Annotated in this window: 103 protein-coding genes and 2 pseudogenes (1 of these 105 only partly in view); 57 read left to right on the forward strand and 48 right to left on the reverse strand. The window is 63.1% G+C overall.

Annotation, left to right across the window (positions count from 1 at the left end):
- A protein-coding gene (locus tag HV770_RS08250; protein WP_175158938.1) for a cache domain-containing protein crosses the window boundary here: on the reverse strand, positions 1-315 show its beginning. Its footprint begins 1,101 nt before the window's first position; 315 of the gene's 1,416 nt are visible here — the first part of the coding sequence; its start codon is at positions 313-315; the stop codon falls past the left edge of the window.
- 168 nt (positions 316-483) lie between these two features.
- Here HV770_RS08250 and HV770_RS08255 point away from each other — a divergent pair, with 168 nt between their 5' ends.
- The gene (locus HV770_RS08255) at positions 484-681 is read left to right on the forward strand and encodes a DUF3311 domain-containing protein (protein WP_042329644.1); all 198 of its coding nucleotides are present in this window, start codon (positions 484-486) and stop codon (positions 679-681) included.
- Positions 678-2,159, forward strand: coding sequence for a monocarboxylate uptake permease MctP (gene mctP / locus HV770_RS08260; protein ID WP_175158939.1), 1,482 nt, complete (start codon positions 678-680; stop codon positions 2,157-2,159). Before HV770_RS08255 ends, mctP begins: the two co-directional genes overlap by 4 nt.
- Positions 2,160-2,248: 89 nt before the next feature.
- On the opposite strand, the gene HV770_RS08265 is transcribed toward mctP, so the two are convergent.
- The 4 genes from HV770_RS08265 to HV770_RS08280 all read right to left on the reverse strand — a co-directional run bounded on the left by HV770_RS08265 (position 2,249) and on the right by HV770_RS08280 (position 7,900).
- The gene (locus HV770_RS08265; protein WP_175158940.1) at positions 2,249-2,932 is read right to left on the reverse strand and encodes a Fe2+-dependent dioxygenase; all 684 of its coding nucleotides are present in this window, start codon (positions 2,930-2,932) and stop codon (positions 2,249-2,251) included.
- On the reverse strand, positions 2,929-3,768 hold the full coding sequence (locus tag HV770_RS08270) for a tetratricopeptide repeat protein (RefSeq protein WP_175158941.1): 840 nt from the start codon (positions 3,766-3,768) through the stop codon (positions 2,929-2,931). Before HV770_RS08270 ends, HV770_RS08265 begins: the two co-directional genes overlap by 4 nt.
- Positions 3,769-3,779: 11 nt before the next feature.
- A complete protein-coding gene (locus HV770_RS08275; RefSeq protein WP_175158942.1) occupies positions 3,780-6,029 on the reverse strand; it encodes a TonB-dependent receptor in 2,250 nt (749 codons plus the stop codon).
- Positions 6,030-6,667: 638 nt separating this feature from the next.
- Positions 6,668-7,900 (reverse strand): NAD(P)/FAD-dependent oxidoreductase, encoded by a 1,233-nt coding sequence (locus HV770_RS08280; RefSeq protein ID WP_175158943.1) that lies wholly within the window; start codon positions 7,898-7,900, stop codon positions 6,668-6,670.
- Between the two features lie 282 nt (positions 7,901-8,182).
- Here HV770_RS08280 and HV770_RS08285 point away from each other — a divergent pair, with 282 nt between their 5' ends.
- The 4 genes from HV770_RS08285 to HV770_RS08300 are packed head-to-tail and all read left to right on the forward strand — an operon-like array spanning position 8,183 to position 12,935.
- Complete coding sequence (locus HV770_RS08285; protein WP_175158944.1) at positions 8,183-8,935, forward strand: DUF3348 domain-containing protein; 753 nt, start codon at positions 8,183-8,185, stop codon at positions 8,933-8,935.
- Between the two features lie 10 nt (positions 8,936-8,945).
- Complete coding sequence (locus HV770_RS08290) at positions 8,946-11,564, forward strand: DUF802 domain-containing protein (protein WP_175158945.1); 2,619 nt, start codon at positions 8,946-8,948, stop codon at positions 11,562-11,564.
- Positions 11,561-12,208, forward strand: coding sequence for an OmpA family protein (locus HV770_RS08295; protein ID WP_175158946.1), 648 nt, complete (start codon positions 11,561-11,563; stop codon positions 12,206-12,208). The genes HV770_RS08290 and HV770_RS08295 overlap by 4 nt, the downstream gene beginning before the upstream one ends.
- A gap of 31 nt (positions 12,209-12,239) precedes the next feature.
- Entirely contained in the window at positions 12,240-12,935 is a 696-nt protein-coding gene (locus tag HV770_RS08300) for a DUF2894 domain-containing protein (RefSeq protein ID WP_175158947.1), read from the forward strand.
- A gap of 14 nt (positions 12,936-12,949) precedes the next feature.
- Here HV770_RS08300 and HV770_RS08305 read toward each other — a convergent pair whose 3' ends face one another.
- Together HV770_RS08305 and HV770_RS08310 are read right to left on the reverse strand one after the other, a co-directional pair.
- Entirely contained in the window at positions 12,950-13,252 is a 303-nt protein-coding gene (locus HV770_RS08305) for a TFIIB-type zinc ribbon-containing protein (RefSeq protein ID WP_175158948.1), read from the reverse strand.
- 136 nt (positions 13,253-13,388) lie between these two features.
- Positions 13,389-14,141 carry a TerC family protein gene (locus HV770_RS08310; RefSeq protein ID WP_175158949.1) on the reverse strand — a complete coding sequence of 251 codons (753 nt, stop codon included), beginning with the start codon at positions 14,139-14,141 and terminating at the stop codon, positions 13,389-13,391.
- Positions 14,142-14,263: 122 nt separating this feature from the next.
- Here HV770_RS08310 and HV770_RS08315 point away from each other — a divergent pair, with 122 nt between their 5' ends.
- The gene (locus tag HV770_RS08315; protein WP_175158950.1) at positions 14,264-15,145 is read left to right on the forward strand and encodes a LysR family transcriptional regulator; all 882 of its coding nucleotides are present in this window, start codon (positions 14,264-14,266) and stop codon (positions 15,143-15,145) included.
- Between the two features lie 48 nt (positions 15,146-15,193).
- On the opposite strand, the gene HV770_RS08320 is transcribed toward HV770_RS08315, so the two are convergent.
- Entirely contained in the window at positions 15,194-15,589 is a 396-nt protein-coding gene (locus HV770_RS08320) for a TerB family tellurite resistance protein (RefSeq protein WP_175158951.1), read from the reverse strand.
- 214 nt (positions 15,590-15,803) lie between these two features.
- Positions 15,804-16,964, reverse strand: coding sequence for a porin (locus tag HV770_RS08325; protein ID WP_175158952.1), 1,161 nt, complete (start codon positions 16,962-16,964; stop codon positions 15,804-15,806).
- A 79-nt stretch (positions 16,965-17,043) separates the two neighbouring features.
- Here HV770_RS08325 and HV770_RS39365 point away from each other — a divergent pair, with 79 nt between their 5' ends.
- Together HV770_RS39365 and HV770_RS08330 are read left to right on the forward strand one after the other, a co-directional pair.
- Entirely contained in the window at positions 17,044-17,175 is a 132-nt protein-coding gene (locus HV770_RS39365; protein ID WP_281366201.1) for a hypothetical protein, read from the forward strand.
- Between the two features lie 709 nt (positions 17,176-17,884).
- Positions 17,885-18,559 carry an HAD family hydrolase gene (locus HV770_RS08330; protein WP_175158953.1) on the forward strand — a complete coding sequence of 225 codons (675 nt, stop codon included), beginning with the start codon at positions 17,885-17,887 and terminating at the stop codon, positions 18,557-18,559.
- A 27-nt stretch (positions 18,560-18,586) separates the two neighbouring features.
- Here HV770_RS08330 and HV770_RS08335 read toward each other — a convergent pair whose 3' ends face one another.
- Positions 18,587-19,363, reverse strand: coding sequence for a hypothetical protein (locus HV770_RS08335; protein WP_175158954.1), 777 nt, complete (start codon positions 19,361-19,363; stop codon positions 18,587-18,589).
- Positions 19,364-19,900: 537 nt separating this feature from the next.
- Here HV770_RS08335 and HV770_RS08340 point away from each other — a divergent pair.
- Both HV770_RS08340 and HV770_RS08345 read left to right on the forward strand, forming a co-directional pair.
- The gene (locus HV770_RS08340; RefSeq protein WP_175158955.1) at positions 19,901-20,863 is read left to right on the forward strand and encodes a response regulator; all 963 of its coding nucleotides are present in this window, start codon (positions 19,901-19,903) and stop codon (positions 20,861-20,863) included.
- Positions 20,864-20,886: 23 nt separating this feature from the next.
- Positions 20,887-22,317: a sensor histidine kinase gene (locus HV770_RS08345; RefSeq protein ID WP_175158956.1), complete on the forward strand. Its 1,431-nt coding sequence runs from the start codon at positions 20,887-20,889 to the stop codon at positions 22,315-22,317.
- A 132-nt stretch (positions 22,318-22,449) separates the two neighbouring features.
- Here the strand turns inward: HV770_RS08345 and HV770_RS08350 are convergent, their stop codons facing one another.
- Complete coding sequence (locus tag HV770_RS08350; protein ID WP_175158957.1) at positions 22,450-22,968, reverse strand: thioesterase family protein; 519 nt, start codon at positions 22,966-22,968, stop codon at positions 22,450-22,452.
- A gap of 281 nt (positions 22,969-23,249) precedes the next feature.
- On the opposite strand from HV770_RS08350, the gene HV770_RS08355 reads away from it, so the two are divergent.
- Positions 23,250-23,576, forward strand: a complete 327-nt coding sequence (locus HV770_RS08355) for a DUF4148 domain-containing protein (protein ID WP_175158958.1) — start codon at positions 23,250-23,252, stop codon at positions 23,574-23,576.
- Here HV770_RS08355 and HV770_RS08360 read toward each other — a convergent pair.
- From HV770_RS08360 to msrB, 4 genes are all read right to left on the reverse strand, one after another.
- A complete protein-coding gene (locus HV770_RS08360; protein WP_175158959.1) occupies positions 23,570-24,025 on the reverse strand; it encodes a hypothetical protein in 456 nt (151 codons plus the stop codon). The genes HV770_RS08355 and HV770_RS08360 overlap by 7 nt on opposite strands.
- A gap of 267 nt (positions 24,026-24,292) precedes the next feature.
- Entirely contained in the window at positions 24,293-25,033 is a 741-nt protein-coding gene (msrA, locus tag HV770_RS08365) for a peptide-methionine (S)-S-oxide reductase MsrA (RefSeq protein ID WP_175158960.1), read from the reverse strand.
- Between the two features lie 54 nt (positions 25,034-25,087).
- On the reverse strand, positions 25,088-26,968 hold the full coding sequence (locus tag HV770_RS08370) for a cytochrome c biogenesis protein DipZ (protein ID WP_175158961.1): 1,881 nt from the start codon (positions 26,966-26,968) through the stop codon (positions 25,088-25,090).
- A gap of 44 nt (positions 26,969-27,012) precedes the next feature.
- Positions 27,013-27,525 (reverse strand): peptide-methionine (R)-S-oxide reductase MsrB, encoded by a 513-nt coding sequence (gene msrB / locus HV770_RS08375; protein ID WP_175158962.1) that lies wholly within the window; start codon positions 27,523-27,525, stop codon positions 27,013-27,015.
- Between the two features lie 244 nt (positions 27,526-27,769).
- Between msrB and HV770_RS08380 the strand changes: the two genes are divergently transcribed.
- Both HV770_RS08380 and HV770_RS08385 read left to right on the forward strand, forming a co-directional pair.
- Positions 27,770-28,519 carry a response regulator transcription factor gene (locus HV770_RS08380; RefSeq protein ID WP_175158963.1) on the forward strand — a complete coding sequence of 250 codons (750 nt, stop codon included), beginning with the start codon at positions 27,770-27,772 and terminating at the stop codon, positions 28,517-28,519.
- The gene (locus HV770_RS08385; RefSeq protein WP_175158964.1) at positions 28,516-30,009 is read left to right on the forward strand and encodes a HAMP domain-containing sensor histidine kinase; all 1,494 of its coding nucleotides are present in this window, start codon (positions 28,516-28,518) and stop codon (positions 30,007-30,009) included. Before HV770_RS08380 ends, HV770_RS08385 begins: the two co-directional genes overlap by 4 nt.
- Positions 30,010-30,016: 7 nt before the next feature.
- On the opposite strand, the pseudogene HV770_RS08390 reads toward HV770_RS08385, so the two are convergent.
- Together HV770_RS08390 and HV770_RS08395 are read right to left on the reverse strand one after the other, a co-directional pair.
- Positions 30,017-31,090, reverse strand: a pseudogene (locus HV770_RS08390) (NAD-dependent succinate-semialdehyde dehydrogenase); the annotation flags it as partial.
- A 44-nt stretch (positions 31,091-31,134) separates the two neighbouring features.
- Positions 31,135-32,418: a 4-aminobutyrate--2-oxoglutarate transaminase gene (locus tag HV770_RS08395; RefSeq protein WP_175158965.1), complete on the reverse strand. Its 1,284-nt coding sequence runs from the start codon at positions 32,416-32,418 to the stop codon at positions 31,135-31,137.
- 123 nt (positions 32,419-32,541) lie between these two features.
- Here HV770_RS08395 and pdxR point away from each other — a divergent pair, with 123 nt between their 5' ends.
- Positions 32,542-34,074, forward strand: coding sequence for a MocR-like pyridoxine biosynthesis transcription factor PdxR (gene pdxR / locus HV770_RS08400; protein ID WP_175158966.1), 1,533 nt, complete (start codon positions 32,542-32,544; stop codon positions 34,072-34,074).
- A gap of 149 nt (positions 34,075-34,223) precedes the next feature.
- Here the strand turns inward: pdxR and HV770_RS08405 are convergent, their stop codons facing one another.
- On the reverse strand, positions 34,224-35,060 hold the full coding sequence (locus HV770_RS08405; protein ID WP_175158967.1) for a DMT family transporter: 837 nt from the start codon (positions 35,058-35,060) through the stop codon (positions 34,224-34,226).
- A 355-nt stretch (positions 35,061-35,415) separates the two neighbouring features.
- Complete coding sequence (locus tag HV770_RS08410) at positions 35,416-36,384, reverse strand: 2-hydroxyacid dehydrogenase (protein WP_175158968.1); 969 nt, start codon at positions 36,382-36,384, stop codon at positions 35,416-35,418.
- A gap of 276 nt (positions 36,385-36,660) precedes the next feature.
- Between HV770_RS08410 and HV770_RS08415 the strand changes: the two genes are divergently transcribed.
- From HV770_RS08415 to HV770_RS08440, 6 genes are all read left to right on the forward strand, one after another.
- Positions 36,661-37,419 (forward strand): SDR family oxidoreductase, encoded by a 759-nt coding sequence (locus HV770_RS08415; RefSeq protein WP_175158969.1) that lies wholly within the window; start codon positions 36,661-36,663, stop codon positions 37,417-37,419.
- A 54-nt stretch (positions 37,420-37,473) separates the two neighbouring features.
- Positions 37,474-38,790, forward strand: a complete 1,317-nt coding sequence (locus HV770_RS08420; protein ID WP_175158970.1) for an MFS transporter — start codon at positions 37,474-37,476, stop codon at positions 38,788-38,790.
- Positions 38,791-38,816: 26 nt separating this feature from the next.
- Positions 38,817-39,209 carry a VOC family protein gene (locus HV770_RS08425; RefSeq protein WP_175158971.1) on the forward strand — a complete coding sequence of 131 codons (393 nt, stop codon included), beginning with the start codon at positions 38,817-38,819 and terminating at the stop codon, positions 39,207-39,209.
- A 108-nt stretch (positions 39,210-39,317) separates the two neighbouring features.
- Positions 39,318-40,562 carry a citrate synthase family protein gene (locus HV770_RS08430; protein WP_175158972.1) on the forward strand — a complete coding sequence of 415 codons (1,245 nt, stop codon included), beginning with the start codon at positions 39,318-39,320 and terminating at the stop codon, positions 40,560-40,562.
- 158 nt (positions 40,563-40,720) lie between these two features.
- The gene (locus HV770_RS08435) at positions 40,721-41,131 is read left to right on the forward strand and encodes a GFA family protein (protein WP_175158973.1); all 411 of its coding nucleotides are present in this window, start codon (positions 40,721-40,723) and stop codon (positions 41,129-41,131) included.
- Between the two features lie 285 nt (positions 41,132-41,416).
- Positions 41,417-42,019, forward strand: coding sequence for a cysteine hydrolase family protein (locus HV770_RS08440; RefSeq protein ID WP_175159180.1), 603 nt, complete (start codon positions 41,417-41,419; stop codon positions 42,017-42,019).
- Between the two features lie 128 nt (positions 42,020-42,147).
- Here HV770_RS08440 and HV770_RS08445 read toward each other — a convergent pair whose 3' ends face one another.
- The 3 genes from HV770_RS08445 to HV770_RS08455 form a co-directional block, all read right to left on the reverse strand.
- A complete protein-coding gene (locus HV770_RS08445) occupies positions 42,148-42,816 on the reverse strand; it encodes a hypothetical protein (protein ID WP_175158974.1) in 669 nt (222 codons plus the stop codon).
- Between the two features lie 89 nt (positions 42,817-42,905).
- Positions 42,906-44,270, reverse strand: a complete 1,365-nt coding sequence (locus HV770_RS08450) for an MFS transporter (RefSeq protein WP_175158975.1) — start codon at positions 44,268-44,270, stop codon at positions 42,906-42,908.
- Between the two features lie 159 nt (positions 44,271-44,429).
- A complete protein-coding gene (locus tag HV770_RS08455) occupies positions 44,430-45,245 on the reverse strand; it encodes an IclR family transcriptional regulator (protein ID WP_175158976.1) in 816 nt (271 codons plus the stop codon).
- Between the two features lie 324 nt (positions 45,246-45,569).
- Here HV770_RS08455 and HV770_RS08460 point away from each other — a divergent pair, with 324 nt between their 5' ends.
- The 4 genes from HV770_RS08460 (at position 45,570) to HV770_RS08475 (ending at position 53,473) form a co-directional block, all read left to right on the forward strand.
- Positions 45,570-46,598 (forward strand): M14 family zinc carboxypeptidase, encoded by a 1,029-nt coding sequence (locus HV770_RS08460; protein WP_175159181.1) that lies wholly within the window; start codon positions 45,570-45,572, stop codon positions 46,596-46,598.
- Positions 46,595-47,392, forward strand: coding sequence for an alpha/beta fold hydrolase (locus HV770_RS08465; RefSeq protein ID WP_175158977.1), 798 nt, complete (start codon positions 46,595-46,597; stop codon positions 47,390-47,392). The genes HV770_RS08460 and HV770_RS08465 overlap by 4 nt, the downstream gene beginning before the upstream one ends.
- 157 nt (positions 47,393-47,549) lie before the next feature.
- Positions 47,550-52,391, forward strand: a complete 4,842-nt coding sequence (locus tag HV770_RS08470; RefSeq protein WP_175158978.1) for an NAD-glutamate dehydrogenase — start codon at positions 47,550-47,552, stop codon at positions 52,389-52,391.
- A gap of 161 nt (positions 52,392-52,552) precedes the next feature.
- The gene (locus HV770_RS08475; protein WP_175158979.1) at positions 52,553-53,473 is read left to right on the forward strand and encodes a cation diffusion facilitator family transporter; all 921 of its coding nucleotides are present in this window, start codon (positions 52,553-52,555) and stop codon (positions 53,471-53,473) included.
- A 119-nt stretch (positions 53,474-53,592) separates the two neighbouring features.
- Here the strand turns inward: HV770_RS08475 and HV770_RS08480 are convergent, their stop codons facing one another.
- Entirely contained in the window at positions 53,593-55,338 is a 1,746-nt protein-coding gene (locus HV770_RS08480) for a ShlB/FhaC/HecB family hemolysin secretion/activation protein (protein WP_175159182.1), read from the reverse strand.
- A 718-nt stretch (positions 55,339-56,056) separates the two neighbouring features.
- Complete coding sequence (locus HV770_RS08485; RefSeq protein ID WP_175158980.1) at positions 56,057-56,809, reverse strand: hypothetical protein; 753 nt, start codon at positions 56,807-56,809, stop codon at positions 56,057-56,059.
- Positions 56,810-57,113: 304 nt separating this feature from the next.
- On the opposite strand from HV770_RS08485, the gene HV770_RS08490 reads away from it, so the two are divergent.
- On the forward strand, positions 57,114-57,551 hold the full coding sequence (locus HV770_RS08490; RefSeq protein WP_175158981.1) for a hypothetical protein: 438 nt from the start codon (positions 57,114-57,116) through the stop codon (positions 57,549-57,551).
- A 34-nt stretch (positions 57,552-57,585) separates the two neighbouring features.
- On the opposite strand, the gene HV770_RS08495 is transcribed toward HV770_RS08490, so the two are convergent.
- Both HV770_RS08495 and HV770_RS39370 read right to left on the reverse strand, forming a co-directional pair.
- The gene (locus tag HV770_RS08495; protein WP_175158982.1) at positions 57,586-57,861 is read right to left on the reverse strand and encodes a hypothetical protein; all 276 of its coding nucleotides are present in this window, start codon (positions 57,859-57,861) and stop codon (positions 57,586-57,588) included.
- Between the two features lie 2 nt (positions 57,862-57,863).
- On the reverse strand, positions 57,864-58,484 hold the full coding sequence (locus HV770_RS39370; protein ID WP_281366202.1) for an ESPR-type extended signal peptide-containing protein: 621 nt from the start codon (positions 58,482-58,484) through the stop codon (positions 57,864-57,866).
- 611 nt (positions 58,485-59,095) lie between these two features.
- On the opposite strand from HV770_RS39370, the gene HV770_RS08505 reads away from it, so the two are divergent.
- Positions 59,096-60,169: a purine-nucleoside phosphorylase gene (locus HV770_RS08505; RefSeq protein WP_175159184.1), complete on the forward strand. Its 1,074-nt coding sequence runs from the start codon at positions 59,096-59,098 to the stop codon at positions 60,167-60,169.
- A 263-nt stretch (positions 60,170-60,432) separates the two neighbouring features.
- Here HV770_RS08505 and HV770_RS08510 read toward each other — a convergent pair whose 3' ends face one another.
- Both HV770_RS08510 and HV770_RS08515 read right to left on the reverse strand, forming a co-directional pair.
- On the reverse strand, positions 60,433-60,744 hold the full coding sequence (locus tag HV770_RS08510; protein WP_175158983.1) for a DUF4148 domain-containing protein: 312 nt from the start codon (positions 60,742-60,744) through the stop codon (positions 60,433-60,435).
- 211 nt (positions 60,745-60,955) lie between these two features.
- Positions 60,956-61,960: a LysR family transcriptional regulator gene (locus tag HV770_RS08515; RefSeq protein ID WP_121323379.1), complete on the reverse strand. Its 1,005-nt coding sequence runs from the start codon at positions 61,958-61,960 to the stop codon at positions 60,956-60,958.
- Positions 61,961-62,134: 174 nt separating this feature from the next.
- Here HV770_RS08515 and HV770_RS08520 point away from each other — a divergent pair, with 174 nt between their 5' ends.
- From HV770_RS08520 to HV770_RS08565, 10 genes are all read left to right on the forward strand, one after another.
- Positions 62,135-62,989, forward strand: coding sequence for an alpha/beta hydrolase (locus tag HV770_RS08520; protein ID WP_175158984.1), 855 nt, complete (start codon positions 62,135-62,137; stop codon positions 62,987-62,989).
- Positions 62,990-63,023: 34 nt separating this feature from the next.
- Complete coding sequence (locus HV770_RS08525; RefSeq protein ID WP_175158985.1) at positions 63,024-64,232, forward strand: efflux RND transporter periplasmic adaptor subunit; 1,209 nt, start codon at positions 63,024-63,026, stop codon at positions 64,230-64,232.
- A 56-nt stretch (positions 64,233-64,288) separates the two neighbouring features.
- Positions 64,289-67,474, forward strand: a complete 3,186-nt coding sequence (locus HV770_RS08530) for an efflux RND transporter permease subunit (RefSeq protein WP_175158986.1) — start codon at positions 64,289-64,291, stop codon at positions 67,472-67,474.
- Positions 67,475-67,487: 13 nt separating this feature from the next.
- Positions 67,488-69,128, forward strand: coding sequence for an efflux transporter outer membrane subunit (locus HV770_RS08535; RefSeq protein WP_175158987.1), 1,641 nt, complete (start codon positions 67,488-67,490; stop codon positions 69,126-69,128).
- Positions 69,129-69,487: 359 nt separating this feature from the next.
- Positions 69,488-70,342, forward strand: coding sequence for a MetQ/NlpA family ABC transporter substrate-binding protein (locus HV770_RS08540; RefSeq protein ID WP_175158988.1), 855 nt, complete (start codon positions 69,488-69,490; stop codon positions 70,340-70,342).
- A 42-nt stretch (positions 70,343-70,384) separates the two neighbouring features.
- Positions 70,385-71,791, forward strand: a complete 1,407-nt coding sequence (locus HV770_RS08545) for an LLM class flavin-dependent oxidoreductase (RefSeq protein WP_175158989.1) — start codon at positions 70,385-70,387, stop codon at positions 71,789-71,791.
- Between the two features lie 13 nt (positions 71,792-71,804).
- Entirely contained in the window at positions 71,805-72,968 is a 1,164-nt protein-coding gene (locus HV770_RS08550; RefSeq protein WP_175158990.1) for a methionine ABC transporter ATP-binding protein, read from the forward strand.
- Entirely contained in the window at positions 72,961-73,617 is a 657-nt protein-coding gene (locus tag HV770_RS08555; RefSeq protein WP_175158991.1) for a methionine ABC transporter permease, read from the forward strand. Before HV770_RS08550 ends, HV770_RS08555 begins: the two co-directional genes overlap by 8 nt.
- A 191-nt stretch (positions 73,618-73,808) precedes the next feature.
- Positions 73,809-75,011 carry an acyl-CoA dehydrogenase family protein gene (locus HV770_RS08560; RefSeq protein WP_175158992.1) on the forward strand — a complete coding sequence of 401 codons (1,203 nt, stop codon included), beginning with the start codon at positions 73,809-73,811 and terminating at the stop codon, positions 75,009-75,011.
- Positions 75,012-75,072: 61 nt separating this feature from the next.
- Positions 75,073-76,401, forward strand: a complete 1,329-nt coding sequence (locus HV770_RS08565) for an Nramp family divalent metal transporter (RefSeq protein WP_175158993.1) — start codon at positions 75,073-75,075, stop codon at positions 76,399-76,401.
- A gap of 127 nt (positions 76,402-76,528) precedes the next feature.
- On the opposite strand, the gene flhC is transcribed toward HV770_RS08565, so the two are convergent.
- The 6 genes from flhC to HV770_RS08595 form a co-directional block, all read right to left on the reverse strand.
- Positions 76,529-77,098 (reverse strand): flagellar transcriptional regulator FlhC, encoded by a 570-nt coding sequence (gene flhC / locus HV770_RS08570; RefSeq protein ID WP_175158994.1) that lies wholly within the window; start codon positions 77,096-77,098, stop codon positions 76,529-76,531.
- 14 nt (positions 77,099-77,112) lie between these two features.
- Positions 77,113-77,433 (reverse strand): flagellar transcriptional regulator FlhD, encoded by a 321-nt coding sequence (flhD, locus tag HV770_RS08575; protein ID WP_042324711.1) that lies wholly within the window; start codon positions 77,431-77,433, stop codon positions 77,113-77,115.
- Between the two features lie 538 nt (positions 77,434-77,971).
- Positions 77,972-79,195, reverse strand: coding sequence for a YeeE/YedE family protein (locus tag HV770_RS08580; RefSeq protein WP_175158995.1), 1,224 nt, complete (start codon positions 79,193-79,195; stop codon positions 77,972-77,974).
- 317 nt (positions 79,196-79,512) lie between these two features.
- Positions 79,513-80,049, reverse strand: a complete 537-nt coding sequence (locus HV770_RS08585; protein ID WP_175158996.1) for a GNAT family N-acetyltransferase — start codon at positions 80,047-80,049, stop codon at positions 79,513-79,515.
- A 103-nt stretch (positions 80,050-80,152) separates the two neighbouring features.
- Positions 80,153-81,013 carry a helix-turn-helix domain-containing protein gene (locus tag HV770_RS08590; protein WP_246290757.1) on the reverse strand — a complete coding sequence of 287 codons (861 nt, stop codon included), beginning with the start codon at positions 81,011-81,013 and terminating at the stop codon, positions 80,153-80,155.
- 258 nt (positions 81,014-81,271) lie between these two features.
- A complete protein-coding gene (locus HV770_RS08595; RefSeq protein ID WP_246290758.1) occupies positions 81,272-81,796 on the reverse strand; it encodes a DUF1643 domain-containing protein in 525 nt (174 codons plus the stop codon).
- A gap of 38 nt (positions 81,797-81,834) precedes the next feature.
- On the opposite strand from HV770_RS08595, the gene HV770_RS08600 reads away from it, so the two are divergent.
- Positions 81,835-82,143 carry a hypothetical protein gene (locus HV770_RS08600; protein WP_175158999.1) on the forward strand — a complete coding sequence of 103 codons (309 nt, stop codon included), beginning with the start codon at positions 81,835-81,837 and terminating at the stop codon, positions 82,141-82,143.
- 296 nt (positions 82,144-82,439) lie between these two features.
- On the opposite strand, the gene HV770_RS08605 is transcribed toward HV770_RS08600, so the two are convergent.
- Both HV770_RS08605 and HV770_RS08610 read right to left on the reverse strand, forming a co-directional pair.
- Complete coding sequence (locus HV770_RS08605) at positions 82,440-83,225, reverse strand: DNA cytosine methyltransferase (RefSeq protein WP_175159000.1); 786 nt, start codon at positions 83,223-83,225, stop codon at positions 82,440-82,442.
- Between the two features lie 13 nt (positions 83,226-83,238).
- The gene (locus tag HV770_RS08610) at positions 83,239-84,144 is read right to left on the reverse strand and encodes an NAD(P)/FAD-dependent oxidoreductase (protein WP_175159001.1); all 906 of its coding nucleotides are present in this window, start codon (positions 84,142-84,144) and stop codon (positions 83,239-83,241) included.
- 97 nt (positions 84,145-84,241) lie between these two features.
- On the opposite strand from HV770_RS08610, the gene HV770_RS08615 reads away from it, so the two are divergent.
- Together HV770_RS08615 and HV770_RS08620 are read left to right on the forward strand one after the other, a co-directional pair.
- Positions 84,242-84,706 carry an Rrf2 family transcriptional regulator gene (locus tag HV770_RS08615; protein ID WP_175159002.1) on the forward strand — a complete coding sequence of 155 codons (465 nt, stop codon included), beginning with the start codon at positions 84,242-84,244 and terminating at the stop codon, positions 84,704-84,706.
- A gap of 506 nt (positions 84,707-85,212) precedes the next feature.
- Positions 85,213-86,895, forward strand: coding sequence for a pyrroloquinoline quinone-dependent dehydrogenase (locus HV770_RS08620; RefSeq protein WP_175159185.1), 1,683 nt, complete (start codon positions 85,213-85,215; stop codon positions 86,893-86,895).
- A gap of 744 nt (positions 86,896-87,639) precedes the next feature.
- Here HV770_RS08620 and HV770_RS08625 read toward each other — a convergent pair.
- Both HV770_RS08625 and HV770_RS08630 read right to left on the reverse strand, forming a co-directional pair.
- Positions 87,640-87,942: an addiction module antidote protein gene (locus tag HV770_RS08625; RefSeq protein WP_175159003.1), complete on the reverse strand. Its 303-nt coding sequence runs from the start codon at positions 87,940-87,942 to the stop codon at positions 87,640-87,642.
- Positions 87,939-88,355, reverse strand: coding sequence for a type II toxin-antitoxin system RelE/ParE family toxin (locus HV770_RS08630; RefSeq protein ID WP_343048112.1), 417 nt, complete (start codon positions 88,353-88,355; stop codon positions 87,939-87,941). Before HV770_RS08630 ends, HV770_RS08625 begins: the two co-directional genes overlap by 4 nt.
- Before the next feature lie 272 nt (positions 88,356-88,627).
- Between HV770_RS08630 and HV770_RS08635 the strand changes: the two genes are divergently transcribed.
- The 6 genes and pseudogenes from HV770_RS08635 to HV770_RS08660 all read left to right on the forward strand — a co-directional run bounded on the left by HV770_RS08635 (position 88,628) and on the right by HV770_RS08660 (position 91,564).
- Positions 88,628-88,996 (forward strand): nuclear transport factor 2 family protein, encoded by a 369-nt coding sequence (locus HV770_RS08635; RefSeq protein WP_175159004.1) that lies wholly within the window; start codon positions 88,628-88,630, stop codon positions 88,994-88,996.
- Between the two features lie 27 nt (positions 88,997-89,023).
- Positions 89,024-89,275: pseudogene (locus tag HV770_RS39525) on the forward strand (hypothetical protein); the annotation flags it as partial.
- 269 nt (positions 89,276-89,544) lie between these two features.
- Positions 89,545-90,009 carry an RbsD/FucU family protein gene (locus tag HV770_RS08645; protein WP_175159006.1) on the forward strand — a complete coding sequence of 155 codons (465 nt, stop codon included), beginning with the start codon at positions 89,545-89,547 and terminating at the stop codon, positions 90,007-90,009.
- A 160-nt stretch (positions 90,010-90,169) separates the two neighbouring features.
- Positions 90,170-90,577, forward strand: a complete 408-nt coding sequence (locus tag HV770_RS08650) for a VOC family protein (protein ID WP_175159007.1) — start codon at positions 90,170-90,172, stop codon at positions 90,575-90,577.
- Between the two features lie 216 nt (positions 90,578-90,793).
- Positions 90,794-91,225 carry a DoxX family protein gene (locus HV770_RS08655; RefSeq protein ID WP_168669089.1) on the forward strand — a complete coding sequence of 144 codons (432 nt, stop codon included), beginning with the start codon at positions 90,794-90,796 and terminating at the stop codon, positions 91,223-91,225.
- A 66-nt stretch (positions 91,226-91,291) separates the two neighbouring features.
- Complete coding sequence (locus tag HV770_RS08660) at positions 91,292-91,564, forward strand: hypothetical protein (protein ID WP_175159008.1); 273 nt, start codon at positions 91,292-91,294, stop codon at positions 91,562-91,564.
- A gap of 161 nt (positions 91,565-91,725) precedes the next feature.
- Here HV770_RS08660 and HV770_RS08665 read toward each other — a convergent pair whose 3' ends face one another.
- Both HV770_RS08665 and HV770_RS08670 read right to left on the reverse strand, forming a co-directional pair.
- The gene (locus HV770_RS08665) at positions 91,726-93,213 is read right to left on the reverse strand and encodes an MFS transporter (protein ID WP_175159009.1); all 1,488 of its coding nucleotides are present in this window, start codon (positions 93,211-93,213) and stop codon (positions 91,726-91,728) included.
- 179 nt (positions 93,214-93,392) lie between these two features.
- Positions 93,393-94,694, reverse strand: a complete 1,302-nt coding sequence (locus HV770_RS08670) for an MFS transporter (protein WP_175159010.1) — start codon at positions 94,692-94,694, stop codon at positions 93,393-93,395.
- 355 nt (positions 94,695-95,049) lie between these two features.
- Here HV770_RS08670 and HV770_RS08675 point away from each other — a divergent pair, with 355 nt between their 5' ends.
- Positions 95,050-95,784 (forward strand): response regulator transcription factor, encoded by a 735-nt coding sequence (locus tag HV770_RS08675; RefSeq protein WP_175159011.1) that lies wholly within the window; start codon positions 95,050-95,052, stop codon positions 95,782-95,784.
- A 1,088-nt stretch (positions 95,785-96,872) separates the two neighbouring features.
- Positions 96,873-97,568: a response regulator transcription factor gene (locus HV770_RS08680; protein WP_175159012.1), complete on the forward strand. Its 696-nt coding sequence runs from the start codon at positions 96,873-96,875 to the stop codon at positions 97,566-97,568.
- 92 nt (positions 97,569-97,660) lie between these two features.
- Here HV770_RS08680 and HV770_RS08685 read toward each other — a convergent pair whose 3' ends face one another.
- Positions 97,661-98,566, reverse strand: a complete 906-nt coding sequence (locus HV770_RS08685) for a dihydrodipicolinate synthase family protein (RefSeq protein ID WP_175159013.1) — start codon at positions 98,564-98,566, stop codon at positions 97,661-97,663.
- A 360-nt stretch (positions 98,567-98,926) separates the two neighbouring features.
- Between HV770_RS08685 and HV770_RS08690 the strand changes: the two genes are divergently transcribed.
- From HV770_RS08690 to HV770_RS08715, 6 genes are all read left to right on the forward strand, one after another.
- Positions 98,927-99,883, forward strand: coding sequence for a 4-hydroxyproline epimerase (locus HV770_RS08690; RefSeq protein ID WP_175159187.1), 957 nt, complete (start codon positions 98,927-98,929; stop codon positions 99,881-99,883).
- Positions 99,880-101,007: an NAD(P)/FAD-dependent oxidoreductase gene (locus tag HV770_RS08695; protein WP_175159014.1), complete on the forward strand. Its 1,128-nt coding sequence runs from the start codon at positions 99,880-99,882 to the stop codon at positions 101,005-101,007. Before HV770_RS08690 ends, HV770_RS08695 begins: the two co-directional genes overlap by 4 nt.
- A complete protein-coding gene (locus tag HV770_RS08700; protein WP_175159015.1) occupies positions 101,000-101,281 on the forward strand; it encodes a (2Fe-2S)-binding protein in 282 nt (93 codons plus the stop codon). The genes HV770_RS08695 and HV770_RS08700 overlap by 8 nt, the downstream gene beginning before the upstream one ends.
- Positions 101,278-102,564: an FAD-dependent oxidoreductase gene (locus tag HV770_RS08705; protein WP_175159016.1), complete on the forward strand. Its 1,287-nt coding sequence runs from the start codon at positions 101,278-101,280 to the stop codon at positions 102,562-102,564. The genes HV770_RS08700 and HV770_RS08705 overlap by 4 nt, the downstream gene beginning before the upstream one ends.
- A gap of 131 nt (positions 102,565-102,695) precedes the next feature.
- A complete protein-coding gene (locus HV770_RS08710; RefSeq protein WP_175159017.1) occupies positions 102,696-103,463 on the forward strand; it encodes a helix-turn-helix transcriptional regulator in 768 nt (255 codons plus the stop codon).
- A 10-nt stretch (positions 103,464-103,473) separates the two neighbouring features.
- The gene (locus HV770_RS08715) at positions 103,474-103,803 is read left to right on the forward strand and encodes a hypothetical protein (protein ID WP_121323284.1); all 330 of its coding nucleotides are present in this window, start codon (positions 103,474-103,476) and stop codon (positions 103,801-103,803) included.
- A gap of 98 nt (positions 103,804-103,901) precedes the next feature.
- Here HV770_RS08715 and HV770_RS08720 read toward each other — a convergent pair whose 3' ends face one another.
- The 3 genes from HV770_RS08720 to HV770_RS08730 form a co-directional block, all read right to left on the reverse strand.
- Positions 103,902-104,162, reverse strand: a complete 261-nt coding sequence (locus tag HV770_RS08720; protein ID WP_121323282.1) for a hypothetical protein — start codon at positions 104,160-104,162, stop codon at positions 103,902-103,904.
- A gap of 156 nt (positions 104,163-104,318) precedes the next feature.
- The gene (locus HV770_RS08725) at positions 104,319-104,651 is read right to left on the reverse strand and encodes a hypothetical protein (protein WP_121323280.1); all 333 of its coding nucleotides are present in this window, start codon (positions 104,649-104,651) and stop codon (positions 104,319-104,321) included.
- Positions 104,652-104,917: 266 nt separating this feature from the next.
- On the reverse strand, positions 104,918-106,801 hold the full coding sequence (locus HV770_RS08730; RefSeq protein WP_175159018.1) for a bifunctional sugar phosphate isomerase/epimerase/4-hydroxyphenylpyruvate dioxygenase family protein: 1,884 nt from the start codon (positions 106,799-106,801) through the stop codon (positions 104,918-104,920).
- Positions 106,802-107,119: 318 nt separating this feature from the next.
- Here HV770_RS08730 and aroQ point away from each other — a divergent pair, with 318 nt between their 5' ends.
- From aroQ to HV770_RS08745, 3 genes are read left to right on the forward strand one after another with little or no spacing between them, the layout of a single operon-like run.
- On the forward strand, positions 107,120-107,575 hold the full coding sequence (aroQ, locus tag HV770_RS08735; protein WP_175159019.1) for a type II 3-dehydroquinate dehydratase: 456 nt from the start codon (positions 107,120-107,122) through the stop codon (positions 107,573-107,575).
- Positions 107,572-108,486: a shikimate dehydrogenase gene (locus HV770_RS08740; protein ID WP_175159020.1), complete on the forward strand. Its 915-nt coding sequence runs from the start codon at positions 107,572-107,574 to the stop codon at positions 108,484-108,486. Before aroQ ends, HV770_RS08740 begins: the two co-directional genes overlap by 4 nt.
- 24 nt (positions 108,487-108,510) lie before the next feature.
- A complete protein-coding gene (locus tag HV770_RS08745; RefSeq protein ID WP_175159021.1) occupies positions 108,511-109,872 on the forward strand; it encodes an MFS transporter in 1,362 nt (453 codons plus the stop codon).
- A gap of 107 nt (positions 109,873-109,979) precedes the next feature.
- On the opposite strand, the gene HV770_RS08750 is transcribed toward HV770_RS08745, so the two are convergent.
- The 4 genes from HV770_RS08750 to HV770_RS08765 form a co-directional block, all read right to left on the reverse strand.
- Positions 109,980-110,675, reverse strand: a complete 696-nt coding sequence (locus HV770_RS08750; protein ID WP_175159022.1) for a TetR/AcrR family transcriptional regulator — start codon at positions 110,673-110,675, stop codon at positions 109,980-109,982.
- A gap of 94 nt (positions 110,676-110,769) precedes the next feature.
- Complete coding sequence (locus tag HV770_RS08755; RefSeq protein ID WP_175159023.1) at positions 110,770-112,056, reverse strand: NAD(P)/FAD-dependent oxidoreductase; 1,287 nt, start codon at positions 112,054-112,056, stop codon at positions 110,770-110,772.
- A gap of 176 nt (positions 112,057-112,232) precedes the next feature.
- Complete coding sequence (locus tag HV770_RS08760; RefSeq protein ID WP_175159024.1) at positions 112,233-113,033, reverse strand: anti-sigma factor; 801 nt, start codon at positions 113,031-113,033, stop codon at positions 112,233-112,235.
- The gene (locus tag HV770_RS08765) at positions 113,030-113,602 is read right to left on the reverse strand and encodes an RNA polymerase sigma factor (RefSeq protein ID WP_175159025.1); all 573 of its coding nucleotides are present in this window, start codon (positions 113,600-113,602) and stop codon (positions 113,030-113,032) included. Before HV770_RS08765 ends, HV770_RS08760 begins: the two co-directional genes overlap by 4 nt.
- Positions 113,603-113,739: the final 137 nt, after the last annotated feature.

Below are 113,739 nucleotides of genomic sequence, written 5' to 3' on the forward strand. Positions count from 1 at the left end.
CATGTCGTAGACGAAGAAGTAGCCGTCCTTGCCGAAATCCATTTTTTCCAACACGTCGAGCGCGCGCATGCGCAGCAGTGCATCGTCGCGCGCGTTGTCCCGGCCGGCATCGTAAAGCGGCGCGATCGCGGTGGTGGCAAGCTCGACGTAATGTTTGAGCTCGATTTCCTTGCTCGCCATGTACGCGGCCTGGGTGGTCGCGTGCTGCGTTTCGGCGAGCGCCGTGGCTTCCCGGCGCACGCCGGTTTCGATGCTGGCGATGGCCGCGAGAAAGGGCACGATCGCCAGCAGGACAATCTTCGCTTTGAGTTTCATCGTTGAAAAAACAGCCGACAGGCTACGTAGTATTACGTAACCGGCTTACGTAGTTGCGCGCTTGTGAGGACGCTCACGAAGGCGAATACTACATCCCCGCGGCAACCCGCGCGCGGCGGCTCCCTTTGGCTTGTTGCGCGCGATCGATAATAGACCTAGGAGAAGTTCGTGGAGACCTCCCCATCCGCCGGCCGTTCATGGCTCTGGCTCATTCTGCTGATCCCGTATATCGCGCTGCTGTGGCTGCCGTTCTATAACGACACGCATCCGCCGCTGTTCGGCTTTCCGTTCTTCTACTGGTATCAGTTTCTGTGGGTGCCGTTGACCTCGCTGCTGATTTACATCGTGTATCGAGGTGTCAAATGAATGATCTCAATCCCGTGAACCCGGTGGCGATGACCGTGTTCATCGCGTTCTTCGTGCTCGTCACCGTGATCGGCTTTTTCGCCGCGCGCTGGAAGCGGGGCGACCTGACGCAATTGCATGAATGGGGCCTTGGCGGCCGCCAGTTCGGCACGATCATTTCGTGGTTCCTCGTGGGCGGCGACTTCTACACCGCCTATACCGTGATCGCGGTGCCCGCACTGGTGTATTCGGTGGGCGCGTACGGCTTCTTTGCATTGCCGTACACGATCATCGTCTATCCGTTCGTGTTCGCGGTGATGCCGAAGCTGTGGAAGGTCGCGCATGCGAAGAACCACATCACGGCGGCGGACTACGTGCAGGGCGAGTACGGCGGCAAGTGGTTCCCGGCGGCGGTCGCGCTGACCGGCATCGTCGCGACGATGCCGTATATCGCGCTGCAACTCGTGGGTATGCAGGTGGTGATCAAAGGGCTCGGCGTGAGCGGCGAAATGCCGTTGATCGTCGCCTTCGTGATTCTGGCGCTCTACACGTATGCGAGCGGCCTGCGCGCGCCGGCGATGATCGCGTTCGTCAAGGACATCATGATCTATATCGTCGTGATCGCGGCGGTGTGGCTGATTCCGGCGAAGCTGGGCGGCTACGCGCACGTGTTCGACGCGGCCGATGCGCATTTCAAGGCCAAGGGCGGTATGACCGGCATCATTCTGCACCCGGGGCAGTTCACCGCGTTCGCTTCGCTCGCGTTGGGTTCGGCGCTGGCGGCGTTCATGTATCCGCATACGATGACGGCAGTGTTGTCGTCCGCGTCGGCGAAGACGGTCAAGAAGAATGCGATCTTCCTGCCGGCGTACACGTTGCTGCTCGGTCTGATCGCGTTGCTCGGCTATATGGCGATCGCCGCCGACGTGAACGTCAAGTCGGCGTCCGACGTGGTGCCGGCGTTGTTCGGCACGCTGTTCCCGCAGTGGTTCGTCGGCTTCGCGGCTGCGGCAATTGCGATCAGTGCGTTGGTGCCCGCCGCGATCATGTCGATCGGCGCGGCCAATCTCTTCACCCGCAATCTGTGGCGTCCGCTGGTTTCGCCGAATATCTCGCCCGAGAGCGAGGCTTCGACCGCGAAGATCGTGTCGCTGGTCGTGAAGTTCGGCGCGCTGCTGTTCATCGTGTTCCTGCCGACGCAGTATGCGATCGACCTGCAGTTGCTTGGTGGCGTGTGGATTCTGCAGATTTTCCCGGCGATCGTGTTCTCGTTGTATACGCGTCGACTCAACACGCCGGGTCTGTTCTTCGGCTGGCTGGTCGGGATCCTGATCGGGTCCGGGATGGCGATCTCGCAAGGGCTCAAGCCGGTGTACGCGCTGCATCTCGGCGCTACCACCTATCCGTTGTATATCGGCCTGATTGCGCTGGTGGCCAATATCGTCGTGACTTTTGCCGTGTCGGCGGTGTCGCCGCGCCGAGCGGTGGCAGCGGCCTGATCGTTGTGTTTGTCTGAATAGAACGCCGCGAAGCTTCTGCTTCGCGGCGTTTTTTTGCCCACTTTTTGGCGGTTCCTTGCCGATTCGCCTCAGGCGTCGGCCCAGCGGCGCAGCAGATTGTGATAGATGCCGGTGAGGCTGACCACCGTGGGGTCGTTCGAACCCTTCTCGGCGGCAAGACGCTGCACGTCGTTGTCGAGTTGAAACAGCATGGTGCGCTCGCCGTCGTCGCGCACCATGCTCTGGATCCAGAAGAACGATGCGACTCGCACGCCACGCGTGACGGGGCTCACGTGATGCAGACTCGAAGCAGGGTAGAGCACCATATCGCCGGCGGGCAGTTTCGCGCGATGCACGCCGTAGGTGTCTTCGATGCAGAGTTCGCCGCCGTCGTAAGTGTCCGGCTCGGCCAGAAAGAGCGTGGCCGACAGATCGCTGCGAAGGCGGAAGTCAGTGCCGCGCAGCAGGCGGATCGCGTTATCCACGTGAGTGTTGAAACCGTCGCCGCCTGCGTAGCGGTTAAAGAGCGGCGGGAACACTTTCAGCGGCAGCGCCGCGGAAAAGAATCGCGCGTTGACGCCGAGCGCGTCCTGAATCGCATCGCCGACCGCGCGCGCGGCCGGTGAGCCTTCGGGGAGTTGCTGGTTGCGCTTGGCCTGCGCCGACTGCATGCCGGAAGTCGCATTGCCGTCGATCCATTGCGCCGCGTCGAGCACTTCGCGGTATTGCGCGACCTGCTGTTTGCTGAGTACGCCTTGCAGGTGGAGCATCATGCGCGTGATTCCTGTGCGGGCCGCAGCATGGCGTTATATTGCGCGTTGCCGTTCGCCGTGGTGTTGCCGGTGATGGGCGCGGCGGCGTTCGCTGTGAAGCCGTTTGCCTCGATGTCTTCCCCCAGCGCGCGAAATACGCTCACCGTCGAAGCCGCCAGCCATCGCTGCATCTTCGCGACGAACGTCGGCGTCGCCGTGTGCGGCACACGTTGCAGCCATTGCAGCGCGTGGTCGATCTCGCCGCGTTCGGCCAGCAGCCGCGCATAGTTGAACTGACCGCGGAAGTCGCCGCCTTGCGCCGCGCGCCGGTAATAGTCGAGCGCGATAGTTGCATCCGCGTCGACTTCCCAGCCGTCTTCGTAAAAGCTGCCGACGAAGTTCAGCGATTTCGCGTGCCCCAGTTCGGCGGCGCGCCGGAACCACTGCAACGCCTCCGCGCGATCGCACTCGACGCCGTTGCCGAGCGCCAATGCCGACGCGTAGTTGTACATGCCCCAATCGAGTCCGGCCCGCGCCGCGAGCCGATACCAGTAGACCGCGACCGGGGCGCAAGCGGCGGTGCCCCAGCCATGTTCGTAGCAGCGGCCCAGCATGTTCATCGCCATAGGATGATCGCGCCGTGCAGCGTGCCTGAACCAGGTGAACGCTTCTTCGGCATCGCGCTCGACGCCATGGCCATCGAGCAGATATTGCCCATACACGGCCTGCGCTTCGACGATGCCGTGATGCGCGGCCGCCGCCACCCAGGCGGCGGCTTGGGCAGCCGGCCCGGAGAGAATCGTGGCGAGCTCGTCATGGGACACGCTCGCCAACGCCTTCAACGTCACCTGTTCCATCGGGCCGGTGCCTAGTAGTGCGCGTTGAGCGTCAGGAACGCGGAACGTCCTGGCGCGATCGACGCATAGTGGGCCGCATAAGCCTGATCGTAGTAGGTGCGGTTGAAGATGTTCTGCACGTTCAACTGCAGGTCGACATGCTTATTGACCCGGTACGTCGCCACACCGTCGAAGCGCCAGTAGGAGGGCACCGCGCGCAGATTCGCCGTGTCGCCGTACACCTGCGACATGTAGAACGCGCCGCCGCCGATCGTGAACTTGGGCAGCACGTCATAGGTGGTCCACAGGCTGACGCTGTTCTTCGGCGTGTTCGGGAACCGGTGGCCGTTATCCGACGTGGTCTTGCCGTTGTCGCGCAACTCGCTCTTCAGATACGTGTAGCCGCCGAATACTTGCCACTTGTTGGTCAACTGGCCGGCCAAACCGAATTCGAAACCTTGCACCCGTTTGTTGCCGACCATCGCGTAGGTGTTGTCCGGCAGCGTGACACGTGCATTGGTCGTGTCGATCTGGAAGATCGCGCTGGTCAGCGAGAGCTTGTTGTCCAGCACGTTCCACTTGGTGCCGAGCTCGATGCTGCGGTTCTTTTCCGGCGAGAGGGCAGCCGCGTTCACGCCAACGCCGCCACGACCCGGTGTGAGCGACTGCGTTTCGCTGCCCTGGCCGAGCAGCGAGCCGGCCGGCGTCGACGAAGTGGAGATCGACGTATAGATGCTGCCGTTCGACGCCGGCTTGAAGACGAGACCGAACTGGTAGTTGAACAGCGTATCGTCGCGCGAGACTCGGCCGGCGCCGTTGGCGACGGTATTGCGCAAGTCGGTCGAGTAGTCGTCGACGCGCAGGCCGACGTTGGCTTGCCAGCGCTTCGTCAGCTCGATCGTGTCGAATGCGTACAGCGATCTGGTGGTCGTGCGCTGCTCGCTCGGGTCGTTGGTCTGCTTGACCGAACCGGCCCACGGGTCGTTCGGATTCGGCGTCCACAAGCTCGTGCAGTTATAGTTCGACGCCGCGCCGATGCCGGCAGTCTTACAGATCGCGCCGCTTGCCGCAGCCACCGCGTACGAGTCGTTCACGCTCGTTTCGCGCGACACTTCGAGGCCGGTGGTGAAGCTGTGCTTCAGGAAGCCCGTCTTGAACTCGCCGAACAGTTCGGTCTGGTTCGCGAGGCTATAGACGTCGCTCGCGCGCGTGTTCGCGCGGCGCCACACCATGCCGTTCACCACGTTGCCCTGGCTGTCGTCCGGCTGGGTCCAGATGTAGTCCTGGCTCGACTTCGTGTAGCGCGTCGTATTGCGGATCGTCAGGTTGCTGTTGATGTCGTGCTCGATACGCACCGTGCCGATATCCGAAGTCGTCTTGCGGAAATCACGGTCGATCAGACCGTAGAAGTTGTGACGGTCAACCGGAGCCGGATAGATCGTGCTGACGCCTGCCGGCTTGTTGGTGGTCGTGTAGTAGTACGGAATGCCGCTGTCGGGCAGGTCGTCCGTTTGCAGGTGATAGTAGCTCGCCGTCACGCGGGTCGGCGTGCCGAGGCCGTACGTGAACGACGGCGCAATGCCCCAGCGTTCGTTGTTGACCGCGTCGCGGCCGGCCACGTCGTTGTTGTGGCTCATAACGTTCAGGCGGAACGCCGCGTGATCGGCCATTTGCCAGTTGCCGTCGGCAGTGAAACGGCGATAGCGGTCGGTGCCCAGCCCCACGCTGCCGTCCGCCGAGTTGCCCAGATGCGGGGTCTTGGTGATCAGGTTGATGCTGCCGCCCGCGCCGCCGCGGCCGCCAAATGCGCCGTCCGCGCCCTTGGTCACTTCGACGCTCTGGATGTTGAACACTTCGCGGGTGGTCGCGCCGACATCGCGCATACCGTCGACGAAGGTGCTGCCCTGCGCGTCGTAGCCCCGGATGAACGGCCGGTCGCCGAGCGGATTGCCGCCTTCGCCGGCGCCGAAAGTGATGCCCGGCACTGTGCGCAGCGCTTCGGTCAGCGTCGAGGCGCCGGTGCTCTGGATCAGCTCCTGCGGAATCACGGTCACGGAGCGGGGCGTGTCGAGCAGCGGCGCGGTGAATTTGATTGAAGACGACTGGTCCGTCTTGAAGCCGTCGTCCGTCTGGCCTTGCACGGCGATCGCTGCGAGCTGGCCCTCCCGCTCAGGCGGCGCAGTGCCCGTGGTGTCTTGGGCGAGGGCGGGGCCGGCAGCCAACATGCTGCACAGCGTCGTGCTGATTTTGCCGAGCTTCGGTTCGTCGGACCGCAACTTCATTTTTTTATCCCGTAGTGCTGGAATCCGGGAGGGCGTGGTGAACCTTACCCATGAATTCCATGTTTATTACAAAGAGTTTGCGAACCGCATTCTAAGTAATTGCTGGGTAATTGAGAAGCGTTCTCAATAAAGAGCGATGGAACTGCCATCTGGTGCGATCGTGCTGCCGCGGCGAACTGGATGGAAAACGCACAGAGTTAACGGAAGAAGCGCTGTATTTGGCGCGTATATTCGTCTTTATTGCGCTCGCGTGGCGAACACGCGACAGCTCCGAAAAGAGGGTGCGCGACGATGGCTTCGCCCTCTTTTCGATAGGGAAAGAGGGAGGCGACCGTTCAATGAGCGTGCTCGAGTGTTTCGGTTCGTCCCTGTTCTTTCATACGAATAACAGGCCGCGCATGGCCGTGATTCAGATTCAGGTACGCGGGCGGACGTTTTCACCGCGATGTGGCGGTCGATGTGTTGCTGCAAAGGCGCCGGTAACGCAGGAGCCAAAGCTTCGTTTCGCGGACCGGTCTGCGGCTGGCAGTCCGAACAGGGCCGCGCCGACGTTCTCATGCAGGCGGCGCAGGTTCGTTGTGCAAGAAACCTGCGCGATCCACGGCATGCGATGCCCCGCTACAGGATTCGCGCCAGCACTAAAACCGCTCGACGCTGAACGGCTGCGGATTCACCACCGTCGGTTCCCCGGTCATCATCTCGGCGATCAGCCGGCCCGTTATCGGACCGAGCGTCAGTCCGTGGTGCGCGTGGCCGAAGGCGAACCATAAACCCGCGTGTCTCTTCGCCGGCCCGATGACCGGCATCATGTCGGGTGTGCATGGGCGCCCGCCCATCCACGGTTCACGGTCGAGACGCTCGCCAAGCGGAAACAGCGTGCGCGCAATCGGCTCGACCGCGGCGAGTTGCGTCGGCGTTTTCGCCGCATCGCGGCGCGCGATTTCGGCACCGGTCGTGAGCCGGATGCCGCGCGCCATCGGCGCGAGCAGATAGCCGTTCTCGACATCCAGCACCGGATGATTCAGCCGGGCGTTTTCTCGCGCCGCGTAATGCATGTGGTATCCGCGTTTGACAGCGAGCGGCACGCGATAACCGAGCCGCGAACTCACGCGATCCGACCACGGTCCCAATGCGACGACCGCCGAGTCCGCCTTCACCGTGCCGGCTTCCGTATCGACCTGCCAGCCTTCGCGAAACGTGTCCGCATCGCCGAAAAAAAAGCGTCCGCCCAGCGCTGCGAAATACTTCGCGTACGCGGTGACAAGCGCATTCGGATCGCTGACCGAATCGGATTCGGGGTAGCGCAGCCCGCCTCGCAGATGCGTGTCGAGATCGGGCTCCATCTGCTGCAAGCGTGCGGGATCGAGCGTTTCGAATGCGACGCCATACTCGCGATGCCACTGTTGCGCGAGCCGCATTTCCGCCTCCTGTGCCGCGTCGCTGCGAAACACCTTGATCCAGCCGATCGGGCGCAGCAGCGCGCTCGCACCGGCAGCGGCAGCAAGCGCGCGGTGCTCGCTCACGCAATGTTCGATTAGCGTCGAATACGACTTCGCGATTTGCGCATGTCTTGCCGGATGAGAGTTGCGCCAGTACTGCCACAGGAACGGCGCGGTCTTGAGCATCGCGTCGGCGTGGTAGCGAACGTCGGGCGACTGGTTGCGCGCGTAGCGAAGCAGGGTGCCGAGGTCGCGCGGAAACGCATAGGGATAAACGCCTTCGCGCTGAATCAGCCCGGCGTTGCCGAACGAGGTTTCGTTGCCGGGCAATTTGCGATCGATCAGCGCAACCTGGCGGCCGCGCTTCTGCAAATGCACGGCCACGCTTACGCCGACAATGCCGGCACCGAGCACGACGGTATCGAATTTCATGCTGCGTGTTTGCCTCGCTTGAAATGATTGCGCTTGAAGATCGAAGATATCCAGGACCCGCTCATCGCTTGAACTCTGGTCTCGGCGGGTTTCATCTTACAACGCGGTGTTGCCGCAGAACCCGGATAACCCGCTCGAATGGACACGGAAAACCCGCGAAAAGGAGCCATGCAAGTGCGCGTCACACACACTGATCCGCCTCACTTCGAAGCATCGAACATCATCCGGCACCGACCCGCATCCCGTCACCGTGTAAACTGCTGACTTTTTGTCTCCGGTGGTATGTTGCAAGCCCCCCAGCGCATAGCGCCCAGCGGCCCGGCGCTTATTCGCCTGCTGGCCCGTCTGGCGGACGTCGATGTCCCCGAATCCAGGCAGTCGCTGTCGGACCGGCTGAGCCAATGGCTCGGCTGGACCGACGCGATTGCGTTGTCGTCGGCGCTGAACGGCAATCCGCCCGCGCTCGCCGCCGGTGCGCGCGGCTTCGGCAGCGCCGAAGAGGACGAGTGCGTCCGTGTGCGCGGCGCGCTCGCCAAGGCCGTTGCCGGCGACAGCGTGTTGGCCGGAACGCGGCGGCGCGGTCACGGGCAAACGCAGATGCAGATGCAGATGCAGGATGCCCCAGCCGACTACGCCGTGTTTCGTCAACGCTACCTCGCAATCCAGCAGTCGATGGAAACGGGCATCGCCACGCTGCGCGGCCGTCTGCGAGGCATGCTCGCCGCGCGGACGCCCGCGATGGCGCGTCTCGCGCTGATCGACGCGGTGATGGAGCGTGCGCTGAGCGAGCGCGAGCGGAATCTCCTCGCGTCGGTGCCGGGCCTGCTTGCCGGGCACTTCGAGCGTTTGCGCGCAGCTGAAGAGCAGGCGCTTGCCGCCGCACAGACAGCAGAGGCTTCCGAAGACGCCGTGCCGGTTACGCCTGGCGCCTGGCTGGACGTATTCCGCAAGGATATGCAGAGCGTCCTGCTTGCCGAACTGGAGGTTCGTTTTCAACCGGTGGAGGGGTTGCTCGCGGCCCTTCGCACCCGCTAACTGGGACGCTATGTCCAGATATCGTATTGATCTCGTTGTATTCCTGGCAGGTCTGGCCGCTGCGTGCTGGATCGCTGCCAGCTATGTCGGTTCGAACCCGCTGGCGCTGGCCGTCACGTTATTGATCGGTGCCTGCTACGTGGCAGGCGCGCTCGAATTGCGCCGCTACAGTCAGGCGACTGCGACGTTGACGCGCGCGGTCACGGGCCTCGCCGGGCCGCCGCCGAGTCTTGCGGCATGGCTGGAGCCGCTGCATCCGAGCCTGCGCAACGCGGCGCGGCTGCGCATCGAGGGCGAGCGCGTAGCCTTGCCGGGACCGGCGCTGACGCCTTACCTCGTCGGCCTGCTGGTGTTGCTCGGCATGCTGGGCACGCTGCTCGGCATGGTGGCGACGCTGCGTGGCACAGGCCTCGCGTTGGAGAGCGCCACGGATTTGCAGGCGATCCGCGCGTCGCTGGCGGCGCCGGTCAAGGGGCTGGGCTTCGCGTTTGGCACCTCGATTGCGGGCGTGGCCACGTCGGCGATGCTCGGGTTGTTGTCCGCGCTGTATCGCCGCGAGCGGCTCGAAGCGGCGCAGACGCTCGACATGAAGATCGCGACGAGCTTGCGCGTGTACTCGCAGAGCCATCAGCGCGAGGAAAGCTTCAGGCTGCTGCAACGCCAGGCCGAGGTGATGCCGGCGCTGGTCGAACGCCTGCAGACGATGATGACGGCCATCGAGCAACAGAGCGCCGCGTCGAACGAGCGGCAGATCGCAAACCAGCACGCGTTCCATGGCAAGACCGAGGCCGCGTATATGCGCCTTGCCGGAGCCGTCGAACAGTCGTTGAAGGACAGCGTCGCCGAAAGCGCACGTGCTGCCGGCGCGGCGTTGCAGCCGATCATGGAAACCACGCTGGCCGGCCTTGCGCGTGAGGCGGCGGCGTTGCACGAGACGGTCTCCCAGGCGGTGCAGCGGCAGCTCGACGGACTCTCGAGCGGTTTCGAGGCTACGAGCGCGAACGTCGCGCAGATCTGGAACAACGCATTGGCCGGCCATCAGCGCTCGAACGACGAACTGGCCGCGCATCTGCGGACGTCTCACGAACGTGCCGCCGAGATCTTCGAACAACGCTCGGCTGCGCTGCTGGACGGCGTATCCGCGCGACTCGACGCGACGGCGGGCAGTGTGTCGCAAGCATGGAAGGATGCGCTGTCGCAGCAGGCGAGCGTCGGCGAGAAGCTGGCGACGAACAACCAGCAAGCGCTTGTGACGGCTGCTGCGACCTTCGAGCAGCATTCGGCGTCGCTGTTGCGCTCGGTGGGTCAGTCGCATGCGGATTTGCAAACGGCGTTGGCGTCACGCGACGAACAGCGGCTGTTGGTTTGGAGTGAAACGCTCGGGTCGATGGCGACGAAGTTGAGCGAACAGTGGGAGCAGTCGGGCGCGCAAACCGCGAGCCGTCAGCAGGCAATCTGCGAGGCGCTGGCGCAAACGGCACGCGATATCTCGGCACAAACGCAAGCGCATGCAAGCGAGACGATCGGCGAGATCGACCGCCTTGTACAAGCGGCGGCGGAAGCGCCGAAAGCTGCGGCGAACCTGCAAGCGGAACTGGCCGCGCGGGATCAGGAACGTCTGGCGGCATGGACCGAAACGCTCGGTTCGATGGCCGCTAAATTGAGCGAACAGTGGGAGCAGTCGGGCGCGCAAACCGCGAGCCGTCAGCAGGCAATCTGCGAAACGCTGGCGCAAACCGCACGCGATATCTCGGCACAAACGCAAGCGCATGCAAGCGAGACGATCGGCGAGATCGACCGCCTTGTACAAGCGGCGGCGGAAGCGCCGAAAGCTGCGGCGAACCTGCAAGCGGAACTGGCCGCGCGGGATCAGGAACGTCTGGCGGCATGGACCGAAACGCTCGGTTCGATGGCCGCTAAATTGAGCGAACAGTGGGAGCAGTCGGGCGCGCAAACCGCGAGCCGTCAGCAGGCAATCTGCGAGGCGCTGGCGCAAACCGCACGCGATATCTCGGCACAAACGCAAGCGCATGCAAGCGACACGATCGCCGAGATCGAGCGCCTTGTGCAAGCCGCGTCTGAAGCGCCGAAGGCCGCGGCGGAGGTCGTCGCCGAACTGCGCCAGAAGCTCTCCGACAGCATGGTCCGCGACACCGCGATGCTGCAGGAGCGCAGCCGCTTGCTGCAAACGCTGGAGACGCTGCTCGACGCTGTGAACCACGCGTCCACCCAGCAACGCACCGCGGTTGACACGCTGGTCGCCACCTCGGCGGATCTGCTGGAGCGCGTCGGCACCCGCTTCACCGATCACGTCGAGCACGAGACCGGCAAGCTCGGCGCGGTCGCCGCGCAAGTCACAGGCAGCGCGGTCGAAGTGGCGAGCCTCGGCGAAGCGTTCGGCGCGGCCGTGCAGATGTTCGGCGAATCGAACGACAAGCTGGCCGCTCACCTGCAACGTATCGAGACCGCGCTGGACAAGTCCCTCGCGCGCAGTGACGAACAACTGGCCTATTACGTCGCGCAGGCGCGTGAAGTGATCGATTTGAGCGTGATGTCGCAGAAGCAGATCGTCGAAGACCTGCAGCGGATTGCGGGTCAGCGCGCGTCCGCCGGAGCCGACGTCGTATGAGCGAGGAAATCGACGGCGGCGTGGAGCCGGGCGCGCCGATCTGGCCGGTATTCGGCGATTTGATGTCGGTGCTGCTGGGCGCGTTCGTGCTGATCCTGGTGAGCGTCATCGGCGTGCAGCTCGAGCTCTCCAACAAGCTGGAGCAGGAGGTCAAGCAGCGCCAGGCGGAAACGCAGCGCCGCAAGACGCTTGAGCAGGCGTTGGCCGGGCCGCTGGCGGCCGGGCGCGTGACGCTCGTCAACGGGCGCATCGGCATCAGCGGCAACGTGCTGTTCGCGCTGAATTCCGATCAGTTGCAGCCGCAAGGCCGGGATCTGCTGAAGAGCCTCGCCGGACCGCTGTCCGCGTATCTGCAGGCCAACGACGAAACCCTCATGGTGAGCGGCTTTACCGACGACCAGCGCCTGCGCGAAGGCAATCGCCGTTTCGCGGACAATTGGGAGCTGTCGGCGCAGCGCGCCTTGACGGTGACGCGTGGCTTGATCGACGCAGGCGTGCCGGCGGCGTCGGTGTTCGCGGCCGCGTTCGGCTCGCAGCAGCCGGTAAGTTCGAATGCGGATGATCAAGGGCGGGCCAAAAACCGTCGCGTGGAAATCGCGCCGATTCCCCGGCCGTCGACAGCAACGGTGAAGCCCGGTGCATAGCGGCGACAGCAACGATAGCAACGAGAGCGGCGTGACAAACACCGCCCGCGCGACGCTCGACGCGTGGCGTGCGCGCGGTGCGGATCGTCTGGACCCCGTGCGCTTTCATTTCATCGCGGCGCTGGAACGTCGCGCCGCCGCTCATGGCGGCGAGGCGCGGCGCATGCTCGACGAGAGGCTGTCAGGATTGCTCGATGCGTATGCCGCGGATCTCGAACGCGCGACGGCCGCGGCCGCATCCGCAGCCGCAGCCGCAGCCGCCGAAGCCGAAGCCAAAGCCGAAGCCGAAGCCCAAGCCGAAGCCGAAGCCGCCGCCGCCACTGCGCCGGTCTCGACTTCACGCGAGCGCGCCCAGGAAACGCTGGCGGATCTGATCGGCCACATCGCCCGTCATGTGCAAGCCGAGCGCGCGGACGCCGCTTCGTATCCGGAGTTGCCGGCGCTCGATTACTTCCGGGACGTCTGGTCCAAAGTCCGCGCCGAGAAACAGATGCGCCAGTCGCTGGCGCAAGTGCCCGGCAACGCCGGCCCGCTCAACTCGAGCAGCCTCGTGCACCGTTCGCTTTCGTTGATGCGCGAGTTGTCGCCGGGATATCTGAAGCAGTTCTTGTCGTACGTCGATACGTTGGCGTGGATGGAGCAGCTAAACGGCGGCGGCGCGCCAGTGGGTAAAGAAGCGCCGCGCGCCGGAAGCGGCGGCAAAGGCGCGCGCGGTAAAGCACGCTAACGATGCGAGAGCGTTCAGTCCAAGTCGAACACGTCGAAAATCGAGCGTTTCTTTTTATATCCCCGATCTCCGGTTCGGTGATCGTCGTAGCCGCGCTGGCGGTCGCTCTCGTACGCAGACTCCCGATCGCGCTGGCTCTCGCGCCCGGCGCGCGCGGCCGAGGGCGTCTCGATCTGCCCGGCCGCGTCCTGCGCAATCAGTTTGTCGAGTTCGCCACGATCGAGCCAGACGCCACGGCATACCGGGCAGTAGTCGATCTCGATCGAGCGGCGCTCGGTCATCAGCAGGTCGGTCGTCTTGCACACAGGGCATTTCATGGTGTCACTCCTCGACTTGAAAGTATCCTCACTTCGAACGTTCAGCCCGGCTAGCCACCGCGACGGGACCCGCTAGCCGGCACTGCCTGAACCCACTTTCCTCAACCGCGGTTCATACGGGGCCGCATACCGGCGCTCACTGCGCGACGCCGGCCGCACGCTTCGCTTTCGCGCGCCGCACGAGCATGTTCATGGCCTCGACGAACGCGGAGAACGCCATGGCCGCGTAGATGTAAGCCTTCGGCACGTGCGAGCCGAAACCTTCGGCGATCAGCGTCATGCCGATCACGAGCAGGAAGCTCAGCGCAAGCATCACGACGGTCGGATTGCGCTCGATGAAGCGAGACAACGGGCGCGCGGCGAACAGCATCACCATGACCGCGGCGATCACCGCGACGAACATGATCGGCATATGCTCGGTCATCCCGACCGCGGTGATGATGCTGTCGACCGAGAACACCATGTCGAGCAGGATGATCTGGCCGATCGCGGCCGCCATCGTCAACTGGACGGTGCTGCTCGCTTTGTCGCTGACTTCGTCGGCGTGGGTCACGTGATGGCGGATTTCGCTGGTCGCCTTCCAGACGAGGAACAGGCCGCCGCCGAGCAGAATCAGATCGCGCCACGAGAAACCGTGACCGAAAAGCGTCAACGCGGTTTCGGTCAGTTGCGCGATCCACGCGACCGTGCCGAGCAGCGCGAGCCGCATCACGAGCGCGAGCAGGATGCCGATGCGTTGCGTGCGCGCGCGTTGTGCTTGGGGCAGCTTGTTACTGAGGATCGAGATGAAGATCAGGTTGTCGATGCCGAGCACGATTTCCATGACGACCAGCGTCAGCAGCGCGGCCCATGCGGCAGGGTCGCAAACGAGTACGAGCAGAGAGTCCATGGGGCGGTGACAGAAAATCGATGCGACGGCGGTCGCGGAACCGCCATCATGGTCGCCTTCAGGATTCGAATAAATCAGTGATAAGCTGAGCGATATATCGATTATTTCGAAGTGTCCAAAGCATGCTCAATTACCGTCACCTGTACTATTTCTGGATCGTCGTGAAAGAGGGCGGCTTCGCCCGCGCGGCCGAGCGGCTCGATATGGCCGTCCAGACGATCAGCGCGCAGGTGCGCGAGCTGGAGAAATCGATCGGGCGACAGTTGCTCAAACCGGCGGGGCGCGGCGTCACGATGACCGAAGCCGGCGAGGCGGCGTTCGGCCGCGCGGAGCAGATTTTTCAGCTCGGCGAGGCGCTGCTCGACGAGATGCGCGATACGGGCGGAGAGGGTGTCGCGCGGCTCGCCGTCGGCTTGTCAGACGGCATTTCGAAGCTCGCCGCGCACGCGCTGCTGGCGCCCGTGCTCGGCACGCCGTCGCTGCGGCTGCTGTGTCACGAGGGAGAGCATGCGCACCTGTTGTCGGAACTCGCGCTGCATCGGCTCGATCTCGTGCTCGCATGCCAGCCGGCGCCGCACAACACCGACCTGCGCGTGCTCAGTCAGCGCCTCGTGGGCTCGCCGGTGGATTGGTACGGGCCCGCGGAGATTGTCCGTAAGTCCGCACGGGCCGGTTTTCCGAAGTGTCTCGCGGAATTGCCCGTACTTTTGCCGACCGCCCACGGCGCGTTGCGGGCGCGGCTCGACAGGTGGTTCGACAGCGAAGGCATCCGGCCGCGCATCGTCGGCGAATTCGAGGACAGCGCGCTGATGGCGGTGTTCGCCGCGCGCGGGCTCGGCGTATTTCCGCTCGCGGAACTCGGGGCGGAAGATCTGTCATTGCTGCGTGGTTTGCGTTGGCTCGGTCGCTCCGACGGTGTGATCGAGGAGATTCACGCGATTCGTTCGAGGCGCGGGCAGCACCATGCGCTCGCCTCCCAGGTGTTGGCCGCCGCGCGGTCGTAACCGCACGACGCGCTTCACCAGGCACGGCGACGCGCCGTCCGTGTTGGCTTAGTGGCGCGTTTTCGGCGCCCAAGCGTTGAACACCGCGGCGAGCAACGCGATCTCGCCGTCGGCCAGGTGGTCGTCCGCGATCGCCACGGCCATACAAAGGCGCATGACCTTGCGACGCAGCGTCGGGTCGTCGATTTCGTCGATCAGCATGGAGAGCAGGGCCGTGTCGGGATGGTCCACGGCCAGTTCGGGCGACATGTGCGTCACCGAGCGGTCCTCACACAGCGTCTGCACGATCTGCGCGAATTGCGCCGGTGCGAGACCGAGTTCGCCTGCGATGCCCAATCTTTCGAGCGCGTGTTCCTCGGAGCTGCATACGTGGCCGTCGGAAGTCAGCGCGAGCGCCACGATGCGTGCAGCGGCTTGGGGACTGTTGCGCGGATAGGTTCGCATGATGGGTTCCTTTCGCGGAGATCGTCCGCAGTGGTAAGGAGCCTCAGTCTGCGTCAGGGCGCATATCGAATAAACCTGCAAATCAGGGACCAAAGCTTCGGAAAAAACGAAGTAAGAAAGGCAGCGCGCACTAAACAGAGGCGCTGCCCGGACCGGCCGCATGCCTGACAGACGCCAGGCATACGTTTTCACAGGCTGTGTGCCAAAGCGCCGCTCAGAACGCGTGACGCATGCCCACCGTGACGGCCACTTGCGTGTTCGTCGAAGATGGCGAGAGCGTATTGATCATCGCATGCGACAGTACCGAATCCGCCGGCGCACCATGCACGTTCTGATACACGCCTTCGACATAGAAGTCCGTGCGCTTGCTGAGCGCGTAATCGGTTTGCAGCATGGCCGTATTCCAGCCCGGCGACGAACCGTTGTACGCGCCGTGGGTGAAGGTGTACGAACTCGACACGCTCAACGCCGGCGTGAGCGCGTACTTCGCGTTCACTTCGTAGTTGTCGAGGCGCAGCGAACCGGCGAGCGTGCCCGCCGTGCTGTCGGCCGCGCCAAGGTAGCTGCCCGTGCCGAACGAGAATACGCCCGACGCGTTGTCGATCTGCGTATGGCTCCAGAGCAGCCCGACGGTGGCCGGTCCGAACGTATAGTTGCCGCCGAGTGACCAGATGCGCTGGCGTTGCGCGAGGAAGTTCGCGCTGGCGTCGCTCGAGGTGACCGCGCCGGCACCGTTGCCGGCGTTGTTCAGTTGCAGGTAGCCGGCGGCGAGATACAGCGGGCCTTGCGCATACGACAGGCCGAAGCCATACGAGCGGTTGTTCGCGAAGTCGCCGGCCTTGTTGCTGAACGAGTACATCGTTTCGAACGTGACGCCGTGATAGACCGGGCTCGCGTACTTGACCGAGTTGTTGATGACGACCGAGTTCGCCGCGAGGTTGTCGTTCTCGAACGGATGGGCGGCAATGCTGCCGCCCCACGTGTTGAACGAGGCCGAGACCGGGCCGACGAGATCGTTCATCACGTCGAATTGGCGGCCGAACGTCAGCGTGCCGTACGGATCGCTTTGCAGGCCGACCCACGCCTGGGAACCGAACGCGCTACCCGAGAAAGCCTGCGCGCCGTTGTTCAGCACGAAGCCCTGTTCCAGTTTGAAGATTGCGTGCAAGCCGGCACCCAGGTCTTCCGAGCCCTTCAGGCCGAACACCGTGTTCTGCGTCGAACTGCTGCCCAATTGCCAGTTGCTGTGGCCGAGCTGATTGTTGGTGTACACCAGTCCGGCGTCGATGAGACCGTACAGGGTCACGCTGCTTTGCGCATGCGCGGACATCGTAAATGCGCCGCACAGCGCGGCCGCGAGCAAAGACTTTTTCATACTTGTTGGCTCCGTAATAAGCAGTGCTAGAGGGAATTGGTTGCTTTATTCACCGACGCGCGCCCCGACCGCGCGTGCCATGCGTCTACTTCTCGTCGTTGCGAGAATCGCCGAAACTCAGGTGATTGAATGGATGTTTATTGCGCGCAACAACGCCATTGCAATGGCGTTGCAAGCGTGCAAGCCGGTCGACTGCATGATTTCCCGATGAGCGGAATGGGCGCGTCCAAGTCGGAGCGGGAATAACGTCGCTCCAATCATATGGCGTGGAAAATAATCGGGGTGTTGAAAAAATAAAGCCGTGTGGCTTCAGAAGAACAATGAGGGGGCGAAGCTTACCGTTTTCCGGCGCACGGCGGGAGTGACGACGTGTGATTCACGCGACAGAATGTGCGATATAGAAGCATTTTGTTATTGGCTTCGATACCGTCCGGCATGCGGGTTCGAAAGGCGGCATGGCGGTGCATTGGCTTGAATGACGATTTATTTCAATGAAATTAAAAGGAAAGGCCAATGTAATAAGTGCGCAATTGGTGTTTGATCGATGAGGAAAATGATCGCGTGCAGCGACGCAACAGAACTTCGCACGGGGAGCGTGCAAATGCGTTGTTTTGCACGATCACCTGGCTCCGGGCCTGGCATGACATTCGAGGTCACACCGGTCGGTGCGGCATGGTTCGGCGGGATCGGGCTCGATCTCGGCGCACACCGGCCGGGTCGTGCAGATCACGCCGCATGGCTGAGTGGGATCGCGGAAATAGTTGGGGCCGACGCCGGAGTCTATGGAACGCGCGGCGCAGGAGGGAAGGAGCGGGAGCGGCAACGCGCTTCGCAGTAGCCGTTCTGCAGGCGGCACACAAGGCTCGTGCCGTCATGAATACATGGCATATTGGCAGAACCCGCCATCTTTGGAGCCTGCCATGCGAATCCAGACATCCTTTCTTTTCGATCTCGACGGCACACTCGTCGACAGCGTCTACCAGCACGTGCTGGCCTGGAAAGAAGCGCTGGACAGCGAAGGCATCCCGCTGTCGGTATGGCGGATTCATCGCAAGATCGGCATGAGCGGCGGCTTGTTCACCAATCAGCTGTTGCGTGAGACGCATGGCGAAATCAGCGCCGAGCGCGGCGAGCGGCTGCGTCATGCGCACGCGGCGGCCTATCAGCGACTGCGTGCGCAGGTTTGCCCGCTGCCGGGCGCGCGCGAGTTACTCGATGCGCTGACGCAGGCCGGCACGCCGTGGGCGGTGGCGACCAGCGGCCGGATGGAGACCGCCGCGCTCAATCTGGAGGCGCTCGGCATCGACCCGGCCAAGGCCGTCGTCGTGACGCGCGACGACGTCAAATACGCCAAACCCGACCCGGACCTGTTCATCGCGGCCGCAGAGCGCCTGGGCGTGTCGATCGAGCATACGGTGGTGGTCGGCGACAGCATCTGGGACATGCTCGCCGCGCGGCGCTGCCGGTCGCTCGGGGTCGGCTTGCTGTCGGGCGGATACGGCACAGAAGAACTCGAACGCGCGGGCGCGCTGCGGGTCTACGACGACCCCGCCGATTTGCTGGAACATCTGGACGAAGTCGCATCGCGGCCATGACGCAACGGCATGAAGGCGCTCGCCGCTTTAGTGCTTATACGATTGCGAGGGCGCCGACAGATTCACCCTGGAGGACTCCCTGACCAACTGATCGGTCATCGCCGATGCCACCGGATTCGAGCTGCGGCCACTCTTGCCGGGATGACTGCTGCCAGCCGGTGGGAGCGGCAACGACGGATCGGGCTTGGCGGACTCCTTGACGAGTTGCGCCGTCAGCGCCGCCGAGACCTCGTTCGAACCGCGCCGGCGCGAGTCGTCATGCTTGCTCCCGCGAGTTTGTCCGGCGCGCGAGGAGGCCTTCGACTTCGTCCGCGCGGATGGCTGGACATTGGTCGAAGCAACGACCGTGCGGGTGGCAGACCGTGAGCCGTTCGCGACTTGCCCGGTTGCGGGAGGTGTATTGGGCGTCGCAGTCGTTGCGGGCGTGGGAGGCGTCGCAGCCATGGCAGGCGTGGGAGCCGTCGCTGGCGGGACAGGCGCGACAGGCGTGGCCGCCACGCGAGGGGCATTCGCCGTCGCTGTCATAGCGGCAGCCGTCGTCGCGGGTACGGCAGGCGCCACGGGCGTCACCGCCGCGAGCTTGTTCGAGCCCGCGCCGTCCGGGAGAGTGCGAACCACCGTTCCCGCCGCCACATGAGTCTCACTGGCGCGCGCCTGGTCCACTGCCGCTGTGCTGGTGCTGGCGATCACCTCGCGGGTTGCCGCCGGCGCCCGTTCTTCTTCCTTGGGGAAAAGCAGATAGCCGGCGACGCCGACGTCGATCACGAGCAGGCCGATTATCAACACCTTGCCGGTATTCGTCATATTTAACTAACAGATAAATCAGAACTGTAAACAGTCGATGATAAACGACTGCTCTGCGAACGACCGTTCGCTCCGCCGGTTGGCGATGGCTGATGTCTGAATGGACCTTGAACGGGCCAGGTCGCAGGCGCCGGCGCAGGGGCCCAGGCTCTGCGGCTGCGCCGCAGCGTTTTGCCGGTTCGGACCGGCTCGCCCCCGCGTAGTCGATGTGTGCGCTTTCGCTGCACTGCGATGGAAGTTTGCACCGCCAGGCAAAAGAGCCCTGTACTATACGGACAAACAGCGGACCGGCGTTTCAGCCCGCATCCGAGGCTCCGCACTCGGGCGCGCAAAAGGGCGTCGGCCGGTTCCCTTGTGAATTTGCTGCGACCGGCAACGGCAAAACAACGCGCCGACCATGCGGCTCACGGGCGAAGCATCGACCGCCTGTCGTGCCCGGGGCCGTCGCATTCCGGCACGCCGCTCGGCCAGGCCTTCGCGCCGGCCAGGCGGCTTGCTTGGGGTGCGACGGCGGCGACGTGACGGACCACGTGAAAAATGAACAACTTTATTCGACCACCTGTTTTCTATCCGGCAACGGTTGTTTTCGTCGACGACAACGACAGCTACCTCGATGCCCTGCGCCGGTTCTTCCCGGACACCTCCACGAATCTGTTTTTCACGCGGCCGCAAGCCGCGCTCAATTTCATCCGTCACCATGCGCGCGAGAATTCGCTGGAGTTCGCGTCCGCGTCGGCGTGCCTGAGCGAGCCGGGCGTCGAGCGGTTCGTCGAGACATCCTCCGAGCGCGATATCGTCGCGCGGGCTTCCCGTTTCGAGGAAGTGGCGGCGGTCGTCGTGGACTACGATATGCCGGGCATGAACGGCGTCGAATTCCTCTCGTCGATCTCTCACCTGCGCTGCGCGAAAGTACTGCTGACCGGCGTCGCGAACGAGACCGTCGCGGTCAAGGCGTTCAACGCCGGCATCGTGGATCTGTATCTGCGCAAAACGGATGCGGATTCGGCCAACCGGCTAGCCTATTTCCTGAAGGATGCGCGGAACCGGCATTGCTCGGAATCGGGCTGGCTCGCGTTGGGCGAGAACGGCATGACGTATTGCGACCCGCGCACACGCACGGTGATCGACGAGGTGGTGGCCGCCGAAGGCATCGTCGAGTATTACTGGCGTCCGGAGCAGAACGCGATTCTGATGTTCGATCGCGCCGGCAACCCGAGCGTGTTCGTCGCGTGGGCCGAGAACGACTGGATCTCGCAGGGCGAGATCGTGGCCGACGAGGGCGGCCCCGCCGAACTGCTGCGGCAACTGGCGGTGCGCGAGGTGATGCCGCTTTTCTGGCCGGACCTCGCCTACCGCGGCGGCATGGAGTTCATCAAGCTGACGCCGCGCGGCATCCCGGGCTGGGACGACGCGTTCTATGGCTGGACCCGCATCGATCCGGCCGAGGTGGGTCTGGATCTCGTGACGTTCTCGCAATGGCGGAATGAGCGCAATCGCTGAAGCCGGCCGACAGGTTGAGCCACATGTACGCCATTCCCACAGCTTTCGTGGCCGCGCTGTTCGTGGTGTTCGGGCTATATGTATTCGTCACCCAGGGGATCACGCGGCTGTCGGGGCCGTTTCTGCTGATGTGCGCGACGACCTTTGCCTGGCAGGGCACGTGGACGCTGCTGTTCCAGACCGACAACCCGCAGCTCGCCGGCGTGCTGGTCAGGCTGGGCTATCTGTTCATCCTCTTTCTGCCCACCACGTTTTATCACTTCGTCATCGAGGTGGCGGCGCGGCGGCGTGAGCAGCCGCTTCTGTTCGCCTCGTATGGCCTGTGTCTGGTGCTGGCCGCGCTGCTGCCCGGCCACGAAGTGATTGCGGGCTATCAGGCGCACTTCTTCGGTTTCTATCCGGTCGCGGGGCCGCTGCATCCGTTGCATGTCGTGCAGACTATGGTACTGGCCGGGCGCTGCGCGCAGATTCTGCTCGCAGCGCGCCGGCACGCCCGCGGCGAAGCACGCAAGCGCCTCGATCTCTGCTTCGCGAACCTGTGCCTGTACTCGTTCGCGGCGGTCGATTACGCGGTCAACTACGGCTATGGGTTCTATCCGCCGGGCGTGCTGTTCATCGCGCTCAGCCTGGGGCTGCTCGCGCTCATGATCGTCCGTTATCAGCTGATTCACCCGTATGCGCTGGCGGCCACCATCGCGCACGAGTTCACGACGCCGCTCGCGACCATCGGCCTGCACGCCGACGAGATCGCCGGCGTCTGGGCGCAGATGTCCAACGGTCAACGGATGCCGGCCACGCACGGCCCTCATGAAGAGCACGCGCAGCCGGGGCAGTTCGAGCGTATCGGCCAGCTTGCCACTGCAATCCGGCGCGAGGTGTCGGGCACCAGCGCGATGGTCGACATGATGCTCGCGTCGTTCACGCTCGACCGCCTGGATCGCAGCCGCTTCAGTGCGCATTCCGTGCAGCAATGTGTGGCATCGGCGCTGGAGCGTTATCCGTTTCGCGGCGACGAACGTGCGCGCGTGAGCGTCATGCCGATCGATCCGGAGCTGAGGTTTTCGGGCTCGGATACGGTGGTGGTCTTCGTCCTGTTCAACCTGCTGAAGAACGCGTTGCACGCGATTCGCGTCAAAGGCGCGGGCCGGATCATGATCAGTGCCGTTCAGGATCAGAACTTCTGCGTATTGCAGTTCCGCGACACCGGACCGGGCATCGCGCCCGACGTGCTGCCGTATATCTTCGACGCCTTCTTCTCGACCAAGCGTCACGGCAGCGGCGCGGGCATGGGGCTCGCATTCTGCCGTCGCGCAGCGCTCATGCTGGGTGGGAGTATCAAATGCAGCTCGACGCAAGGCGCGCATACCACCTTCACGATACGGCTGCCGGTTCCGGGCACGCCAGCTGATCGCGCACTACGCGCGCCGCCGCCGCGTTCTGGGCGCTGGCTTTGACGCGCGGTGTCGAGCGTCGGGGTTCGCTGGTGATAGGTTCCATCGGCGCACGCGCGTTGCCGTTCTAAATCACGCGAGCAGTGGGGTTGCGTAAAACGCGCAATTGCAGATAGATCGCGGTGACCATTTCGATCAACGTGGCAAGTCCGGCTCGCTCCCATTGCGCCGCGTGCCGGCGGATAAGCCGATCACGCGTCCCGCGAACCTTGGCGGCGGCAACAGCGCGTGAGTGTCGGCCAGTTCCCGCAGGCGGGTTTCGACATCGGCGTCGAACGCTGCAGCGCGTGGCCCGCTGGTATCGACGTGCAGCAACATCTGCTCGCCCGCGGCTACCGGCGCGTCGTCATGACCGCTCCACATTTCGAGGTACAGGTGCAGCCGCTTCGCGTCATGCGCGAGCACGCGCATGTCGACGCGAACCGGTGCGCCTTCCTTGATTTCATGCAAATAGCTGACGTGGGCTTCGAGCGTGTAGATCGAACGTCGCCGCGCTTTGCGCTCCGCATCGGGCAAACCGATCAGGTCGATCAGTGAATCGGTCGCGAAGCTGAAAACCAGCATGTAGAACGCGTCGCGCAAATGCCCGTTGTAATCGACCCATTCGGACCGCACGACGTCGCGATAGCAGGGCAAAGCAGCGTATTGCGGCATGGGAAGGGTCTCCGTCATTCGAATGCATTGGGTTGGAAGCTGCGCGCGCTCGCGATGTGCGGGTGCGGGCGGCAGTGCATCGCTGCGCGCGGTCGGCGTCGTCAGTTTATAGCCCACGGGCGCGAACCCGCGCACGAGGGCCAATTGGTGCTGTCTGACGCAACAGTGAATATTTGATTTAGGTGTTTACCCTAGGTCACCTGACTCCTAGACTCTCTACATTCGCTGCCGAACCCGACAGGTCTGCAGCGCCGCAAAGACAATCTCTGGAGGTAGGAATCATGAAATCGCTGATCGAAGCTGCCGTCATCGCCGCTCTCATTACCGCGCCGCTTGCCGCGTTTGCTCAATCCAACCAGCCGCTCACTCGTGCTCAAGTACGCGCCGAACTGGTCCAACTGGAAAAGGCCGGCTATAACCCGGCCAGCGCGGACGCCGACGATTATCCGGCGAACATTCAGGCGGCCGAAGCGCGCGTCGCAGCTCAAAACGCCACCGCCCAAACCAGCGGCTATGGTTCGGCAAGCCAAGGTTCGTCGCAAGCCGGCAGCCGCGCCGATGCGCAGTCGAGCTCGTATTCGGCGCCGGTCGTCCATTACGGTCATTGAGCGGCGACGGCGCGAGCGTGCGTCTCGCGCCGCGGCCAAACTCTGCATCGAACACGAATGGCTTGCTTCACTGGCGGATCGGTGAAGCAAGCCATTCTGCATTCCGGCGCGCTCGCCGTTACGCATCGCGTGCGCCAGTCGATCCACACCGTGAAAAACGGGCGCAACTGCTGCAGGTTGTCCACGGTTTCCAGCTTGTTGACCTGTTCGATAAGCTGCTGCGTCTTGCGCTCACCGGGAACCGGCGCCACCAGATCGCGCGCCTTCGCATTGCTGCGCTCGTTGTCCGGCGTCAGGCCGTATTGCTTGCGCAAGGTGAGGAGTGCGTCCAGTGGAGACTGGACCGAATAGGCGACCGAGTACGTCTTGATCGCCGTCTCGGTGACGTAGAAGCGGCTGCCGAGTCCGTCGAGCATCGCTTCCGGCTTCGGACTGGCACGATAGTGCAATGAAGAAATTGTTGGTGCCGTCGAGCACATCGCAGACGCCGGTGAAGCGCGACTTCGCCATGTCGAGCGCCGGCACTTACACTGCATTCCGAACTCCTGTTGTGAGCCGGTCGCTACGGACATTTACCAGCGTGCAAGCGGTCCTGGGGGCGTATGCGCAGCTTTACACCACGACGGCCCAGCGTGACTCCTTGATCGCTGGAGCACACGGGCACTACGGGGCACTTCGCGTGGCGCGATGCGCCAGCGACTCTCGCCGGGTATCGTCTACAACCCGCTGGTTTTCAGCAGCACCGGGTCGTTGCGATACAACTCCGGAAACATCCGCTTCAATCCGCTCACCTTCGGCAGATCGTTGATGGCGATATACGGATAGTCGGGATGCAGCACGAGGAAGTTCTGGTGATAGTTCTCCGCCGGATAAAAGCCCTTGTAGTCCTCGACCCGCGTGACGATCGGCCCGGAAAACACGTGCGCCTTGTCGAGCTGCGCGATATACGAGGTCGCGACGCTGCGCTGTTGCGCATTGGCGGGGAAAATCGCCGAACGATATTGCGTGCCGTGATCGGGGCCCTGGTAGTTCAATTCGGTGGGATCGTGCGCGACCGAGAAGAAAATCTGCAACAGACGTCCGTAGCTGATTTGTGTCGGGTCATACGTGATCTGTACCGACTCCGCGTGCCCGGTGTCGCCATCGCTGACGGTTTCATAGTGCGCGGTGCCGGCCGCGCCGCCCGCATAACCGGCGGCGACCTGCTTCACGCCCCGCACGTGTTCGAATACACCTTGCACGCCCCAGAAACAGCCGCCCGCGAAGACCGCGGTTTCGCTATGCGTGGCGCCGGCCTGTTCGTCCTGCACGGGCGGGGGAATCTTCGTCGGCGCTTCGGCGGAGTTGGCGATGCGCTGCGCGGCCAGCACGCTCGCCGCAATCGCGACACAACCCGCGACTCGGGCGAAGGTCGAGCGTTTGCGCAACGAAGCCTTGATGGCAGATGTCGTGTTCATGATGCCGGTTCCTCGAGAGTCATTGATGGTCGTTGATTGATGACGCGGCCCGGATCAGCCGAACGTGAATGCGTATGCCTGCACGCCGGGATCGAGAAACTCGATTGAGAACGTGTGGTCCGCGACACCCCCCGGCTGGCGCACGAGCTGGTAAAGGCGTTGTTCGGTGACCGTGCCGCGTCCATCGGCGGCGCTGTCGGCGCCATGGGCCGCACCGGGGGCCGCGCCATCGACGCTCACGCGAAAGCGCACCGGCTTGCCGTCCGCGGCCGGGCCCAGCACCAGATGCAGGTCGCGTGCGTGAAAGCGGTAGACGATGCGCCCGTGGGCCGCCGCGAGATCCGCCTGCTCGGCGCCGACCTTCCATGCGCCGGCCAGGCCCCATTCGTTGACGGCGAGCTGCGAAGGTGCCGTGTACGTGCGCACCTTGTCCTGCGCCGCGCCGCCGGGCGACGCGAAGTTCTCCGCGCGCTGGTAGCCGATGTAGGTTTCCGGCGACTGCAGATCGGCGTTATCCGCCGCTGCCTGCACGCCTTGCGCGCTCGTGCCCGCGATGCCGAGCGCGACCTTCTCCGCATTCGCATGCCCCGCTTCGGCGAGCAACTGCTGGATCACCTTCTCCGACTCCGCGTAATCGCCTTCGCCGAAATGGTGGTAGCGGATCTGCCCTTGCGCATCGACGAAATAGTGCGCCGGCCAGTACTGGTTGTTGAAGGCGCGCCAGATCGCGTAGTTGTTGTCGATGGCTACAGGGTAGTCCACGCCGAGGTCGTGCGCGGCCTTCTTCACGTTGTCGATGTTGCGCTCGAACGCGAACTCCGGCGCATGCACGCCGATCACGACGAGCCCCTGATCCTTGTACTTCTGCGCCCACGCCTTGACGTACGGCAGCGAACGCAGGCAGTTGATGCACGAGTAGGTCCAGAAATCGACCAGCACGACCTTGCCGCGCAGGGCTTGGGTGGTCAGCGGCGGCGAGTTCAGCCACTGAACCGCGCCGTCCAGCGGCGGCAGCGCGCCTTCGACGGGCAAGGGCGCCGCGTCTGACGCGGCGTGCGTCGCGCGCATCATCGAAGCGGAGGCGTTCACGGTGGCGGCGCTCGTGTTGGCATCGGCGGCAGTCGGAATGGCGCTGCGCATCATCGCGCCGCCGGCGTCAGCATTGGTGCCGGCGCCAGCGTCCGCGACGAGCGGCTTTGCCCGCGTCGCGCCGGGCGAGAGCCGGTCCACGAGTTTCTGTTCGAGACCGCCGGTGGCGACCGTCGACACCCGCGCCAGCACGCCGGTGTCGAGGCCGAGCGAGATCGCCACGACGCCCAGCAGCATCGCCGCGCCGATCCCACGGCGAATCCATTCGCCCGCGCCCAGCGAACGCTTCATCGCCGTGAACACCCGGCCGCCGATCAGAAGCGCCACCGCGAGCGAGGTCGCGGCCCCCGCCGCATAGGCCGCGAGCAACAACGTCGTGCCGACGCTTGCGCCACGCAGCGCCGCGCCGGTCAGGACCAATCCGAGGATCGGCCCGGCACATGGCGCCCACAGCAAGCCCGTCGCGATGCCGAGCAGAAACGACGAACCCGCGCGAACCTGCTGGCCGTCGGCCTGCGCGAAATTCGACAGACGGTTGCCCGCGCTCACGAACGGGCGCATCACATGATCGGCGAAACGCGGCAGCAGCAGCGTCAGGCCGAACACGGCGAGCAACGCGATGGCGAGCCAGCGGCCATACTGGTTGGCCTGCGTGACCCAGCCGCCGCCGACCGCGGCGAGTGTCGCGACGAGCGCGAAGGTGAGGGCCATGCCGGCTAGCAAGGGCAGGCCGCTGCGCACGAAGGGCTGATCGGCGCGCGCGAAAACGAACGGCAGAACCGGCAGGATGCACGGACTGAGGATCGTGAGAGCGCCGCCGAGGTAGGCGAGAACGATGAGTAGCATGGCGATTCCGGACTTGAAAGTGGTCGTTCGGTAGGCGTGCCGGCTCAGGTGGCAGCCGGTGTAAAGGTCATCGCGACGCCGTTCATGCAGTAGCGCAGGCCGGTCGGGTGCGGGCCGTCGTCGAAGACGTGGCCGAGATGGCCGCCGCAGCGCCGGCAGTGCACCTCCGTGCGCGACACGCCGAACGAGCGGTCCTCGCGGGTGGCCACCGCGTGATCGAGCGGCGCCCAGAAACTCGGCCAGCCGGTATGGCTGTCGAACTTCGTGCGCGACGAGAACAGGTCGAGCCGGCAACCCGCGCAAGCGAACACGCCCGCGCGATGTTCGTCGTTCAGCGGGCTGCTGTACGGTCGCTCGGTGCCTTCGTGGCGGAGCACGGCATATTGGGCCGGCGTCAGCGATTCGCGCCATTGCGCGTCCGTGCGGGTAATTTCGAAGCTTTCACCCGGCGCGGCGCTATCCGCTGGCGCGGCGGCGAGCGGCCGCCAGCGGCTCGCGGCGGCCAGCGCGGCGAGCGCCGCCGCGCCTGAAAAGAAGAAGCGCCTTCTGCTTTGCATGATGAGCCCCTCGGTGGGTAGTCGCGCGAGGTTGCGCGCGTTTGCTGAAAGTGGCCTCATCGTAGGGCGGCGCCGATGTCGAAGTCCTCACGAAAAGTTAAATTAAATGTGATAACTCGCCGCCCGAAAATTTTGCACAATGACGGCACGGCCCGCACAGGCTGAAGCGCTTTTGCCCGCCGGATCCTGCCACCGCGGGTTCCCGCGCGTCCCTTTATGTTCCTGCAAGCACCCGAAGCCTTCCATGGACCAACCGAAGCGCATCCTGATCGTCGAAGACGACGTCGACATCGCCAACGTACTGAGCCTTCATCTGCGCGATGAACGTTATGAAGTGGTGCACAGCGCCGACGGCAACGAAGGGCTGCGCCTGCTGGAGCAGGGCGGCTGGGACGCGCTGATCCTCGATCTGATGCTGCCCGGCGTCGACGGTCTGGAAATCTGCCGCCGCGCGCGGGCGATGACGCGTTACACGCCGATCATCATCACCAGCGCGCGTTCGAGCGAAGTGCACCGCATTCTCGGCCTCGAACTCGGCGCCGACGACTACCTCGCCAAGCCGTTCTCCGTGCTCGAACTGGTGGCGCGCGTGAAGGCGCTGCTGCGGCGCGTCGAAGCGCTGGCGAAGGATTCACGCATCGACGCGGGCAGCCTGCAGATCGCCGGCCTGACGATCGATCCGCTGACGCGCGAAGCCGCGGTCGACGGCAAGCCGATCGAACTGACGCCGCGTGAATTCGACCTGCTGTATTTCTTCGCGCAGCATCCCGGCAAGGTGTTCTCGCGGATGGATCTGCTCAACGCCGTGTGGGGCTATCAACACGAGGGTTACGAGCACACGGTGAACACCCATATCAACCGGTTGCGCGCGAAGATCGAGACCGATCCGGCCCAGCCCGAGCGCATCCTCACCGTCTGGGGACGCGGCTACAAGCTGGCCGTGGCCGGCGCCGATGCGCCGGCGCAGGCCGCCACGCACAAGGACGCGCCGTGAATCTGACGCTGACGCAGCGGCTCTCGCTCGTTTTCTCCGTGCTATTGCTCGCGTGTTGCGGCGCGTCGGCATGGCTGCAGATCCGTTCGAGCGATCTGCACGAAAAGGAAGTGGTGCAGAGCCTGTCGAAAAACCTCGCCGACCATATCGCGCACCGCACCACGCTGATGGACGCGAGCGGCCTGCGACCCGACGCGGTGCGCCAGTTGTTCGGCCAGTTGATGATGGTCAATCCGAGCGTCGAGGTCTATCTGCTGGACAACCAGGGGCGCATCGAAGGCGAGGACGCGCCCGCGGGGCACCTCAAGCGCGAACATGTGGATTTGGCGCCGATCCGGCGCTTCATCGCGGGCGACGCATTGCCGATCCTCGGCGACGACCCGCGCAGCATCGACGGCAAGAAGGTGTTCAGCGCCGCGCCGCTGCAAACGAACGGGCAGCCGCCGTCCGGCTACATCTACGTGGTCCTGCTCGGTGAAGAGCACGACGCGCTCGCCGCGCGTGTCGCGGCGAGTTCGGTGTTGCGCACCACGTTGTGGTCGATGGCGCTCGTCGCGGCGCTGGGGTTGCTCGCGGGCTTGACGGCGTTCGGCCTGATCACCCGGCCGCTGCGCCGTCTCACGGATGCGATGCGCCGCTTCGACGCGGACGGCGCGCCGGACGTGCAGCCGAGCGTGCCGCGCTCGGCGCCGCCCGGACAGCGCGACGAAATAGCCGTGCTCGAAACGACCTTCGCGCAGATGGCGAGGCGCATCGGCGACCAGTGGCGTGCACTGACGCGACAGGACCAGCAGCGGCGAGAACTGATCGCGAATATCTCGCACGATTTGCGCACGCCGCTGACGTCGCTGCACGGCTATCTGGAGACGCTGTCGCTGAAGGCCGACTCGCTCGCCGAAACAGAGCGCTCCCGTTACCTGGCGATCGCGCTCGCGCAGAGCGTCAAGGTGGGGCGGCTCGCACAGACGCTATTCGAACTAGCGCGGCTCGAACACGGCAACGTGCAACTGGTGCTCGAACCGTTCTCGCTGGTCGATCTGGTGCAGGACGTGTTCCAGAAATTCGAGTTGCCCGCCGAGGCGCGGCATATCCGCATGCGGGCGGGCATTCCGCCACGCCTGCCGAACGTGTGCGCCGATCTGGGGATGATCGAGCGCGTGTTGACGAACCTGCTCGACAACGCGATTCGCCACACGCCCGCCGAAGGCGCGATCGACGTCGATCTGGCTTATAAGGACGGCAAGGTGGAGGTGACCGTCAGCGATACCGGACCGGGCATTCCAGCGGCGCAGCGCGAGGGGCTGTTCGAGCGTCCGTTCAGCGCGAGCGGCGGGCATCGTGGCGGCGGGCTCGGCTTGCTGATCGTGCAGCGCATGCTGCAGTTGCATCACAGTCAGATACGTTTGCTCGATCGGGATGGACGGGGTACGACGTTCCGCTTCGAGCTGCCGACGGCGGATCAACCGAGCGCCGCCGGCGCCCGGCTTTAACCCGGGTTCAGATACCGCCCACGCACAGGTACTTGATAACCACGTAGTCGTCGATATCGTAGTGCGAGCCCTCGCGGCCGAGACCCGATTGTTTGACGCCGCCGAACGGCGCGACTTCGTTCGAGATGAGGCCGGTGTTGATGCCCACCATGCCGTATTCGAGCGCTTCGGCGACGCGCCATACGCGACCGATGTCGCGGCTGTAGAAATACGATGCGAGGCCGAACTCGGTGTCGTTGGCGAGGCGGATTACTTCGTCATCCGATGCAAAGCGGAACTGCGGCGCGAGCGGCCCGAACGTTTCATCGCGCGCCACCTTCATGGCTGGCGTGATATCGGCGAGCACGGTCGGCTCGAAGAAGCCGTGAGCGAGCGCGTCTTCGATATGCAATTCGACCTTGCGCACCGCCGCATCGTTGATCAGCGTACCCTGCGTGACGCCGTCTTCAGTGCCACGGCCGACCTTCAATTGCTCGACGGCGACGCGCAGCTTTTCGGTGAACGCGTCGTAGACCTTGTCGTGCACATAGAAGCGGTTGGTGCAGACGCAGGTCTGGCCGCTGTTGCGATACTTCGACGCGATCGCGCCGGCCGCCGCGGCGTCCAGATCGGCGTCGTCGAACACGATGAACGGCGCGTTGCCGCCCAATTCGAGCGACACCTTCTTGACCGTGGGCGCGCACTGCGCCATCAGCAGACGGCCGACCGGCGTCGAGCCGGTGAACGGCATTTTGCGCACGACCGGGTTGCCGGTCAGTTCGGCGCCGATCGCTTTCGGCTCGCCGGTCACGACGTTGAACACGCCGCGCGGCACGCCCGCGCGCTCGGCCAGCACGGCGAGCGCGAGCGCGCAGAGCGGCGTCGCTTCGGCCGGTTTGACGATGATCGGACAGCCTGCCGCCAATGCCGGTCCGACCTTGCGGGTGATCATCGCAGCGGGGAAGTTCCATGGCGTGACCGCCGCGCAGACGCCGACCGGTTCCTTCGTCACGACGATGCGTTTGTCGCTCGCTGGCGTGGGAATGGTGTCGCCGTTCACGCGCTTGCCTTCTTCCGCGAACCATTCGAGAAACGATGCGGCGGGCAGGGCTGGAAAAGGCCTTAAAACAGGCCTTAAAACTGCTGTTAAACCGCCACTGCCACGCTTTCCTTCAACACGTCTTCGAGAATCGCCATCGCTTCGTCGAACACGGTGTCCTGAATCGTCAGCGGGAACAGGAAGCGCACCACGTTCGAGTAGACACCGCACACCAGCAGCAGCAACCCGCGTTCGAGCGCGCGCGCCTGCACACGCTTCGTGAAGTCCGCATCCGGTTCGGTGCCGCCCGGCTTGCAGAATTCGACCGCCACCATCGCGCCCGGGCCGCGCACGTCGGCGATCTGCGGCACGTCGCGTTGCAGCGCGTTCAGCTTGGCCTTGACGCGTTCGCCGAGCGCCGTGGCGCGCTCGCACAGCCGCTCTTCGTCGATGATGTCGAGCACCGCGTGCGCCGCCGCCAGCGCGAGCGGATTGCCCGCATAGGTGCCGCCGAGGCCGCCCGGCGCGGCCGCGTCCATCACGTCGGCGCGCCCGACCACGCCCGACAGCGGCATGCCGCCCGCGAGGCTCTTGGCCATTGTCATCAGGTCGGGCACCACGTCGTAGTGATGCATCGCGAACAGCTTGCCGGTGCGGGCGAAACCGGTTTGCACTTCATCGGCGATCAGCAGGATGCCGTGCTCGTTGCACAGCTTGCGCAACGCGCGCACGAACTCGACCGGCGCGGGATAGAAACCGCCTTCGCCTTGCACCGGTTCGAAGATGATCGCGGCCACGCGCTTCGGATCGATGTCGGCCTTGAACAGGAATTCGATGGCCTTCAGCGAATCGGCGGTGCTCACACCGTGCAGCGGATTCGGGAACGGCGCGTGAAACACGTCCGATGGGAACGGCCCGAAGCCGCTCTTGTACGGCGCGACCTTGCCGGTCAAGGCCATGCCCATCAGCGTGCGGCCATGGAACGCGCCGGTGAATGCGATCACACCCGGACGGCTGGTGGCGGCGCGGGCGATCTTGATCGCGTTTTCGACGGCTTCGGCGCCGGTCGTGAAGAAGGCGGTTTTCTTCGGATAGTCGCCCGGCGCGCGCTGATTGATTTTCTCGGCCAATTCGACATACGAGGCGTACGGCACGATCTGATACGCGGTGTGCGTGAAATGATCGAGCTGGTCGCGAATCGCGGCGACGATCTTCGGATGACGGTGGCCGGTGTTGCACACCGCGATGCCCGCGGCGAAGTCGATGAAGCGGCGGCCCTCGATGTCCCACAGTTCCGCGTTCTCGGCGCGCTCGGCGTAGAAATCGCACATCACGCCGACACCGCGCGGCGTGGCGGCATCCTTGCGGCTCTTCAGTTCGGCATTCTTCATGGTCATCTCTTTCGCTCCCGGTTTTTGGCGGACGCCTCGCCCACGGCGCGGCACATGCAGCGACTATAATGAGATTTGGCCCTTAACTTCAGAGCCATTTCAATAAAAATGTAGGAGCCAATCATGCGCGCGAGCGTGTTGTCGGACTGGCTGGCGCAGCGTCTGGACCGGGGCAACGGTCAGCCGATCTATCGCCAGTTGCACCGGCTGTTGCAGCAGGCAATCCTGTCGCGCGAATTGCCGGCGGGCAGCAAGGTGCCGTCGTCGCGGCTGCTCGCGCAGGAACTGGGTATCGGGCGCAATACCGTCACGCAGGTGTACGAGCAACTGGTGCTCGAAGGCTATGTGAATTCGGCGACTGGGCGCGGCACGTTCGTCGCCGACAGCGCGCCGGACGAGATCATCGGCGCGCCCGATGCGGACCCGGCGCAGGCGCGCGGTGCGGCTTCGACACAAGCCGCAGCGGCATTGCCATTGCCGCAGCCCGCGACGCGCGCGCTGTCCACGCGCGGCGCGCGGCTGATCGCGGGCGCGGGCGTGTCCAAGCGTCAGTGGGGCGCGTTCATGCCGGGCGTGCCGGACGTCACGAAGTTTCCGGCGCGCGTGTGGAGCCGTCTGCACAACAAATATTGGCGCAGGCTGCGCCCGGACCTGCTCACTTACGCGCCGGGCGGCGGGCTGCCCGCGCTGCGTCACGCGCTGGCCGACTATCTGCGCACCTCGCGCTCGGTGCGTTGCACGCCCGGGCAGATCATCATCACGACCGGGATTCATCAATCGGTCGATCTCGCCGTGCGTCTGCTGTCCGATCCGGGCGACGTGATCTGGACCGAAGACCCGTGTTACTGGGGCGTGCGCAGCGTGCTGCACGTATCCGGCCTGCAATCGCGGCCGATCGCCGTCGACGTCGAAGGCATCGCGCCTTGCGCCGACGATCTCGCGCAGCCGCCCAAGCTGATGCTCGTCACGCCGTCGCATCAGTATCCGCTCGGCACGGTGATGAGCCTCGCGCGGCGCCGCATGTTGCTCGAATATGCGCGGCAGCATCAATGCTGGATCATCGAGGACGATTACGACAGCGAATTCCGTTATGGCAGCCGGCCGCTCGCATCGCTGCAAGGGCTGGACACATCGGGTCAGGTGATCTATGTGGGCAGCTTCGGCAAGACGCTGTTTCCGGGGTTGCGCATCGGCTATCTGGTCGTGCCGGAAGCGCTGGCGGAGAGCTTCGCCACGGCGAGCGCGGAGTTGTATCGCGAGGGCCAGTTGCTGCAACAGGCGATGCTCGCGGAGTTCATCGCCGAGGGGCATTTCACGTCGCATATCCGCAAGATGCGCACGCTGTACGGACAGCGCCGGCAGACGCTGCTCGACGCCGCGTCGCGACGTTATGGCGATGCGTTGCCGGCGGTGGGGGGCGACGCCGGTCTGCATCTCGTCATGCAGTTGCCCGATGGCAGCGATGATCGCCGCGTGGCGGCCGCTGCGCTGGCGCGCAATATCATCGTGCGGCCGTTGTCGGGGTATTACGCGCAGCCGTCGCTGGCGCCTTCGGGGTTGCTGATCGGTTATGCGTGCGTGCCGGACGAAGAGATCGCACCGGCCTTCGACACGCTTGCCGAGGCGATCGACGCGACACTGCCGCAGTTTGCGTGAGGGCGCGGGTTGGCCGAGCTGGGCGTAACGTCGCACGTCTCCTTTAACGCGCCATACAAAGCGCCTTCGTCAAGTCATCCATGAGGCTTCAAGGCAGTCTCATCGCAACGCATCGCGCCACGCGCCACGCATCGCCGCGCCGGCACCCGTCATATCCGAATCAACACAGCGCCGAGCGTCACGAGTGCGCATGCCACGATGCGCCGCGCGGTCAGCTTCTCGTGCATGAACAGCCAGCCGATCAGCACCGCGAAGATCGAACTCAACTCGCGCAGCGCGGAGACCATTGCGATCGGCAGATAGCGGTAAGCCTCGATGATCAGGCAATACGCGGCCAGCGCGAGCACGCCCGCCGTCATGCCCTTGAGCACCACCGTCCGGCCGATGAACAGTCCTTTGGCGCCGCCGCGCCAATGCCAGGCGAGCAGAAACTGCGGGATGTTCCAAAGCAGATAGACCCACATGATGTAACTCAGGCCGTTGCCCGCCACGCGCGCACCGATGCCGTCGACCACCGAATAGGTGGAGATGAAGAGTCCGGTCAGCAGCGCGAACGGCACGCTCTCGCCGGAAAAGCGCATGCCGCGCCGAAACGCCAGCGAGACGATGCCGAGCGATACCAGCGCCACCCCGATCGCGGCCAGCGGCTTGAGCGCCTCGTGGGCGAACACCAGCGCGCCGACGAACACGAGCATCGGCGACAGGCCGCGCGCAATTGGATAGATCTGGCCGAAGTCGCCGCTTTGGTACGCGCGGATCAGCGCGAGCAGATAGCCGCACTCCAGCACTACCGACGCGCAGATGTACGGCCACGCGGCCGGCGCAGGCATCGGCAGCACGATCACGCCGACCGCGCTGATAACCACATACGGTATCGCCATCATGCCGAGCAGCCAGATGCGGTCTCCGGAGAGATGCAGAAACGCGTTCCAGGTGGCGTGAAGCAGCGCGGAGAACAGCACCAGCAGGACGACAAAGGGTTCCATCGACTACCAGGGAAGGGGGAGGAAAGACCGGGACGCCGGCCGCAAGCCGGTGATTATTCCAGCAGAACGCGGGAACGCAGGAGTGGACGACTAAAGCGAAGGGGCTTTATGTGGAGAAACGCGGCGATTTATGGCGTGAGATAAAGTGAGGCGGGGGTGTGCGATCAGTTGGCATTGGCGTGCGGCGGCGGTTGCTGCGGCGAGGGGGCAGGGGTAGACGATGCTCGTACCGCGCGCTGCCCGCGCCCGCTTCGCCAGACCGCCCGGCCACCATTACCTACTGTGCTTGCGATCGGCGAGTGGTCGAAACATGCTCTCTCCACTCGCGCATTGCGGGCTCTGATTCGGCGCAAGGTTAGCTTGAGACCGGATTCAAGGCAGCCCGCCCATCCAGCACCGCGGCGACATTGTCCAGTGCCGTAAAACCCATCTGGTCGCGCGTCTCCATCGTGGCGCTCGCCATATGGGGCGTCAGGAACACGTTGTCGAGTTCTGCGAAGCGCTGGTCGACATTGGGCTCGTTCCGGTAGACGTCCAGACCCGCGCTGAACAGATGCCCCGATGTCAGCGCTTCATAGAGCGCATCTTCGTCCACTAGCCCGCCACGTGCCGCGTTGACGAAAACCGCGCCCTTGGGCAGGCGCTGAAATTCTTTTTTAGTCATCAGCGGGACACCGCCGCCCGGCACGTGCAGCGTCAGCACCTGGCAGTGCGGCAGCATTTCATCGAGGCTCGCGTAAAACGTCGCGCCATTTTCCAGCGATGCCGGCGCGCGGCTGATGTCCGTGTAGATCACGCGCATGCCGAAGCCTTGCGCACGCTTCGCAACCGCCCGGCCGATCCGCCCGAATCCGACGATGCCGAGCGTCTTGCCATTCACCCGCGTACCGAGCATCTCGGTCATGCCGAACGATTTGCCCCAGCCGTTACGCATGATTCGCTCGTATTCCGACGCGCGGCGGCAGGCCGCCAGCACGAGCAGCATGGAGAAATCGGCCGTGCATTCGGTCAACGCGTCGGGTGCGTTCGTGACGACGATGCCTCTTTCGCGGGCGGCGGCCACGTCCATGTGATCGAAGCCTGCGCTCGCGTTCGCGATGATCTTCACCGTCGAGGGCAGCGCGGCGATGTGTTCCGCCTGCAAACCCGATTTTTTACCGATCAGTATGGCCGGCACCTCGTGCTTCTTGCAAAAGTCGACGACAGACCACGAGTCCATATCGGACTCGGTCACGAAGGCATGGAATTCGGTCTCGGCGCGATTCGCCACGGCAGTGGGGACCTTTCGCGCAATCAACAGCCTGGTGCGGTGATTTTCCAGCATGGTTTTTCCTTGGATGGACAGACGTCGAGAGACTACGAAACCCCTGAGGAGGCCGTCAATGTTGATTCGATGAATCAACTTATTGAACGTGATGCGTCTCCTGTTCGTTCCGACGCACCCTGCGTCGTGTTGCCGGCAACTTGCGTATCAGGAAAACCCTAATGCGAACCCCATCGGTAGGGCGCTCAGATGTTGATTCAATGAATCAAGATTGCTCGCCCCCGTCGTGGATGCAACTCTCCTTCCGTGTTCAATTGAATTGCCGGAGGAAGTGAAATGCCTGCATCGAAGAAGTTCGCCGCTGTGACGGGCGCCGGGTCCGGTATCGGCCGCGCTGCCGCTGTGGCGCTCGCCAACGCCGGGTTCACTGTCGCGCTGATTGGGCGCAGAGCCGAGCCGCTGCTGGAAACGAAAGAAGCAATCGGTATGGCCGGTGGAGAAGCGCAAGTATTTCAGGCCGACGTTGCCGATGCGGCATCGGTCGAGCACGCGTTCTCGCAGATCGCCCAGGCATTCGGCCGGCTCGACGTGCTCTTCAACAATGCGGGCCGTAACGCGGGGGCCGTGCCGCTCGAAGACTACGAGGTCGATTTCTGGAACGATGTCGTGGCCACCAATCTGACCGGCGTGTTTTTATGCGCTCGGGCTGCTTATCGTTTGATGAAGGCGCAATCGCCTCAAGGCGGACGCATCATCAACAATGGATCGATCTCCGCTCACTCGCCGAGGCCGCATACCATCGCCTATTCAGCCACGAAACATGCGGTCACCGGCATCACTAAATCGATTGCGCTGGACGGACGTGCATTCAACATTGCCTGCGGCCAAATCGATATCGGCAACGCAGCCACCTCTCTCACGGAACGCATGAATCGCGGCGTACTGCAAGCCGACGGACGCGTGGCGCCCGAAGCCCGAATGGACGTGACGCACGTGGCGAACGCGGTCGTGCATATGGCCAGCCTCCCGCTCGAGGCCAATGTGCTCAATATGACCATCATGGCGAGCGCGATGCCGTTCGTCGGCCGCGGATAAGTTGACCTTGCGCCAAATATAAAAAAACAGCAGGCTCATGTCATGGAGACACCGATGAAAGTCGTAGAGGAACAAACATTAGCGGCGCGAAACCCGGCGTACGCGGATTCCACGAAACGCACGAGGGTGCGCTACGTCGTGCTCTCGATGTTGCTCGTCGCCACCATCCTCAATTATGTGGACCGGTCGGCGCTGGGCATCGTTGCGCCGAGCCTGTCGAAGAGCCTCTCGCTCAACAAGATGCAGATGGGCGAGCTATTCGCGGCATTCGGCTTCGCCTATTCGATCGCGCTCGTGCCCGGCGGCGTGCTGACCGACGTTCTCGGTTCGCGCCTCGCCTATGCGCTGTCACTTGTCGGCTGGTCGTTCGCCACGCTGACGCAAGGCCTCGCGACCGGCTATCACATGCTGCTCGGCTCGCGGCTCGCCACCGGCGCAATGGAAGCCCCCGCGTTTCCTTCGAACGCGCGCGCCGTGACGTTGTGGTTTCCCGCCCGGGAACGCGGCTTCGCAACCAGCGTCTACGTGATGGGGCAATACATCGGAACGCCCTTGTTTACCGGCCTGTTGTTGTGGATCTCCGCCGCGTACGGTTGGCGTACGGTGTTTTTCGTTACGGGCGGCTTCGGCATTCTGTTCAGTCTGATCTGGTATTGGGTTTATCGCGATCCGCATCGCCACGCCGGCGTGAATGCCGCCGAGATGGAATACATCAATGAAGGCTCCACGGCCGCGCGCAAGCCGCGCGAGAAGTTCGACTGGCGCATGGCGCTCAAGCTGCTCAGCTATCGGCAGATTCTCGCCATCTGTCTCGGGAAGTTCTGCAATAACACCCTGCTGGTCTTCTTCACCACGTGGTTCATGACGTATCTGATCGAAGCGCGCCACATGTCGATGATCAAGGTCGGCATTTTCCAGGCACTGCCTTTTATCGGCGCGACGATCGGGATTCTCGCTGCGGGCTCCCTGTCGGACTTTTTCATCCGGCGCGGGGTGTCGATTTCCACCGCGCGCAAGGCTCCGTTGATCATAGGCACGCTGCTCGGCGCGTCGATCGTGCTCGTGAATTTCGTCGAGTCGAACGAAGTGGTGATCGCCATCCTGACCGTTGCGTTCTTCGCGCAAGGTGTCGGGTCCATGTCGTGGGCCGCGGTCTCTGAAATCGCACCGCGACAGTACGTGGGACTGACCAGCAGTATCACCAGCCTCGCGGCCAATATCGCGGGCGTCACCACGCCGCTCATGATCGGCTACATCACCCAGCACACGGGCCACTTCTATTGGGCCCTCAATCTGATGGGCGCGATATGCCTGCTCGGCACGCTGTCGTACTCCGTGCTGCTGGGGAAGCTTTCCCGCATCGAACTGTGATGCTTTTGACTTTCCGGTGAAATCGAATGATTGAATTCAAGTGGGACCATCTGCAATTGTGTTCGGCGGACGCCGAGGCGACCGCCGCATGGTTTGCACGCTGCTTGAACGCCGAAATCGTGCGGCGCCCGGGACGGGTGGATTTACGCATCGGCGGCATCAACCTGTTCATCACACCAGTGGCGAGCGCGCCAACCGCGCGGCCTGCTCATGGCGAGCGCAAGCAGGGCATCGATCATTTCGGGGTGACCGTGGATGATCTCGATGCCGCGTTCGCGCACCTGCTGGATTGCGACGCGGAAATCGTCGAGCCGGTCAAGCAGGTTCGGGCCGGTGTAAGAGCGTGCTTCGTGCGATCACCGGGCGACATCCTGGTCGAAATCCTGGAGCGACGGCCCGCGGAGATGACTTTTACCTGAAAAGACGTCAGTATTGACGCTGAGTCGGATCGCGCTCGCTTGCGAGGCGCGGTCCGCATCGTGACCGCCACGCTTTCCGTTCCACCGCATCACCGCACGCGCCACCCCATGCAAAACTGGATCACTCTGACTGAAGCGGCTCGACAACTCGGAGTGCGCCCGCAGACCATTTATGCCTACGTAAGTCGCGGCACGATCGCCGTCATGCCGGATCCACACGACCCGCGCAAGAGCCTCTATCGTGCCGAGGACGTCGCCGGTTTGTGCCGCAAGAAGCAGGTGGGGCGCAAGCGTGAGGCGCTCGCCGCCGGGACGATATTCGGCGCGGAGCCCTGCATTTACAGCGGCATCACTGCCTTCTCGAAGGGGCGGCCGTATTACCGGGGACGGGACACCATCCGGCTTGCGGAAACGGCGACGCTAGAGGACGTGGCCGCCATTCTCTGGAATGCGCGCGCGTCCGTTTCCTTCGACATTGGGGATTTGCCGCTGCAGGGTGACGAACGCGGCAGGCAATGCGCGTTCACGTCGCTGGCGGCGCTCGCGGCCTGCGGGCACTCGACCCTCGGACGCACCGACAGCGCACTGCATGTCGAGGCCGGCCGGCTCGTGGCGCTCATTGCGCAAGCGTTTGGCGCGCGATGTGACACGACTGCACGACTGACACATGAACGGCTCGCGCTCGGTTGGGGCCAGGACCGCGACGGCGCCGAACTCATCCGCAGGGCCATGGTTCTCGTGGCCGACCATGAGATGACGAGTTCGGCGTTCGCCGCGAGGATTACCGCCTCCACCGGCGCATCGTTGCCGGGTTGCCTGCTCACGGGACTCGCGACTGTTTCAGGGCCTTTGCACGGCGATGCGTCTGGCCGCGTGCGGGCCGTGTTCGACGACGTCGGAAGACTCGGTGCGGATCAGGTCGTTGCCCATCATTTGCAGTCGGCCATTCCAATTCCGGGATTCGGGCATCACCTGTATCCCGACGGCGATCCGCGGGCGAGCGCATTGCTCGAAGTACTGGATCCGCCGCGCGAGATCACGTCTTTCATCGACAAGGTGGTGGCGTTGACCGGGCTCAAGCCGAATATCGACGTTGCGCTGGCTACGTTGGCGGCGCAACTGGCGTTGCCGCGCGATGCGTCGTTCGCGCTGTTTGCAACGGCGCGCAGCGTGGGACTGCTCGCGCATTCTATCGAGCAGTTGCGGGTGGGCAAGGTAATACGGCCACGAGGTCGCTATACCGGGCGCGCGTTGGAGGATGCGGGTTCCGCGCTGCCGGCGGAAGACGGCGGTAATGCGATCGATCCGGTTACGCTGGACAGGAATCGCGTGTTTAAGGTGGTTGAGCGTTGAAGGAAGGTGGAGCTGGGTTTGCGCTCGGCATCAGTCACCACCTTTAAAAGATTACGTAGATTTTCGTCTCACGGGAACGCGTATCGGCGCGATGTAAAGGATGGCGTCCCATCTTCCCGCCGAACAGATCGCCAGATCACTTCTACCGGAGAAGATCCATGTCGAACCCTTGGAAGGGGTGCTGCCTTTGCGGCGCGGTGCAATACGAAGCTCGGGGCGCCTCACTTGCACAGCTTATCTGTCACTGCCGGGATTGTCAGCGCGCTTCGGGCTCGGCAGGATTGCCTGTCGTTGTAGTGAGAGCCGCAGACTTCTCATTCACAGGCGAGATTAAGCCTTATACGACGATCGGCGGCAGCGGGATGCCGACAACGCGCAATTTTTGCGCTCACTGTGGCAGCCTCCTATTTGGAACACCGCGTCACGCACCGGAGATCGTGACCATCTATGCCGGAACGCTTGATGATCCTTCACGGTTCAAGGCCGAATTCGTTCAATTCACATCTGAACGCAATGAGCTGGACGGCAACCAATCGGAGATTCCTCAACATTGGGGAAGGGCTCCCTGACCGACACAATCAAAAATGCCGGCTTTCCGCAGGGGGCCAATCATTCTGCAGACCCGTGGTCTGCGCTGTCAGTTTCATTAGATGTCGTGCAATGCCGAACGAGTGACAAACAGACGCTCGATCGATTCGCCGTTGATTGAATCGGCTAAAGTTGCCGTAGTTCTTTTCCTGAAACTTTACTTTATGGTGGTCGTGGTAGAGTCGAACGTCTTTCATTGTCGCGTAGCCCTTATGTCGACACGCATCGAATCTGAATCCGTCGCTCCGGCGGACCGTCAACAAGGCATGGGAGGCGCCGCCGCGGCGCGAAGCGTGAACATGCAGATTCCAGCGATTGTTCCAGCCCGAACCGCTCTGGTGGTCATGCATTATCAGACCGACATCCTCGAGTTATTTCCCTCGGTCGCGCCCACGTTGCTAGCCAATACGCGCAAGCTATGTGATGCTGCGCGGGCCAAAGGTGTCAGCGTCTATTTCGCCAAGATCCACTTTAGTCCGGGCTATCCGGAAGTCAGTCCGTTGAACAGGAATGGGCAGGGGATCAAGCAACTGGGTCTATTCGTCGACGACCAGATCTCGCCGGAACTCGGCCCGCAGGCCACCGAACCGGTCATCATTGCGCATCGTGCGAGCGTGTTCTTTGGCACTGACTTGCAGGTTCGGCTTTCCGCGCAAGGTATCGATACGCTGCTCATGGTAGGCATTGCGTCGACCGGTGTCGTGCTCTCGTCGGTCGCGTACGCGAGCGATGCGGACTTCCGCCTGGTCACGGTCAAGGATTGTTGCTACGACCCGGATCAGGTCGTGCACGAACATCTTTTTGCTACGGCGTTCGATTCGCGCACGACGGTGCTCTCGCTCGCGGATGCCTTGTTGTTGCTTGGCTAGCGCAGGTTGGCCTACGCCGGCTTTGGGATGTGAATACGGATCGCTTGAACCGAATCAACGAACCGAGATCCGGTGAGTCGTCAAGCGATTCGGTGGCGGCACCGAAAGCCTCCCCAAAGCCTCGCAACCTACTGCTGCGCAGTACAGACGAAAACAAGATCATATGAAGCGAAGCTATCGGGCGTTATATCGCCCGATTCACTCGCGAGCGCAATCGCTCGATCAAGCGAATCCGAATCGAGCGCTTCGATCACGAGGAGACCCGCGAATTCTCCTTCCGAACTTCGGCGCATCGACTTTTCCTGTGTGGCAATCGACGTCGCGTCGTTTTTCACGGTCATTATCTGGACGTTCGCGATCCAGTCGTTTTTTGCCAGCCTGTTCACCAGTTCGCGTCCTTGATTGCCGCGCAATGAATCCGGCAGGGCGCCCTCGAAGCGAGCGATGGCAACGCGGCCACCGTGTCCGGCAGGGTTGCCGCCTTGCGCGGAAATGACGCCTCCCCCTCGACGAAACTGCTCCAGTGTAGGCATGATTCGCCGCGTCCACGGAGTGGGATCGTTCAGTCGTTCGAGGTACCCGGGGCTCGACATCACGTCCGCGTTGTCGAGATCGTAGAGCATCACGTACTCCGACGGCCGGCTGCCACGTCGTTTGAGAACCCGGCCGGATCGAAAGCCGGGTACGCTTACGCGCTCGAAGACGTGTTCCCGTGTAAGCCAGTGCATGTAGTCGGTTTCAGACTCGGAGGCGATCGTGCTCCAGATCGCGAGCAAACCGGTTGCTTCGTTGGTCATCTGCGTTCTCGCTGGTTGCTTCTCGGAAGAGGGTGGGTATGTGTGACGCCGTTCAGGAAAATGCGCGCGGCCCTTTTCCTGTGTGAGGATCAGTAGGTGGCCTGGCGCGAGACAGGTTCATGCACGCCGGCAATCTCAGCCGCCGAATCAAGGCGATTCATGTCGATGCCTGCGGTCTCCGGTCCGATTGCGATCATGCAGAACGACAGGATATTGAGCGCCCCGACCAGCGCGACGAGTGCCCAAGGTGAGCCGTTGCCCAGATGCAGCAGCCACGTAGCGACAACCGGAATTGGGCCGCCCGCGAACAGGCTCGCGCCAGTGAAAGCAAGCGCCGAACCGGAATAGCGGACATTGGTGGGAAACACTTCAGCAAAAGCGACCGGTTGAATGCCTGTCTGGACCTGGGTGAAAGCCATGAAAAGGCCCATGGCAATCGCCATCGGCACGAAGCTGCGCGTGGCGAGCACCTGAAAATAGAACATCATGATCACGAACGTCGCGGCCGACGCGAGCAACAATGCGCGCTTGCGGCCGATCCGGTCGCTGAGCAAACCGCCGCCGATCGAACCCACGATAGCGCATGCATTGGCGATCATCAGCAACATGAAGCCGGTCTGCTTGGGTACGCCGAGGGTGTTGGTCAGATAGCTCAACGTGAACACGACGGCGAGATAGAACAGCGCGGTCGGTCCACAAAAGAACAGCATCATGCGCAAGATCGTCTTGTAGTGCAGGCGGAATGCGTCCCGTAACGGACTTCCAACCTTGGCGATCGAAGATTGTTGCATCTTGACGAACGCGGGCGTCTCGGCCACTCGCAACCGGATATAAATGCCCACCAGCACGAGGACAAAGCTCAGGACGAAAGGAATACGCCAACCGTAGCTCGTAAAGGCGGCGGCAGTCATCGTCGATGAAAGCAGCAGGAGTACTGCATTGGCGAGAATCTGGCTAAGCGGCGCGCACATGCCTATCAAACCCGAGTACTTGCCCCGCCGGTCTGCCGGCGCATGTTCGAGCGCCATGAGTTGACCGCCGGTCGACTCGCCGCCGAGCGCGAAGCCCTGGATGATTCGCAGAATCACCAGCAGCAAGGGGGCGTAGACGCCGATTTGCGCATACGTTGGCAATAGCCCCATCAGCACCGACGTGAGCCCCATCACCGATACAGTGCCGAGCATCAGGTTACGACGGCCGACCTTGTCTCCGAAGTAACCGCAGATGATCGCGCCGAGCGGGCGCGCCGCCAATCCGACGCTGAAAGTCGCGAGCGAAGCGAGCGTGGCCGAATTCGAATCCATGGCCGGAAAGAACAGCTTTGGCAATATGGTTGCCGCGACCGCTCCGTAGAGCGTGAAATCGAACCATTCGAGCGCCGTACCCAGCGTGGCTGCGCTGACCGCCCGGTTAGCCATGGAATGCGAAGCACCTTTGTCGGTAACGTCGTTCATGCGTGTCTCCTGCTGTTGTGAAATAGGCGATTGGCCATTTATTTGAGCTGATTTTTACTTCGACATACTAAATGTAAGGCCGAGGCGAAGACGAAGATCATTTCGCCTTGCTGCAGTCCCGAATGGGATTGAACAAACCGCGCGCCGAAAACGGCCGCTTCAGCGTCCGGCACTCTCCGTGTGGCTCGCGTTGTGCAGCGCCTGTTTGAGCATCGGCGATACTCCGCTTGCCTCGGAGAGTTCCGTCGCGGTCGACATGAGTGCGGGAACCAGTTCTTTCATTCGTTCGTCTGTCAGGCGCGACATCGGTCCGGCGATGATCAGGATCGCGCGTACCTCGCCGTTTGCCGCGTGCACCGGCGTGGCCATGGAACTCATGGCGGGCAAAAACATGTCCTGCGTCGTCGCGTAGCCGTTTTTGCGTGCGAGTTTGATCATGGGCAGCAGGGCTTTGAAGGTCGTCGGCGCGCGCGGACCGAAGTCGGCCGGCATACCGAAACCTTGTTGCGATACGAGCCTGAATGCATCTTCCTCGCTCTTGCCCGCGAGCCAGATCATGCCGGCCGCGCTGCACGAAAGGGTGACCGCGCGGCCCATCTCGGGATCGTAGCGAATGCCCTGGCGCGCGCCTTGCGCCTTGGCAACGTAAATGAGCTGCTCACCATCCACGATGGCAAGGCGGATCAGTTCACCCGATGTCGCGGCAAGCCGCTCCAGAATTGGCTGCGCGACGTCCACCACGCCACCGGCGCTCAGAAAGCGCAGACCCAGCGACGGCATCTTCATGGTCAGCGAGAATTCGCCACGCCGTTCGTCCTTTCGCACATAGCCTTGATCGACGAGGTCCGCGAGCAGCCGATGAGTTGCACTCACCGGCAGATCGAGGGCAGTCGAAAGTTCTGAAAGCGTTTTGCCCTCGGGCGCATTGGCGAGGTCTTCCAACACACGAAGGATGCGTTCGGCTACGGCGCTCATTGCTTGTCACCTTGAATCCACGGCTTTCGGTCAGGCGCATCCCGATGACGCGCCGATCCGGCACAGGGCCCATATTAGTGGAAAGTCTTTCCAAAACGCAAATACTTTTCGAAATCATGGTCAGCGAGGCAATTCGGTTTGTGGTCCGGCCTGCCTGCGGGCATCTTTCGATGCTCCGGATTTGATACGATGCCTCTCGCGCCGCGGACGTCAGCGAGCACACGGAGATATCGATGCCAGGAACCAGGCAGGACATGCATGACCGGGTTGAAGGCCATGCCGGACAAGGCGCAGGCGTTCTTTGCGCAAGCTATCGATCGCGCCATGTATAGCCTGCTTCCGGACAGTTTCGCGGAATACGACGACCTCAAGTCGATCCTCGAGCACGGCAGCGCGAGCTTCGAAATCGGCACGGTCTGCGAGACGACGGTGCGTGGCCGGCAATTCGCGGTTCACACGGCGAGCATTGGTTCGACCGATCCGCAGGCGCCCGCCATCGGGTTTTTCGGCGGCATTCACGGACTCGAGCGGATCGGCTCCCAACTCGTACTCGACTACATGCGCGCACTGCTCGCGCGGCTCGAATGGGACGAGTTGCTCGTACGCCAGTTGCAATCGATCCGTCTGATCTTCATGCCGATCGTCAACCCCGGCGGCATGTGGTCCGCCACCCGCGCAAATCCGAACGGTGTCGACCTGATGCGCAATGCGCCGCAGAACGCCGACGCCCGCGTGCCGCCGCTCGCTGGGGGGCAACGGCTCGGCCCATGGCTGCCGTGGTATCGCGGCCGCGAGGGCGAGCCGATGGAGCCGGAAGCTGCCGCGCTGCTGCATGTCGTCGCAACGCAACTGGCCGCGCGGCCTTTGAGCATCGCGCTCGATTGCCACTCCGGTTACGGCTGGAGCGACAGCATCTGGTTTCCGTACGCGCGAACCCGTAAGTCGATGCCGCATTTGCCGGAGATGTACGTGTTGAAAACGATGTTCGAGCGTGCGCATCCGCATCACGGCTATGCATTCGAACCACAGAGCCATCAGTACCTGTTGCATGGCGATCTATGGGACTTCGCGTACGACCGCGCGCCCGCGCCCAACATCTTCCTGCCGATGACCCTCGAACTCGGCTCATGGCTCTGGATCAAAAAAAACCCGCGCCAGCTGTTTTCGCGTCAGGGCATGTTCAACCCGGTCAAGGCGCATCGCACCGCGCGCGTGTTGCGTCGTCATGCGAACCTGCTCGACTTTCTGGCGCGCGCCGCCTTTTCGTCGCAGCGCTGGTTGCCGCAAGGCAATCGCCGCGAGCAACTGCTGCAAAGCGCAATCGACCACTGGTATAAACCGGACGCCGTATGAGCGCGTGGATTCTGCTGCGCGGCCTGACGCGCGAAACGCGCCACTGGGGCCGCTTGCCCGATGCGCTGCGCGATGCGGTCGGCGGTGGCCTGCTGCCGATCGATCTGCCCGGCAACGGCGCATTCGCGCACTTGCGCTCGCCGGCCTCGGTCGCGCAGATGGTCGGCTTCGTGCGCCGTGCTGCTTTGCACGCCGGGGTGCCCGGTCCGTATCGCGTACTTGCGATGTCGCTTGGCGGGATGGTGGCGACGGACTGGGCGCAGCGGCATCCCGAGGAGATTGAACGGCTCGTATTGATCAATACCAGCATGCGGCCATTCAGCCGCGTGCATGAGCGGTTGCGGCCGTCGGCATGGCCCGGCGTGCTGGGTATCGCTTCGCACTGGAGCGACGCGCCGCGCGTCGAGCGCGGCATTCATCGGCTGACCTGCAATCGCGTCGACGATCTGGACGCGGATCTCGACGCATGGAGCGCGATTCGCCGCAGCGCGCCGGTGAGCCGCGGCAATGCGCTACGGCAGTTGTGGGCCGCCGCGCGCTTTACTGCTGCCGCTGCCGCACCGCGTGCTCCAATGCTGATCCTTTCTTCGCGGACGGACAGACTGGTCGATCCGGCGTGCTCAGCAAAGCTCGCGGCGGCATGGGCTGTGCCGCGGCGCGAGCATCCGTGGGCCGGTCACGATCTGCCGCACGACGACCCCGGCTGGATAGCCGAACAGGTGCGCGCATGGCTCGACACGGCGCAACCGCCCGAACACGCGCCCACGCAGGCCGTACCGAAACCCGTGCTTTAGGCGGCCGGCTGTGCAACCGCAGCATCCGCGAGGTTCAGCGGGTATTACCTAACTGCGGTCGTCGCCGGATTCGGGGCGGCAGGCGCATAATTCCTCTTCGGACGACGCATGTGAATCACGCCTTACTCGCCATAGCCGCTAGCCGGGGGAGTCGATCATGCAAGCAAAGAACGAAGAAGCCGTTACGCACCTGCTAAACGATGTCGCCGAATTTGCGCGTGGACGGCTGCCTGAGCCGACCTTCAATGTCGTCGAGCCCTTTCTGCGGCACTACTACGATTTCGTCGACGCCGACGATCTGCAAAGCCGCTCGATCGCCGATCTGTACGGTGCGGCGCTCGCGCACTGGCAAACCGCGCAGCGCTTCGTGCCAGGCGCCGAACGGTTGCGTGTCTATAACCCGATTCTCGAACAGCACGGCTGGCACTCGGATCACACTGTGATCGAGATCGTCAACGACGACATGCCGTTTCTCGTCGATTCCGTGTCGATGGCAGTGAACCGGCAGGGGCTCGCGCTGCATTCGGTCGTGCATCCGGTGTTTCGCATCTGGCGCGGCCCCGACGGCGGCATCGCACGAGTCAGCCAGGGCGCGGAAGAAGCCACCGATACGCGCTCGCATCTCACCTCGTTCATTCACTTCGAAGTGGACCGTTGCGGCGATGCCGCGAAACTCGACGCGCTGCGCGACGATATCGCCGGCGTGCTGCGCGACGTGCGCGCGGCCGTCGAGGACTGGCCGAACATCGTCGAACTCGCGCGCGTGACGATCAAGGGCATGAAGGCAGGCGAGGCGGGACCCGAAGGTGTCGAAGCGCGCGCGTTTCTCGAATGGATGATTGCAGATCATTTCACCTTCCTCGGCCAGCGCGACTACGAACTGGTGCAGATGGACAACGGCTACGGCCTGCGCGCCGTGCCGGGCTCCGGTCTCGGCATTCTGCGCGACGCGATGCGGCCCGCCGGCGCTGCCGAAGTCACCGCGTTGCCGGCGGCGGCGGCCGAGATCATCGCCAGTTCGTTGCCGATCTTTCTGACCAAGGCCAATTCGCGGGCCACCGTGCATCGGCCCGGCTATCTCGACTACGTGGGCATCAAGCTGACCGGCGCGGACGGCAAGGTGACCGGCGAGCGGCGCTTCATTGGCCTTTACACGTCCACCGCTTATTTCGTATCGGCTGCCGAGATTCCGATCGTGCGGCGCAAATGCGCGAATATCGTGAGACGCGCCGGTTTTCTGCCAAAAGGTCATCTGGCGAAATCGCTGGTGACGGTGCTCGAAACCTATCCGCGCGACGAACTGTTTCAGGCCGACGAAGACCAGCTCTACGAGATCGCGCTCGGCGTGCTGCGTTTGCAGGAGCATCAGCGCACGCGCCTGTTCGTGCGGCGCGACCGCTTCGATCGGTTCGTGTCGTGTCTCGTGTTCGTACCGCGCGACAAGTACAACACAGACCTGCGGCAACGCATCGCGAATCTGCTGGCCGCCGCGTTCAATGGCGAGAGCGTCGAATTCACGCCACTGCTGTCGGAGTCGACACTCGCGCGGATTCACTTCGTCGTGCATGCGAAACCGGGCGGCATGCCCGATGTCGACACGCGCGAACTGGAGGCGCGGCTCGTGCAGGTCGCGCGCCGCTGGCAGGACGATCTCGCGGATGCATTGCTCGACGCGTACGGCGAAGAGCAGGGCAACCGTCTGCTGCAACACTATGCGGGCTCGTTTCCGGCTGGCTATCGCGATGACTACCCGGCGCGCACGGCAGTGCGAGATATCGAACTGATCGAACGCGTGCAGGGCAGCGAGCGGCTCGCGATGAACCTGTATCGCCCGATCGAAGCTGGCCCTCGCGCATTCCGCTTCAAGGTGTATCGCGCGGGGCAGCCGATCGCGCTGTCGCGCAGCTTGCCGATGCTCGAACATCTGGGCGTGCGGGTCGATGAAGAGCGGCCTTATCTGATCGAGGCGGCGGGCGCCACGCCCGCGTGGATTCACGACTTCGGCCTCGAACTCGCCGACGATGCGGAGTTCGATATCGAACGCGTGAAAGATCTGTTCGAAGAGGCGTTCGAGCGCGTGTGGACCGGCGCGATCGAAAGCGACGACTTCAATCGTCTCGTGCTGCGCGCGCAGTTGAATGCGCGCGAGGTGACGATTCTGCGCGCATATGCGAAGTACCTGCGCCAGGTCGGCTCGACGTTCAGCGACGCGTATATCGAGCGTGCGGTGACCGGCAATCCGGCCATTGCGCGGATGCTGGTCGAACTGTTCATCGCGCGCTTCAATCCGGTGTTTGGCGACACGCGCGAGGCGCGCGTCGACGGCTGGCTGCGCACGATCGACAGCGCGCTCGACCAGGTGCCCAATCTCGACGAGGACCGCATACTGCGCCAGTTTCTCGGCGTCATCAGGGCCACGAGGCGCACGAACTACTATCGCTTTGACGCCGATGGACGCCCCAAACCCTATCTGTCCTTCAAATTCGATCCCGCGCAAGTGCCCGGTTTGCCCGAACCTAAACCGATGTTCGAGATCTGGGTGTATTCGCCGCGAGTGGAAGGCGTGCACCTGCGCGGCGGCCGCGTGGCGCGCGGTGGTTTGCGCTGGTCGGATCGGCGCGAGGACTTCCGCACGGAAGTGCTCGGCCTGATGAAGGCGCAGATGGTCAAGAACGTGGTGATCGTGCCGGTCGGCTCGAAGGGCGGCTTCGTCGTGAAGAATCCGCCGCCGCAGAGCGAGCGCGATGCGTGGATGCGTGAGGGCGTCGCGTGTTATCAGACTTTTTTGTGCGGCCTGCTCGATCTGACCGACAACCTCGCGGGCACCGACGTGGTGCCGCCACCCGACGTGGTGCGCCACGATCCGGACGATCCGTATCTGGTCGTCGCCGCCGACAAGGGCACGGCCACATTCTCCGACTACGCGAACGCGATCTCGCAGGAGTACGGCTTCTGGCTCGACGACGCGTTTGCGTCGGGCGGCTCGGTCGGCTACGACCACAAGAAAATGGCGATCACCGCGCGCGGCGCATGGGAGTCGGTCAAGAGACACTTCCGCGAAATGGGAGTGGATACGCAGACGATGGACTTTACGGTGGTGGGTGTCGGCGATATGTCGGGCGACGTGTTCGGCAACGGCATGCTGTTGTCGCCGCATATCAAACTGGTGGCCGCGTTCGATCACCGGCATATCTTTCTCGACCCGAATCCCGATCCGGCGGCGAGCCTCGCCGAACGCGGGCGGCTCTTCATGCTCGACCGTTCGAGTTGGGCCGATTACGACCCATCGCTGATCTCCGCGGGTGGTGGCGTGTTTGCGCGCAGCGCCAAGACTATCCCGGTGTCGCCGGCGGTGCAGTCGGTGCTCGGCATCAGCGCGTCGGCGCTCGCGCCCGCCGAACTGATGCGCGCGATTTTGCAGGCGCCGGTCGATCTGCTTTATAACGGCGGCATCGGCACCTATGTGAAGGCGAGCCGCGAAACCCATCTGCAAGTAGGCGATCGCGCGAATGACGCGATCCGGGTGAACGGCGCCGATCTGCACTGCAAGGTGGTGGCCGAAGGCGGCAATCTCGGTCTGACGCAACTCGGGCGCATCGAATTCGCGCAGCGCGGCGGCCGCCTCAATACTGATGCAATCGATAATTCCGCTGGCGTGGACTGCTCGGACCATGAGGTCAACATCAAGATTCTGCTGGGACTCGTGGTGGCCGATGGCGAGATGACCGAGAAACAGCGCAATGCACTGCTCGCCGAAATGACCGACGAAGTCGGCCTGCTCGTCTTGCAGGACAACTACTATCAGACCCAGGCGTTGTCGATCGCGGGGCGCTACGGTGTCGAACTGCTCGATGCCGAAGCGCGGCTGATGCGCTACCTCGAACGCGCGGGGCGCCTGAATCGTGTGATCGAATTCCTGCCGACCGATGACGAAGTCGCCGAACGGGCCGCCGCGAAACAGGGACTCACCACGCCCGAGCGCGCGGTACTGCTCGCGTACAGCAAGATGTGGCTATACGACGCGCTGCTCGATTCGTCGATGCCGGAAGATCCGCTCGTCAGCGACATGCTCGTCGAATACTTCCCGAAACCACTGCGCCAGCGCTTCAGCGTGCCGATGCAGCGTCACCCGTTGCGCCGTGAAATTCTCGCGACGCATCTGACCAACGCATTGGTCAACCGGGTCGGCTGCGAGTTCGTGCATCGGCTGATGGAAGAGACCGATGCGCAGCCCGGCGACATCGTGCGCGCGTGCATCATGGCGCGCGACGTGTTCGATCTCGACGACGTTTGGCGCAGCATCGACGCGCTCGACAATCGCGTCGCCGACGACGTGCAGGCGCGCATGTTCGTCGAAGTCGCGCGGCTCGTCGAACGTTCGGCGCTGTGGTTTCTGCGGCATCTGCAATCCGGTGCGGTCGGCGATGACGACATGGCCGGCCTGCTCGCACGTTGCCGCGACGCGGCGCAGCGGCTCGCGCCGCAATGGCCGGCGCTGTTGCCGCCCGCCGATCTCGAAGCGCTGTCCGAACGCCAGCGCGTGCTAGTCGATGCGGGCGTGGACAGCGAACTGGCGGTGCGGATCGCGAGCGGCGAAATCTCGGCGGCGTTGCTCGACATTGCCGAAGTGGCGTCGACATGCGGACGCAGTCTCGAACTGGTGGCGGGGGTGTATTTCGAACTCGGCACGCTGCTGAACTACGGTTGGATCAGCGAGCGCGCGGCTGCCCTGCCCGCGCCCTCGCACTGGGACATGCTTGCGCGCGCGACCGCGCTGGCCGAACTCGCACGGCTCAAACGCGCGCTGACCACGAGCGCGCTGGCCGGCGCGGACGACGCGTCGACGCCGGATGCGCTGGTGCGCGCATGGCGTGACAAGCGTGCCGCTCAGCTCGAACGCTATACGCGCCTGCTGACCGATCTGCGCGCGACAGGCGGGGCGAGTCTGTCGATGCTGCTGGTGATTGTGCGTGAAATGGCGGCGCTGGAGCGGGCCTAGGGGGCCGCGCGGCGCGCAGGCGGCGGGGACGCCGTCGAGTATGAGCAGAGGAGTGTGGTGCAAACAACGCCGGAGTTGGACGCATGCCCGCCCGGCGTGTCCATAATACGGATTCTTGCTAACCGAAAGCACTCTGCAAACTCACGGCCCCCATCCCGACGATGAAAGAAGAATCGCCGAAAGCCATTTTCTACGCGCTCGCCGCCAACCTCGGCATTGCCATCTGCAAGTTCGCCGCGGCGTCGTTCACGGGCTCCGGTTCGATGTTCGCCGAAGCCATTCACTCGACCGCCGATTGCGGCAATCAACTGTTACTGCTGTTCGGGCTGCGCCAGGCGCGCAGACCCGCGAGCCCGCTGCATCCGATGGGCCGTGGACGCGAAATCAACTTCTATTCCCTGCTCGTCGCGTTGCTGCTGTTCTTTGTTGGCGGCGCGTTTTCCGTGTATGAAGGCGTGCATCGACTGTTCGCGCGCGAGCCGTTGCAGTTCGCGTATGTCGCGTTGGCGGTGCTTGGGGTGTCGGTGGTGCTCGAGGCGCTGTCGTTGTGGGGCGCGCTCAAGGAGATCCGCAAGAGGCATCCCGACAAGGGCATGTGGCGCTGGTTTCGCGAGACGCGCGAATCCGAACTGCTGGTCGTCGCGGGCGAGGATATCGCCGCTCTCGCCGGTCTCGCGATTGCGTTCGTTGCCGTGCTGCTCACGATGGTGACCGGCAATCCCGTTTGGGACGCGTTGGGCTCCATCGGCGTCGGCTTGCTGCTGATGATGATCGCGTGGCTGGTGGCGCGCGAAGTGAAGTCGATGATCGTCGGCGAATCGGCGAGCCCGGAAGTGCGCGGCGCGATCGAAGCGCATCTGCGCGCGCGCGCCGAGATTCGCGGCATCGTCAATATGATTACGCTGCAATGGGGACGTCACGTGGTGGTGGCGGTGCAGGCGGAAATGATCGATTACGCGAGCGGGCGGGCGATGGTCGATGCGATCAACGTGATCGAGGAGGATTTGCAGGCGACGTTTCCGCAGGTGCGCTGGGTGTTTTTCGAACCGGAAGTGGCGCGCAGCGGGGCGGCTTCTGCATGAAACGAAGCCGGCGGATTCCATGGTGGTTTCCGGCCGGCTCGGGTGCTTGAACATACAGCAGCACGGCTTATTTGAAACCGGTCACCGCGTGCGGAACATCATTGTCAATGAACTGCTTGTCAGAACTGCGCAGTTAACTGGAAGCCGAGCGTGACGCTCGGTGCAGGAAAACCGGACGGCGCATAGATCGGCGTACCGGCGAATACGTCGTAGCTGTATGCACCGAGGCGTGTCGGGACCGAACCCTTCACGCCGATAGCGGTGCCCGCGAGTTGCGTACCGGCGAGATAGGCGGCCGACGGCCCCCACAGGTGGCCGTAATCGAGGCCCGCGTAGAGAACCTGCCCCGTCTGCCCGAGCGGATACTGGAGTTCGTTGCGCCAGTAGAAACCCTTTTCCGCCGCGAGCATCGTCTGCCCGCTAAAACCGCGCACCGTGTAGCGGCTACCGATGGTCAGATCGTCGATATAGTTCAGCTCGTCGTTGGTGAACTGTCCGTGTACCGTACCGACATAACGAAGGGGCTGACCGGCTATCACGAACGGGACCGAGAGGTTTGCGTCGAGCGTCGCCATCTTGAAGCGGTAGGTCGGGCCACCCGGCGTATCGGGCATCGCCCCGAGTCCACCGATACCCTGGCGGTAGGCGAGCGTACCGTCGAACTGCGCGGCGCCGAAGTAATGACGATTAGTGAGACCCGCCTCGATAAACGTATTGTCCCGGTATTGCTGCGGTATTTCGGTATCCTCGATAAAGCTCGCGCCGAACCGCTTGATAAGCTGGAACTCGACGCCCGTCACATCGTTCTGGCTACGGTGGAGAACCCGCTCCAGTTTTAGGCCAGCCGTCTGCGCGTTGCCGCTCGATACGAACGTCTGGTTGACCCCGGCAACCTGCTGGTAGTACGTATTCGTATAGCCGTAGAGCGTGCCGGTCCAGTAGCCCCACGGCACGGCATACGAGGCGTTCCAGCCGTGCATACCGAGGTCGTGATTGCCGAACTGGAGATCCTGGTTGAAGCCCCCCGACAGTACGTCATTCAGGCCGAGGAGGTTGTACAGGCCGAGAGTCACATTGCCGATATAACGACCCGTCTCTTCCGTGCCCGAGTTGTCTGCCGAGACGACGAGCGACCACGGCTTTGAGCGCTTGACGGTCACGACGACGTCGCTCTCGCCGGGCGACGTACCAGGAACAATCTGCATGGTCGCGTCCTGGTTCGGTACGCGCTTCATCTGTTCGAGACCCTGCTCAAGGTCGCGCAACTGAAGCGTGTCGCCGTCCTGCGAGGGAAACGCGGATTTCAGCGTTCCGCGCGTATTGGCATCGGCAAACTTCAGATTGCGGATAACGCCCGGTATGAGGGCGAACCTGAGCGTCCCTTTTGAAAGATCCTGCGCCGGCAGGAGGACGCGCGTCGTAATGTAGCCATGGCTCAGGATGACGCCTTGCAGGCCCTTGGTCAGCAGGTCGAGGCCCTGTTTGCCGAGGCATTGCCCCTCGTAGTGCCGTAGCCAGTCATGCAGGAACGCGAACGGGTCCATCGGGAGTGAGGACGCGCCCTTTGCGCGGTCGGCCTCGGGCAATGTATCCGGCACCTCTACCGCGAACGAGTCGAGTCGGAAACACGGCGTTTCAACGGGCAGCACCGGCCATTCTCCGGCTACGGGCGCAGCCGAACGGACAACCGGCGCGGCGACTGTCGCCGCGCGCTGCTGCGCGTCGCGTCGCTGCTCGACTTGCTGTTGCTGTTTGGCGTTCGTACGGACTGCTGCGTCGGGCGGGGTCTGCTGCGAGTGCGCGAGAGATACCAAGGCTTGAGCGGCAGAGCCGCCAGCCTCTTTCTGATTTTCATGGGTGAACATGTAGTCGTAGGAGGGAGCGACTGACAAGTCACTCCTATGTTTTCTGGTAAGCCTGTTAAATTGAATCGCCTTCGCTTTCCATTCCGCGCAAATCCCTGAGCTCCCAAAACAACGGTAAGTCGCACGAAAACAGTAAGAGAAGATAAAAAGGGAACAGCAAAGCTAAACCATCGGGGTTACCCGAAAAGACTGCGAGGTACACAGCCAACCCGATATAGATGGTTGAAAACACCACAGCGACGATAGCGAATCTTATCCATATCTGTCCACCATTTGACTGCGGCTCTCCTGCCGCAGTTCTGCACCCCTTGTACAACTCGAAAAGAAAGACAAAGGAGAACCCAATAGCCACGAACGCAACCTTGCCGGCGATAGCCTTCCAGTTGTTTTTCCCGAAACAGACATACCGTAACGAGAACAACAGCTATGTAAAAAACTTCTCCTAGAAGCTCCCGAAATCGCACGCCTAAACGCTTCGAGCATTAATTTTCGCCCTCATCCGTCTTGTTACTTTTCCTGATCTGACGAAGTTCCCGCAGCATCGCATAGGTAACCAACACAAAAAGCGAGGCATACATCGGTATTCCGGCTAACGCAGGGCGCCAACCGACACCCCGTAGCTCTGATATTGCAACAACAACAGCAATGACGGCAAAGATGGAAATGTATGCCTTTACGTAACGGGTAATGAACCTACGTCTCGCCTGGGCTTCCATAATCATTTGTGTGATTGAGAATTCTGAATAGCTTGCTGAATTGGTCCAGCAGCACCCTGCATAATCTGATTGACAGCATTTCCAATTGGCGACGGTAGCACTGCTTTTGCCCATGACCCAGCGCCCGTCGTCGCGGTGGCTACCCCTGCGGACAGATCAGGATTATTGCCGGTCATGCCCGCGCTGCCGAATGCCGCGACGCCGTTTACAGGCGCGTTGTAGCCATTAGCGACGATCTTTCCGGCCGGTCCCATTGTGGCGATTGCTTTGTCTCCTATCGCAAATGGGGCACTCAGACCACCAACTATCCCGGCAATGTACGAGTTTGTAAAGTTCGGCGCATCCGGGCTCGCCCCTGTCTTGTAATTAACGTAGCTTCCTGCATAGTCGTATCCACCAGCAAGCACTGCAGCGGTCACGGCCTCCGGTCCGAGCGTCACTACAGCGACAGCAGGCACCCCGTACATGGCACCCGTCTGCATGTTGTTCGATGCGATGGTGGCGTTCGCCCCATCCGCATTGACCGCAGCCATGGCCAGCGAAGGATCGCAGGCCGACAGACCATTACACACCTTCGAGAGGGCGTTCTTTTTCGGATCTAGCATCTGGTTGTACAGCTCTACGGACGAACCCGTTGCCGCGCCCGCTGTGCCACCAACAAGCGCACCGCCCACACCCGCCGCCACGTTCGCGGCCAAGTTACCAAGCAGGTCCGAGCCTGTTTCCGAAGCTACACCCTTCGAAAGGCTGCTCAACTGGTCCGCCATTTTCGAGGCAAGACCTGCGCCCGCAGCGCCGCCCGCCGCTGTGAAGACACTGCCGCCGCCAAGTCCACCAATTAGCGCACCGCCAGCCGCTTGCAATAGGGCGCGACTATCGCCACCTTCGGTCCAGACGCTTGCACCCGACGCGCCCGCCGTTGTCGAAACCGGTTTTCCCCCGATGCCTCAACCACCTGCACACCGCTTTTTCCTGACGCCGATCTCAGCCCGCAACTTTTTGCCCCGACGCGGTTTTTCACCTTAAGACGCAAGTTTGCCAGTAACCGGCGTTCGGCCTTTGTTAAAGACTGTCACGCCCGCTGACATCATCGACCCGCCGGGTTTGACGGCGCGCGCAGCGCGACGGCAAACCCGGCGCAACAGCAAACCCGGCGCAACAGGGCCGTGGCGTTCCACTGATCCACAACCGCGCAAACCTTCGTTACGCGGTAACGGCGCTTCGCCGGCCTCCGCGTACTCCGTCAAGGCCGCGCGCAAGCGCGCCAAAGGGCACGGCAGGCGTACCGCCTTTCCCTGGATGCAGATCACCGATGACATGCTCGAACATGCTGGCTTTCTGCCAGAGAACCAGGTTCTCTTCAGATTCGACTACCGGCTCGGACACATCACCATCACCCCGGACTACGATTACAGGGTTGCCGGCAGATACATGACTGAACCCGAGGCGGAGGCCATGCTGCAACGACGCGCAAACAGAACTGAACAACATCCATAAACAGCAAACCCGGCCGCGGCCGGGTTTGCTGTCATCAGCGAGTAGCTTTATCCAAATTCATGAGCCGATGGGCAACAGTTCTGGTATGCAGTTCATCTCCATCAAGACCAATATGCTCGACCTCAATCCACCTTAGATAAGAGTACAGTTCGTCGACTGTCTTTTCCTCTCGAAGCATACGACTGATACCCTGGACATATGAGTTATATTCATCGTCCGCTTCAGGTGAAGCACCCACACCAATTGGATCCCACTCCTTGAGCAAGACTTTTTTTACTTCCAGATCCAGGCCAATAAACGCCCTCTTCATTTTCAAGGTGCTCCAGGAATAACTGTGACGACGAGTCCGGTTTTAGAATTCGTGACAACCCGAACGTTGTTCACCGGATCATAGTATCCCGTTGTTCCAGGACGTGTAGAGTAGTTGACGCCATTCTCAATAGTGTTTTTCACCACTGAAGGTCCTGCGAGTTGAGTGTTCGTATTAACCGGCGAATTGTTGAGAATCGCGCCGCCAGACGATACGTCAAACTGTGAACATGTGTTAAGTGATACGCCAGCGCCCGACGGCTTTTTAACGTTAACTTGAGGCAGGCCATTTGCCGTACTGATGACGTTCGGCGCGTGCGCGCCGGACGGCACGATCTGCGCGTCGGCGAGAACGGGAGCCAGTCCGAAGATTGCCAGTGCGGCGAACGCTACGTGACGCATGGCGAAAAGCGTAATCGGTCGACGCGAGGACGATGGCCCGGTTTCTCCATGACTCGTGCCATGCCCGATTGCGGTTTCTGCGACCGCGACGAGCATTCCCCGGAGCTTGCTGAATACAAGCCGGTAACAGCGGTTATTCATTGCTTGTGCCGGTGATGCTGAACGAAGCCCCCCGCGCAACGCGAGGCGTTTTCCAATCGTTTTAGGACGACGCAAGGCCATGACGGCAGATCAGGCGCCGCTTTTAGATTCGCTTTGAGCGTGCAGTTGACGAGAATATGAGTCTGATTTCGAAATCACCATCAGATAAAACTGAATTTATGTTGATTTGACAATGCCTGATAATTTCGGTCGCTCTGCTTAACGCGCGCTGGATTATTTTCCGACCCATTAATGTCAAGAGTCGTCGGTATTGGAGATAAATCGGGATAGGGTGGCAGCGGGGCCACGTCCGCCGAAGCGGCGAAGAAGATCGAAGATCGCGGTAATGTGGTCCGTGCGTCTGGCTCCCGTGGATTCGCAAAGAACGCGTGTGTGCCGGCTGCGCGTCGCTACCCGCGAGCGGCGATATATCCGCCTCCGCCTCCGCTGCCGCCGCCAGCCTGTACCAGGCGTCGTGATAGCGTTCCCCGCGATAGGTTGCGAGCTGCCAGGCGTGTAGCGTCAGCAATTCTCGTGAGCCCATGCACCATGCCATGCCCGCTGCTTACATTTGCCGTACAGGACATCGTTCATCACGGAGTGGCAAATAATTTCGTCGCGCCTATACTTCTTTCGACTTGAAAGCAGCACTCTCTCCCAACCTGCATTACAAGCATAAAAGGAAGAACATGATGCTGACTCGCTCACTCGGCGCGTTCTGCGCTGTTGCTCTTGCGGCTTGCGCCGCCTTTTCGTCCGGACCGGCTAGCGCGGACGACAACGAAGGTTTCTCTCACGGTGATGGCGGCTCGCATGGGCGACCCGTCAAGGTGATGATCATTTCGATGTTCGGCCCCGAAGGCCAGGTGTGGCTCGATCGGCTCGGCCCATGGCGCGACATCGCGGTGGATGGTTTGTCACCCGATTACCCGGCGGTTCATTGCAACAAGCAGGACATCTGCGTGATGACCACCGGCATGGGGCACACCAACGCGGCGGCGTCGATCATGGCATTGACCTTTTCGCCGCGTTTCGATTTGCGGCACACGTACTTCATGGTCGCCGGCATTGCCGGGATCGATCCGCAGCAGGGCACGGTGGGCTCGGCCGCGTGGGCGAAGTATCTGGTCGACTTCGGCATTCAGTGGGAGATCGACGGCCGCGAGATTCCGCCTGGGTGGAACACGGGTTATCTGGGAATCAACACGACGAGTCCTTCGGACAAGCCGCCGCTCGACTATCGCACCGAAGTATTCCAGTTGAACACCCAACTTGCCGATACGGCATTTGCGTTGTCGCACACCGTCGTGTTGTCCGATAACGCGCAGGCTCAGGCCGCACGCGCGAAATATTCCTATGCGCCGGCCAATCGTCCGCCGTCGGTCATTCAATGCGATACGCTGGCTGGCGACACCTGGTGGTCCGGTACGCAACTCGGCCAGCGCGCCCGCGACTGGACGAAGATTCTGACGGATGGCAAAGGCGTCTATTGCACGACGCAGCAGGAGGACAATGCCACCTACGAAGCGCTCAAGCGTGCGGCCTCGGTGCATAAGGTCGATCTGAATCGCGTCGCGGTATTGCGCGCGGGTTCCGATTTCGACCGCCCCTACGATGGCCAGACGAGCGCGGACAACCTGCTCAACTATGCGGCGCAAGGCGGCTTCACGATCGCTATCGAGAACCTGTTCCGCTCAGGCAATCCATTGGTGCAGGACATCGTCACGCATTGGGGCGAGTGGCGCGAAGGCGTGCCGAAACGATAACGGCGGATCACTTCGATAGAACTGAATAGCAATGCGCCCGCGGAGCAATACCGCGGGCGCACGTACAACGCTTACCGCTAAAATCAAACGGCCAGTCACGCTCACTGTTGCGGCGCGCGATACGGCGTCCACACTGGCGTGTCGGTATCCCAGTTGTCCAGTTCGGATGGTGTCATGATGTGCTCCTTTTTGAAGAGTGCCTGGATGACGCCGCAATGATGACTTCTTTTGGAAGCCGAACCATCGCGGTGCCTTTGTCTTTCTTACTGACCCTTGGCGACGCGTGTGACGTCGCCGCTCGTGCCTTCCTGCAGTGCGATGCGTGCGGCCTGCGTCTGTCCGATCAAGCCTTTGTTCGGATAGCTGGTGCGATTTAGCGCGGGTAGCGAACCGTCACGATAAGCGGCCACCAGTTCCGCTTTCACTTCGGCGCGCGTTTTCGCGCTCGTGCTCGGCGTCGGTTGCGTTTCATAAGTGCCGGCGCGACCGATGCCACCACCGCCGTTGCTTTGTGCGAATACGGATGTGCTGGCAAGCAGAGAAAGAGCGAGACCTGCGAGAAGATTGCGTTTCATGATTCACTCCTGATTCGTTTGCAGCACGAGGAGTACTGCGGCAGGGTGAAATGTAGACTTTGGGCGAGCGCGGATAAATCGCGCTTTCGCGAAATGAATTGTCGCGATTTCGGAACAATCGAATTAAAGCCTTGATGGAATAAAAAAACCGCGGCATTAGAGCCGCGGTTGAAATTCAGTGTTCCAGATTTCGTACTTCGATTTCAGCGCATCACGCGACCCATTCGGTAATCACCGGCGTATCGAGCATCGGCGCGGACTCGCGTTCTTCGAAAGTGCGCTTCGTGCAGGTTGCGTCGAGACTGCCGCGTCCGCTCAGCAACGGGCAACGGTCGAACAGCTCCGCGATCCAGTCTACGAAAACACGGACTTTAGGCGACAGATGACGACTGTGCGGATAGACTGCGGAAATCGGCATCGGCAAAGGCTTCAGCTCCGGCAACACTTCCACCAGCTGACCCGAGCGCAGATGCGGCAGCACCATGAAGAGCGCAGGCTGAATCAGGCCGAAACCTTCGAGTCCGCACGTCACGTAGGCGTCCGCGTCGTTCACCGACACGATGCTTTTCATCTTCACTTCGACTTCTTTGCCCTCGACCATGAAGGCCCAATCGATCGTGCGCCCCGTGCGGCTCGAAAAGTAATTGACTGCTTTGTGATTCTCCAGGTCTTCGAGCGAAGAGGGCATGCCTGCACGCGCGATGTAGTCGGGGGCCGCGCAGGTCACGCCCTCGAACAGGCCGATGCGCCGCGCCACCAGCGAGGAATCCTGTAGCGCGCCCACGCGCACCACACAATCCACGCCTTCCTGCAACAGATCGACCGGCCGGTCCGACAGGCCCAGTTGCAAGTCGATGTCCGGATAGCGCGTGTGGAATTCACATAGCGAAGGAATCACCAGCAGGCGCCCGATCGAGCCCGGCATGTCGATGCGCAGTTTGCCGTGCGGCTTTTTATTGCCGCTCTGAAAACTGGCTTCGGTCTCTTCGACGTCCGCGAGGATACGCACGCAGCGTTCGTAGTACGCCGCGCCGTCCGGCGTGAGCGACAGACGCCGCGTGGTCCGATGCATCAGACGCGTGCCGAGGAACGCTTCGAGGTTCTGAATAATCGTGGTGACGGATGCGCGCGGCAAGTCGAGCGTTTCCGCTGCGCGGGTAAAGCTGTTGGTGTCGACGACTCGCGTGAACACTTGCATGGCCTGAAGCCGGTCCATTGCAAACCTCCAGAAGGGGCGGGCGCACCGGGCGGAAATCGAATCCGCAGAGCAATCGCACTCGATTGTTCAGGGGCGCCGAATTGTGTTGCCGGATTATAGGCATTTATTTACGACTCTGCTGAACCCACAATTCGCACCATTGAAAGTTCTATGCGCATTGCGCAGCCCGACATGGATGCATTTAAACCGCCGTACTCTTTCGCGCCCGCCGCCAACGGCGCGGTAGCCGCAGACAGCACGGCACTCGACATCACCGACGTACAGATCGAGGGACACGTACAGGACATCACACTGCGTTTGTACCGGCAGGCGAAGAAAACCGCATTGCCAGTGCTGCTTTATTTCCACGGCGGCGGCTTTACGAAGGGCTCGATCGAGCAGGCCGATTTCGCCGCGCGTTATTTCGCAGAACACTTACCGGCGCTGGTCGTGTCGGTGGGTTATTCGCTCGCGCCGCAGTTTCCGTTTCCGGCTGCGCCAGAAGACGCGCACCGCGCGGCGCTGTGGGTGCAGACGCGGGCGCGGGCGTTCGGCGGCAATAGCAGAAAGGTCGGCGTAGCGGGCCACGACGCGGGCGGCCAGTTGGCCAACTGCCTCGCGTTCATCGCGCGCGATCGCGGCGACGTCCAGATTGCGGCGCAGGCGCTGTTCGGGCCGATGCTCGATCCGAGCCTCACGCGTCTGGGCGACGAACAGCGTTTGGGCTCCGACATCACGGCAAAGGAGTGCGCGGCGTGTTATCGCGCGTATCTGCCGCAAGCGTCGCAGCGTATGCACCCGTATGCGGCGCCGCTCGAATCGGCGCGGCTCGCGGGCTTGCCGGCCACGCTGATCGCGACCGCGCAGAACGACGTGCTGCACGTGGAAGCGGAGAAGTACGCAAGCAGTCTGATCGACGCGGGTGTGCTGACCCAGGTGGTCCGCTATCCGAGCGTATCGCACGCCGCACTGGCCGATCATCCGCCCGCTTTGCAGGAAGCGGTGCGCTTTTTTCAGTGGCGCTTCGATGCGCGCGCCCATCGATAAACAGAATTTCAATCAACGATACCGGGAGCTTCACATGACTATCCTTCCTCTTTCTCGCCGCCGCGTGGCGATTGCCGCGCTAGTCGTCATCGCTGTCGCCGGGCTCGGCACGTTCGGCGCGATCCGTGTCGATGCGAGTTCGCCCGCCGCGCCGACCATCGTGCCGGAAGTCGATGTCGCCACCGTGGTGCAGAAAACGATCACCGACTGGCAGAGCTATTCGGGCCGTCTCGAAGCGGTCGAAAAAGTGGACGTCCGTTCGCAGGTGCCGGGCACGATCGTCTCGGTCAACTTCAAGGATGGCGCGCTCGTAAAGAAGGGCGACACGCTGTTTGTGATCGATCCGCGCCCGTATGCCGCCGAAGTGGATCGCGCCGAGGCGCAGCTGGCGGCCGCGCAGGCGCGCACGGGCTACACGCAAAGCGACTGGGAGCGCGCGCAACGCCTGATCGCCGACAACGCGATCGCAAGGCGCGACTACGACGAGAAGCAGAACGCCGCGCGCGAGGCGAGCGCGAACCTGAAGGCCGCGCAAGCCGCGCTCGAAACGGCGCGCATCAACCTCGGCTATACGAAGATCGTGGCGCCGGTGGCGGGGCGCGTGTCACGCGCGGAAATCACGGTGGGCAACGTGGTGTCGGCCGGCGCAAGCTCGGCGCCGTTGACCACCCTGGTGTCGGTGTCGCCGATCTACGCATCGTTCGACGCGGACGAACAAACCTATCTGCAATACCTGAGCCGCGCGAAAGACGGCAGCAAGGTGCCGGTGGAACTGGGTCTTGCGGATGAAAGCGGCTACTCGCGCAGCGGCACGATCGAATCGGTCGACAACCGGCTCGACACGTCGTCGGGCACGATCCGGGTGCGTGCGCGTTTCGATAACCAGGATGGTGCATTGATTCCCGGTTTGTACGCACGCGTGAAGGTGGGCGGCAGCGAGCCGCACCCGGCACTGCTGATCGACGATGCCGCTGTCGGCACCGATCAGGACAAGAAGTTCGTGCTGGTGGTCGATCAGGGCAATCACGTGGTGTACCGCGAAGTCGCGGTGGGCGGCATGCAGGGCAATCTGCGCGTCGTCAAGGACGGGCTGAAGGCCAGCGACCGCATCGTCGTCAACGGCATTCAACGCATACGTCCTGGCGACACGGTGCGCGCGCACATGGTGCCGATGACGACCGACCAGGATCCGAACAGCGCGCCGCTCGCGCAAACGCGTGCGAAAGCGGACAAGAATTCGTGAGCCCCGTGCGCCGCGGCACGCTAGCGCGGCGCATGCTCCAACGTTAAGAGCTTCCCATGAACATATCCAAATTCTTCATTGATCGACCGATCTTTGCCGGGGTGCTATCGGTATTGATCCTGCTGGGGGGCATCATTTCGCTCTTCAAGCTGCCCATTTCGGAGTATCCGGAAGTGGTGCCGCCGTCGGTGGTGGTGCACGCGCAGTATCCGGGCGCGAATCCGAAGGTGATCGCCGAGGCGGTGGCTTCGCCGCTCGAAGAGCAGATCAACGGCGTCGAGAACATGCTGTACATGCAGTCGCAGGCGAATAGCGACGGCAATTTGACGCTCACGGTGACCTTCAAACTCGGCACCAATCCGGACCTCGCGACGCAACTGGTGCAGAACCGCGTCAACCAGGCGCTGCCGCGCCTGCCGGAAGACGTGCAACGGCTCGGCGTGACGACCATCAAGAGTTCGCCGACGCTGACGATGGTGGTTCACCTGATCTCGCCGAACAATCGCTACGACATGACGTATCTGCGCAATTACGCGCTGCTGAACGTCAAGGATCGGCTCGCGCGGATTCAGGGCGTCGGCGAAGTGCAGTTGTGGGGTTCGGGCGATTACGCGATGCGCGTGTGGCTCGATCCGCAGAAAGTCGCGCAACGTGGCTTGACGGCAACCGAAGTGGTCAACGCGATTCGTGAGCAGAACATCCAGGTGGCGGCCGGTGTGATCGGCGCATCGCCTTCGGTGCCGGGCACGCAATTGCAGTTGTCGGTGAATGCGCGGGGCCGCTTGAAGACCGTGGGCGAATTCGGCGACATCATCGTGAAGACCGCACCGGATGGCGGCGTGACGTATCTGCGCGATATCGCGCGTGTCGAACTCGCGGCGTCGGAATACGGTCTGCGTTCGCTACTCGACAACAAGCCGGCGGTGGCGCTCGCCATCAACCAGGCGCCGGGTGCGAACTCGCTCGCGATTTCCGAGGAGGTTCGCGCGGCGATGAAAGAACTCGCCGAAGACATGCCTGCGGGCGTCGAATACCGGATCGTCTACGACCCGACGCAGTTCGTGCGCTCGAGTATCGAGGCTGTGGTGCATACGCTGCTCGAAGCGATCGCGCTGGTGGTGATCGTTGTGATCGTGTTCCTGCAGACGTGGCGCGCGTCGATCATTCCGTTGATCGCGGTGCCGGTGTCGATCGTGGGGACGTTCTCGCTGCTGCTCGCATTCGGCTTCTCGATCAATGCGTTGTCATTGTTCGGCATGGTGCTCGCCATCGGGATCGTGGTGGACGATGCGATCGTGGTGGTGGAGAACGTCGAGCGCAACATCGAGAACGGGTTGAGTGCGCGTGATGCGACGTATAAGGCGATGCGCGAGGTGAGCGGGCCGATCATCGCGATTGCGTTGACGCTGGTCGCCGTGTTCGTGCCGCTCGCCTTCATGACGGGCCTCACGGGTCAGTTCTACAAGCAGTTCGCGATGACCATCGCAATCTCGACGGTGATCTCGGCGTTCAATTCGCTGACCCTGTCGCCGGCATTGTCCGCGCTGCTGTTGCGCAGCCATGGCGAGAAGGAAGACTTCCTGACGCGCGCGATGAACCGTGTGCTGGGCGGCTTCTTCAAGCGCTTCAACAAGGTCTTTCATCGCGGCTCCGAAGCGTATGGCCGAGGCGTGAAGGGCGTGCTTCGCCGCAAGGGTGCGATGCTCGCGGTATATGCGATTCTGCTGGGCGCGACGGTTCTTATCTCGCGTGTCGTGCCGGGCGGTTTCGTGCCGGCGCAGGACAAGGAGTATCTGATCGCGTTCGCGCAGTTGCCGAACGGTGCGTCGCTCGATCGCACGGAGAAAGTGATTCGCGATATGAGCGCGATCGCGCTGAAGCAGCCTGGCGTGGAAAGCGCGGTGGCGTTCCCCGGTTTGTCGGTGAATGGCTTTACCAATAGTTCGAGCGCGGGCATCGTGTTCGTGACGCTCAAGCCGTTCAAGGAGCGTGGCGACAAGAAGCTCTCCGCCGGTGCGATTGCCGGTGCGCTGAACCAGCAGTACGCCGCGATCAAGGATTCGTTCGTTGCTGTGTTTCCGCCGCCGCCGGTGCTCGGTCTCGGCACGCTCGGCGGCTTCAAGATGCAACTGGAGGATCACGGCGCGCTCGGTTACGCGGAGCTGAACAAGGCGGCGGAAGCGTTCGTGAAGCGTGCGGCGCAAACGCCTGAACTCGGACCGACCTTCTCCAGCTATCAGATCAACGTGCCGCAACTGAACGTCGACCTGGATCGCGTGAAGGCCAAGCAACTCGGCGTGCCGGTCACGGACGTGTTCAACACGATGCAGATCTATCTGGGCTCACTGTACGTGAACGACTTCAACCGCTTCGGCCGCGTGTATCAGGTGCGGGTGCAGGCGGATGCGCCGTTCCGTCAACGCGCCGACGACATCCTGCAGTTGAAGACGCGAAATGCGGCTGGCGACATGGTGCCGTTGTCGTCGCTGGTGACGGTGACGCCGACCTATGGTCCGGAAATGGTGGTGCGTTACAACGGCTACACGGCGGCCGACATCAACGGCGGACCCGCGCCTGGCTTCTCGTCGGGGCAGGCGCAAGCCGCAGCCGAGCGCGTGGCGGCCGAAGTGTTGCCGCGCGGCGTGAAGCTCGAATGGACTGACCTCACGTATCAGCAGATTCTTGCCGGCAATGCAGGTATGTGGGTGTTCCCGATCAGCGTGCTGCTCGTGTTCCTCGTGCTCGCGGCGCTGTATGAAAGTTTGACGTTGCCGCTCGCGGTGATCCTGATCGTGCCGATGAGCGTGCTGTCCGCGCTGACCGGTGTATGGCTCACGGGCGGGGACAACAACATCTTCACGCAGATCGGTTTGATGGTGCTGGTGGGGTTGTCGGCGAAGAACGCGATTCTGATCGTCGAGTTTGCTCGCGAACTCGAACATGACGGACACACGCCGCTGTCGGCGGCGATCGAGGCGAGCCGCCTGCGTCTGCGGCCAATTTTGATGACCTCGATCGCGTTCATCATGGGTGTGGTGCCGCTGGTGCTGTCGAGCGGGGCCGGTTCCGAGATGCGTCATGCGATGGGTATCGCAGTGTTCTTCGGCATGCTCGGCGTCACGCTGTTCGGTCTGATGCTGACCCCTGTGTTCTATGTGGTGTTGCGTACGTTGGCAGGCGGGACGATTCACGTCGCGCAGAAGGACTCGCCGCACTATGGCGCGCCGGTGACGGACGCATGAGGAGAAAACAATAATGAAACGTTTTGAATCTGGACCGCGCTCGCGCTTTGACATGTTGGGCGGTTGGGGCCGGGCGGCGGTCAGCGGTTTGCTGGTTGCGCTGCTCGCCGCCTGCTCGGTGGAACCGACGTATAAGCGGCCCGACGTGGAGACGCCGGTCGCGTTCAAGGAAGCGCCCGCTGCGGCATCGGCTACCTCCGCTGCGTCCGCGCCTTCCGCGCCGGACGTCGGCACATGGAAGCAGGCTCAGCCCGCCGACGACGCGCATCGCGGCGAATGGTGGACGATTTTCGGCGACCCGCAATTGAATGCGCTCGAAGAACAGGCGGCTGCCGCAAATCAGGATCTGAAGGCAGCGGCGGCGCGCGTCCAGCAGGCGCGCGCGGTGACGCGGGCGGCGAAGTCGGACTGGTTCCCGAAGCTCGACGCGGGCTTTGGTCCGACGCGTGAGCGTGCATCGGCGGCCTCGCAATTCCAGCCGGATAGCGCGGGCGGCACGACGGGCACGATCTGGCGCGCGCAGGTGGGCGCGTCGTACGAAGCGGATCTGTTCGGACGGGTCGGCTCGAACGTGAATGCGTCGCGTGCGGACGAGCAGCAGAGCGAAGCGCTGTTCCGTTCGGTGCAACTATCGTTGCAGGCCGATGTCGCGCAGAACTACTTCCAGTTGCGCGAGCTCGATAAGGATCAGGAGCTGTACCGCCGTACCGTCGCGTTGCGTGAAGACACGCTGAAGCTGGTCGAACGCCGTTTCAAGGAAGGCGATATCGGCGAGCTGGATGTTTCGCGCTCGCGCAACGAACTCGCGAGCGCGCGTGCCGATGCGGTCGGCGTCGCGCGTCAGCGTGCGGCGTCCGAGCACAGCCTCGCGATTCTGCTCGGCAAGCCGCCGGCGGACTTTTCGTTCGCGGAAGCGCCGCTCGCACCGGTGACGGTGCGTGTGCCGGCCGGGTTGCCTTCGGCGTTGCTCGAACGGCGGCCGGATATTTCGGCGGCGGAACGGGCGATGCAGGCGGCGAATGCGCGCGTGGGCCTGGCGAAGTCCGCGTTCTTCCCGAAGCTCGATATCACCGGCGCGGCTGGCTTTGAATCGGCGACGCTCGGCGATCTGTTCATGTGGTCGAGCCGCGCATTTATTCTCGGTCCGCTGGCGGGTACTGCATTGACGCTGCCGCTGTTCGACGGTGGCCGTCGCAAGGCGAATCTCGCGCAAGCGCGCTCGAAGTATGACGAGGACGTCGCCCAGTATCGTCAGCAGGTGCTGGTGGCGTTCCGGGAGGTCGAGGACAACCTTGCCGATCTGCGTCTGCTCGACGATCAGATGCGTGAGCAGAACGACGCGGTGCAGGCCTCGCAACGGGCGGCGCATTTGTCGCGCACACAGTACACGGAGGGCGCGGTCAGTTATCTGGATGTGATCGACGGCGAGCGGCAGGTGCTGATTTCGCAGTTGCAGGCGAGCCATTTGTCGGGCACGCAGGCGGTGGCGACGGTGAATCTGATTCGCGCGCTGGGCGGTGGTTGGGGAGCGGTGAACGCGCAGGATACAGCGGTTGGGGCGGTTGCGCCGGCTGCGGGTTCTGATGCGCCGTCGCCTGTGGCTTCACCTTCGGCTTCGGCCTCGGCTTTGCCGCAGCAGGTGGCGAAGCGCTAACCAGTTGACTCTTCAGCACCGCAGCGTAGCAAACGCCGGGTCGCGCAACAGCGCGCCCCGGCGTTTTTTCATGTAAATCGTTTTTATCGATTTCCTTTCGAAAATCCGTTCGTAGACCACCCGATTGCCGCCCTCTATGATGAGTCGCACCTCATCAGGAGAGAGGCGATGACCTGTCCGATCTTCCGCTGTCCGCGCTGATGCACTCGCGCGTTTGAACGCCGCCGCGCGGCGGTCAAGCCATACGTTGCATCTTTGCGCTGGCCGATGTTTGTCGGCCTGTCTGAGCGCGTCTCTACGCAAGCCGTTGGACCGGCCCGTCCGGAGATAACACCACGTCCCCAATTTGTGAGTTCACCATGCGCATGCCTCTGTCCGCCGTGCGGCGTTTTTTCCGCGTTTCGTACACGTCGATTCTCGCGCTGACCAGCGCATTCACTTTCGCTTGCGCGCTGGCGCTGCCGGCCTCGCTAGCCTTCGCCGCCGATGCTTCCACGCTCAAAATCGGCACCTCCACGAGCCCGCAGATCGAGGCCCTCAAGATTGCCGTGCGAGAGGCGAAGGAGCAGGGGCTCGACGTGAAGCTCATCGAGTTCACCGACTGGAACACGCCGAACGCGGCGCTCGCGAACAAGGACATCGACGTCAACTACTTCCAGCACATTCCGTTTCTCGAAAACGCGAAAAAGCAGGGTGGCTACAACTTTGTCGCGATCGCGCCGGGCACGATCATGAAGATCGGTCTGTACTCGAAGAAGATCAAACGGTTCGACGAATTGAAGGACGGCGCGACGGTGGCGATTGCCAACGATCCGGTGAACGGTGGACGCGGCTTGTTGCTGCTGCAACGCGCCGGGCTAATCAAGCTGAAGCCGGGTATCGACTATCGCGCGACGACGCTCGACATCGTCGAGAATCCGAAGCGCCTGAAGATCGTCCAGCTCGAAGCGTCGCAACTCGCGCGTTCGCTCGACGACGTCGATCTCGCGCAAGGCTACCCGAGCTTCATCAAGCTCGCGGGCACCACCGACCCGAATAGCGCATTGCTGTTCGATGGCCTCGAAAACAGGAACTACGCGATCCAGTGGGTCGTGCGCCCGGAAAGCGCGAACGATCCGCGCATCCGCAAGTTCATCTCGATCTACCAGCATTCGCCGGCCGTGCGCGCCGCGCTCGACAAAGCGTTCGGCAATCTCTATGCAGTCGCTTGGTAAGCGTTGCGCGCAGCGGTAGCTGAAAACGACAGGAGCCGTACGATGGCGAAGAAAAAGATTCTGCTGAACGCGTTCAATATGAATGCCGTCGGCCATATCAATCATGGTTTGTGGACTCATCCGCGCGATCGTTCGGCGCATTACACAGACCTCGACTACTGGACGAGCCTCGCGCAAACGCTCGAGCGCGGCAAATTCGACGGGATCTTTCTCGCGGATATCGTCGGCGTGTACGACGTTTATCAGGGCGGACCCGACACGCCGTTGCGCGAGTCGGTGCAGATTCCGATCAACGATCCATCGCTGATCGTGCCGGCGATGGCGCACGTGACGAAACATATCGGCTTCGGCGTCACGTCGAATCTCACGTACGAGCCGCCGTATCTGTTCGCGCGGCGCATGTCGACGCTCGATCATCTGACCAACGGGCGTGTGGGCTGGAACATCGTCACCGGCTATCTGGATAGCGCAGCGCGCGGCATGGGCCTTGCGCAGCAGCTTAGTCACGACGACCGTTACGACCGCGCCGACGACTACATGGACGTGGTCTACAAGCTCTGGGAGCAGAGCTGGGAAGACGATGCGGTGGTGCGCGATCGCGCGGCGCGCATCTTCTCGCATCCGGACAAGGTACACCGTGTGAAGCACGACGGCCCGTACTATTCGATCGACGCGATTCATCTGAGCGAGCCGTCGCCGCAGCGTACGCCGGTGCTGTACCAGGCGGGCTCGTCGAGCCGGGGCGTGGAATTCGCGGCACGTCACGCCGAATGCGTGTTCGTCAGCGGACAGAACAAACAGTTGACGCGCTCGATTGTCGACGACATCCGCTCGCGCGCGGTGAGTTTCGGACGCGCGCCAGACGACATCAAGATCTTTGCGGGCATTACCGTTGTAGTTGGCGAAACAGAACGCGCGGCGCAGGAAAAATTCGCGGACTACCGGCGTTATGCGAGTGCCGAAGGCGGCATCGCGCATTTCTCGAGTTCGACCGGTATCGACTTTTCGCGGTGCGAGCTCGATGAGCCGATCTCCTATGTGAAGACCGAGTCGATGCAATCGGCCATTGAAGCGATTTCGAAGAAAAGTGTGAGCGGCGTGTGGACCAAGCGCAAGGTGCTCGAACAGATGACGCTAGGTGGCCGCGCGAAGCCGGTGGTCGGCTCGCCGCAACAGATCGCTGACGAACTGGTGTCGTGGATCGACGAAGCCGGTGTCGATGGTTTCAATCTGACGCGCACGGTGATGCCCGAATCGTTCGAAGACTTCGTGAATCTGGTGGTGCCGGAGTTGCAGAATCGCGGCGTCTACAAGGAGGATTACGATCCGGCGCCGACGCTGCGCGAGAAGTTGTTCGGCGGCGGCCGTGCGCGGCTGCCTGCGGTGCACGCCGGTGCGCAGCATCGGCGGCAAGCACAGGCTGCAGTGAAAGCCGCTGTGCAAGCGTGACAGGAGCGAAGCAATGGCGGATCTTTTCGACGTGGTGCAATTCATTGAAGACGCGCCGTCCCTCGTGATGAAGCCGGGGCCGGCCAACGGCGCGGCGACGCAAGCCGCCGTGGTGTTCGACGACGTGGGCAAGGTGTTCGCCGGCGCGCGCGGCGAGCCGACGACGGCGCTCGCGAATGTCTCGATGCAGGTGACACGCGGTGAGGTGTTCGGCATGATCGGCCGCAGCGGCGCGGGCAAGTCGACGCTGCTGCGGCTTGTCAATGGTCTGGAAAAGCCGAGTGCCGGCGCGGTGCGTGTGAACGGCGTGAGCGTGGGCGAACTCGACGAGCGCGGGTTGGTGACGTTGCGCCGGCGCATCGGCATGGTGTTTCAGCATTTCAATCTGCTCTCGGCGAAAACCGTGCGGGAGAACATCGCGTTGCCGCTGAAAATTGCCGGTGTGCCGAAAGCGGCGATCGATAAAAAGGTCGATGCGCTGCTCGAACTGGTGGGTTTGTCCGCCAAGCGTGACGCTTATCCTGCGAGCCTGTCCGGCGGTCAGAAACAGCGGGTCGGCATTGCCCGCGCGCTGGTCACCGACCCGGACATTCTGCTCTGCGACGAAGCCACGTCCGCACTCGACCCTGAAACCACTCAGGCCATTCTCGCGTTGCTGCGCGACATCAATCGGCGGCTGAATCTGACCATCGTTCTGATCACGCATGAGATGGAAGTGATTCGCGAGGTGTGCGATACCGTCGCGGTGATCGAGCGTGGTGAAGTCGTCGAACACGGTCCGGTGTGGCGCGTATTCGGCGATCCGCAGCATGACGCAACGCGTGCGCTGCTTCGTACGCTGGTGCACGACTTGCCCACGGACCTGGCCGAGCGCGTCAGGCCCGTGCGCAATCTCGCGCAAGACGACGCGCGGATTCTGCTGGACGTGCGCTTCACCGGCGCCGATGCGCACGAGCCGGATCTCGGCGCGCTAGCGGCGGCATTGAGCTTCGATGGCGGGCAAGTGAATTTCGTGCACGGCGGGATCGACCGGATTCAGGGGCATGCGCAAGGGCGTCTGGTGATATCGGCGCAAGTGCGAGCCGATGCCGACAGACCCGCGCAAATACAGGTCGCCGCGCTGCTCGAACGGGCGCGCCGCTACGCCAACCATGTCGAGGTCCTCGGCTATGTCTGATCTCTGGCTCTCCGAACTCGCCGGTGCGATTCGCGACACCATCGTCATGGTCGGCGTGTCCGCGGTCATTGCCGCGCTGGCGGGCATTCCGCTCGCGTTGGTGCTGGTCGGCACGACGCGCGGCGGCATCTGCGAAAAGCGCGCGGTCAATAGTGTGCTCGGTGCGCTCGTCAACGCGTTCCGCTCCACACCGTTCATCATTCTGCTGGTGGCGCTGTTGCCGCTCACACGTGTTCTGATCGGCACGACGATCGGCGTATGGGCGGCGATCGTGCCGCTCAGCATCGCGGCGATTCCGTTCTTTGCCCGCATCGCCGAAGTGAGTCTGCGTGAGGTGGACCGTGGGTTGATCGAAGCCGCTCAGGCGATGGGCGCGCAACGCCGGCACATCGTCTGGCACGTGCTGCTGCCCGAGGCGTTGCCGGGCATTCTCGGCGGCTTCACGATTACCGTAGTGGCGATGATCGGCTCTTCGGCGATGGCGGGCGCGGTCGGCGCGGGCGGCCTCGGCGATCTCGCGATCCGTTACGGCTATCAGCGTTTCGACACGACCGTGATGGTCACGGTGATCGTGCTGCTGATTGTGATCGTGACAGCGGTGCAATTCGTCGGCGACCGTTTCGTGCGGCGGCTCGCGCAACGAACATAACAGTCGCAGTCCGTAATATTATTCGCCGATAGGCGCGTGCATGCCGTCTATCGTGTGCCGGCATCACTGCCTGTCATGCTAGCTGACGCAGCAGGGCCGACGCGATAACCACTCGTGTGGCCGTCGAGCAGAATCAAACCGTGTGAGACGCGAGCGTTGCCGCTCACCCAAATTTTTCACGTGGACATCGCATGAACGAACCTCGCCATGCCGACGCATTGCAAACGCGTCAGGCATCCGCCGCACCCGTAGTGCGCGATCTCGCCGGTCTGCTCGACGCGCTGCGCGCGAGCGCGGCGCAGCGCGATCGCGAAGGCGGTCACGCCGCGCAGGAAAAGCAGTGGATCGCCGACGCAGGCCTGCTCACGCTCGCGGTGCCGCGTGAATTCGGCGGCCCCGGCGCGCACTGGCCCGATATCTACGACACGATCCGGCAAATCGCGCGGGTCGACAGTGCGCTCGCGCATCTGCTCGGCTTTACCTGCCTGCAGGTGGTGAGCGTCAACGTCTGGGGCAATCCGGAGCAGCGCACGCGTTATCTGAACGGCACCGTCGAACATCGCTGGTGGTGGGGCAATGCGGTGAATCCTCTCGACACGCGGCTAGTTGCAACGGCGACTGGCGACGGCGGCTATCGACTCGATGGACAGAAAGGCTTTTGCTCCGGCACGCGCGGCTCGCAGATGATGACGGTCTCTGCGCACGATCCGGCCACCGGCAAGCCGGTGTTCGCCGTCGTGCCGACCGGGCGCGAGGGCATCACCGTCCATGAAGACTGGAACCCTATCGGCCAGCGGCAGACCGACAGCGGCAGCGTTTCGTTCGCGCAGGTGCGAGTCGAGCCGCATGAAGTGCTCGATCGCGCCGACACGTCATACGCGAGTTTGCGCACGCTGATTTCGCAGCAGGTGTTGACCAATCTGTTCGTGGGCATCGCACAGGGCGCGCTCGACGAAGCCCGTGCGTACGTCACCCAGCACGGCAGGCCGTGGATCAACTCAGGCGTCGACAAGGCCACCGACGATCCCTATCTGATCCAGCGCTTCGGCGAGATGCGCGTGCAGGCGGTGAGCGCCGAGGCGCTGGCCGCGCGCGCCGCCTATGCGCTCGACGACGCCTGGCGGCAAGGCCCGTCGTTGTCCGCCGAAACACGCGCGCGAGTCGCGCTTGCCACGTCGGAGGCGAAGATCGTCGCGCATAGCGCCGCGCTCGACGTCAGCGAAAAGCTGTTCGACGCCTGCGGCGCGCGCGCTACGCATGCGCCGCTTGCGCTCGACCGTTTCTGGCGCAACGCCCGCGTGCATACATTGCATGATCCGATCGACTATCGCGTGCGCGACGTTGGCCGCTACGCACTGAGCGGGACATTGCCCGAGGTTTCTTTGTACACTTGAGGCGGTTCGCGGCGGCCTCTAACAAGGCGCCGCGGTTGATTCCCTTCAAGAGATCCCCGGCTTGCTGTTCAAACTACCGACCACCGCTACGGCGCCGTTTTGCCCATCCGAGGTGCAGGGCTCGGTTGCCGTCTCGCAAGGCGCACCCTTCTGGAAGAAAATCCTGCAATTCGCAGGCCCCGGTTTGCTGGTTTCCATCGGCTATATGGACCCGGGCAACTGGGCCACCGCGATCGAAGCCGGCTCGCGTTATGGCTACAGTCTGCTGTTCGTCGTGCTTCTGTCGAGCCTCGCGGCGATGGCGCTGCAATGTCTGAGCATGCGTTTAGGTATCGCTACCGGGCGCGACCTCGCGCAATTGTCCGCCGCGCGTTATTCGCCCGGCGTGGTGCGGGTGCAGTGGCTGCTCGCGGAACTGTCGATCGTGGCCTGCGATCTCGCCGAAGTGCTCGGCGGCGCGCTCGCGTTTCATTTGCTCTTCAATTGCTCGCTGACTACCGGCGTGCTGCTGACCGCGTTCGACACGCTGATCGTGCTCGGCCTGAAGGGCAAGAACTTCCGCGATCTCGAAGCGATCATGCTCGGACTGATCGCAACGATCGGCGTGGGCTACATCATCGAACTCGCGCTGGTGCAGCCGCATTGGCCGTCGGTGGCGCAAGGGCTGATTCCGTCGTGGCAGGCGCTCAATTCACGCGAGCCGATGTATCTCGCGATCGGCATTCTCGGCGCGACGGTGATGCCGCACAACCTCTATCTGCATTCATCGATCGTGCAGACGCGTGCGGTGAAACGCGATTCGGCCGGTATCCGTTCGGCGATCAGCATGTCGCGAATCGACACCATCGCGTCGCTGCTGCTCGCGTTGCTGATCAATATGGCGATCCTGATTCTTGCCGCCGCGGCGTTTCATGCAACCGGCCACACCCAGGTGACGCAGATCGAAGATGCTTACCGGTTGCTCGCGCCGATCGTCGGCACCGGTTTCGCGGCGGTGCTGTTCGCCATCACGCTGCTCGCGTCGGGGCAAAGCTCCACGTTCACCGGCACGGTGGCGGGGCAGGTCATCATGGAAGGCTTCCTGAAGCTGAAGATTCCGTGCTGGCAGCGGCGTTTCATCACGCGTGCGCTGGCATTGATTCCCGCGTTGATTGGCGTGCAGATGCTGGGCAACGGCGCGGTCGGCCAATTGCTGGTCGCAAGCCAGGTCGTGCTGAGCCTGCAACTGCCGTTCGCGCTCTATCCGCTGATTCGCATGACCAACGACCGCGCGTTGATGGGCGAGTTCGCCAACCGGCTGCCGACCCGGCTTCTTGCGTGGTTGCTGTTCGGCGCGATCAGTGCGGCGAACCTTTGGCTGGTCGTGCAGACGGTGGGATTGGCCGGCTGATTCACCAGCGCGGCAGGCGCCGATGGGCGGCGTGATGTGTGATGGCGAAAAAAATCCGCACAGTGTGCGGATTTTTAAGGCTTCGGTTCGAGTCGGGCCGGACCAGCCCTCGTCGAGTCACTTCGAATCAGGCGGCTTGCGCGACCTGTGCCGCTTCGAGTGCTTCCTGGCGAGCGGCTGCGGCTTTCTTCGTCTTGCCGGCGCGCGACGGCGGCTGGCAGGCGCCGCATACGACGTTGTGCTGCAGATCATGCTTGTGCGCGACGAACTTGCCGGTGCAACGGCAGCACTTGGTCAACTGCAGGATGTCGGCGTCGAAGAAACGCACCAGCGTCCATGCGCGCGTCAGGTCGAGCACCGGTTCGGTTTCGCTGTGCTGGCAATGTTCCAGATACAGCCGATACCCTTTGGTCAGCGCATCCAGATGTGAGCAACGCGCTTCGCGCTTCAGAAACAGGTACGTGTTGTAAAACAGCGACGCGTGAATGTTCGCGAGCCACGTCATATACCAGTCCGCCGAGAACGGCAGCATGCCCTTGGGCGGCGATACGCCCTTGACCTCGCGATACAGGCGGATCATGCGGTCGCGCGAGAGCGTCAATTCGCTTTCGAGCACCTGCATGCGGGCGCCGAGTTCGATCAGCGCGATCGCGCGGAATACTTCTTGTGCGTCTTCCGTCAGGCTACGCTTGAGCATCGCAGTCACCTCGATTAAGCAAACTGCTCGGCGGGCTGACCTGCAAGCAGGATCGCCGCGTGAGTCGGTGCAACGGCTGCGTGCTTTGTCGTTTGCGTCAACGCCGACAACATCGAGTGGTCGTTGAAGCGGAAGAAGCACAGAAGCTGATCGGAAGAAGCCAGCTTGACGATTTGCGCGAGCGAGAGCCCCGCCAGCAAATCAGCCAGTTCCGACGACAGTCCCAGGCGGAACATCCCGACTGGTTTGTCCTCGCGCAACATGCGTTGCGCAAGCATGATGTAAGACAAGTTAATCTCGCGGATTGAATCCAGCGTCTCGCTGCTACGGTCCATTTTCTCTGTTTCCGAAGCCCCGAATTACTATGTCGGCCTTCTTTTTTTTGGCCGTTATGTCATTTGTGCCTCGCCGGAAACGCAGACCTCCGGCTACTGTCCCCACCTGATACAGGCAGCGACTTTTTGATACATAGCGTTACATTTCGTAACAGCTTGGGACGAATTGTATGAAGTGCAAAACAAGAAATCAATCCCTTCTCAAAAAAATATCTCAAAAAGATACATCAATTTTCGGTAATTCTTTCACGCGGTTGTAATAGATGATGCCCAGCGGATTTTTGGCCGGCTGAGATTTTCCTCTAGACCGAGAAAAGCTTTGCGATACAGGGGTTTAGCTCGCTTGTTTAAGCCATGAGCCGGAACCGGGGGCAGCGCCGGTAATCCTGCTTGGAATAAAAATGCAAGAAGGAAGCGAGGCCAAAGGCGTGTAATAAATACCTGCCTTTGGCGCTGCTTGGGGACACATCGAGGATGTAACAACACGGTGCGGCCCCAGTTACAACCGAAGCCGTATTTGTAACGATCTTCGTAACGCCTAGCAACCTGTTCGGCGCACTCGTTCCACTTCGAGACCGAACGCCGGGCGCAGCCGCGTGCCGAGGACATTGCCGGCGAACGCGGCGACCAGCCAGAGCCAGCCGTGCAGGCTGCCTGACACGATGCCGCTGAAATACGCGCCGATGTTACAACCATAGGCCAGACGGGCGCCGTAGCCCAGCATCAGGCCGCCGACCACCGCCGCGAACAGCGAGCGCGCCGGTACTTTCCACACCGGCGCGTAACGGCCGGCGAGCGCCGCGGCCGTCATCGCGCCAAGGACGATGCCGAAGTCCATCACCGACGTGACGTCATGTGTAACCGGGGCGGCCAGCGAGCCCGCATTCGCGTGAGCGGCCCAATACGGCCAGTTGGCCACGTCAATGCCGAAGGCCGCGAAAGTCTTGGCGCCCCACAGCGCGAACGCTGACGTCACGCCCCACGGACGGCCCGACAGCGCAAGGGTGGCGAAGTTGAGCAGAGCCAAGGCGATCGCGCCGACGAACAGCGGCCACGGGCCATGCAGCCACGGCGACGCGTGCGGTTGGCGGGTCGTTTCATTGACCAGCCGGCCATGGCGGCGCCGCTCGACCAGCACGGTGAGCGACGCGATGGCCGCGAAAACGATCAGGTTCAGCACGATGGCCCAGCCTGCGCCGAGCGTCGTCACCATCGAAAGCGGTTTGAGCGACGGCAGCGCAGTCCAGAACGGCATATGCGCGGTTGCGACGACCGAGCCGACGATGAACGCTGCCAGCGTGACGAGCATGCGGGTGCTGCCGCCGCCCACCGTGTACAACGTGCCGGACGCGCAGCCGCCGCCCAACTGCATGCCGATGCCGAACACGAACGCGCCGACCACGACGGACGTGCCGGCCGGGGCGACGAGCCCGACCACCGGATGGCCGAACAGCGTGCCGGCGGCGAGCGCCGGGAAAAACAGCAGCACGCCGAAGGCGAGCATCAGCATCTGGGCGCGCAATCCGGCGCCGCGGCCATCGGCGATGAAGACCCGCCAGGCCGACGTGAAGCCGAACGCGGCGTGATAAAGCGCCATCCCCAGCAGGGCACCGACGATGTAGAGCGCGGCCTGGCGGCCACTGACGGTTTGCGCCAGATAGACCGCGCCGAGCGCGATGAGAACGAGTGCCGCGCCAAGCGGTTTCGGATTGATATCGAAACGGCGCGGCACGGGTGGGAGCGGAGTGGATAGGTCGGACATGGTGAGTTGACTGGCAAACGGCTGATCAAAGGCCACCCGAAGGCGGCCGGGGAGACAATCCGAGGTGGGTGTGATGGGAAAAGGTAATTAAAAAAGATAGCATGGATTGCGCTGGGGCCGGGCGGCGGGGTTGAGGCGCCGGGCGCATGGCCGCACTGAAATCCGGGCGTTGAACGCGTCGGTGTCTGGGGGCGCTCAGCTAACCTGGCATCTCACGCGCGAACTTCGGCACTCAGATGCGCGGCCCCGCACCGGCGCCGCCGGGCGCGGCTTTCGTCGGTGGACCGAAGCGGCCGTGCGCCGCACGTCCGCCTCCGTCACATAAACCGCATCATCAGATCAGTGTCGTAGAAAACGCCATCGACATTCAGCCCATCGACTTCGCGGCCGTATTGACGAAAGCCCATCGACTCATAGAGTTTGCGCGCCGCCTCGTTGCTGCTGTCGACCATCAGCTGAAGTTGCCGCAATCCGTCGACGCGTTCCGCTCGCGCCAGCAACTCGTTGAGCAACGCGCGCCCGACGCCGCGGCCTGCGGCTTCCGGCGCGACATACGTGCCGACGACCGCTGCCTTGTGCCGCTCCCTCTCGCGCGGGTTGCGCGCCAATCCGACCACGCCGATCAGCGGTGTATCGGACGATAGAAAAGCGCCCAGCAGGAAGTCGCCCTCGGCGGCGTGCAAGCCCTGCAAGCTCGCGTCGTGCTGCGCCGCTCCCTTCGCCAGCGCTTCCTCGTAACTCTGGCCGAACAGTTCCGGATGCGCCTTCAGCCCGCGTAGACGAAGCTGGAAATAGGCCTCGCGGTCGGTGGGGCCGAGTTGGCGTACGAGTATGGCGGCGTCGTTCAAGGGCATCGCTTCTTACCTCTATACAGGGGACTGGCGTGACAATAGGCGGGAGCTAGAAGGCCCGGCGTCCGAGCCTGTCGTCCGATATCGCGCAAAAGCTTTGAAAAGTCTAGCGTTGAGCTTGCGCGCGTTGGCTTTCGGCAAACTCGCGCAATGCCACGGCGGTCTGCTGATCCGCAGGAAAGAACGCCTCGATCGCAAGTTCCGAGAGCGTGACGTCCACCGGCGTACCGAACACGGTGGTCGTGCTGAAAAACGACAGCATGCCGATCGGCGTGCGCAGCCGCAACGGCACGGCGATCTGATTGACGGCGGTGTCGTCCTTGTCAGCCGCATCCGCGCCCGGCGGTGTGGGATACGCGGCCAGCTCGTCGCGTAGCGCGCTCAAAGTCTCGTCGCCGCTTACGTCGATCTGCCGTTGCAGCCGCGCCAGCACATGCTCCCGCCACGCATGCCAGTTGACGATGGACGCCGCGATGCCGTCCGGATGCAGGCTCAGTCGCAGCGCGTTGGCCGGCGGTTTCAGCAGTTCGGGAGCGGCACCGGTCAGCAGCGGCGCGAGCGCGTTGTTTGCCGCGACGATGGTCCAGTGCCTGTCGATCGCGAGCGCAGGGTAGGGCGCGTGGCCTTTGAGTACCAGCTCGACGGCCTCGCGTGCGGCGGCCAGTTGCGGGTCGGACAAGGGACGCTCGCGAAAGAGCGGCGCATAACCCGCCGCGACCAGCAGCGCATTGCGTGCCCGCAGCGGCACGTCGAGACGTTCGGCAAGATGCATGACCATTTCCCGGCTAGGTACGGCGCGACCCGATTCGACGAAGCTCAGATGCCGGGTCGAGATCTCGGCTTCAGTGGCGAGCAGCAACTGGCTCATACGGCGCCGCTGGCGCCATTCGCGCAGCAGGGCGCCGACCGTACGACCGGCCGTGAAGGCGTGCGAAGGAACCGTTTGCGCAAGGGAAAGTGTGTTCATGCCTTTGATGATAGCCAAAGCATCCGAGCAATCCATTACCTGAGAGGTAATGCGGATGCCCCGAAGTGCCCGCCCCGCATAAAGCGTCTGGAATTCGTCTGGAATTATTACCCGGCCAGTTTAACCTCGACCCATTCTGCGCCGCGCGTATCGCGATACATTTCGTTCATGCTCGTCCTAACATCCGCGAACATCATTCCGGCGAGGTCCTCGCGTCGTTGAGCGGTCAATACGCTTCGGGAATCGTAGGTTGGTGGGTCATGGGCGCGGGCTCCAATCGATCAGCGGTTGATCGCCGCGAACATAAAGCGGATGGCGCGGGGAGCCGTCCTCCGTCGTACCGAGGCACCACAGCCGAACTCCGGCGTCACGCATGATGCCGACGACACGAGCGGCTCGCCCGGGCTTTGCATTCGAACCCCAGGCACAGACAACATCGCCGCACTCGCTGGCGAAATTCCACAGGTAATCGTCGTTATCGGGGCCGACCGGGTCAGGATGCGTCCAGAGCGCCGCTGGATTCGTCGAACGCAGCGCGTAGAGGTTCGCAACGGCGAGGCCATTGCAGTCCCACAGCTTCGCGAAGCCGCGACATCGGCGAATGGTGGGGTCGTCGAACTGCGCATCGGCGGTGCTCGGATTGAGCATGACGAACAGGGCCGTCGACTTGACTGGCGCAAGCGATTCAGCGCCGCGCGTCAAACGATAGCGATATGTGCCGCAAGGGCTGATAACGGCGCTCACGACTGATCCTCCTGATCCCCGGCAAAAGAAGCGGCGCATAATGCTGACATCCCTTTATCAACACGATGGAGGTGGATGTGACCACTCTCGCTATAGACGCCATTCGCATCAACCCGGCGAACGACAGGATTACCCACGTGCGCTGGGCTCCCGTCGACCCGTCGACGCGCGACTGGTTGTCCCCCACCTCGATTGTCGAGGTGGACGAAGTCGTCGCCGCGATCCGTCGCGGAGATGCCGTTTGGTCCCTTTTTACTCTCGGCGGTACCCGGTATCTAGGGCCGAAAATTGTGTCTGTCGCCCACACCGACGGCCACGACGGGATCAACACGGATGTCCCTGGCGATCATGTCGAAAAATGCATTGACGATCTGCAGCGCATTTGACTGCCTACCTTTAAGCGTGCTCGGCACTGCGTCTGTATTAGTGGTCGTGGTGTCTTCACTCATTGTTGGGCGGCTTCGCGAGTTGCGCGGATGAACTCTGCCGCCGCTTGCGCGTTGATCGCGTTACCGTAGGCGCGCAGTCGTCCCACGCAACGCGCGGGAGCCCCATGAGCCACCGGGAATGTGCCGGGTTCCACTGGCCGCCACTTTCCATCCCGGCAGAGGAGCCAATCGGCAGCTCGCCAGAAGGCGGTCGTCGGCCGGCTGCGGTGTCAGTGCCAAGAGCGCGAAGCCGTTCAGATTCGATCCGTGCGGCGTCTCGCCCGTCGCCCGTTTCCCTGACCGCCGCCCGTCGAGTCCAATGTCTGCGGCGTCGGCCAACTGGCTAATTTGCGGCGCCCGGCAGCTTCAGCGAGACCGCTCGCGACCCGTGCGCCTTGAACCCCGAGTAGCAGTGCGTCGACCCCTCCGAGTCGTTGATGATCGGAGTCGGCCACGATGCCAGCCACGCCACGCGCCCGAGCAACGCATTCAGCGGCACGTTCTTGCACTCGCTTCCGTCTTTGTGATCGCGCGTCGTTGGCGTAGGCCACGAAGAAAGTACGGTCTCTGATGTGCGGCGCACCGACGCCCGCAGACGGGAAAGGGTTCGCGGCGCCGGCGTATTCCATGGCTTCCAGGTCATCGAAAACAAGGTCGATCCAAGGGTCGACGTCTTTGCTTACAAGCTGCTCGCCAAAGATGACTGGAGGGCGGCACTCGCTGATGAGGTTGTGCCGCGCCGGCCAGAGGTGCCGCGCGTCAGCAAACCCAGCTCCTTTGCCTGCCTGGCTGAAAGGTTGGCACGGACAGTAACCAGTCCAAACAGGTCGATCGTCAGGCCATCCGGCGAGTCGAAGCGCGGACGACCAGACGCCGATTCCGGCGAAGTAATGGCACTGTATGAATCCAGCCGCGATTCCTAAGCAGGCTGACCAGAAATGCGCGGCTGCGGCCGCGCCTCCGGGCGCTGCGTTCGACGGACGTGGGCAGCGGAAGGCTGATTGGCGTGCGCTTCGCTTCAAGAGGTGCCGCGACGGCAATGACCTTCACCGTCTACAACCCGAAGATGAGCGAGCGATGAGCCGCGACGCCGGCCGCAACGCCAGCAGCCGACGCGAACGTCGCGTTTGTCCAGGTGCTCGACGCGTCGCCGGCGGCGAACACGCCCGGCACGCTCGTCTGCTTCCATTCGTCCACACGGATAATCGGACCCATCGGTCCGTCTTCGAATGCGCATCCGAGCTGCGCTGCGAGTGGGCTTGCCATTCGCGTCCGGGGCCCCACGAAGAGCGCATCGATAGCGACGACGCGGTCATCGGCGAGACGCAATCCGGTCATGCGAGGGGAATCCCCGATTATTTCGGTGACGTGCGTCCGCTCGATGACGACGCTACGCGCGTTGAGTAGAGCAGCCTCTTCGGGCGTCGGCTCGACGATGCCTTGCGTGAACCAGGTCGTCGGCCCCCAATCAGGAACGAGCATCGCCTGATGGAACGAAAGCGGGTGTGTCGCCAGGACGCCGAGCCGTTTGCCTCCGATTTCGTAACCATGACAGTACGGACAGTGCAGCACGGATTGTCCCCAGCGCTCTTCGATACCGGGCAGCGACGGCAGTTCGTCGCGAACGCCGGTTGCAAGGATCAGACAATCGGCGCTCAAAGTGGTCCCTTCGCTTTGTGTGACGAAGAATCGATCACCGATGCGTTTCGCCGTGCTGGCTTCCCTCGCGATGATCATCGCGGTCGGATACGCCGCGAGTTGGGCTGTCGCCTCACCGATGATCTCCTCTGGCGTCTTGCCATCCTGTCCGAGAAAACCATGTGAGCGCGGTGCGAAACGATTGCGTGGACTCCTGCCATCAAACACAAGCACACGCCGTCTCGCGCGCGCCAGTTGCATCGCGGCGGAAAGACCGGCGAAACTGCCGCCGATCACGATGACATCGTAATGCGCATTCATACGTTTTCTCTCCGAATCAAGTAACGTGCTGAGTTGCATGATAACGCCGTGCTACACTCTTACGCAACTTGATAAGTTTCTTGAGATAGCCCCCAAGATGAAAACCGACAGCCGCATATCGCGCGTCCTGCACGCGCTGATTCACATGAAATATGCGGATGGGCCGCTGACTTCCGCTGCGCTGGGCGAGATGCTTGGTACGAATGCCGTCGTTGTGAGGCGCTTGTTCGGCGGTCTGCGGGATGTGGGTTATGTCACGTCAGAAAAGGGACACGGGGGCGGCTGGGTACTGGACAAACCGCTTGAGAGCATGACGTTATTGGATGTCTATCGCGCAGTTGGTGAACCGCCGCTTTTTTCGGATCTCGTTTCGCACGACCACCCGGAATGTCTTGTCGAACAAGCGGTGAATGCTCAACTTTCAGAGACGCTTCGAGAAGCCGAGGCTGTTATGCTCGCAAGGTTCGCGAAGGTCACCATCGCGATGCTCGCAGGCGACTTCGAAGCCCCCACGTTCAGGTCGACGTCGCCGAAGCGCCGGTCCCGGTCTACGAGTCGGTGAGCTTCGCGTGCCAGCGAAGATTGATGCAAAGATTGGCAGAGAGCGCTTCTCCAACGCTTACCCCGCCTCAATGGTGAAGTCCAGTTACGCGTCAGGCTTCTAAATCGGACGACGCGCACGATCACCGTCACGCCTGATGCATCGCGTACTACGAGCGGGTGATTTGTCCGCTCGACACGCTTGGCGAACGCCTCCTGATGGCCGACCGCGAACGCACCAGATCGACCCACTGCGCGCGTTCGACCAAACGCCACGCAAGTGTCGACTTCTAGGGGCGCCGTTAAGGCCGCGCCGGGGCGACGGCTGGTCCGGGTCTTCATGTCGTTTGTTTATTGAAGTTTGTCGGTGTCGTACAGGCAACTTAAACTTATTGGGTTGTTCTGTCGTTGGTTCGGACCCGAACGTTTCCTCGTCCCGAGGAGGTCACTATGCAGCCCGACGCCCATACAAGGCGCGATAGCCGGCTTCGTCGAACGTTCGTATTCGCCTTCCTGGCTACGCTGACGATGGCGTCAGCCGGCGCCCTTGCAGGGCCCGAGGTCACCGGCGGGTCGGCCGATATTCATCTGTCGACGCTAGTGTCGCCGAACCCGACCGTCACGCAAAGCCAGTTGGACACTGCAGCGTCCGATGCGGCGGATTGGCTGCTTCCTAACGGCTCGTACGCGCAGACGCGATACTATCCGGGCGCGCAAATCAAAACTACCAATGTGGGGAAGCTGAAGTTGGCGTTCGTCTTCCAGACAGCAGTCAACGGACCACTGGAAACCTCACCGTTGGTGGTGAACGGCGTGATGTTCCTGACCACATCGTTCGATCATGTGTACGCGATCGATGCAGCGACCGGCCGCGAGTTGTGGCACTACCAGCACAAGTTGGGGCGGGATACCAGCTTCTGCTGCGGGCCAACCAACCACGGCGTGGCGATATACGGCGAGCGGCTCTTCATGGGCACGCTCGATGCAAAGCTGGTTGCGCTCGACGCCGGGACTGGCAAGCTCCTGTGGGAAACCGAGGTCGGCGATCCCGAGCTAGGCTACAGCGAGAAGATGGCGCCGATTGTGGTCGATAGCAAGGTACTGATTGGCACGAACGGGGGTGAGTACGGCGTTCGCGGCTTCGTGAAAGCGTTCGACGCCAACACGGGTCAACTGCTTTGGACCTTCTACACGATTCCCGAATCCGGACAGGAAGGCGTGTGGGCGACTAGAGATGCGACCGGCCGGGACCTTAAACGCAATATCGATGCCGAGAAGAAGCAACTTGCTGAGAAGGGTCGCGACTTCTACAAGACGCTCGGCGGCGGCGTGTGGATGACACCAGCGATCGACCGGAAAACGCGCACGGTGTACTTCGTGGTTGGGAACCCCTCGCCTGACTTTTATGGCGCAATACGTCCCGGCGACAATCTGTTTACCGACTCGATGGTGGCGGTCGACCTCGACACCGGCAAGTACAAGTGGCACTACCAGTACATCCCGCATGACGTGTGGGACCTCGACGCGGCGAGCCCGCCGATCCTGGTGGATGTGCGCGACCGCGACGGACGCGTGGTATCTGCGGTAATCCATGCCGGAAAGACCGGGCATGTCTATGTGCATGATCGCACGTCGGGCCAGTTAATCCGCTTCTCGCCGGCGATGATCCCGCAAGAGAACATATGGACGCCGCCAACGCCGCAGGGCGCGCACATGCTGCCGGGTGCGAACGGCGGAGTCAATTGGTCGCCGACGGCGTACAGCCCCGAGACGCGTCTCGTGTATGCGGCCAACCTGCATCGTCCGTTGACGTACCAGGTCGAGGACACGCCGTATCCGGGCGGCGGCAAGATGTGGCTTGGCGGTTCATTCAAGACCATTCCGAACGAGCAGCAGTGGGGCAAGCTCGCAGCGGTGAACGTCGACACCGGGAAGATCGTCTGGTCGTTTAAAACCGATCAGCCGCTGATCGGCGGCGTATTGGTGACGGCGGGCAATCTCGTCTTCAATGGAGAAGGCAACGGCCTGTTTCGCGCATTTGACGCGCGTACCGGCAAGAAGTTGTGGGAGTTCCAGTGCGGCGCCGGCGTCAACGCCCCAGCGGTGTCGTACTCGGTGCATGGCAAGCAATATGTGGCGGTTGCGGCGGGCGGCAACCAGCTACTCGACTACAAGCGCGGCGACGCGATTGTTGTGTTCGCGCTGCCGTAATGCGCACGCACTGCCTGCGCTAGCGGCTCTCCAACTGCCAAGCGGCGTCGCATACGGTCTAGCGTGTCGGTCTTCCATGCTGCTGGCTCGAAGATGCCGTTGCGCCACCGGAGTGTGGCCCGCACGCTTGGATGACTCCACGTCGTGCCGTTACCTACCGCACGACCTTTAAAGGTGATGTGGGAGCGCCGCGACTCACGTTCCACTCATGGCGTCCAGAAGTCGGCCGGAATGATAACTGGTTAGTCTAACTTCAACCTGTTTTGTACCGCGCGTGTGGACACGAAATCGATAAGCCCGGTCGCGCTCAAGGCTTTCATGGTCCTGGCGAAAGATATAGGTGTGAAGGTCCAGCAGTGCGCATCCCGGTACGTACCATTTCCCATGGCTCGTCTTTATACGTTTCGCGCAGCGTCGCCGAATCCGTATAGTCGAAGTCGCCGTAGTTCACTTTTCCCTTTTCGCAGCGTACAAACGGCTGCAAGGCGCGCCAATCTCGACCCCAACGCGGTGCGCAATGTCGAGTCCTCGCGGCAACTTGTCACCACGCTTGTCGAGACGCCGTTCGCCGTTCTGCTTTGCGCACATGTTCGCGGACTCGGAGCCTGACTAGCTTCACCGTTGGCTTTTTTATTCGCCGCACTCGGCTGGCTTTTAAGGCCGCGCGGGTGTGTGTTCGGACCGGCAATGCCGAGGCCGGCGGCAAATCCAGCGGGCCGGCCTGACGACAATAGTCAATGCGGATCACGCGGTCGCCACACCTTCGGGCACTGCGTTGAGTTTGACGCCGAGCGCGCGCAGCAGTTTGAACACCGTGTCCATACGCGGTTTGGAGCCCGGTGCGAGCGTTTTGTAGAGGCTCTCGCGCCCGAGTCCGGCGTCAGCCGCGACCTTTGCGATGCCACGCGCTTTGGCGATGTCGGCGATGGCGGCGAGAAGGAGGTCGGCGTCGCCTTCTTCGAGTGCTGCGTTTAGGTATTCAGCGATCATTTCCTCACTGTCGAGGTAGTGCGATGCGTCGAATCGTGCCGTTTTGATCTTGCTCATGATCGTTCCTCTCTGATTGCTGTCCACATTGTTTTGGCATGCTTGATATCCGCCTGCTGCGTGGACTTGTTGCCACCGCAGAGCAGCAGATACACCATGCGCCCTTCACGCGCGTAGTAGACCCGGTAACCCGGACCGCAATCTATGCGCATCTCGAACACGCCTTCTTCTAGCAACCTCACGTCGCCGAAATTCCCTCGCTCCGCACGCCGGACCCGCACGAGGATTTTCGCCCTCGCGCGTAGATCCGCGAGCTCCGCCAGCCAGGTGTCGAACACCTCGGTGCGGTTGACCGTGTACACAGGCGGTGTGCCGATCTGTTTGTAATTGTATCCCTGTGGATACGTTGATGCAAGTGTGAAAATCATATTGATATAGCGGCTCTCCACCGCACCCCGTTCGTTGCTTCCCATGCCGCGCGCCCTCTCTGCGCGGCCCCATTTGCTACATGAGGTTAGCGGTCTGCGCGGCTCCTGACGATTCGGCGAGATGGCCAATCCGACGGACAAACGCATGCGCAAGGCACCCGCAAAATACTGGCGCTCGCCGGCGATGGCGCGCCCGAATCCTTACCTCCCACGTAATCGACGCCACGCCTGCGCGGCGTCAATCTTCACTCCGAGCCCGCCGCATACGACATGTCTGCCGAGCGTAGTGCTCAGTCAAGCCAACAAGGAGTCTTGAGATGAATGCGCATACCGATCTGATCGACCGTTATTTCGACGTCTGGAACGAGACCGATGGCGCGCGCCGTCGCGAGTTGATCGCCGCGACATGGAGCGCCGATGCCGACTATCGCGATCCGCTGCTCGCCGGCGCGGGCCACGACGGCATCGACGCGATGATTCGCGCGGTGCATGAACGCTTCCCGCAGCACGTGTTTCGCCGCACGACCCAGGTCGACGGCTTTGCGAACCGGCTGCGCTTTTCGTGGGAACTGACCACACCCGCGGGCGACGCGATCGTCAAGGGATCGGACTTTGGCGTGGTGGATGCGCACGGCCGTCTCCAGGCGGTCACCGGTTTCCTTGACGAGGCGCCCGGCAGCGCCTGAGCCGCGCATTCCCTCACGGAGACGATCATGCACGAGCCCTTCGCCCCAACGCCGGTTCAAACTGTCATCACGTTCGCGCGTGTGTCGGCGGCCGTCGACGCGTGGTCCAGCGCCATCGCCGGCTTCGCGCTGCTGGCGGGCGCGCGGGCGTTCATGTTCATCGCGTTGCTGGGCTGGCGCGAGCCGGTGTTGGGCGGCGCGGGGCTCGTGCTGCTCGCCCTGATCGGCTGGCTGCGGTGGCAGTGCGGCTGTGCAGCCAGCGCCGCTCCGGATGCCGCGCGGGATGGCGGCGCGCCGCCGTGCCGGGTCGACAGAGAGGGCGGCGGCGCTGTCGTAGCGGTCGGCGGCGTCCAGCCGCGTTGCGCTGAGGCTCGCCACGTTGCTTGCTACAATCGATCGTCGCAATGCGATGTGTGCGATGCAACGCGCTGCAGCCGCACGACCGTCTTCGGGCAGGCCCGAACCCAGCCGTGAGCTCGAGCGAATTGCGCTACCCAACCCGGACGGCTAGCCCGTCGATCGGGACCAACCGACAATAAGGAGACACCGTGCTGAAGAATCTGGACCCGCTGCTGAACGCCGATATTCTGTATGCGCTGCGCTCGATGGGCCATGGCGACGAACTTGTCATCTGCGACGCCAATTTTCCGGGCACGTCGGTTGCGAAGGGGACCGTGCTCGGCAAGTTGCTTCACCTCGACGGCGTGAGTTCGCCGCGTGCGATTCGCGCGGTGCTCTCGGTGATGCCGCTGGACACGTTCATCGAGCAGCCCGCATCGCGGATGGAGGTGGTGGGCGAGCCGCACACGATTCCGGCGGTGCAGCGCGAAGCCCAGGCCGAGGTCAACGCAGCGGAAGGGCGCGAGGTGCCGTTTGCCTCGATCGAACGCTTTGCTTTTTATGAGCGGGCGCGCAAGGCCTATTGCGTCATCGCGACCGGCGAGGAGCGTGGCTACGGTTGCTTCGTCTTCACGAAAGGCGTCCTGCTCGCGCCGGATGCGCCGCGCTCGTGACGTTTGGAGCGCGAGCGCCATCATGTGAAGCGTAAGCCGCAAAGCAAGCGGAAGCGGCACGCAGCGGCACCGACCGCATAATGACTTCCGTTCTGCTCGCACCCGGCGTGCTGGCCTGATTCGCCATGACCCTTCGCAATTCATTACGGTGACGAAACCCATGAGCTTCTCGATAGATAGTCTCGATCATCTCGTCCTGAACGTTGCCGACATCGAAGCCAGCGCGACCTGGTACGCGCGCATGCTCGGTATGCGGCGCACCGAGTTCGCGTCGCGCACAGGTACGCGGGTGGCGATGACTTATGGCAATCAGAAGATAAACCTGCGCCCGGCAACCGCCGACACCGTCGCATGGTTTACCAGCCGCGAGCCGGTGCCGGGCAGCGCCGACCTATGCTTCGTGACCAGCGCGAGCCCGGCCGACGTCAAGGCGCACTGGCTTGCCGAGGGCGTCGCAATCGAGGCCGGCCCCGTCGAGCGTGACGGCGCGCGCGGCCAGATGACCTCGGTGTATTGCCGCGATCCTGACGGCAATCTGATCGAAGTCGCGACCTATCCCGACGTCTAGCCACAGCGGCAGCATGCGCATCCGCGATGCCTGTCTGAAGCGGCCGTTCGCGGTGCGCCCGGATGCCTTTTTCGTCTCCGTGACCCGGCGCGTGTCGCGCCGCGCAATTCCGCGCGAGCTTGGAAAACGCGGCCATTGCACATATGCTCAGGTGCTAGGCGGGGAACTGCGGCTGCTCAGGCGGGTCTGCTGCTTATTCATTTACAGGAGTCCCTCATGTCGCGTCCCGTCGATTCCGGCGTTATTTTCGTTGCACGTATCGCCCTTGCCGTGCTGTTTCTGTGGGGTGGTGTGATGAAACTGCTGGGCTATGCGGGCTTTGTCGGCTATCTGCATTCGAAGGGAGTGCCGTTCGTGCAGGTTGCCGCGCCGATTGCGACCGCAGTCGAAGTGCTCGGCGGTCTGCTGCTGATCGTCGGCTTCAAGGTGCGCCCGCTTGCGCTGATTCTCGCTGTGTACACGGTGGCCACCGCGGTGCTCGGCCACGATTTCTGGAACGTGGTCGATCCGGCCTTGCAACGCGACATGGTGATTCATTTCTGGAAGAACATTGGCATCGCCGGCGGCTTCCTGCTGCTGTTCGTGACCGGCGCGGGACGCATGAGCGTCGACGGCGCGCGCGCGCCGCGCGGCGGGCTGGGTCTCTGATGCCGCACGTTGTTCGGCAATCGTCGCCTCGGCTTTCGATTCTGGCTGTAATCAAGGGAGCACATAATGATTCAAACTTTCGAGCAAACCATTGCTGGCACGGTCACGCAGTTGTGCGCCAGTCTCGGCGAAGGACCTACGCCGCATCGCGTGATCATCAGCCTCGCCGATTCGGCGAAGACGCTGGTGGTGCTGGATGCGTCCGGGTTCATCAGCGCGATCAAGGCCGAAATCGAGGAGCCGGAGAAATTGATCGCCGATGCGATCACCAGGGCGCAAAGCGAAGGACTGATCGAGCGCGCGATCGATACCGGCGTGATTCAGGAAGCGACGTTATAAGCGGGGTGGTGTCGATGGGTGTTGCGTGACACCCGCGTTGCACTTCGAGTTGCCCATCACGATCCCCCGTCGTGCGCAAGCACCGCGGGGGTGTTTTTTTGCGCGAACAGGACGGCGAGGTTGACGGCCGCAAAGACCGGGCGCCACCCTGACTCAAGCCCTCAGCGTGATTCGCCGACTCGCGTCGCGTCCCGTTCTTGCGCGCTCTTCCGCGAGCCAGCCGCCGCCGCGTGCGGCTCAGGATCCACGAGGCAGCTCAACACGCCGCCCACCACCAGCAAACCGACTGAAATCATGGTCGAAGCTTGCATCCCCGTGACGATCTGCGTCGCCGCCATGCCGCTCGCCAGCGCGCCGAAGGCGGCCACGCCCACCGCGCCGCCGGCTTGCCGCGCCGTGTTCAATACGGCGGACGCCGTGCCCGCGCGTTGGGCGTCGGTCGACGCAAGTACGGCGGTGGTCATCGCCGGGACCGCGAGGCCCATGCCCGACGGAATTAGCAGGAACGGCAGCAGCAGGCCGATGAGCGGGGTCGCGGCATCGACCCGATGCAGCAGGCCGTAGCCGAGCCCGGCGGTGATCGCACCGAGGATCATCGGCACCCGCACGCCGAAGCGGCCGATCACCCAGCCGCTCGCCAAGTTCGAGAGCAGAAAGCCGCCCGTCAACGGCAGAAACGCGAGCCCCGCCTGCAATGGGGTGTAGCCGCGCACGCGCTGCAGATAAAGACTCAGTACGAACACCATCCCGTAGTACGTCAGATTCACGCAGATACCGAACAGGACGGCCGCGCTGAACGTGCGCTTTCGGAACAACGAAAGCGGCAGCATCGGCGCCGCGACGCGCGCTTGCACGGCGACGAACGCGCCGGCCGCGAGCAGCGCGACGACGAAACCGCCGGCCACGAGCGGGTGGCCGAGCCCCAGCGGCCGCCATTCGATCACCGCGGCGACAAAGGAGGTCAGCGCGACGATCGCGAGACACTGGCCGCCCAGATCGATGCCGCGCGGGTCGATGTCGGCGTTTCCGCCGGCGCCGGTTGCTGGCGGGCTGCGGCGTTCGGCCTGGGGCCGCGGCACCCAAAGCAGGGTCGCGAGCAGACCGGCCGCGCAAATGGGCAGATTGACGAGAAAAATGGCGCGCCAGCCGAATGCCGCAATCAGCAGACCGCCGACAACCGGTCCGGCCGCGATCGAGATCGCGCCCGCGGCGGTCCACAGGCCGACGGCGCGCGCCCTCAGTTTGGGATCGTGTCCATACGACTGATTGAGCAAGGCCAGCGAGTTCGGCAGCATCGCGGCGGCGCCGATGCCCTGCCATGCGCGCGCGGCGACCAGCATCGTGGCGTCGAGCGCGAGGCCACAGGCGAGCGACGCGAGCGCGAACAGAACGATCCCGGCCGCGTACATGCGTCGCGCGCCGAAGCGGTCGCCGAGCGCGCCGGCCGACAGCATCAGCACCGCGAAGGCGAGCGTGTAGGCATCGACGACCCATTGCAGGCCCGCGACACTCGCGTGCAGGTCCGCGCCAATTCTCGGCAGCGCGATGTTGACGATGGTGACGTCGAGTTGCGTGACGACGAAACCGACGCTGACGGTCGCCAGAACGCGGCCGAGGGCGGGCGAAAGGGGGGAGATTGGCGAGTTCATGCGCTACATCGTAGGCCCGATGCGGCGCACCATGTTTCGGGGCGGCGTGAAGTGTGGATGTTGGCGGAGGGGCGTGTTCGGCGTGGCAGCCGGCAACCGGGACCCCAAACTACAACGGCGCCCCCGAACGAGCGCCGTCGTATAACAGCTCAGTCGATCCAGACCGTGCACCCGCCCGTTCAAGCCGCCCGCGGCGCATCCTTGATGAACAGCGTCGTCAATGCTCCGAGAATGCAGATCGCCCCGACATACATCGGCGCGGCCATCGGGTTCGACTTCATCATCAGCGACACCGCGATCGGCGTGAGTCCGCCGAACACCGCATACGCGACGTTATACGAGAACGAAATGCCGGAGAAGCGCACCACGGGCGGAAACGCCTTGACCATCACGAACGGAATCGCACCGATCACGCCGACGAACAGTCCGGCCACCGCGTACAGCGGCACCAGCGCCGAGGTATCGACGGCAAGTTGTTGGAACATCACGTAGTACGTCACCGCCAGCGCGAGGCCGCCGATGAAAATCGTGCGCCCAGCGCCGATGCGTCCGGCGATCGAGCCGGCCATCACGCAGCCGATCGTCAGGCACAGCGTCGCGACGCAGTTCGCCAGCAGCGCCGTGGCCGGCGCGATGTGAAACTGCTTTTGCAGCAGCGTCGGCGTCATCAGAATCACGACGACGATCGCGGCCGACAGCATCCACGTAAGCAGCATCGACACGATCACGGCGCGGCCATGGTCGCGCAGCACGGCCTTGAGCGGCACTTCCGCGGCGATCGCCTTGCGTTGCTTGAGCTCGGCGAACACCGGCGTTTCATGCAGCCAGCGGCGCAGATAAACCGAGAACATGCCGAACACGCCGCCCACCAGGAACGGCACGCGCCAGGCGTACGCGGAGATTTCCTCCGGCGCGAAGTGGTGGTTCACTGCCGACGCGATCAGCGAGCCCAGCAGGATCCCCGCTGTGAGGCCGGCGGTCAGCGTGCCGCACGCATAGCCGATGTGCCGCTGCGGCACGTGCTCGGAGACGAACACCCAGGCGCCCGGCACTTCGCCGCCGACCGCCGCGCCCTGCATCACACGGAGCAAAAGGAGCAGCACAGGCGCCATCACGCCGATGCTGGCGTAGGTGGGCAGCAGACCCATCATCAGCGTCGGCACCGACATCAGCAGCACGCTCAGCGTGAACATGCGCTTGCGGCCGAACAGGTCGCCGAAGTGCGCCATGACGATGCCGCCTAGCGGCCGCGCGAGATAGCCGGCCGCGAAGATGCCGAAGGTCTGCAGCTGGCGCAGCCAGTCAGGCATCGCGGCCGGGAAGAACAGTTGGCCGATCGCTGGCGCGAAGAACACGAAGATGATGAAGTCGTAGAACTCGAGCGCGCCGCCGAGCGCGGCGAGACCGAGCGTTTTATAGTCGCTGCGCCCAAGAGGGCGTGGGGTGACAGCCTGCGCTCCACCCAGATTTGTCGCTTGCATTGCTATGTCGTTGTTTTGAAATGGGAAGCCACACGTAGCGCGTGGAATACGGCGGTCGTCGGGCGAGAAGTGTGGCAGGCGCTGGGTAGAGCACGGGACACCGGCGCGCCGCCCGGGTAGGACGAACGCGATGACGACTGGGACCAGGCCGGGATTTTACAGGATGAAAGCAGCTCGCTTCGGGAAGTGCTTAATTCGATGGAAGAAAGTTCCCCAGGGCACGGCTTTTTTTGGAGCGCGCTGAATCGTCATCGCGGAGCAGGCTCCATAAATATAAAAATTAAGAATGATCCTATGGGATAGAGACGACATGCCCTGGAGAATGGCGTCCCAGCTATCCCGTTGAGAGCCACCCATGCGCGTTGCTGTACTTCAGCGTGACCCGGTCATGCGTTTGTCGATCGAACAAGCTCTTGTGAGAGCCGGCCATGCCTGCGTGGCTTATGACGACGGCCTTGCCATGTCGAAGGCGCTCGCTCGTTCCACGGCGGATCTGCTGGTGCTGGACTGGCACGGCACCCGTTTGTCGGGTGTCGAAGTGCTGAGGTCGGTGCGCGCTATCGGGGACGGCCGCCTGCCGGTCATGTTCGCGTCGAGCGACACGCTGGAGGAGAGCATGGTGCGCGCCTTCTCCAATGGCGCGGACGATTACGTCGCGTTGCCGTTGCGCCCGGCCGAGTTCCGTGAGCGCGTCGCGGCGTTGTTGCGGCGCGCATATCCGGATCGCCTCGGCGGCGCGAGTTTCCACGTGGGACCCTATCATTTCGATACGCGTCGGCAGCTCGTCATGCTGCGCGATCAACCGGTGCCGCTATCGGGCACGCAGTACCGGCTGGCGACGCTGTTCTTTTCCAACGTTGGCCGCGTGATGTCGCGCGACCATATCTTCGCCATGGTCTGGGGCCGTGAGTTCCGTGAGTTCACCCGCACGATCGACAGCCACGTGTCGCGGCTGCGCTTGTTGCTCGAAATCGAGCCGCAGAACGAATTTCGTCTGCAACCGGTTTATAAGAGCGGTTACAGGCTGCTGCATTTGCGTCAAGGCGAATCGGATGAAGAATGGGACGCCGCGCCGAAGCGGGCTGCTTGAGATCAATTCAGGTTGTGTGGAGTCGATTCGACTTTGGGGAGAATGGGAGGGGCCGAATTTTTTGAGGTTTTTCTCGATGCTGCGCGCAGTGGAGTGATCTCGCCGGAAAGGTCTACGGTCCACGTTCAATATCACCATCAGTTCAATCGAGATCTCCACTGAGTTCCTCAGTGGATGCTCTCAACCGCAGACCAACTGCTTCGATTGACGCCAAGGCGCCGCGAAAGGGCGGCTTGAAGATCACTAGATGTCTTTTTCCTCAACACGATGTGGCGAACAAGGCGTCGCTTCGGCGTCTTCGGTTTCGCTGGGTGCGTCTACATTGGACGGCTGTGTGCAACCGTTGATTGAGCTAAAACTCTTGCTCGCGTTCCGGTCGACTACTAAAAAGAGGACGAGTATCGCAAGCGAAGTGAGGACGTACTCGACAACGTTTAGAAATAGGTGCTGCATCGATAACAGGACGAGGAAAACACAAATGACGAGACTGCGAAGGCACATCGCATAAAGACTTTCTGCGCGCAGAGCGTTGCTGGCACGCTCATGCTAGCAATGCGCCGGTAACGTTGCTGTCAACGATTGATAGATAGCTGCCGCAAAGTTGCTGTGCATTGCGATGAATGATTTGCCTGGAGCACTTTGTTTTTCGGCGTAGAAGGAAAAGCTTTCGCGGGCGGAGCGCCCTCGTCAATCGCAGGGTGTTCTCCACGCTGCCTGGCAGTTATTGCCGATACAGATTCGCCGGAGCGTTCTCGCACGGCGAGAAGTTTGTCGAAGGTGCACGCCGGTTCCGCGTGCAGGATTTGTGTGAGTACGCTCCCTCTGCGAACGAATATTCCTGGGGACCTCGGGGCTCGCGGACGCCTGTCGTGTCGAAAGCAGCAGTAGAACGGGGCGAAATATCCATGTCAAAAGCGAATAAATGTAGACTCGTTCGCGATCCTTAACTATTCGTTGAACGGAATCGTGAAGGATTGAATGTCGGGCAGCTGCTTACGCTGTCTTCACGACGGGAAACGTTAACTGAATGAAGCGCTTTTACGGAATGCACAGGGAAGGCGAATGCTGGACGATCGTGAGAAGTTATTATGAGGGTCGCTGTACTTGAGGACTGCCGGGAGATTCGCGAGTTTGTCTCTCGCCAACTGACAAGCGCAGGCTATCAATGTCAGGAATTTGTCGACAGTAACGCGTTGCTGGACGAATTGCGGCGGCAGACGTTTGATCTTCTGGTGCTCGATTGGATGCTTCCGGACAGGCCTGGAACGGAAGTGCTTCATTGGGTTCGAGCAAACCTTCCACGCACGCTTGCGGTCCTGTTTCTGACATCACGCGCGAGCGATGACGACGTGTCATCGGTCCTGAACTCGGGGGCCGATGACTATCTCGTCAAACCGATCACATCGGGCATGCTGCTGGCGCGCACTCGCGCGCTTCTGCGACGATGTTCCGTGCCGATCGAATTATCTGGTCCGCAGATTTTTGACGATTTCGAGTTCGACTCCGGACGCGGAGAATTGCGATTGCGTGGCGCGCTCATATCGTTAACGCCAAAACAGTTCGCGCTGGCTCTGCTCCTGTTTCAGCATCTGGATGCGCCGTTACCTAACGCGCGGATTATCGAGGCGGTGTGGAGAAGGGCGCCCGACGAGCCAGCGTTGCGGACGTTGAGTACGCACGCTTCGATGCTCCGAACAAAGCTGGGCCTCCGACCACAGCATGGCTATCGTCTGATGCCGTTGTATGGCTACGGATATAGATTGCAACGTGTGCCATCTGGTTGATTCAGATATCCCGCTGCAACGGCGAGTCTCATGGCGTTGATGGTCCTCCTCGCACAGGCTCGCCCACGTGCGGCGGCTAACCCCCTGCCGCGTCAAGCGGCTGGCAGCGTCGGCCGTGTTTCGATCGCGCGACGAATCAGCGCTTCGACTGCCTTACGTTCGTCGCCCGCGAGCGCAAGACGAGGCGGCCGCACGAGCTCGGTGCCCAACCCAACGATCGTCTCGGCCAGTTTGATGTTCTGCACGAGCTTCGGCGATACGTCGAGCGCCAGGAGCGGCGCGAACCAGCGATAGATCGCACGGGCCTCTTCGAGGCGTCCGGCTTTCAGCAGCTTGTAGATCGCCACCGTCTCGTGCGGAAAGGCGCATACCAGACCGGCGACCCAGCCATGCGCGCCCATCAGTATCGCTTCCATCGCGAGGTTGTCGACGCCGCACAGAATCGCGAAGCGGTCACCGACCACGTTGATCAGATCCGTCACGCGCCGCACGTCGCCGCATGATTCCTTGATTGCAACGATCTTCTTTTCGTCGGCGATCTCCGCGAACATGTCGGGCGTCATGTCGACGCCGTAGGCGAGCGGGTTGTTGTAAATCATCAGTGGCAGCGCGCTCGCATCGGCGACGCTGCGGAAATGGTTGAGCGTCTCGCGTCGGTCCGACAGATAACGCAGCCCCGGCAACACCATATAACCTGCTGCGCCATGCTTGCTGCCGGCTTCGGCCTGGCGGCAGGCGTCGAGCGTGCTGTTTTCGGCGATCGTCAACAGCACCGGCACTCGGCCGCGTGCGGCTTCGACGGCAACGTCGAGCACCTGCAGCTTTTCGTCGAGCGATAGCGTCGACGCCTCACCCAGCGAGCCGCATACGATGATGCCGTCCACACCCGCGTCGATCTGCGCTTCGATATTCTTGCCGGTCCAGCCACGGTCTATGCTGAAATCCGCGTGGAACTTGGTGGTGACTGCTGGCAATACGCCTTCCCAGATATGCGTCACGACTGCTCTCCTGAGTGTGATGTGTCGAAGCGAAGTGTAAGCAGGGAAAATGTCGCCGTCTTGCGCGAATCGCGCGCGGCGGATGACGATTTCGGCATAGTCGATTTATCTGTCATGCCGTGCTTCTACCGCGCAATCGCGCCGCAAAGCGCATTCGCGGCAGCACCCGTAATTAGTCGATAGCCGGTGAGCACAGCCATCCATTCACGGTCGCAGCGATATCCGGCTCGTACTGCTCACAAGGACGCGCCGCGCGAGCATTTTCCACGATCGCACCCGTACCGTCGCTCCGTCGCTATGCCGAAATCGTCACAATCCACGCGCACGCTCACCAAGACCCGAATGCTCGCCGTTCCTACCATGAGCGGCATGAAAACGTTGAACATCATCGATTCGCACACAGGCGGTGAACCGACCCGTCTCGTCGTGTCAGGTGGCCCCGAGCTGGGTGGCGGCACGCTCGCGCAACGGCTCGACGTATTCCGCACGCGCTTCGATGACTGGCGCGCGGGCATCGTCACCGAGCCGCGCGGTTCGGACGTGGTGGTCGGTGCGTTGCTGTGCGAGCCGGACGACCCTACATGCGCGGCCGGCGTGATCTTCTTCAACAACGTCGGCTATCTCGGCATGTGCGGGCATGGAACGATCGGGCTCGTCGTGTCGCTCGCGCACATGGGACGGATCGGGCCGGGGCGTCACCGGATCGAGACACCGGTCGGGGTGGTCGAAGCGATGCTTAACGACGACGGCAGCGTCGCCGTGCGCAACGTGCCGGCCTATCGCTATCGCGCGGCGGTGCGCGTCGAAGTGCCCGGTTATGGCACGTTGAGCGGCGATATCGGCTGGGGCGGCAACTGGTTTTTTCTCGTCGCCGATCATGGGCGCTTACTGGACGCGTCGGATATTCCTGGCCTGAGCGCGTTCAGTTCGGCGATTCGCGATGCGCTGATCGCCCAGCAAATCACCGGCGCGGACGGCGCGCTGATCGACCACATCGAACTCTTCGGACCCGGTTCGCGCGACGGCATCGACAGCCGCAGTTTCGTGCTGTGTCCCGGCAATGCGTACGATCGATCGCCGTGTGGCACCGGCACCAGCGCGAAAGTCGCGTGTCTCGCGGCCGACGGCAAGCTGGCCGAGGGCGCGGTGTGGCGGCAGGAGAGCATCATCGGCAGCGTGTTCGAGGCGAGCTACGTTCAGGCGGGCGACGGAGTCTCGGTGATTCCCACCATCACGGGCCACGCGCACATCACGGCGCAAGGGCGGCTCTGTTTCGACGAGCGCGATCCATTCGCGTGGGGCATTCGCACGACATGAGCGCGGACGTCGTGATCGTCGGGGCCGGTATTGTCGGTGCTGCATGCGCGGCGGAATTGGCCGCGCTCGGCATGCGGGTCGACGTGCTCGACGCGCAGCGCATTGGCGGCGGCGCGACGGCGGCGGGTATGGGCCATATCGTCGTGATGAACGACTCGCCGGCGGAATTCGCGCTGAGCCGCTATTCGCGCGATTTGTGGCTTCAACTCGCGTCGCAGTTGCGTGCGCGCGACGCGTTTGCGCGTTGCGGCACGCTGTGGGCCGCCGCCGACGAAGAAGAATGGGAAGCCGCCCGCGCGATGCAGGCAGCGTTCGAAGCGCAGGGCGTCGCCGCCCAACTGCTGAGCGCAGCCGAATTGCGCGACTGCGAGCCGGCATTGGCGGCGTCGTTGACGGGCGGCTTGCGTATCGAGCACGACAGCATCGTGTATGCACCCACCGCCGCCGAGTGGCTGCTGACGCAATCGCCCAATGCCGCGAACATCCGCGTGCGGCTCGCGGCGCCGGTGGCGTCGGTCAAGGCGGGCGGCGTCACGCTGGCCGACGGCGAACGCGTCGGCGCGGCGCATGTGATCGTGGCCAACGGGCTGGGCGCGCGGCAACTCGTGCCGCGCCTGCCCTTGCAAGCGAAGAAGGGCCATCTGCTGATCACCGACCGCTATCCTGGACTGATCCATCATCAACTGCTTGAACTCGGCTACATCAAGAGCGCGCACCACGCGGCTGGCACGTCGGTCGCATTCAATGTGCAACCGCGGCCCACGGGGCAATTGTTGATCGGCTCGTCGCGCCAGTTCGACACCACCGATCCCACCGTCGAAATGCCCGTGCTCGCGCAGATGCTGCAACGCGCTGCGCGCTATCTGCCGGTGCTGCCGACGCTCAACGGTATTCGCGCGTGGACCGGCTTTCGCGCGGCTTCGCCGGACGGATTGCCGCTGATTGGACCGGCCGGCGAGCTTGCGCCCGGCGTGTGGCTCGCTGTCGGTCACGAGGGGCTAGGTGTGACGACCTCGCTCGCCACCGCCAAACTGCTCGCCGCGCAGATCACGGCGAGCGCCATGCCGATTCCCGTGGAACCGTATTTGCCCATCCGTTTCGTCGAGCAGGTGGTTCATGATTGACGCAGACGCCGACACGGGCCGCATCCGCTTGAGCATAGACGGCCGGCGTATCGACGTCGAAGCCGGCACGACCGTGGCCGCGGCACTCGTTATCGCGGGTGTGAAGGGTTCGCGGCTGTCGGTCGGCGGCGAGCGTCGCAGCGCTTTGTGCGGTATGGGCGTGTGCCAGGAATGCCGCGTGACGATCGACGGCCGGGCACATGCGCTGGCTTGCCAGACGCTCTGCCGCGCAGGCCAGATCATCCACACGCACGACGCGGCGCTCGCGCGATGACGCTGCACTTCGACATCGTCGTGGTCGGCAGCGGGCCTGCGGGCCTGAACGCCGCACACGCAGCGTTGCGCGAAGGCGCCACGGTCGCGCTGATCGACGACAATCCGCGCGTCGGCGGCCAGATCTGGCGGCAAGGTCCGGGGCAGGCGCCGCAAGCGCCGCTGCACACGCTTCTCGCTGCATTGAAACAGCAGAGCAAGCTCACCCACTGGCCATCCACTCGCGTAATCGCACCGCTGGCTTCGCGCGGCTTGCTGCTCGAATCGGCGGAACTCGGTGGTGTGTGCATCAGCTATGACCGATTGATCCTCGCGACCGGTGCGCGTGAGCGGCTTTTACCATTCGCGGGCTGGACCTTGCCCGGCGTCACCGGCGCAGGCGCGTTGCAGGCGCTGATCAAAGGCGGCATGCCGGTGCGTGACGAACGGATCGTGATCGCCGGCAGCGGTCCCTTGCTGATCGCCGCGCTCGCCACAGCCCGCGCAGCCGGCGCGCGGGTGGTGGCGGTGGTGGAGCAGGCGCCGGCGCTCAGGGTTGCGCGCTTCGGTGCTTTCCTGCTGAGCGAGCCAGCGAAGTTGCGGCAAGCGCTCGGCATGACGCGCAGTTTCGCAGGATTGCGTTACTGGAGCGGCAGTATCGTGCGCGAGGCGCAGGGCGCAGGCCGCGTGCAGCGAGCGATCATTCAGCGTGGCAGCCAGCCGGAGGTGACGCTCGATTGCGAGCGCGTCGCTTGCGGCTATGGACTCTTGCCGAACATCACGCTTGCGCAGGCGCTCGGCTGCGCGATCAGCGACGTGGGCGAGATCGTCGTCGACGACGAGCAGCGCACGTCGGCCGACTGTGTGTTTGCGGCAGGCGAATGCACCGGCATCGGCGGCGCCGAACTGGCGTGTGTCGAGGGCGAGATCGCCGGGGTAGCGGCGAGCGGCGCTGCCGCTGCAAAGCGCGCGGCGCTGCATTCGGCACGGGCGCGCTGGCGCCGTTTCGGCCGACGCGTAGACAGCGCCTTCGCGTTGCGGGACGCCGCGCGCACGCCGCCCGCCGATGCCACGCTGTTGTGCCGTTGCGAAGACGTGAGCATCGGCGAGGTGCGCCAGTGCGCGGACTGGCGCGAGGCCAAGCTGCACACGCGCTGCGGTATGGGCGCGTGCCAGGGACGAATCTGCGGCGCGGCTGCGAGCGTGTATTTTGGTTGGCCGGCCGCCGCGCCGCGCCCGCCGTTCAGTCCGGCGCAAATCGGCACGCTGATGACGCCTGGCGCGCCGCCGCCGCCGGGCGACTGACGTTCCCGCACCCAGACGTCGCAGGATGGCTCCGGATATTGTCGGCTCAAGCGCCGCTCTATAATCGACCGTCTGCGCCAAAGTCATTCGCGAATACGCCTTCTCAGCAACGGACCAACGGGACCCGCACGATGAACACACTCGCTCATCCGCTCGAACCGGACAATGCCACGCTGGCGGACATGCTGTCGCACTTCAGGTTGCTGGAGCCGGTGTTCGACGCGATGCCGGACGTCGTGTTCTTCGTGAAGGATGCTGACGCGCGTTACGCGCTGGTCAATCGTACGCTGGCCTCGCGTTGCGGTTTCAAGGAAAAGACCGCACTGCTTGGCAAAACCGCCGAGGATGTGTTCCCGCGCCGCTTCGGGCGAATCTACACGGCGCAAGACAAGGCGATCATCGGCATCGGCAGCCAGATGCTGGATCAACTGGAACTGCACCTGTATCCCGGCCGCCAGCCTGGCTGGTGTCTCACGTGCAAGCAGCCGCTGCGGGACCCGGCGGGCAAGGTGGTCGGGCTCGCCGGCATTTCCCGCGATCTGAAAGCGGACGAGAGCAGCCACCCGGCCTACAGCCGGCTCGCGGCGGTCGTACAGTCGATCCAGGAAAACTATGTGCAGCCGTTGAATCTGAAGCAGCTCGCTGCGATGGCGGATATGTCGGTCGCGCAACTGGAGCGCTACTTTCGCAAAGTGTTTCATCTGACGCCGCGTCAGGTGCTGCTGAAAACGCGTCTCGACGCGGCCACCGCACTGCTGGTGTCGCACGACAAGGTCACCGACGTCGCCGCCCTCTGCGGTTACACCGACCACAGCGCATTCACCCGGCAATTCAAGGCGACCGTCGGCGTCACGCCGAGCGAATACCGGATGCTGCTGCACGGCACCTCGCGGAGTTGAGCCGCCGCCCATGGTCCGTCGCAGGCATCACTACTACGTGTACGTCGTCGCGCTCGACGATGCGGTCTGGAACGAGGCGCGTTTTCGCCGCGCGAATCCGGATTACCGGTTCGACAAGCCTTGCGTGTACGTGGGGATGACGGGACTGGACCCTGACTTGCGCTTTGACCGGCATAAGGCCGGCATTCAGGCGAACCGCTATGTGCGCGATTACGGCTTGCGTCTTGTGCCTGAACTATACGAAGTGTTCAATCCCATGCCTTACCGCGGCGCACAGGATATGGAAGTGGAACTGGCGATCGGGCTGCGCGAAGCGGGATACGGCGTGTGGCAGGCTTGAACCGGGTGGATGTGAGGGCGAATGCCTGCATGCGGGGGACGTGAACAGGCAGAAGCGCGTTGACCCGGGGACTTCCGCCCTCTTTGCCTGGGCTCGCGTTACTTGACGCCGAGCCCGCGCAGCACTGCATTGCCCTCGCGCGTCAAACGGATATGCGATGAGCCAGCGTCGCCGGAAACCGTTTCGATCAGACCGGCTTCGTGGAGCAGAGGAATCTCGGGTTTCGCGGACGCGTCGATCGGCGCGTGCAACAATAGCAGCAGCGTTGCCAGTTCGTGATGGCTCAGCAGACGGCGCAGTATGGTGGGGCGCTTTGCCGGCGCTGGCGTGTCGTTCGTGTTGGGATCGGACTGGTTCATGGTGCGCACCTCGTGCGGGGTCGTGTCCGGGGGATCATGCGGACGGAGTCTTAAACGATTCTTAAGACTCCATTGTCCTGTAACACCGTGACATGAACATTGCAACGGGACAACTTTCCCAGGCGTCCCACTTACAGTTCCTTAACCCGCAAACCCTTACGGAGCGCAGGTTTTGCCGGCCGACTCGAGCCACAGATTGTTGACATGGCGCTTGCCAGCATAGAAACGGTAAGTCGTAGCGCCATTGTCGCTGCGCACCTTGATGATGTTCGAATCGCCGAAATCGAGCATCTGGCCTTGCGGGATCGCGGTGGATTTGAAAGCGGCGTCGTGGCGGGTGGCGACTTGGGTCAGGCAGGCGACGACGTCGTCGACGGAGCGCTGCGTGGTGGTGTCCGTGACGGGCTCGCCGGCATCCGGATTCTTCTGAAAGTAAGCGCAAGCGCTGAGGAGCAGGGGAACTGACAGGACTACGGCAAACTTCTTCATATCTCTCCTGGCGTTTCATTCGGCCGACAGGGATGTGACCCCCGTATATGGCGCGGCCGCGCGGCGTGCGCCGCAACAATCAGGCGCCATTATATCGGGGCGGCGCGGATGCCCGAGGCGAGGTCGCATGTGGCGTGCCTGAGATGCGGGACGATGCGGCTGGAACTCTGTTTGCGCTGCCGGGTCTGCCGAACCGCGAACGCCAACCGCCGACGCCAACCGCCAGAACCGCCCCGGGTCCGCAGGAAAAACAGACCGCCCGCCACCTACTTGCGCCGCTGCGCCTGCGCAGCAAGCCGCACCGCAGCATTGGCCGCGCCGTAACCGTCGTAACCGCCACGCCGCTCGACGATCTCCAGGAAAAAGCGCTGATCCAGTTGTTCCGTGTAAGCGTGAAAAAACTCGCCCCCACGCTCATCCCGGTCGTACAGGATATTGCTGGCGCGCAACGCCTCCAGCATCTCGTCGGACAACGCGTAACGCGCGGCGAGATCGTCGTAGTAATTGCGCGGGATGCGCAACACCGGCAAGCCATCGGCGACGAATTCGGGAATCGCGCTGAAGATGTCGCCAGTACTGAACGCCACGTGGTTCAGGCCGGAGCCGTGATACGTATGCAGCGCTTCGGCCACCGCCGTGTGGTGATCGACCGACGCATTCAGCACGATCCGCACCGTGCCATCCCGGCTGCGCAGCGCGCGGCTGCGCACCAGTCCGTACGGGTCCGGCACCAGCACGCCCGGCTCGGCCTGGAAGCCCAGCGCGGTTCTCAGAAACAACACCCACGTATCCAGCGAATTCGCCGGCACAGACAGACACACGTGATCGATACGGGAAAGCGGCCCCACTTCGGTCGGACCGTTGACGTCGGTGAGGACGAAATCGGCTTCGAACAGCGTGGGCTGATCCGGCGTTTCGTCGACGAAATAGTTCAGGCTGCTGTCAGGCCCCTGCACGGCGGGCAGCACGCGCTCGTTTGGGCCGATCTGACCGGAGAACGGCGCGTAGCCGAAGCCGGCCGCGCGTTCGAACGCCTGATTGGCGTCGTCCACGCGAAACGCCGACGCGCACAGCGACAGCCCATGCTGCTGGAAGAACGCGTTGGCGAACGAATCGGGCTCGGCGTTCAGCACGATCGACGCGGCGCCGTGCTGGAACAGCGTGACCTCTTTCGAGCGATGCTCGCCGGCCTGGCGAAAACGCAGCTTGCCGAGCCAGTCGACGAGTTGCGCGCGCGTGGTGTGGTCGACCGCGAATTCGAGGAACTGATAGCCGACGTGCGCGGGCGCCGCCGGCGAGCGGTACAGGTCGCCGACCGGTTGCTGAGTCGTTTCGAGCAGCGCGCGGGTCTGTTCTTCGAGGAACAGCAGCGAGCGGTGACCGTCCGCGGCCGTGATCGTGGTGGGGGCGGCGCGAAAGCCGTCGTTGAAAATCTCCAGCGAAAGCGAAACCTTATAGCCCGTTTTCACGACCTGCGCCGTGAAGTTCGCCAGGTCGAAGTCGCCCTGGCCGGGGAAGCACCGGTAGTGGCGGCTCCATTCGAGCACGTCCATCGCGAGCTTCGGCGCGTCGGCGATCTGCACGAACGCGATGCGTTCGCCCGGAATGTCGGCGATCGCGTCCACCGTGTCGTTGAGCGACAGCGTGTGAAAACTGTCGAGCACGAGCCCGAGATTCGGATGGTTCACCGCGTCGACGAGTTTCCAGGCGTGGCGGTAAGTCTTGACATGCTTGCCCCACGCGAGCGCCTCGTAGCCGGCTATCACGCCGGCCGCCTCGGCCGCGCGGGCCAGAGCGCCCAGTTGATCGACCATCAGCGCGTCGTCGCCGATGGTGTCGGGCGACACGTTGCTGCACACCAGAATGCGGTCCGTGCCCAGTTCGTGCATCACGTCGAACTTGCGTTTCGCGCGATCCAGATTGCGTTCGAGGCGCTCCGGACTCACGCCGTCGAAATCGCGGAACGGCTGGAACAGCATGATCTTCAGCCCGAGATCTTCCGCGATGCGGCGCACGTCGGCGGGAGAGCCGTCGAAATACAGCAGATCGTTCTCGAAAATCTCGACGCCTTCGAAGCCCGCCGCCCGGATCGCGGTCAACTTCTCGACGAGGGTTCCGCTAATCGATACGGTGGCAATCGAACGTTGCATGAACGGCTCCTGCAAAAACTATCAGAACGGCAGTGGAAGAATACGCACACCGGTCAGCGCGGCACGCCCGCGCGTGTCGCGCGATGCATGCTGCAATGCGCAAACGCGCCGGCCGGTGATGTGTACCCGCAAGACGCAGGCCGGAATTACCCACTCTAACGGAAGTTTCGCCAGTTTATACAAACTAACTAGATGGTACAAATTCGTAGAAACCCCCAATGACGAGACCCGCCGATGGGTGCACACTTCGCTCCACGTCGAGGAGCAACCACGAGTGGCGTGGTCAGGTTGGCGCCTTACTTTGCAGGAGTCGTTGTCATGAGTTTTGCTTCCGTACTGGTCCTTAACGGACCGAACCTCAATCTGCTCGGCACCCGCGAGCCGGCCATCTATGGCGTGGAAACGCTCGACGACGTCGCGAAGCTGTGCCGCGACGCGGGCGAGCGCCTCGGGCTCGCGGTCGACTTCTGCCAGTCGAACGCCGAGCATCAGTTGATCGACTGGCTGCACGCGGCTCGCACCAAGGTCGATGGCATCGTGATCAATCCCGCCGCTTACACGCATACGTCGGTTGCGATCGCCGACGCGCTTTCCGCGATCGGCAAGCCGGTCGTCGAAGTGCATATCTCGAACGTGCATCGGCGCGAAGCGTTTCGCCATCACTCGTATGTGTCGGCGGTGGCGGACGCGATCATCGTTGGTTGCGGCACGCAGGGCTACATTTTCGCCCTGGAGCGGATGGCGACCATCCTTAAGAATAGGGCGGCTAAATGAACACACAAGCGAACACACGAGCAAACGTACCGGCGAACGCGCTGCCCAGTTCGCAGGCGACGCCGAATTCGTTTCTGGTCGGCCTGATCGGCGCGGGCATCGGCGGATCGCTGACGCCCGCGATGCACGAGGAGGAGGGCAGCAAGCTCGGCCTGCATTACGTGTACCGGCGCATCGATATCGAAGCTTTGAAGCTCGACGCCGCCGCGCTGCCGGACCTGCTGAACGCCGCCGAGCGCATGGGCTTCAACGGTCTGAACATCACGTATCCGTGCAAGCAGGCGGTGATTTCACTGCTCGACGAACTGTCCGACGACGCGCGCGCACTCGGCGCGGTCAACACGGTGCTGTTCAAGGACGGCAAGCGCGTCGGCCACAACACCGACTGGTCCGGCTTCGCGCGTGCGTTCCAGCGCGGCTTGCCCGACGTATCGCTGGAGCGCGTCGTGCAACTCGGCGCGGGCGGCGCCGGGGCGGCGGTCGCGCATGCGGCGCTGCAGATGGGTGCGCAGTCGCTCACGCTGTTCGACGTGGACGCCGCGCGAGCCGCTTCGCTCGCCGACGAACTGCAAAAGCGCTTTCCTTCCAGCACGGTCAGCGCCGGCACGTCGCTCGCGCAATCACTTGCCGCCGCCAACGGCCTGATTCACGCGACGCCCACCGGCATGGCGAAATTGCCGGGCCTGCCGTTGCCGATCGAATTGCTGCACCGCGATCTGTGGGTCGCGGACATCGTTTATTTCCCCATCCGCACCGCCTTGCTGCAGGCAGCCGAAGCCCTCGGCTGCCGCACGCTGAGCGGCGGCGGCATGGCGGTGTATCAGGCGGTCGACGCGATGCGCATCTTCACGGGGCTCGAGCCGGACGCCGAACGCGTGTATACGCACTTTCAGTCGTTGCTGCAACGATAACCAGAACGAGGAGACTAGCTCGACATGTCGCAACCAATTCAATCGACTTCTTCCGGCACGCCCCATCAGAAGGGCGCCACGGTCAACCCCGCGCGCCGCTCGAAGGCCCGTTATCAGATTCTCGGACTGCTCGCAGTCGGCACGATGATCAACTATCTGGACCGCACGGTGCTCGGCATCGCGGCGCCGCAGTTGACCAAGGAACTCGGCATCAATGCCGCGATGATGGGGCTGCTGTTCTCCGTCTTCTCCTGGAGCTATGTGGCCGCGCAAATTCCGGGCGGCCTGTTTCTCGACCGCTTCGGCAGCAAGCTGACCTATTTCCTCTCGATGACGCTCTGGTCCCTGTGCACGCTCGCGCAAGGTCTGGTGCACGGTATCGGCGCCCTGTTTGCGTTTCGGCTGGGGCTCGGCGTGTCGGAGGCGCCCTGCTTTCCAACCAATAGCCGCGTGGTGGCCACCTGGTTCCCGCAAAGCGAACGCGCGATGGCGACGGGCACGTACACCGTCGGCGAATATATCGGCCTCGCGTTTTTCAGCCCGTTCCTGTTCATGCTGATGGGCGCGTTCGGCTGGCGTTCGCTGTTCTATGTGGTGGGCGGCGTGGGCATCGTGTTCGGGCTGGTCTGGTGGATGTTCTATCGCGAGCCCCACGAGCATCCGTCGGCCAATCAGGAAGAGCTGGACTATATCGAAGCGGGCGGCGGTCTCACGCATAGCCGCAAGAGCGCCGATGTGGCAGCGGCGCCTGCGAAGAGCGGCTTCGAATGGCGCACCATCGGACGCCTGCTCAAGCATCGTCAACTGACGGGCATCTGCCTCGGCCAGTTCGCGGGCAATTCGACGCTGGTGTTCTTCCTCACTTGGTTTCCCACGTACCTGGCCACCGAGCGTCACATGGCGTGGCTGAAAATCGGCTTCTTCGCGATCATGCCGTTCATCGCGGCGTCGATTGGCGTGATGTTCGGCGGCGTGTTCTCCGACTGGCTGCTGCGCCGCGGCATCTCGCCGAACGTCGCGCGCAAACTGCCGATCATCGCCGGCCTGCTGCTCGCGTCAACCATCATTCTCGCCAACTATGTCGAGAGCAACGTGGTGGTGATCGCGATCCTGTCGGTGGCGTTCTTCGCACAGGGGATGGCCGCATTGGGCTGGACGCTCGTGTCGGATATCGCGCCCGAAGGGCTGCTCGGCGTGACCGGCGGCATCTTCAACTTCGCCGCGAACCTGGCCGGCATCATTACGCCGCTGGTGGTGGGCTTCATCGTCGCGGCAACCGGCTCGTTCGTCGGCGCGCTGGTGTTCATCGGCGCGGTCGCACTGATCGGCGCGCTGTCTTACATCTTTATCGTCGGCGATATCAAGCGGATCGTGCTGGTGGATTGAACGGCCTTCACTAGCCAAATGAGAAACGGGACGTGGGCTTCGGCCCACGTCCCGTTTTCATTTTCATGCTGGCCTAACACAGGCCGATAGCGATTCAGGCGCCCGCTTCAATCGTCCTTGCGCACGAAACGCAGCACGGCGTCGACGATCATCGCGCGATGCCTTGCGCGCAGGCGCGGATGCGACGGATCGCGGCCGAACGCGGTGCCGAACGTATGGCGATTGCCGACGCGGTGAAAGCACAACGAGCTGATCAGCAGATGCAGATCGATCGGATCGAGGTCGCTGCGGAACTGTCCCGCGGCGATACCGCGCGCGAGCAGATCTTCAATAGTGTGAATGACGGTGACATTGCGGCCCTTGAACGTCTTCACCTGTTCGACGTACTTCGCGCCGTGAATGTTTTCGATGGTCACGAGGCGCACGAAGTCACGCTGACGGTCGTGATAGTCGAACGTGAATTCGACCAGCGCGCGCATGCCTTCAACCGGATCGAGTTCGCTGACGTGCAGATCCTGTTCGAGCGCGCGAATGTCGCCATACACCTTTTCCAGCACGGCCTGGTACAACCCTTCCTTGCTGCCGAAGTAGTAGTACAGCATGCGCTTGGTGGTGTTCGTGCGTTCCGCGATCGCGTCGACGCGTGCGCCCGTCAGTCCCATCGCGGAGAATTCCTGGGTCGCGACGTCGAGGATGTTGCGCTTCGTCTGTTCGGGGTCGTACTTGCGCCGGGCGTCTCCACGCGGCGTATCGGACGGGATGCCGTTGGTATCAGGCTCGGCGGCCTTGCTTCCCTTTTTCATTGTGTATTCGAGCGGCAGTGACGGCGCATTCTAGCATGGCGAAACTGGCCTCTGGCGCGGGTCCCGGGCATAAGTGGCGGCGTATTGCGATGGTTCACACGACGGGGCGCGCGGCCCGGCGCGCGGCGAGCGCGTCGCGCGTCTGCATCGTGGTGTAGGTCAGTTGCGCGGCGGCGAGACCGAGCGCGCCGAAGGCGGGCGTCAGGCCGAAGCGCGCGAACGCGTCGGGCACCGGACGCTCGCCCGCAATGGCCGCCGCGAGCAGTTCGCCGGACATGGTGGTTGGCGCCATGCCGTGTCCGCCGAAACCGACCGCATACCAGACGCCGTCCGCGCTGCGGCCGATTTGCGGCATCTTGTGCCGTGCGTAGCTCATCAGGCCGCCCCAGGCGTACTCGATCCGCACGTCGCGCAATTGCGGATACACCTTGAGCAGATCGCGCCGCAGCAGTCGTGCGATAGTGTCTGGCGAGCGCTCGCGCACCGAGATGCGGCCGCCCCACAGAATGCGCGTGTCGGGCAAGGGCCGGTAGTAGTCGAACGCGAAGCGGGTGTCGTAGACGGCGGCGCGCGTGTCGATCGCATCGTGCAGGCGCGTGCCGAGCGGTTCGGTCGCCATCACGTAGGTGGCGATCGGCAGCACCGCGCGCTCGACGCGCGCGTAGACGTTGCGCGCATAGCCGCCGCCCGCCATCACGACGTGGCGCGCGTCGAGCGCGCCTTGCGGCGTGTGCACGACGAAGCCGGCGCCCGCGCGCTGCAGGCGCACCACCGGCGAGTGCTCGTCGATCGTAACGCCGGCGCGCGCCGCGGCATCGGCGACGCCGAGCACATATTTGAGCGGATGAAAGTGGAACGCGTTGCGCTCGAACAGGCCGCCGTGATAGCGGCGCGTCTTCAACTGCGAAGCGAGTTGCGCGGCCGGCACAGGTTCCCATTCGACGCCGAACGATTCGCGCATCAGGCGCCGTTGCGCGTCGAGGCGCGCCGGTTCGTCGAACCAGTTCGCGAGGATCACGCCGGCATCGGTCGCATCGCAATCGATCCGGTAGCGCGCGATGCGCTGGCGCATCAGATCGACGGCGTCGGTGGTCAGCGTATAGAGTTCGCGGGCGTGAGCGGGGCCGAGGGTCTTCAGCAGGTCGGCGCAATCGAGGCTGTAGCCGCCGAACACAAAGCCGCCGTTGCGTCCCGACGCGCCGAAGCCCACCTGCTGCGCTTCGAGGACGACGACCTCGTCGACGCCGCGCTCCGCGAGTCCCAACGCCGTCGACAAGCCGGCCAGCCCGCCGCCGATGAGGCAGACATGGGCGCTGCGCTGGCCGGCCAGCGGCGCATAGGTGGATGGGCGCGTCACGGTGGCTTCGTAAAAGCTTTGCATGGGGCTAAGGGTAGCGGCAATCGCGCGCTGGCGTCCAGTTGCGCTTGAGTGGAGTGACAACGAAGGAGCACAGCGTCGCGGCATCGCTCGGGCGTTCAACACTCAACACTCCAAACAAAGGGCCGGCATCCGCATACAGCGAACGCCGGCCTCGCCACACCGCTAAACCCTCCGGCTTACGACACCGGCAGCAGCTTGCCCGTGAACACGACCGGACCACTCGGCGCATCGTGATCCGGCGAGCCGCCCGGCGCTTCGATCGATACCGCAAGCGCCTCGTAATTCTCAGGCTTGTGCTGACCGGCGGTGACCGTGCCGGTCGCGCTGTCCGGCAGCAAGCCAAGCGACACCGGATGTCCACTCGCCGGAATGCCCCACAGCTCCATCGTGCGGCCGGCCGGCACGTCGACCTTGCCGAGCGGTTGGAGCGTCATCGTCGAGCGGCCTTCGTCCCACGCGACCAGCATGACCGGACGCGCGTCCGTGCTGTTCATCACGGCGACATGCGACACGGACGGTGCCGGTTTCTGCGCGATGGTCGGCGCAGGTGTCGGCGCAGTCGGTACTGTCGGTACTGTCGCGGCCGGCAACAGCGCGCGCACCGCGACCACCACGGCGATGGCGGCGAGCGCCGTGGCGCCGATCGCCCACCCGCGCCAGAACGCGAGGTTGTCGAATAGTCCGCGCGAAGCACGCGCCGGCGCTGCCAGTCCACTACGCGGCCGCGCGGCTTCGCGCGCGGCGCTCAGGCCGAGATGCCGCTCGATCGCTTCCCACACGGCCGCCGGCGGCATGCGCGGCTCGGCGAGTTCGGCCATCGGCGCAAGGTGCCGCTGCCATGCGTCGATCGCGGTGCGGATCGACGCGTCCCGATCCGCATACCGTTGAAAGCGCCGCCGGGCGGCGCCGCGCAACGTGCCGAGCACGTACTCGGCGGCCAGCAGATCGACGAGCTTAGGATAGCGAGTCAGATTCATTCCTCGCCTCCCAGACAGGTTTTCAGTTTGGCGAGGCCGCGTCTGATCCAGGATTTGAGGGTGCCGAGCGGCACCCTCAGCGTGTCGGCGATCTCGCTATGGCTCTGATCGCGCAGGTAGGCAAGCGCCACCGCCTGACGCTGCGCCGGTTCCAGTTGCTGCATGCAGCCGGCCAGCAGGCGTGCCTGCAAGCTGACCGCGGTCAACGCTTCGGGATCCGGATCGCTGCTTGCCACGAGATCGCCCAACGTATCGCTCCATTCCGTTTCCTGCGTAGTGACCCGTCGCAGGTGATCGAGAGCACGGTTTCGGACGATCGCGGACATCCACGTCATCGGTGCGGACAGTGCGCGGCGATAGTCGCCGGCAAAGCGCCAGATATTGACGAAGCTGTCCTGCAAGACTTCTTCGGCCCACTCATGCCTGGTCAATATACGGAGCGCGAGACCAAACAGTTTCGGGGCGGCGAGTTCATAGAGCTCGCGCAATGCCGCTGCATCTTCCTTGGCAATGCGTTCGAGCAGCTCGGCGAGGGTTTCCGGCGTCAGATCTCGAGGATCGGCGGTCATGGAAAGAAGTCGGGTGGGCTTGCGGGCCTATGTTACTCACATTCTTCCCGGCCATATATGTGGATTCTTCGCGCGGCGTGCATCCGTGTGGCGATGGAATGTGTATAGGACAACGGCGGGGCAACAGCGGGGCAACA

Origin of the sequence: Paraburkholderia fynbosensis (assembly GCF_902859935.1) — a bacterium.
GTDB classification, from domain to species: Bacteria; Pseudomonadota; Gammaproteobacteria; order Burkholderiales; family Burkholderiaceae; genus Paraburkholderia; species Paraburkholderia fynbosensis.

Bases quoted from the DNA above. Each gene is read 5' to 3' on its own strand.
- mctP (WP_175158939.1), top strand. From the start codon at position 678: ATGAATGATCTCAATCCCGTGAACCCGGTGGCGATGACCGTGTTCATC.
- HV770_RS08265 (WP_175158940.1), bottom strand. From the start codon at position 2,932: ATGATGCTCCACCTGCAAGGCGTACTCAGCAAACAGCAGGTCGCGCAA.
- HV770_RS08270 (WP_175158941.1), bottom strand. From the start codon at position 3,768: ATGGAACAGGTGACGTTGAAGGCGTTGGCGAGCGTGTCCCATGACGAG.
- HV770_RS08275 (WP_175158942.1), bottom strand. From the start codon at position 6,029: ATGAAGTTGCGGTCCGACGAACCGAAGCTCGGCAAAATCAGCACGACG.
- HV770_RS08280 (WP_175158943.1), bottom strand. From the start codon at position 7,900: ATGAAATTCGATACCGTCGTGCTCGGTGCCGGCATTGTCGGCGTAAGC.
- HV770_RS08285 (WP_175158944.1), top strand. From the start codon at position 8,183: ATGTTGCAAGCCCCCCAGCGCATAGCGCCCAGCGGCCCGGCGCTTATT.
- HV770_RS08290 (WP_175158945.1), top strand. From the start codon at position 8,946: ATGTCCAGATATCGTATTGATCTCGTTGTATTCCTGGCAGGTCTGGCC.
- HV770_RS08295 (WP_175158946.1), top strand. From the start codon at position 11,561: ATGAGCGAGGAAATCGACGGCGGCGTGGAGCCGGGCGCGCCGATCTGG.
- HV770_RS08305 (WP_175158948.1), bottom strand. From the start codon at position 13,252: ATGAAATGCCCTGTGTGCAAGACGACCGACCTGCTGATGACCGAGCGC.
- HV770_RS08310 (WP_175158949.1), bottom strand. From the start codon at position 14,141: ATGGACTCTCTGCTCGTACTCGTTTGCGACCCTGCCGCATGGGCCGCG.
- HV770_RS08315 (WP_175158950.1), top strand. From the start codon at position 14,264: ATGCTCAATTACCGTCACCTGTACTATTTCTGGATCGTCGTGAAAGAG.
- HV770_RS08320 (WP_175158951.1), bottom strand. From the start codon at position 15,589: ATGCGAACCTATCCGCGCAACAGTCCCCAAGCCGCTGCACGCATCGTG.
- HV770_RS08325 (WP_175158952.1), bottom strand. From the start codon at position 16,964: ATGAAAAAGTCTTTGCTCGCGGCCGCGCTGTGCGGCGCATTTACGATG.
- HV770_RS39365 (WP_281366201.1), top strand. From the start codon at position 17,044: ATGCGTCTACTTCTCGTCGTTGCGAGAATCGCCGAAACTCAGGTGATT.
- HV770_RS08330 (WP_175158953.1), top strand. From the start codon at position 17,885: ATGCGAATCCAGACATCCTTTCTTTTCGATCTCGACGGCACACTCGTC.
- HV770_RS08335 (WP_175158954.1), bottom strand. From the start codon at position 19,363: ATGACGAATACCGGCAAGGTGTTGATAATCGGCCTGCTCGTGATCGAC.
- HV770_RS08340 (WP_175158955.1), top strand. From the start codon at position 19,901: ATGAACAACTTTATTCGACCACCTGTTTTCTATCCGGCAACGGTTGTT.
- HV770_RS08345 (WP_175158956.1), top strand. From the start codon at position 20,887: ATGTACGCCATTCCCACAGCTTTCGTGGCCGCGCTGTTCGTGGTGTTC.
- HV770_RS08350 (WP_175158957.1), bottom strand. From the start codon at position 22,968: ATGCCGCAATACGCTGCTTTGCCCTGCTATCGCGACGTCGTGCGGTCC.
- HV770_RS08355 (WP_175158958.1), top strand. From the start codon at position 23,250: ATGAAATCGCTGATCGAAGCTGCCGTCATCGCCGCTCTCATTACCGCG.
- msrA (WP_175158960.1), bottom strand. From the start codon at position 25,033: ATGAACACGACATCTGCCATCAAGGCTTCGTTGCGCAAACGCTCGACC.
- HV770_RS08370 (WP_175158961.1), bottom strand. From the start codon at position 26,968: ATGCTACTCATCGTTCTCGCCTACCTCGGCGGCGCTCTCACGATCCTC.
- msrB (WP_175158962.1), bottom strand. From the start codon at position 27,525: ATGCAAAGCAGAAGGCGCTTCTTCTTTTCAGGCGCGGCGGCGCTCGCC.
- HV770_RS08380 (WP_175158963.1), top strand. From the start codon at position 27,770: ATGGACCAACCGAAGCGCATCCTGATCGTCGAAGACGACGTCGACATC.
- HV770_RS08395 (WP_175158965.1), bottom strand. From the start codon at position 32,418: ATGAAGAATGCCGAACTGAAGAGCCGCAAGGATGCCGCCACGCCGCGC.
- pdxR (WP_175158966.1), top strand. From the start codon at position 32,542: ATGCGCGCGAGCGTGTTGTCGGACTGGCTGGCGCAGCGTCTGGACCGG.
- HV770_RS08405 (WP_175158967.1), bottom strand. From the start codon at position 35,060: ATGGAACCCTTTGTCGTCCTGCTGGTGCTGTTCTCCGCGCTGCTTCAC.
- HV770_RS08410 (WP_175158968.1), bottom strand. From the start codon at position 36,384: ATGCTGGAAAATCACCGCACCAGGCTGTTGATTGCGCGAAAGGTCCCC.
- HV770_RS08415 (WP_175158969.1), top strand. From the start codon at position 36,661: ATGCCTGCATCGAAGAAGTTCGCCGCTGTGACGGGCGCCGGGTCCGGT.
- HV770_RS08420 (WP_175158970.1), top strand. From the start codon at position 37,474: ATGAAAGTCGTAGAGGAACAAACATTAGCGGCGCGAAACCCGGCGTAC.
- HV770_RS08425 (WP_175158971.1), top strand. From the start codon at position 38,817: ATGATTGAATTCAAGTGGGACCATCTGCAATTGTGTTCGGCGGACGCC.
- HV770_RS08430 (WP_175158972.1), top strand. From the start codon at position 39,318: ATGCAAAACTGGATCACTCTGACTGAAGCGGCTCGACAACTCGGAGTG.
- HV770_RS08435 (WP_175158973.1), top strand. From the start codon at position 40,721: ATGTCGAACCCTTGGAAGGGGTGCTGCCTTTGCGGCGCGGTGCAATAC.
- HV770_RS08440 (WP_175159180.1), top strand. From the start codon at position 41,417: ATGGGAGGCGCCGCCGCGGCGCGAAGCGTGAACATGCAGATTCCAGCG.
- HV770_RS08445 (WP_175158974.1), bottom strand. From the start codon at position 42,816: ATGACCAACGAAGCAACCGGTTTGCTCGCGATCTGGAGCACGATCGCC.
- HV770_RS08450 (WP_175158975.1), bottom strand. From the start codon at position 44,270: ATGAACGACGTTACCGACAAAGGTGCTTCGCATTCCATGGCTAACCGG.
- HV770_RS08455 (WP_175158976.1), bottom strand. From the start codon at position 45,245: ATGAGCGCCGTAGCCGAACGCATCCTTCGTGTGTTGGAAGACCTCGCC.
- HV770_RS08460 (WP_175159181.1), top strand. From the start codon at position 45,570: ATGTATAGCCTGCTTCCGGACAGTTTCGCGGAATACGACGACCTCAAG.
- HV770_RS08465 (WP_175158977.1), top strand. From the start codon at position 46,595: ATGAGCGCGTGGATTCTGCTGCGCGGCCTGACGCGCGAAACGCGCCAC.
- HV770_RS08470 (WP_175158978.1), top strand. From the start codon at position 47,550: ATGCAAGCAAAGAACGAAGAAGCCGTTACGCACCTGCTAAACGATGTC.
- HV770_RS08475 (WP_175158979.1), top strand. From the start codon at position 52,553: ATGAAAGAAGAATCGCCGAAAGCCATTTTCTACGCGCTCGCCGCCAAC.
- HV770_RS08480 (WP_175159182.1), bottom strand. From the start codon at position 55,338: ATGTTCACCCATGAAAATCAGAAAGAGGCTGGCGGCTCTGCCGCTCAA.
- HV770_RS08495 (WP_175158982.1), bottom strand. From the start codon at position 57,861: ATGAAGAGGGCGTTTATTGGCCTGGATCTGGAAGTAAAAAAAGTCTTG.
- HV770_RS39370 (WP_281366202.1), bottom strand. From the start codon at position 58,484: ATGGCCTTGCGTCGTCCTAAAACGATTGGAAAACGCCTCGCGTTGCGC.
- HV770_RS08505 (WP_175159184.1), top strand. From the start codon at position 59,096: ATGCTGACTCGCTCACTCGGCGCGTTCTGCGCTGTTGCTCTTGCGGCT.
- HV770_RS08510 (WP_175158983.1), bottom strand. From the start codon at position 60,744: ATGAAACGCAATCTTCTCGCAGGTCTCGCTCTTTCTCTGCTTGCCAGC.
- HV770_RS08515 (WP_121323379.1), bottom strand. From the start codon at position 61,960: ATGGACCGGCTTCAGGCCATGCAAGTGTTCACGCGAGTCGTCGACACC.
- HV770_RS08520 (WP_175158984.1), top strand. From the start codon at position 62,135: ATGGATGCATTTAAACCGCCGTACTCTTTCGCGCCCGCCGCCAACGGC.
- HV770_RS08525 (WP_175158985.1), top strand. From the start codon at position 63,024: ATGACTATCCTTCCTCTTTCTCGCCGCCGCGTGGCGATTGCCGCGCTA.
- HV770_RS08530 (WP_175158986.1), top strand. From the start codon at position 64,289: ATGAACATATCCAAATTCTTCATTGATCGACCGATCTTTGCCGGGGTG.
- HV770_RS08535 (WP_175158987.1), top strand. From the start codon at position 67,488: ATGAAACGTTTTGAATCTGGACCGCGCTCGCGCTTTGACATGTTGGGC.
- HV770_RS08540 (WP_175158988.1), top strand. From the start codon at position 69,488: ATGCGCATGCCTCTGTCCGCCGTGCGGCGTTTTTTCCGCGTTTCGTAC.
- HV770_RS08545 (WP_175158989.1), top strand. From the start codon at position 70,385: ATGGCGAAGAAAAAGATTCTGCTGAACGCGTTCAATATGAATGCCGTC.
- HV770_RS08550 (WP_175158990.1), top strand. From the start codon at position 71,805: ATGGCGGATCTTTTCGACGTGGTGCAATTCATTGAAGACGCGCCGTCC.
- HV770_RS08555 (WP_175158991.1), top strand. From the start codon at position 72,961: ATGTCTGATCTCTGGCTCTCCGAACTCGCCGGTGCGATTCGCGACACC.
- HV770_RS08560 (WP_175158992.1), top strand. From the start codon at position 73,809: ATGAACGAACCTCGCCATGCCGACGCATTGCAAACGCGTCAGGCATCC.
- flhC (WP_175158994.1), bottom strand. From the start codon at position 77,098: ATGCTCAAGCGTAGCCTGACGGAAGACGCACAAGAAGTATTCCGCGCG.
- flhD (WP_042324711.1), bottom strand. From the start codon at position 77,433: ATGGACCGTAGCAGCGAGACGCTGGATTCAATCCGCGAGATTAACTTG.
- HV770_RS08580 (WP_175158995.1), bottom strand. From the start codon at position 79,195: ATGTCCGACCTATCCACTCCGCTCCCACCCGTGCCGCGCCGTTTCGAT.
- HV770_RS08585 (WP_175158996.1), bottom strand. From the start codon at position 80,049: ATGCCCTTGAACGACGCCGCCATACTCGTACGCCAACTCGGCCCCACC.
- HV770_RS08590 (WP_246290757.1), bottom strand. From the start codon at position 81,013: ATGAACACACTTTCCCTTGCGCAAACGGTTCCTTCGCACGCCTTCACG.
- HV770_RS08595 (WP_246290758.1), bottom strand. From the start codon at position 81,796: ATGCGCCGCTTCTTTTGCCGGGGATCAGGAGGATCAGTCGTGAGCGCC.
- HV770_RS08610 (WP_175159001.1), bottom strand. From the start codon at position 84,144: ATGAATGCGCATTACGATGTCATCGTGATCGGCGGCAGTTTCGCCGGT.
- HV770_RS08615 (WP_175159002.1), top strand. From the start codon at position 84,242: ATGAAAACCGACAGCCGCATATCGCGCGTCCTGCACGCGCTGATTCAC.
- HV770_RS08620 (WP_175159185.1), top strand. From the start codon at position 85,213: ATGGCGTCAGCCGGCGCCCTTGCAGGGCCCGAGGTCACCGGCGGGTCG.
- HV770_RS08625 (WP_175159003.1), bottom strand. From the start codon at position 87,942: ATGAGCAAGATCAAAACGGCACGATTCGACGCATCGCACTACCTCGAC.
- HV770_RS08630 (WP_343048112.1), bottom strand. From the start codon at position 88,355: ATGGGAAGCAACGAACGGGGTGCGGTGGAGAGCCGCTATATCAATATG.
- HV770_RS08635 (WP_175159004.1), top strand. From the start codon at position 88,628: ATGAATGCGCATACCGATCTGATCGACCGTTATTTCGACGTCTGGAAC.
- HV770_RS08650 (WP_175159007.1), top strand. From the start codon at position 90,170: ATGAGCTTCTCGATAGATAGTCTCGATCATCTCGTCCTGAACGTTGCC.
- HV770_RS08655 (WP_168669089.1), top strand. From the start codon at position 90,794: ATGTCGCGTCCCGTCGATTCCGGCGTTATTTTCGTTGCACGTATCGCC.
- HV770_RS08660 (WP_175159008.1), top strand. From the start codon at position 91,292: ATGATTCAAACTTTCGAGCAAACCATTGCTGGCACGGTCACGCAGTTG.
- HV770_RS08665 (WP_175159009.1), bottom strand. From the start codon at position 93,213: ATGAACTCGCCAATCTCCCCCCTTTCGCCCGCCCTCGGCCGCGTTCTG.
- HV770_RS08670 (WP_175159010.1), bottom strand. From the start codon at position 94,694: ATGCAAGCGACAAATCTGGGTGGAGCGCAGGCTGTCACCCCACGCCCT.
- HV770_RS08675 (WP_175159011.1), top strand. From the start codon at position 95,050: ATGCGCGTTGCTGTACTTCAGCGTGACCCGGTCATGCGTTTGTCGATC.
- HV770_RS08680 (WP_175159012.1), top strand. From the start codon at position 96,873: ATGAGGGTCGCTGTACTTGAGGACTGCCGGGAGATTCGCGAGTTTGTC.
- HV770_RS08690 (WP_175159187.1), top strand. From the start codon at position 98,927: ATGAGCGGCATGAAAACGTTGAACATCATCGATTCGCACACAGGCGGT.
- HV770_RS08695 (WP_175159014.1), top strand. From the start codon at position 99,880: ATGAGCGCGGACGTCGTGATCGTCGGGGCCGGTATTGTCGGTGCTGCA.
- HV770_RS08700 (WP_175159015.1), top strand. From the start codon at position 101,000: ATGATTGACGCAGACGCCGACACGGGCCGCATCCGCTTGAGCATAGAC.
- HV770_RS08705 (WP_175159016.1), top strand. From the start codon at position 101,278: ATGACGCTGCACTTCGACATCGTCGTGGTCGGCAGCGGGCCTGCGGGC.
- HV770_RS08710 (WP_175159017.1), top strand. From the start codon at position 102,696: ATGAACACACTCGCTCATCCGCTCGAACCGGACAATGCCACGCTGGCG.
- HV770_RS08715 (WP_121323284.1), top strand. From the start codon at position 103,474: ATGGTCCGTCGCAGGCATCACTACTACGTGTACGTCGTCGCGCTCGAC.
- HV770_RS08720 (WP_121323282.1), bottom strand. From the start codon at position 104,162: ATGAACCAGTCCGATCCCAACACGAACGACACGCCAGCGCCGGCAAAG.
- HV770_RS08725 (WP_121323280.1), bottom strand. From the start codon at position 104,651: ATGAAGAAGTTTGCCGTAGTCCTGTCAGTTCCCCTGCTCCTCAGCGCT.
- HV770_RS08730 (WP_175159018.1), bottom strand. From the start codon at position 106,801: ATGCAACGTTCGATTGCCACCGTATCGATTAGCGGAACCCTCGTCGAG.
- aroQ (WP_175159019.1), top strand. From the start codon at position 107,120: ATGAGTTTTGCTTCCGTACTGGTCCTTAACGGACCGAACCTCAATCTG.
- HV770_RS08740 (WP_175159020.1), top strand. From the start codon at position 107,572: ATGAACACACAAGCGAACACACGAGCAAACGTACCGGCGAACGCGCTG.
- HV770_RS08745 (WP_175159021.1), top strand. From the start codon at position 108,511: ATGTCGCAACCAATTCAATCGACTTCTTCCGGCACGCCCCATCAGAAG.
- HV770_RS08750 (WP_175159022.1), bottom strand. From the start codon at position 110,675: ATGAAAAAGGGAAGCAAGGCCGCCGAGCCTGATACCAACGGCATCCCG.
- HV770_RS08755 (WP_175159023.1), bottom strand. From the start codon at position 112,056: ATGCAAAGCTTTTACGAAGCCACCGTGACGCGCCCATCCACCTATGCG.
- HV770_RS08760 (WP_175159024.1), bottom strand. From the start codon at position 113,033: ATGAATCTGACTCGCTATCCTAAGCTCGTCGATCTGCTGGCCGCCGAG.
- HV770_RS08765 (WP_175159025.1), bottom strand. From the start codon at position 113,602: ATGACCGCCGATCCTCGAGATCTGACGCCGGAAACCCTCGCCGAGCTG.